General features: G+C 57.2%; 104 protein-coding genes (2 of these 104 only partly in view). 35 read left to right on the forward strand and 69 right to left on the reverse strand.

The annotated features are described in order from the left end of the window. The 8 genes from MID00_RS07540 to dinB all read right to left on the reverse strand — a co-directional run. Positions 1–123, reverse strand: partial view of an SfnB family sulfur acquisition oxidoreductase gene (locus MID00_RS07540; protein ID WP_254500113.1) — the beginning only. The gene continues 1,077 nt to the left of window position 1, outside the view; 123 of the gene's 1,200 nt are visible here — the first part of the coding sequence; the start codon lies at positions 121–123; the stop codon falls past the left edge of the window. Between the two features lie 4 nt (positions 124–127). Continuing rightward, positions 128–1,393 (reverse strand): SfnB family sulfur acquisition oxidoreductase, encoded by a 1,266-nt coding sequence (locus tag MID00_RS07545; protein WP_009461202.1) that lies wholly within the window; start codon positions 1,391–1,393, stop codon positions 128–130. A gap of 158 nt (positions 1,394–1,551) precedes the next feature. Further along, entirely contained in the window at positions 1,552–2,214 is a 663-nt protein-coding gene (locus tag MID00_RS07550; protein WP_026483900.1) for a methionine ABC transporter permease, read from the reverse strand. Continuing rightward, positions 2,186–3,391: a methionine ABC transporter ATP-binding protein gene (locus MID00_RS07555; RefSeq protein ID WP_254500114.1), complete on the reverse strand. Its 1,206-nt coding sequence runs from the start codon at positions 3,389–3,391 to the stop codon at positions 2,186–2,188. Before MID00_RS07555 ends, MID00_RS07550 begins: the two co-directional genes overlap by 29 nt. A gap of 1 nt (position 3,392) precedes the next feature. Next, on the reverse strand, positions 3,393–4,235 hold the full coding sequence (locus MID00_RS07560) for a MetQ/NlpA family ABC transporter substrate-binding protein (protein ID WP_254500115.1): 843 nt from the start codon (positions 4,233–4,235) through the stop codon (positions 3,393–3,395). Further along, positions 4,235–5,062 (reverse strand): MetQ/NlpA family ABC transporter substrate-binding protein, encoded by an 828-nt coding sequence (locus MID00_RS07565; protein WP_254500116.1) that lies wholly within the window; start codon positions 5,060–5,062, stop codon positions 4,235–4,237. The genes MID00_RS07560 and MID00_RS07565 overlap by 1 nt, the downstream gene beginning before the upstream one ends. Before the next feature lie 315 nt (positions 5,063–5,377). Continuing rightward, positions 5,378–6,568 (reverse strand): acetylornithine transaminase, encoded by a 1,191-nt coding sequence (locus MID00_RS07570; RefSeq protein WP_035269332.1) that lies wholly within the window; start codon positions 6,566–6,568, stop codon positions 5,378–5,380. A 273-nt stretch (positions 6,569–6,841) separates the two neighbouring features. After that, positions 6,842–7,960: a DNA polymerase IV gene (gene dinB, locus MID00_RS07575; RefSeq protein ID WP_060186641.1), complete on the reverse strand. Its 1,119-nt coding sequence runs from the start codon at positions 7,958–7,960 to the stop codon at positions 6,842–6,844. Between the two features lie 264 nt (positions 7,961–8,224). Between dinB and MID00_RS07580 the strand changes: the two genes are divergently transcribed. The 8 genes from MID00_RS07580 to MID00_RS07615 all read left to right on the forward strand — a co-directional run bounded on the left by MID00_RS07580 (position 8,225) and on the right by MID00_RS07615 (position 18,349). Beyond that, positions 8,225–9,796: an ABC transporter substrate-binding protein gene (locus MID00_RS07580; RefSeq protein WP_254500117.1), complete on the forward strand. Its 1,572-nt coding sequence runs from the start codon at positions 8,225–8,227 to the stop codon at positions 9,794–9,796. 155 nt (positions 9,797–9,951) lie between these two features. Next, positions 9,952–10,938 (forward strand): ABC transporter permease, encoded by a 987-nt coding sequence (locus MID00_RS07585; protein WP_009461210.1) that lies wholly within the window; start codon positions 9,952–9,954, stop codon positions 10,936–10,938. Position 10,939: 1 nt separating this feature from the next. Further along, positions 10,940–11,854, forward strand: coding sequence for an ABC transporter permease (locus MID00_RS07590; RefSeq protein WP_009461211.1), 915 nt, complete (start codon positions 10,940–10,942; stop codon positions 11,852–11,854). A gap of 3 nt (positions 11,855–11,857) precedes the next feature. After that, positions 11,858–12,832 carry an ABC transporter ATP-binding protein gene (locus MID00_RS07595; protein WP_254500118.1) on the forward strand — a complete coding sequence of 325 codons (975 nt, stop codon included), beginning with the start codon at positions 11,858–11,860 and terminating at the stop codon, positions 12,830–12,832. Beyond that, entirely contained in the window at positions 12,829–13,833 is a 1,005-nt protein-coding gene (locus MID00_RS07600) for an ABC transporter ATP-binding protein (RefSeq protein ID WP_035269334.1), read from the forward strand. Before MID00_RS07595 ends, MID00_RS07600 begins: the two co-directional genes overlap by 4 nt. Positions 13,834–13,975: 142 nt before the next feature. Beyond that, positions 13,976–14,536 (forward strand): sigma-70 family RNA polymerase sigma factor, encoded by a 561-nt coding sequence (locus MID00_RS07605; protein ID WP_254500119.1) that lies wholly within the window; start codon positions 13,976–13,978, stop codon positions 14,534–14,536. Positions 14,537–14,548: 12 nt separating this feature from the next. After that, complete coding sequence (locus MID00_RS07610; RefSeq protein WP_254500120.1) at positions 14,549–15,556, forward strand: FecR domain-containing protein; 1,008 nt, start codon at positions 14,549–14,551, stop codon at positions 15,554–15,556. Positions 15,557–15,811: 255 nt separating this feature from the next. Continuing rightward, a complete protein-coding gene (locus MID00_RS07615) occupies positions 15,812–18,349 on the forward strand; it encodes a TonB-dependent siderophore receptor (protein WP_254500121.1) in 2,538 nt (845 codons plus the stop codon). A gap of 241 nt (positions 18,350–18,590) precedes the next feature. Here the strand turns inward: MID00_RS07615 and panD are convergent, their stop codons facing one another. After that, entirely contained in the window at positions 18,591–19,151 is a 561-nt protein-coding gene (panD, locus tag MID00_RS07620) for an aspartate 1-decarboxylase (protein ID WP_009461218.1), read from the reverse strand. An 83-nt stretch (positions 19,152–19,234) separates the two neighbouring features. Next, positions 19,235–19,414, reverse strand: a complete 180-nt coding sequence (locus tag MID00_RS07625) for a hypothetical protein (protein ID WP_021447139.1) — start codon at positions 19,412–19,414, stop codon at positions 19,235–19,237. On the opposite strand from MID00_RS07625, the gene MID00_RS07630 reads away from it, so the two are divergent. Next, a complete protein-coding gene (locus MID00_RS07630) occupies positions 19,413–20,192 on the forward strand; it encodes an ABC transporter ATP-binding protein (protein WP_009461219.1) in 780 nt (259 codons plus the stop codon). The two genes, MID00_RS07625 and MID00_RS07630, sit on opposite strands and share 2 nt — an antisense overlap. Before the next feature lie 134 nt (positions 20,193–20,326). Here MID00_RS07630 and MID00_RS07635 read toward each other — a convergent pair whose 3' ends face one another. After that, positions 20,327–20,944, reverse strand: a complete 618-nt coding sequence (locus MID00_RS07635) for a flavin reductase family protein (RefSeq protein ID WP_035269337.1) — start codon at positions 20,942–20,944, stop codon at positions 20,327–20,329. A 161-nt stretch (positions 20,945–21,105) separates the two neighbouring features. Between MID00_RS07635 and MID00_RS07640 the strand changes: the two genes are divergently transcribed. Further along, positions 21,106–22,083 (forward strand): AraC family transcriptional regulator, encoded by a 978-nt coding sequence (locus tag MID00_RS07640; protein WP_254500122.1) that lies wholly within the window; start codon positions 21,106–21,108, stop codon positions 22,081–22,083. Between the two features lie 22 nt (positions 22,084–22,105). Here MID00_RS07640 and MID00_RS07645 read toward each other — a convergent pair whose 3' ends face one another. Genes MID00_RS07645 through MID00_RS07665 form a run of 5 tightly spaced genes read right to left on the reverse strand, consistent with a single transcriptional unit; the run spans position 22,106 to position 27,330 of the window. After that, positions 22,106–23,698, reverse strand: a complete 1,593-nt coding sequence (locus MID00_RS07645) for an NAD(P)/FAD-dependent oxidoreductase (protein WP_009461222.1) — start codon at positions 23,696–23,698, stop codon at positions 22,106–22,108. A 1-nt stretch (position 23,699) separates the two neighbouring features. Further along, positions 23,700–24,311, reverse strand: a complete 612-nt coding sequence (locus MID00_RS07650) for a flavin reductase family protein (RefSeq protein WP_026483919.1) — start codon at positions 24,309–24,311, stop codon at positions 23,700–23,702. 25 nt (positions 24,312–24,336) lie between these two features. Beyond that, complete coding sequence (locus MID00_RS07655; protein ID WP_009461224.1) at positions 24,337–25,581, reverse strand: styrene monooxygenase/indole monooxygenase family protein; 1,245 nt, start codon at positions 25,579–25,581, stop codon at positions 24,337–24,339. Positions 25,582–25,637: 56 nt separating this feature from the next. Continuing rightward, positions 25,638–26,420 carry an SDR family oxidoreductase gene (locus tag MID00_RS07660; protein WP_009461225.1) on the reverse strand — a complete coding sequence of 261 codons (783 nt, stop codon included), beginning with the start codon at positions 26,418–26,420 and terminating at the stop codon, positions 25,638–25,640. Positions 26,421–26,442: 22 nt separating this feature from the next. Beyond that, the gene (locus MID00_RS07665; protein WP_031232820.1) at positions 26,443–27,330 is read right to left on the reverse strand and encodes a transporter; all 888 of its coding nucleotides are present in this window, start codon (positions 27,328–27,330) and stop codon (positions 26,443–26,445) included. Between the two features lie 330 nt (positions 27,331–27,660). On the opposite strand from MID00_RS07665, the gene MID00_RS07670 reads away from it, so the two are divergent. Continuing rightward, positions 27,661–29,049, forward strand: coding sequence for a DUF6056 family protein (locus MID00_RS07670; protein ID WP_254500123.1), 1,389 nt, complete (start codon positions 27,661–27,663; stop codon positions 29,047–29,049). A 411-nt stretch (positions 29,050–29,460) separates the two neighbouring features. Here the strand turns inward: MID00_RS07670 and MID00_RS07675 are convergent, their stop codons facing one another. From MID00_RS07675 to MID00_RS07780, 22 genes are all read right to left on the reverse strand, one after another. Further along, a complete protein-coding gene (locus tag MID00_RS07675) occupies positions 29,461–30,498 on the reverse strand; it encodes a TRAP transporter substrate-binding protein (protein ID WP_009464173.1) in 1,038 nt (345 codons plus the stop codon). Positions 30,499–30,639: 141 nt separating this feature from the next. Beyond that, positions 30,640–31,929 (reverse strand): TRAP transporter large permease, encoded by a 1,290-nt coding sequence (locus MID00_RS07680; protein ID WP_021447142.1) that lies wholly within the window; start codon positions 31,927–31,929, stop codon positions 30,640–30,642. Between the two features lie 15 nt (positions 31,930–31,944). After that, entirely contained in the window at positions 31,945–32,448 is a 504-nt protein-coding gene (locus tag MID00_RS07685) for a TRAP transporter small permease (RefSeq protein WP_009464436.1), read from the reverse strand. 499 nt (positions 32,449–32,947) lie between these two features. Further along, positions 32,948–33,784, reverse strand: a complete 837-nt coding sequence (locus MID00_RS07690; RefSeq protein WP_254500124.1) for a DMT family transporter — start codon at positions 33,782–33,784, stop codon at positions 32,948–32,950. Between the two features lie 2 nt (positions 33,785–33,786). After that, positions 33,787–34,206, reverse strand: coding sequence for a fatty acid desaturase (locus MID00_RS07695; protein WP_254500125.1), 420 nt, complete (start codon positions 34,204–34,206; stop codon positions 33,787–33,789). 115 nt (positions 34,207–34,321) lie between these two features. After that, complete coding sequence (locus MID00_RS07700) at positions 34,322–34,759, reverse strand: hypothetical protein (protein WP_254500126.1); 438 nt, start codon at positions 34,757–34,759, stop codon at positions 34,322–34,324. Positions 34,760–35,044: 285 nt separating this feature from the next. Then, positions 35,045–35,776 carry an SDR family NAD(P)-dependent oxidoreductase gene (locus MID00_RS07705; RefSeq protein ID WP_009463811.1) on the reverse strand — a complete coding sequence of 244 codons (732 nt, stop codon included), beginning with the start codon at positions 35,774–35,776 and terminating at the stop codon, positions 35,045–35,047. Between the two features lie 21 nt (positions 35,777–35,797). After that, positions 35,798–36,199, reverse strand: coding sequence for a Zn-ribbon domain-containing OB-fold protein (locus MID00_RS07710; RefSeq protein WP_026483927.1), 402 nt, complete (start codon positions 36,197–36,199; stop codon positions 35,798–35,800). After that, complete coding sequence (locus MID00_RS07715; RefSeq protein ID WP_083055163.1) at positions 36,196–37,380, reverse strand: thiolase family protein; 1,185 nt, start codon at positions 37,378–37,380, stop codon at positions 36,196–36,198. Before MID00_RS07715 ends, MID00_RS07710 begins: the two co-directional genes overlap by 4 nt. 4 nt (positions 37,381–37,384) lie before the next feature. Then, positions 37,385–39,016, reverse strand: a complete 1,632-nt coding sequence (locus MID00_RS07720) for an AMP-binding protein (protein WP_021447146.1) — start codon at positions 39,014–39,016, stop codon at positions 37,385–37,387. 19 nt (positions 39,017–39,035) lie between these two features. Further along, entirely contained in the window at positions 39,036–39,518 is a 483-nt protein-coding gene (locus MID00_RS07725; RefSeq protein WP_009463815.1) for an aromatic-ring-hydroxylating dioxygenase subunit beta, read from the reverse strand. Positions 39,519–39,520: 2 nt separating this feature from the next. Next, entirely contained in the window at positions 39,521–40,855 is a 1,335-nt protein-coding gene (locus tag MID00_RS07730; RefSeq protein ID WP_009463816.1) for an aromatic ring-hydroxylating dioxygenase subunit alpha, read from the reverse strand. Positions 40,856–40,878: 23 nt separating this feature from the next. Then, on the reverse strand, positions 40,879–41,847 hold the full coding sequence (locus tag MID00_RS07735) for a PDR/VanB family oxidoreductase (protein ID WP_009463817.1): 969 nt from the start codon (positions 41,845–41,847) through the stop codon (positions 40,879–40,881). A gap of 330 nt (positions 41,848–42,177) precedes the next feature. Beyond that, positions 42,178–42,966, reverse strand: a complete 789-nt coding sequence (locus tag MID00_RS07740; protein ID WP_009463818.1) for a cyclase family protein — start codon at positions 42,964–42,966, stop codon at positions 42,178–42,180. Between the two features lie 188 nt (positions 42,967–43,154). Then, entirely contained in the window at positions 43,155–44,183 is a 1,029-nt protein-coding gene (locus MID00_RS07745; RefSeq protein ID WP_009463819.1) for a carbon-nitrogen hydrolase family protein, read from the reverse strand. 15 nt (positions 44,184–44,198) lie between these two features. Beyond that, positions 44,199–45,122 carry a fumarylacetoacetate hydrolase family protein gene (locus MID00_RS07750; RefSeq protein ID WP_009463820.1) on the reverse strand — a complete coding sequence of 308 codons (924 nt, stop codon included), beginning with the start codon at positions 45,120–45,122 and terminating at the stop codon, positions 44,199–44,201. Positions 45,123–45,217: 95 nt separating this feature from the next. Next, a complete protein-coding gene (locus MID00_RS07755; protein ID WP_083055160.1) occupies positions 45,218–46,342 on the reverse strand; it encodes a cupin domain-containing protein in 1,125 nt (374 codons plus the stop codon). Positions 46,343–46,363: 21 nt separating this feature from the next. Beyond that, positions 46,364–48,700 carry a bifunctional salicylyl-CoA 5-hydroxylase/oxidoreductase gene (locus tag MID00_RS07760; RefSeq protein ID WP_254500127.1) on the reverse strand — a complete coding sequence of 779 codons (2,337 nt, stop codon included), beginning with the start codon at positions 48,698–48,700 and terminating at the stop codon, positions 46,364–46,366. Positions 48,701–48,830: 130 nt separating this feature from the next. Then, positions 48,831–49,274, reverse strand: a complete 444-nt coding sequence (locus MID00_RS07765) for a thioesterase family protein (protein ID WP_009463823.1) — start codon at positions 49,272–49,274, stop codon at positions 48,831–48,833. Positions 49,275–49,369: 95 nt separating this feature from the next. Then, complete coding sequence (locus MID00_RS07770; protein ID WP_009463824.1) at positions 49,370–49,885, reverse strand: MarR family winged helix-turn-helix transcriptional regulator; 516 nt, start codon at positions 49,883–49,885, stop codon at positions 49,370–49,372. 231 nt (positions 49,886–50,116) lie between these two features. Continuing rightward, entirely contained in the window at positions 50,117–51,622 is a 1,506-nt protein-coding gene (locus MID00_RS07775; RefSeq protein ID WP_254500128.1) for an indolepyruvate oxidoreductase subunit beta family protein, read from the reverse strand. 23 nt (positions 51,623–51,645) lie between these two features. After that, complete coding sequence (locus MID00_RS07780) at positions 51,646–53,856, reverse strand: indolepyruvate ferredoxin oxidoreductase subunit alpha (RefSeq protein ID WP_009463826.1); 2,211 nt, start codon at positions 53,854–53,856, stop codon at positions 51,646–51,648. A gap of 200 nt (positions 53,857–54,056) precedes the next feature. Between MID00_RS07780 and MID00_RS07785 the strand changes: the two genes are divergently transcribed. Next, entirely contained in the window at positions 54,057–54,515 is a 459-nt protein-coding gene (locus tag MID00_RS07785) for a MarR family winged helix-turn-helix transcriptional regulator (protein WP_009463827.1), read from the forward strand. 228 nt (positions 54,516–54,743) lie between these two features. Here the strand turns inward: MID00_RS07785 and MID00_RS07790 are convergent, their stop codons facing one another. Together MID00_RS07790 and MID00_RS07795 are read right to left on the reverse strand one after the other, a co-directional pair. After that, entirely contained in the window at positions 54,744–55,727 is a 984-nt protein-coding gene (locus tag MID00_RS07790) for a tripartite tricarboxylate transporter substrate binding protein (protein ID WP_254500129.1), read from the reverse strand. 62 nt (positions 55,728–55,789) lie between these two features. Continuing rightward, complete coding sequence (locus tag MID00_RS07795) at positions 55,790–57,385, reverse strand: sulfatase-like hydrolase/transferase (protein ID WP_035269370.1); 1,596 nt, start codon at positions 57,383–57,385, stop codon at positions 55,790–55,792. 253 nt (positions 57,386–57,638) lie between these two features. On the opposite strand from MID00_RS07795, the gene MID00_RS07800 reads away from it, so the two are divergent. Further along, complete coding sequence (locus MID00_RS07800) at positions 57,639–58,379, forward strand: IclR family transcriptional regulator (protein WP_035269374.1); 741 nt, start codon at positions 57,639–57,641, stop codon at positions 58,377–58,379. A 35-nt stretch (positions 58,380–58,414) separates the two neighbouring features. Here the strand turns inward: MID00_RS07800 and MID00_RS07805 are convergent, their stop codons facing one another. Further along, positions 58,415–59,416, reverse strand: a complete 1,002-nt coding sequence (locus MID00_RS07805; RefSeq protein WP_254500130.1) for a 5'-nucleotidase — start codon at positions 59,414–59,416, stop codon at positions 58,415–58,417. A 127-nt stretch (positions 59,417–59,543) separates the two neighbouring features. Here MID00_RS07805 and MID00_RS07810 point away from each other — a divergent pair, with 127 nt between their 5' ends. From MID00_RS07810 to MID00_RS07820, 3 genes are all read left to right on the forward strand, one after another. Next, a complete protein-coding gene (locus tag MID00_RS07810) occupies positions 59,544–60,245 on the forward strand; it encodes a glutathione S-transferase (RefSeq protein ID WP_031232823.1) in 702 nt (233 codons plus the stop codon). Positions 60,246–60,329: 84 nt separating this feature from the next. Then, positions 60,330–61,850: an MFS transporter gene (locus MID00_RS07815; protein WP_021447148.1), complete on the forward strand. Its 1,521-nt coding sequence runs from the start codon at positions 60,330–60,332 to the stop codon at positions 61,848–61,850. A gap of 222 nt (positions 61,851–62,072) precedes the next feature. Further along, a complete protein-coding gene (locus tag MID00_RS07820) occupies positions 62,073–63,050 on the forward strand; it encodes a tripartite tricarboxylate transporter substrate binding protein BugD (RefSeq protein WP_009463834.1) in 978 nt (325 codons plus the stop codon). A 214-nt stretch (positions 63,051–63,264) separates the two neighbouring features. On the opposite strand, the gene MID00_RS07825 is transcribed toward MID00_RS07820, so the two are convergent. The 6 genes from MID00_RS07825 to MID00_RS07850 all read right to left on the reverse strand — a co-directional run bounded on the left by MID00_RS07825 (position 63,265) and on the right by MID00_RS07850 (position 70,384). Next, complete coding sequence (locus MID00_RS07825; protein ID WP_254500131.1) at positions 63,265–64,479, reverse strand: GTP-binding protein; 1,215 nt, start codon at positions 64,477–64,479, stop codon at positions 63,265–63,267. 68 nt (positions 64,480–64,547) lie between these two features. Next, entirely contained in the window at positions 64,548–65,363 is an 816-nt protein-coding gene (locus tag MID00_RS07830) for a phosphonopyruvate hydrolase (RefSeq protein ID WP_235484311.1), read from the reverse strand. A gap of 83 nt (positions 65,364–65,446) precedes the next feature. Further along, positions 65,447–66,673 carry a pyridoxal phosphate-dependent aminotransferase gene (locus MID00_RS07835; protein ID WP_009461480.1) on the reverse strand — a complete coding sequence of 409 codons (1,227 nt, stop codon included), beginning with the start codon at positions 66,671–66,673 and terminating at the stop codon, positions 65,447–65,449. Continuing rightward, positions 66,670–68,328 carry an iron ABC transporter permease gene (locus MID00_RS07840; RefSeq protein ID WP_254500132.1) on the reverse strand — a complete coding sequence of 553 codons (1,659 nt, stop codon included), beginning with the start codon at positions 68,326–68,328 and terminating at the stop codon, positions 66,670–66,672. Before MID00_RS07840 ends, MID00_RS07835 begins: the two co-directional genes overlap by 4 nt. Next, on the reverse strand, positions 68,325–69,389 hold the full coding sequence (locus MID00_RS07845; RefSeq protein WP_254500133.1) for an ABC transporter ATP-binding protein: 1,065 nt from the start codon (positions 69,387–69,389) through the stop codon (positions 68,325–68,327). Before MID00_RS07845 ends, MID00_RS07840 begins: the two co-directional genes overlap by 4 nt. An 11-nt stretch (positions 69,390–69,400) precedes the next feature. Beyond that, positions 69,401–70,384 carry an ABC transporter substrate-binding protein gene (locus tag MID00_RS07850; protein ID WP_021447152.1) on the reverse strand — a complete coding sequence of 328 codons (984 nt, stop codon included), beginning with the start codon at positions 70,382–70,384 and terminating at the stop codon, positions 69,401–69,403. 120 nt (positions 70,385–70,504) lie between these two features. On the opposite strand from MID00_RS07850, the gene MID00_RS07855 reads away from it, so the two are divergent. Then, complete coding sequence (locus MID00_RS07855) at positions 70,505–71,386, forward strand: LysR family transcriptional regulator (protein ID WP_009461478.1); 882 nt, start codon at positions 70,505–70,507, stop codon at positions 71,384–71,386. A gap of 28 nt (positions 71,387–71,414) precedes the next feature. Here MID00_RS07855 and MID00_RS07860 read toward each other — a convergent pair whose 3' ends face one another. Next, complete coding sequence (locus tag MID00_RS07860) at positions 71,415–72,341, reverse strand: DMT family transporter (RefSeq protein ID WP_250756388.1); 927 nt, start codon at positions 72,339–72,341, stop codon at positions 71,415–71,417. 209 nt (positions 72,342–72,550) lie between these two features. Here MID00_RS07860 and MID00_RS07865 point away from each other — a divergent pair, with 209 nt between their 5' ends. From MID00_RS07865 to MID00_RS07875, 3 genes are read left to right on the forward strand one after another with little or no spacing between them, the layout of a single operon-like run. Then, positions 72,551–73,279, forward strand: a complete 729-nt coding sequence (locus MID00_RS07865; protein WP_254500134.1) for a GntR family transcriptional regulator — start codon at positions 72,551–72,553, stop codon at positions 73,277–73,279. A 49-nt stretch (positions 73,280–73,328) separates the two neighbouring features. Beyond that, on the forward strand, positions 73,329–74,297 hold the full coding sequence (locus tag MID00_RS07870; protein ID WP_009461472.1) for a tripartite tricarboxylate transporter substrate binding protein: 969 nt from the start codon (positions 73,329–73,331) through the stop codon (positions 74,295–74,297). A gap of 17 nt (positions 74,298–74,314) precedes the next feature. Next, complete coding sequence (locus MID00_RS07875) at positions 74,315–75,070, forward strand: arylmalonate decarboxylase (protein ID WP_009461470.1); 756 nt, start codon at positions 74,315–74,317, stop codon at positions 75,068–75,070. 178 nt (positions 75,071–75,248) lie between these two features. Here the strand turns inward: MID00_RS07875 and MID00_RS07880 are convergent, their stop codons facing one another. The 11 genes from MID00_RS07880 to argE (MID00_RS07930) all read right to left on the reverse strand — a co-directional run bounded on the left by MID00_RS07880 (position 75,249) and on the right by argE (MID00_RS07930) (position 86,939). Continuing rightward, positions 75,249–76,037: an enoyl-CoA hydratase/isomerase family protein gene (locus MID00_RS07880; protein WP_083055152.1), complete on the reverse strand. Its 789-nt coding sequence runs from the start codon at positions 76,035–76,037 to the stop codon at positions 75,249–75,251. A gap of 27 nt (positions 76,038–76,064) precedes the next feature. Continuing rightward, a complete protein-coding gene (locus tag MID00_RS07885; RefSeq protein WP_009461466.1) occupies positions 76,065–76,832 on the reverse strand; it encodes a GntR family transcriptional regulator in 768 nt (255 codons plus the stop codon). A gap of 12 nt (positions 76,833–76,844) precedes the next feature. After that, complete coding sequence (locus tag MID00_RS07890; RefSeq protein WP_009461464.1) at positions 76,845–77,645, reverse strand: alpha/beta fold hydrolase; 801 nt, start codon at positions 77,643–77,645, stop codon at positions 76,845–76,847. 2 nt (positions 77,646–77,647) lie between these two features. Beyond that, a complete protein-coding gene (locus MID00_RS07895; RefSeq protein ID WP_021447155.1) occupies positions 77,648–78,019 on the reverse strand; it encodes a hypothetical protein in 372 nt (123 codons plus the stop codon). Continuing rightward, a complete protein-coding gene (locus MID00_RS07900) occupies positions 78,019–79,536 on the reverse strand; it encodes a class I adenylate-forming enzyme family protein (RefSeq protein ID WP_254500135.1) in 1,518 nt (505 codons plus the stop codon). The genes MID00_RS07895 and MID00_RS07900 overlap by 1 nt, the downstream gene beginning before the upstream one ends. Then, positions 79,529–81,136, reverse strand: a complete 1,608-nt coding sequence (locus MID00_RS07905) for an ATP-binding cassette domain-containing protein (protein WP_254500136.1) — start codon at positions 81,134–81,136, stop codon at positions 79,529–79,531. Before MID00_RS07905 ends, MID00_RS07900 begins: the two co-directional genes overlap by 8 nt. Continuing rightward, the gene (locus MID00_RS07910) at positions 81,133–82,113 is read right to left on the reverse strand and encodes a branched-chain amino acid ABC transporter permease (protein ID WP_021447157.1); all 981 of its coding nucleotides are present in this window, start codon (positions 82,111–82,113) and stop codon (positions 81,133–81,135) included. The genes MID00_RS07905 and MID00_RS07910 overlap by 4 nt, the downstream gene beginning before the upstream one ends. Next, positions 82,110–82,955: a branched-chain amino acid ABC transporter permease gene (locus tag MID00_RS07915; RefSeq protein ID WP_254500137.1), complete on the reverse strand. Its 846-nt coding sequence runs from the start codon at positions 82,953–82,955 to the stop codon at positions 82,110–82,112. Before MID00_RS07915 ends, MID00_RS07910 begins: the two co-directional genes overlap by 4 nt. Before the next feature lie 79 nt (positions 82,956–83,034). Beyond that, positions 83,035–84,192 (reverse strand): ABC transporter substrate-binding protein, encoded by a 1,158-nt coding sequence (locus tag MID00_RS07920; protein ID WP_009461449.1) that lies wholly within the window; start codon positions 84,190–84,192, stop codon positions 83,035–83,037. 337 nt (positions 84,193–84,529) lie between these two features. Beyond that, complete coding sequence (locus MID00_RS07925; protein WP_254500138.1) at positions 84,530–85,711, reverse strand: pyridoxal phosphate-dependent aminotransferase; 1,182 nt, start codon at positions 85,709–85,711, stop codon at positions 84,530–84,532. A gap of 58 nt (positions 85,712–85,769) precedes the next feature. Next, entirely contained in the window at positions 85,770–86,939 is a 1,170-nt protein-coding gene (argE, locus tag MID00_RS07930) for an acetylornithine deacetylase (protein WP_254500139.1), read from the reverse strand. A gap of 257 nt (positions 86,940–87,196) precedes the next feature. Here argE (MID00_RS07930) and MID00_RS07935 point away from each other — a divergent pair, with 257 nt between their 5' ends. The 3 genes from MID00_RS07935 (at position 87,197) to MID00_RS07945 (ending at position 90,478) form a co-directional block, all read left to right on the forward strand. Continuing rightward, the gene (locus tag MID00_RS07935) at positions 87,197–88,555 is read left to right on the forward strand and encodes an MFS transporter (RefSeq protein WP_254500140.1); all 1,359 of its coding nucleotides are present in this window, start codon (positions 87,197–87,199) and stop codon (positions 88,553–88,555) included. Then, a complete protein-coding gene (locus MID00_RS07940; protein ID WP_254500141.1) occupies positions 88,552–89,649 on the forward strand; it encodes a porin in 1,098 nt (365 codons plus the stop codon). Before MID00_RS07935 ends, MID00_RS07940 begins: the two co-directional genes overlap by 4 nt. Positions 89,650–89,785: 136 nt before the next feature. Continuing rightward, positions 89,786–90,478, forward strand: a complete 693-nt coding sequence (locus MID00_RS07945; protein ID WP_254500142.1) for a GntR family transcriptional regulator — start codon at positions 89,786–89,788, stop codon at positions 90,476–90,478. 46 nt (positions 90,479–90,524) lie between these two features. Here MID00_RS07945 and MID00_RS07950 read toward each other — a convergent pair whose 3' ends face one another. Further along, positions 90,525–90,980, reverse strand: coding sequence for a GFA family protein (locus tag MID00_RS07950; protein ID WP_254500143.1), 456 nt, complete (start codon positions 90,978–90,980; stop codon positions 90,525–90,527). 238 nt (positions 90,981–91,218) lie between these two features. Here MID00_RS07950 and MID00_RS07955 point away from each other — a divergent pair, with 238 nt between their 5' ends. After that, positions 91,219–91,686, forward strand: a complete 468-nt coding sequence (locus MID00_RS07955; RefSeq protein ID WP_254500144.1) for a GNAT family N-acetyltransferase — start codon at positions 91,219–91,221, stop codon at positions 91,684–91,686. Between the two features lie 169 nt (positions 91,687–91,855). Here MID00_RS07955 and MID00_RS07960 read toward each other — a convergent pair whose 3' ends face one another. The 4 genes from MID00_RS07960 to dnaA form a co-directional block, all read right to left on the reverse strand. Further along, complete coding sequence (locus MID00_RS07960) at positions 91,856–92,557, reverse strand: pseudouridine synthase (RefSeq protein ID WP_009461443.1); 702 nt, start codon at positions 92,555–92,557, stop codon at positions 91,856–91,858. Positions 92,558–92,997: 440 nt separating this feature from the next. Then, positions 92,998–95,451, reverse strand: coding sequence for a DNA topoisomerase (ATP-hydrolyzing) subunit B (gyrB, locus tag MID00_RS07965; RefSeq protein WP_009461441.1), 2,454 nt, complete (start codon positions 95,449–95,451; stop codon positions 92,998–93,000). Positions 95,452–95,527: 76 nt separating this feature from the next. Next, entirely contained in the window at positions 95,528–96,637 is a 1,110-nt protein-coding gene (gene dnaN / locus MID00_RS07970; protein ID WP_009461439.1) for a DNA polymerase III subunit beta, read from the reverse strand. Positions 96,638–96,639: 2 nt separating this feature from the next. Then, positions 96,640–98,037 (reverse strand): chromosomal replication initiator protein DnaA, encoded by a 1,398-nt coding sequence (gene dnaA / locus MID00_RS07975; RefSeq protein ID WP_009461437.1) that lies wholly within the window; start codon positions 98,035–98,037, stop codon positions 96,640–96,642. A 224-nt stretch (positions 98,038–98,261) separates the two neighbouring features. Between dnaA and rpmH the strand changes: the two genes are divergently transcribed. From rpmH to MID00_RS08005, 6 genes are all read left to right on the forward strand, one after another. Further along, positions 98,262–98,396 carry a 50S ribosomal protein L34 gene (gene rpmH, locus MID00_RS07980; protein ID WP_003800771.1) on the forward strand — a complete coding sequence of 45 codons (135 nt, stop codon included), beginning with the start codon at positions 98,262–98,264 and terminating at the stop codon, positions 98,394–98,396. Positions 98,397–98,462: 66 nt separating this feature from the next. Continuing rightward, positions 98,463–98,831, forward strand: a complete 369-nt coding sequence (gene rnpA / locus MID00_RS07985; protein ID WP_026483983.1) for a ribonuclease P protein component — start codon at positions 98,463–98,465, stop codon at positions 98,829–98,831. Continuing rightward, on the forward strand, positions 98,828–99,070 hold the full coding sequence (gene yidD, locus MID00_RS07990) for a membrane protein insertion efficiency factor YidD (RefSeq protein ID WP_021447161.1): 243 nt from the start codon (positions 98,828–98,830) through the stop codon (positions 99,068–99,070). Before rnpA ends, yidD begins: the two co-directional genes overlap by 4 nt. A 107-nt stretch (positions 99,071–99,177) precedes the next feature. Then, positions 99,178–100,845 carry a membrane protein insertase YidC gene (gene yidC / locus MID00_RS07995; protein WP_254500145.1) on the forward strand — a complete coding sequence of 556 codons (1,668 nt, stop codon included), beginning with the start codon at positions 99,178–99,180 and terminating at the stop codon, positions 100,843–100,845. 332 nt (positions 100,846–101,177) lie between these two features. Next, positions 101,178–102,620, forward strand: a complete 1,443-nt coding sequence (locus tag MID00_RS08000) for a catalase (protein ID WP_254500146.1) — start codon at positions 101,178–101,180, stop codon at positions 102,618–102,620. A gap of 104 nt (positions 102,621–102,724) precedes the next feature. Beyond that, complete coding sequence (locus tag MID00_RS08005) at positions 102,725–103,114, forward strand: VOC family protein (protein WP_250756358.1); 390 nt, start codon at positions 102,725–102,727, stop codon at positions 103,112–103,114. Positions 103,115–103,283: 169 nt separating this feature from the next. Here the strand turns inward: MID00_RS08005 and MID00_RS08010 are convergent, their stop codons facing one another. The 4 genes from MID00_RS08010 to argE (MID00_RS08025) are packed head-to-tail and all read right to left on the reverse strand — an operon-like array spanning position 103,284 to position 107,494. Next, positions 103,284–104,255 carry a tripartite tricarboxylate transporter substrate-binding protein gene (locus tag MID00_RS08010; protein WP_254500147.1) on the reverse strand — a complete coding sequence of 324 codons (972 nt, stop codon included), beginning with the start codon at positions 104,253–104,255 and terminating at the stop codon, positions 103,284–103,286. Positions 104,256–104,285: 30 nt separating this feature from the next. Then, positions 104,286–105,290, reverse strand: coding sequence for an ornithine cyclodeaminase family protein (locus tag MID00_RS08015; RefSeq protein ID WP_009461421.1), 1,005 nt, complete (start codon positions 105,288–105,290; stop codon positions 104,286–104,288). Between the two features lie 2 nt (positions 105,291–105,292). After that, positions 105,293–106,267 carry a threonine/serine dehydratase gene (locus MID00_RS08020; RefSeq protein WP_254500148.1) on the reverse strand — a complete coding sequence of 325 codons (975 nt, stop codon included), beginning with the start codon at positions 106,265–106,267 and terminating at the stop codon, positions 105,293–105,295. A gap of 30 nt (positions 106,268–106,297) precedes the next feature. Next, positions 106,298–107,494 (reverse strand): acetylornithine deacetylase, encoded by a 1,197-nt coding sequence (argE, locus tag MID00_RS08025; RefSeq protein ID WP_035274907.1) that lies wholly within the window; start codon positions 107,492–107,494, stop codon positions 106,298–106,300. A gap of 109 nt (positions 107,495–107,603) precedes the next feature. On the opposite strand from argE (MID00_RS08025), the gene MID00_RS08030 reads away from it, so the two are divergent. From MID00_RS08030 to MID00_RS08045, 4 genes are all read left to right on the forward strand, one after another. Further along, positions 107,604–108,206 carry a helix-turn-helix domain-containing protein gene (locus tag MID00_RS08030; RefSeq protein ID WP_022983402.1) on the forward strand — a complete coding sequence of 201 codons (603 nt, stop codon included), beginning with the start codon at positions 107,604–107,606 and terminating at the stop codon, positions 108,204–108,206. A 308-nt stretch (positions 108,207–108,514) separates the two neighbouring features. Beyond that, positions 108,515–109,888: a tRNA uridine-5-carboxymethylaminomethyl(34) synthesis GTPase MnmE gene (mnmE, locus tag MID00_RS08035; protein WP_009461414.1), complete on the forward strand. Its 1,374-nt coding sequence runs from the start codon at positions 108,515–108,517 to the stop codon at positions 109,886–109,888. Between the two features lie 101 nt (positions 109,889–109,989). Continuing rightward, positions 109,990–110,865, forward strand: coding sequence for a DNA damage-inducible protein D (gene dinD / locus MID00_RS08040; RefSeq protein WP_009461412.1), 876 nt, complete (start codon positions 109,990–109,992; stop codon positions 110,863–110,865). Between the two features lie 189 nt (positions 110,866–111,054). Continuing rightward, positions 111,055–111,444: a DUF6180 family protein gene (locus MID00_RS08045; protein WP_137431124.1), complete on the forward strand. Its 390-nt coding sequence runs from the start codon at positions 111,055–111,057 to the stop codon at positions 111,442–111,444. A gap of 126 nt (positions 111,445–111,570) precedes the next feature. Here MID00_RS08045 and MID00_RS08050 read toward each other — a convergent pair whose 3' ends face one another. Next, positions 111,571–111,993 carry a hypothetical protein gene (locus tag MID00_RS08050; RefSeq protein WP_250756355.1) on the reverse strand — a complete coding sequence of 141 codons (423 nt, stop codon included), beginning with the start codon at positions 111,991–111,993 and terminating at the stop codon, positions 111,571–111,573. 280 nt (positions 111,994–112,273) lie between these two features. Here MID00_RS08050 and MID00_RS08055 point away from each other — a divergent pair, with 280 nt between their 5' ends. Then, positions 112,274–115,343: the 5' portion of an autotransporter domain-containing protein gene (locus MID00_RS08055; RefSeq protein ID WP_254500149.1), read on the forward strand. The gene runs 233 nt beyond the window's last position; the window shows 3,070 of its 3,303 coding nt (coding positions 1–3,070); its start codon is at positions 112,274–112,276; its stop codon lies beyond the right edge, outside the window.

Genomic DNA, 115,343 nt, shown 5'->3' on the forward strand with positions numbered 1-115,343 from the left:
GATACGATCGCGATCACGCTCCAGCGCATGGTGGGCAATGGATTGTGCAAACTGCTCGGCGGCTTGCAGCGCTTCGGCCTCGGACTGGATGATGTGTACGGATGTAGAAAGCTGTGTTGTCATGGCCTCAGTTCCATTGGTGATAAGACGGCGAGGCGCCATTGAGCAGGTAATTACCCAGCAAGTGATATTTCCAGCGCACCGGGTCATGCAAGGTGTGCACGCGGGCGTTGCGCCAGTGGCGATCCAGGTTATGAGCCGCACGGGTGGACGACGAGCCGGCCAAGGCAAAGAGCTGTTCACTGGCATTCAAGGCGGCTTCCGTCGTCAGGATTTTGGCCTCGGCAACAGCCACGGAAGCACGGGCGCTGCTGTCTGCATCCACGGGCTTGGCGGCCAACTCATCCAGCAAACGCGCTGCCTCCAGCAAAACTTCCTGAGCGGCATCCACCTCAATCTGCAAGGCCCCGACTTCCTGAATGATATGAGGGTCCTGCGTGGCACTGGCCACACCCGAATCGGTCCAGGGGCGCGCACGATTACGGACAAATTCCAGTGCATCCTGCAAGGCCCCCTGAGCGATACCGGCATCAATACTGGCTTGAATCAGTTGAGAAATAGGACCCGACAGGGAAGGCTTGTCCACAAAACGCCAGCTTTCCAGCACATGGTCTTCCTCGACCAGGACCTGCTCGAACACCACACTGCCACTGGCGGTGGTGCGTTGCCCAAAAGCGTTCCAGTCATCAATCACCTGCACGCCGGGCGCATCACGACGCACCCAGACCTGTACGCCACGGCCTTGCTCATCCGCAGCCCGGAAAGGAATCCAATGGGCGAACAAGGCCCCGGTTGAATAAAAGCGTGTGCCGCTAACGCACAAGCGGCCATCCGCTGCCCGAGCAAGATGGGCAGTGATGTCGGTAATCACCGCTGCCTTGCCCTTTTTTTCCGGCCCGCCATTACCTAAACGCGCGCCTTGCAGCACCGCCTTGAACCAACGCTGCTTTTGAGATTCAGTGCCGGTGTCTTGCAGGTTCTGGATCAGCGCGAAATGGTTTTGCGGGATCTGCCCCAGAGAAGGGTCAGCCGCGCTGATGATGGCAAAAACCTGTACCAGCGTTTCATTGGAAACTTCCAGGCCGCCATAGGCTTTGGGAATAGTGATGGCACCCAAGCCGCTGGCGGTATAGCGCTCTATCTCGTCCCAGGGAAGCTGGCGCAGGCGATCGCGCTCGGCAGCAGTTTGGGCAAATTCAGCAGCCAATTGCCGGGCAATGGCGAGGGCTTCGGCTTCACTGCCAATCACATGCGGCTGTTGGGGGGGCAAGGGCAGACGCGGCTTTGCAGATGCTTGGGGCAAAGCTCCGCCCTGAGTAATCCGATCATTCATACGGCACTCTTTTCAATGACTAAAAACGGTAGGGATAGACGCAGCTTCCAGCACCTGCGTCACGGCTCAAGACAGGTCGTTCGAGCAAATAAAAAACATCACATTCACCGCAAAGGCGACGCCATTACGCGCAGCGTCAACCCCTGGCTAAGTGCGGATCAACGAGCTCGCAGCCATTGCACGTAGCGGTCGCCGGCAAACTGCACCACAGTCACTAAAGCAATCAACACGGCAATCACGATCAACATCACCTGCGTGTCAAAACGCTGATAGCCATAGCGGATTGCCAAGTCACCCAGGCCACCGGCACCAACTGCACCCGCCATGGCAGACGAGCTGATCAAGGCCACGATGGTGATGGTGAAGCCACCCACAATGCCGGGGAGTGCCTCGGGCAAATAAACGTGGCGCACGATGTCCCACTTCTTGCAGCCCATGGCTTGAGCCGCTTCAATCAGGCCCGAATCCACCTCGCGCAGGCTGACCTCGGCAATACGGGCAAAGAAAGGCGTGGCGCTGATTGCCAAGGGCACAATGGCCGCCCACACCCCAATCGTGGTGCCTGCCAGCAAGCGCGTGAAAGGAATCAGCGCAACCAGCAAAACAATGAAGGGCGTGGCCCGGAAACCATTGACCACGCTACCCACCGCCCGGTTGATCCTGGGCGACTCCCAAAAGCCATGGGGGGCCGTCACAATCAAGAGCACTGCCAGCGGAATACCGGCCAGAAAGGCAATGCCCCCAGACACGCCCACCATCATCAACGTGTCCAGAAAAGCCTGCCAATAACGCTCAGCGGGGATACTCAGATTCCACAACATATCCAATGTCCTCAATGTGATGCGCGATGGCCGCCGGGCCTTGCGTCAAAGATGTCAAATCGGGCAGGCTCACATGCCCCTCAATGGCGACCAGCAAACGTCCATGTGCATGGCCCTGAATGCGGTCCACGCCACCATGAACCAGCTGCGGCTGGCCGGGCAGGCTGCGGGCAATGCGCAGCAAATCCGGCTCCCAGCCACCTTCGCCGCTATAGCTCAATTGCAGGATGCGGCTGTACGTGCCAGTTTTAGGAGGCTGCTGTACCAGACATGCCTGCAAGTCCTCCGGCAGTGTGTGCTGCAAAGGTGCCAGCAGTGCCTTGGTGGCGTCATGCTGCGGTTTGCCAAACACGCGCCAGACCTCGCCCAGCTCGGCAATGCGGCCTTTTTCCAGCACCAGCACGCGGTCGGCAATTTCACGGATCACGCTCATCTCGTGCGTAATCAGTACGACGGTGATACCCAAACGGCGGTTAATGTCCTTGAGCAAACTCAGAATGGATTGCGTAGTCTCCGGGTCCAGCGCCGAAGTGGCTTCGTCACACAGCAAAATCTCCGGGCCGGTTGCCAAGGCGCGAGCAATGCCCACGCGCTGCTTTTGCCCACCCGACAAACGACTGGGATAGGTATCGGCCTTATCTTGCAAGCCGACCAGTTGCAGCAGTTCCTGAACACGCTGAGCAATGTCTTGTGCCGACACCCCGGCCACCTTCAAGGGCAAAGCCACGTTCTCGTACACCGTTTTGGCAGACAACAAATTGAAGTGCTGAAAAATCATGCCGATGCGGCGACGCAGCTGCACCAGTTCCGATTCATTCAAGTGGGCAATATCCACGCCATCCACCAGTACCTGGCCGCTGCTCGGGCGCTCCAGCCGGTTGATGGTGCGCAGCAAGCTGGATTTACCCGCGCCGCTACGGCCAATAATGCCGAAGATGCTGCCTGGCGCGATGTCCAGATCAATGTCCTGCAAGGCAGGCACGGCGCCTGCCGAAGACTGATAGATTTTGGACAGATTGCGAAAAGCCACGCTGCCTGCCTTGACGACGCTGGGTTGCTGTTCCAGTTCCGCTTTGGCAGACGCACTGGCCTTATGAACCTCGCGCTGTCCTGCGGCCTGTTCGGCGGTGTCCCGCAGCTCGTCCAAATTACGCCGTAGTGCTGATGTGTATGCCATATCACTTGCTCGCTGTGCTGCTGCCTTGCCAGGGCAAGGTGTACAGATGGGGGTTGTGATCAAAGCGGTCTGCAATCGTGTTGCGTACCGCTTGCGACTGCTGGAACAGCTCCACGAACTGTTTCAGGGCAGGGTCGTTGACGCGGTCTTTACGCGTGACAAAACCCATTGCATAAAAGGTGTCGGCAATGCCGGAATAGACCAGGGCCTTGCCCGCATCCGCCTTGCGGCCAGCGCTGACGAAATAGCTGGGCCAGACGACAGCCAAATCCACATCCGGCAAGGAATGGATCAGTTGCGGGCCTTCAATTTCCACCAGCTTGAGCTGCTTGGGGTTGTCCACCACATCATTGACCGTGGCTCCGGTATCCAGACCATGACGCAAGGTGATCAGGCCCGCTTTTTGCAGCAGCAACAGGCCACGGCCCTGATTGACCGGATCATTCGGCAAGGACACGGTTGCGCCCTTGGGAACCTGGTCCAGAGACTGATACTTGTTCGAGTACAGGCCAATGTTTTGCAGCAAGCCCAGACCAATCAGTTCCAGGTCGTAACCACGCTCTTTGATGGCATTGTTCAGAAAGGCTTGGTGCTGGAAGAAATTCACATCAATATCGCCGTTGTTGACGGCCTCGTTGGGCAGCGTCCAATCCGTAAATTCCACCAACTGAATATCCAGACCCTGCTTTTTGCCTTCCGGGATCAGCGCTTGCACCGCATCCGAGGTTGCACCGGGAATGGAGCCCACTTTGATCACGGCGGCAGAGCTGCTGAACGGCAGGGCAGCGGCAAACAGAATGCCCAGCGCCCAACGCTGCAGGCGAGAGGAGAAGATCGCAGCCATTATTTCGCCTCTCCTTGGGTATTCAGCCAGGCCAGGGTGTAGAGGCGTTCGTCGTTATTGAATGCCGCACGCGACACGTCACGTACAGACTGCGAGTTTTGATAGATGGAAATGAACTTTTGAATGACAGGATCGTTGGTACGGTCCGCTTTCACCACGAACTGAATGGCAAACTGCGCATCTTCAATACCGGAGTAGGCCAGACCACTGGAAGGATCAAAGGCTTTGGCCGCCACGATGAAATGCGGATAGCCTTGGGCAATATCCACATCACCCGTAATACGCACCAGCTGCGGGCCTTCTACTTCCACAAAGCTGAGCCTTTTGGGGTTCTCCACAATGTCATCCAGGCTGCCCAGATAACCGACCTCTGGCTTGAGCTTGATCAACCCGACTTTTTGCAGCAAGAGCAGACCACGCCCCTGGTTCACGGGGTCGTTGGCAATGCCTACCTTGCCGCCCTGAGGGACCTGGTCCACCGCCTGATGCTTGAGCGAATACACTCCCACATTGGCCAAAATACCCGTGCCCGCGCTGGCCAGCTTGTAGCCGTTTTTCTCGATGGCGTTCTTCAGGAAAGGCTGATGCTGGAAGTAATTGATATCAATATCGCCGTTATCCACCGCCACATTGGGCGTGGTCCAGTCGGTGAACTCGATCACCTCGACATTAATGCCTTGGGCCTTGGCATCCTGGGCCGCGGCATTGATGGAATCGGCATAGGCGCCCGGCACCACGCCAATGCGTAAAGAATCGGCGGCAATGGCCGGAGAAACAGCCAGCACAAGGGCACTAGCTACGATGAGTTTGGACAGTTGCTGGAGCATGGTAAACAGTGCCTCACGGGGTGGGCCTGCGCTTGCAGGCAAATCTTGGAAGCTTCTATTACATCGACTCCATTCCCCTGGCACCACAACAGAACAATCATTTACTTATGCTGGCTAACTGCTGGATAAAATTACTTCAAGTTATTGATATTTATATTATTTTTGAAAATAAACTAAATACTGCCAACGATGGCATTTGTGATATTTCATGCGCGTTTCAAGTTAGCAGCGCGGTGCTACCCACATACGTCTGCAGCCTCTCAAGACCAAAAAAAATCCGCCCGAAGGCGGATTTCTGTACAGCAAGCTGGCCGCTTAGCCGCGAACCTTGACCAGGATTTCGTCCAGCCAGGCCAGCATCAGGTCGATTTCGTCGGCCGTGATGTTCAGGGCTGGCATGAAACGCAGCAGGTTAGGACGTGGCGAGTTCAGCAGCATGCCTTCTGGAGCGCGGTCGCGGGCAGCAGCGACGATTTCCGGGCCGTCGTCCTGATCCAGGATCAGAGCACGCAGCAGGCCTTCACCACGCTCACCGTTCATGCCCCACTTGGCGCTGATGGCCAGCAGGCCTTCGGACAGCTGCTTGGCGCGGGCGTTGACCGAAGCCAGGAAGCCAGGAGCAGCCAGTTCGTCGAACACGGCCACGCCAGCAGCGGTCATCAGGGGGTTACCGTTGTAGGTACCGCCCTGGTCGCCTGGCTGGAAGCAGGACACTTCTTCGCGGGCACACAGTGCCGACAAAGGCACACCACCACCAATGCCTTTACCCAGAGTCATGATGTCAGGACGGATGCCCGAGTGTTCGTAGGCAAACATGGTGCCGGTACGGCCCATGCCGGTTTGCACTTCGTCCACGATCAGCAGCAATTTGTGCTCGTCGGCCAGAGCGCGCAGTCCCTTCATGAATTCCACGGTCGCGGGAATAACACCAGCCTCGCCCTGTACGGGTTCGAGCATGATGCCCACGGTTTGATCGTCGATCAGCGCGCGCACGGATTCCAGATCATTCAGTTTGGCTTTAGGAAAGCCATCGACCTGAGGGGCGAACATGCGATCCCAGCCGGGTTTGCCGGACAGGGACATGGTGGCCAGGGTACGGCCATGGAAAGAGTGCTCAAAAGAAATGATCTTGTAAGCGTTGTTCTTGTTGATCTGACCCCATTTGCGCGCCAGCTTGATGGCGCCTTCGTTGGCTTCGCCACCACTGTTGGCAAAGAACACGCGGTCAAAGCAGGAGTGCTCCACGATGCGCTTGGCCAACTCGATAGAGGGCTCGTTGTAGAACGCAGGCGAGGGGTTGATCAATTTGGACGCTTGTTCGGTGATCGCCTTGATCACGTTGGCAGGGCTGTGGCCCAGCGCGTTCACGGCCCAGCCCTGGACGGTGTCCAGGTATCGCTTGCCGTTGTGATCTTGCAGCCAGGAACCTTCTCCTCGCACAAAGACCAACTCCGGACGCTGGGTAATTTCCATTAATGCACGTACACCGGCCCGATCGAATTCCATAACGGCAAACCTTGATGAAAATGAAAGAAGAAAAAATAAACCAGCCCGGCGGCTGGACAATTAATTCTAACGCAGCACACCCCCAGCAGGACGCTTATGCCTGGGACAATGGCCATCTGGCCGTGGATTGTCCCTTTTCTGGTACACATCCGCGCCCTGGCAGGCGCCAAAGCGTTTTAAGCCTGAAATCTTTGCACGGTATCGGGGTGGGAGTCGCCGGGACGCGTTTGTATAAAACCTGTCATCCAAGCAGCCTTCCAAAGATCTGCCTGCCTAAAACAAACCGTCCAGATCCAGTTGACGAGGCTGCTCCTGCGGCATTTCACTGATGGGCAGCAGAGCGCTGGCTTTCACACCCAGCAAGCGCAAGCGTCTGTCCAGCACGGCGCGTTTCAGATTCTGGCGGGCAGCAGCCAGAATGGCATCCGCCGCCAGCACGGGAGCGGGCAGGGACAGGTCGCGCGTCACGGTTTTGAAGTCCTCGAACTTCAGCTTGATTCCTATGGTTTGGGCGCACATGGCGGATTTGCGTAAATCCTGCTCCAGCTTTTCACACAGGGACTCCAGCACGGCAGACAGGCGGGACCGATCCATGCGCACGTGCAGATCACGCTCGAAGGTGGTTTCACGACTGATGGATTTAGGCGTGCGGTCGGTGGATAAGGGGCGCTCGTCCTGGCCTTGAGCCACGGCCATTAGCCATTGCGCGTAGCGCAGGCCAAAATGTTCCTGCAATTTTTCTGCAGGTGTAGCGGCCAGTTCCCCGATCTTCTGTATGCCCATTTCCGTCAGTTTCACGACCGACTTGGGACCAATGCCATTGATCTTGCCCACGGCCAGCGGCCAGATGCGGGTAGGCACATCGTCCATGGTCAGCACACAGGCCCCATTGGGCTTGTTCAGTTCTGAGGCAATTTTGGAGAGCAATTTGTTGGGAGTGATGCCTACCGAACAGGTCAGGCCCGTAGCCTGATTCACGGCTTGTCGAATCTGCTCAGCCAGCTCGTGGCTGTCTTCGGTTTTATGGCTGAGGTCCACATAGATCTCGTCGATACCCCGGTCCTCGATATGGTCCGAGACCGTGGCTACGGCCTGTTTAAACAAGCGCGAATAATGGCGGTAGGCTTGAAAATCGGCAGGCAGCAAGATGGCATCGGGGGCCAGTTGGGCCGCCTTCATTAAACCCATGGCCGAGAACACACCCAGCTGACGCGCTTCATAGGTCGAAGTCGTGGCCACCCCGCGCCCAACATAATCAGCCAGACGGGCATGTTGCCAGCTGCCATCGGGCAATTGCCTGGGCGCATCAGCACTGCGCCCGCCAATCACCACGGGACTGCCGCGCAAATGCGGGTAGCGCAGCAGCTCCACCGAGGCATAAAACGCATCCATATCCACATGAGCAATACGCCGCTCCAGAGGTTTTTCTTCTTGTGCCGCCACCTTGATCAGCCTGTTAACTGTATATATGTACACCATTATAGCGACAAGTCAGCGGTGCACCGAGAGCCACTGAATAAGCGCCGGGATGATATAAATCACTAAACATCATTAAGCTGACAGCAGGCTGAAACTACGTATTGAATCGGCAGCAAGCGCCCGGTTACTATGCAGCCTCTCTATCAGCGACACCAAGCACCCCAACAGGAGGTTTTCATGAAAAAAACAGTATTGGCTGCTGCGCTGGCAGCTCTGGTCGCCCTGCCCTTGGTGGGCCACAGCAAAACGCTTACCTGGTCCAGCCAGGGCGACTTCATGACGCTGGACCCACACGCACAGAACGAAAACCTCACGATCACAGGCAGCATGTATGTCTATGAGGCGCTGGTGGACTACGACAAGGATTTCCAGATTGTGCCCAGCCTGGCCACGGCCTGGGAACAACGTGAACCTACTGTGTGGCGCTTTACGCTGCGCGAAGGGGTGAAATTCCACGACGGCGCTCCCTTTACCGCCGATGACGTGGTGTTCTCCATTCAACGCGCCATGGCCCCTACGTCCAACTTCAAGGCCTACGTGAACGGCATCGTCAAGGCTGAAAAAGTGGACGACAAGACCGTGGACATTGTTACTGCCGCTCCCAACCCGGTTCTGCTGCGCCAATTGACCAGTGTGTTCATCATGAACAAGGCCTGGTCGGAAAAGAATAATGTGACCCAGCCCCAGGACTTCAACAAGAACGAAGAAACCTTCTCGGCTCGCAACACCAACGGTACTGGCCCTTACAAGCTGAAGTCACGTGAAGTGGACGTACGCACCGTCTTTGTCGAAAACGAAGAATGGTGGAACAAGGGCAACAAGGTGGGTAATGTCACCGAAGTGATCTACGTCCCGATCAAGCAGAACGCCACCCGTACCGCCGCCTTGCTGTCGGGCGAAGTGGACCTGGTTCTGGACCCGCCTGCGCAGGACTTGCAGCGTCTGCGCCAGCAAACCAAGATTGTGGAAGGCAACGAGTACCGCACCATCTACCTGGGTCTGGACCAAAAGAATCCGGAACTGAAGTACAGCAGCATCAAGGGCAAGAACCCCTTTGCTGACCAGCGTGTGCGTGAAGCCCTGTACGTGGCCATCGACATTGAAGCCATCAAGAAAGCCGTGATGCGCGGTTCTTCCGCCCCCACCGGCACCATGGTGGCCCCTCAGGTTCACGGCTACACCAAGGAATTGGCCCAGCGCCTGCCTTACAGCCAGGACCGCGCCAAGGAACTGCTGAAAGAAGCCGGTTACGACAATTCCCTGACCTTCACCCTGGATTGCCCGAACGATCGCTACATCAACGATGAAGCCATCTGCCAAGCCATTGTGGGCATGTGGGCCAAAGTCGGCGTGAAAGCCAACCTGAACGCCATGCCGCGCGCCACCTACTTCCCCAAAGTTCAGAGCTACGACAGCAGCGCCTACATGTTTGGCTGGGGCGTTCCAACCTTTGATGCGCTCTACACCCTGCAAAGCCTGATGCACAGCAAGGGCGAGGGCGCTGACGGCTCCTTTAACTTCGGTAACTACGAAAACGCCGAAGTGGACGCCTTGATCGACCAGATCAAGACCGAAACCGACACCGCCAAGCGCGATGCGGCCATCCACAAGGTTCTGGAAATTCATGCCAAGGAAGTGGGCCACATTCCCCTGCATGACCAGATCATTCCTTGGGCCATGGCCAAGAAGGTCAACGTGATTCATCGTGCGGACAACCGCATGCTGGCCCAATGGACCACCATCGACTAAGTTGTTTTCATACCCCAGCCCCGCCTCCGTGCGGGGCTGGTTCCCATTACGCTGTAGTCATCCGTTTCTACACCAGCCCCCTTGCCGGGCCCTTTTTACACATTAAGGACGACACTGGTCGCGAGTGATCCTCGCGCTCTACCAGGAGACCGCCTATGCTGGTATTTATTATTCGCCGTCTGATCCAGGCTGTTCTGGTGATGCTGACGGTCAGCCTTCTGGCTTTTGTGCTGTTCCGCTACATTGGTGACCCGGTCACCATCATGCTGGGACAGGACGCCACCGAACAAGATCGCGTGGAACTGCGTGCCAGCCTGGGGCTGGACCAACCCGCTCCCGTGCAATTCGGACGCTTTGTATCCCAGGCCGTACAAGGCGAATTTGGCCTGTCCCTGCGGCAAGCCCAACCGGTTTCCACGCTACTGAAAGACCGCCTGCCTGCCACGGTAGAGCTGTCCGTGGTGGCCGCCATACTGGCCTTGCTGATAGGCCTGCCGCTAGGGGTGTACACCGCCTTGAAGCGCAATGGGTTCATGGCGCAGAGCATTCTGGCCTTTTCATTGCTGGGGATCTCTCTGCCCACCTTCCTGATCGGTATCTTGCTGATCCTGATCTTCTCCGTGCAATTGGGCTGGCTGCCCAGCTATGGCCGGGGCGAAGTCCTGAAGTTTGGCTGGTGGAGTACCGGCCTGCTTAGCTGGGACGGGATCAAGCATTTGATCCTGCCCGCCATCACGCTCTGTTTGTTCCAGCTCACGCTGATCCTGCGTCTGGTGCGCTCCGAGATGCTGGAAGTACTGCGCGCCGACTACATCAAATTTGCTCGTGCCCGTGGCCTGTCGCAACGCGCCATCCACTTTGGCCACGCCCTGAAAAACACCATGGTGCCGGTTATCACCATCACGGGGCTGCAACTGGGCGGCATCATCGCCTTTGCCATCGTGACGGAAACCGTTTTCCAATGGCCGGGCATGGGTCTGCTGTTTATCCAGGCCGTGCAATTTGCCGACATCCCCGTGATGGCGGCCTATCTCTGTCTGATTGCCCTGGTATTTGTTGTGATCAACCTGCTGGTAGACCTGCTGTACTTCCTGGTCGATCCACGTCTGCGCACCCAATTGTCGGGCGCCAAGGGGCACTAATATGTTCGCTAAATTGAAAACCGCCTGGGATAGCGATCTGGTCTGGTCCTGGCGCCACTCTCCCGTCGCCATTGCGGCCACCATCATGGCCTTGCTGCTGTTTATCGGCGCGCTGGGTGCCCGCTGGGTGGCTCCTTACGATCCCTTCGATCTGACCTCCATCGACCTGATGGATGCCTTGCTGGCCCCGGCCTGGTCGGAAAACGGTTCACCCCAATACTGGTTGGGAACAGACAGCCAGGGCCGTGACCTGTATTCGGCCCTGTTGTACGGGACGCGCACCTCCTTGCTGATCGGTCTGGCCTCGGTAGCCCTGTCCATGGTGGTCGGCATTGTGCTGGGCCTGCTGGCCGGTTACTCCGGTGGCCGTGTGGATGCCTTCATCATGCGTGTGGCCGATGTACAGCTGTCCTTCCCGGCCATCCTGATTGCCTTGCTGATCGACGGTGTAGCCCGTGCCGTGTTCCCCTTGAACATGCACGATGTGGTCGCCTTTCCGGTGCTGATCGGAGCGATTGCGTTGGCCGGTTGGCCGCAATATGCCCGTACCGTGCGCGGCTCCACGCTGGTGGAGAAAAACCGTGAGTACGTGCAGGCTGCCCGCGTCATTGGCGTGTCTTCGCCGCGCATCATGTTCAGTCATGTGCTGCCCAATGTGATGGGCCCCGTGCTGGTGCTGGCCACCGTGCATCTGGCCACCGCCATCATTACCGAAGCCACGCTGTCCTTTCTGGGCGTCGGCGTTCCGGCCACCTCACCCTCTCTGGGCACCCTGATCCGGATCGGTAACGACTTCCTGTTCTCGGGCGAATGGTGGATCACAATTTTCCCTGGCCTGATGCTGGTGCTGCTGGTGCTGTCGGTCAACCTCCTGGGCGACTGGTTGCGTGACGCCCTGAACCCCAAATTGAGCTAAGCCATGACTGCACTCTTAACTGTCCAAGACCTGTGTGTCGAATTCCCGACCAGGCGTGGTGTGCTCCAAGCCCTGGATAATGTGTCCTTTTCCATCGCCCCCGGCGAAGTGCTGGGAGTGGTGGGGGAGTCCGGTGCCGGCAAATCCCTGACGGGTTCCTCCATTATTGGTTTGCTCGATGCCCCCGGTCGCATCAGCGGCGGCCAGATCCTGCTGGAAGGCGAGCGCATCGACAATCTGAACCAGGACCAGATGCGCAAGATTCGTGGCCGCAAGATTGGCGCGATTTTCCAGGACCCGCTGACCTCGCTGAACCCGCTCTATACCGTGGGCCATCAGTTGGCCGAAACCATCGTCACGCACCTGCCTCTGTCCTGGAAACAGGCACAGGAACGCGCCATCGAATTGCTGGAAGCTACCGGCATTCCGGCAGCGCGCGAGCGTATCGACCACTATCCGCACCAGTTCTCCGGCGGCATGCGCCAACGGGTGGTGATTGCGCTGGCCCTGGCGGCCGAGCCCAAGCTGATCGTGGCGGACGAACCCACCACGGCACTGGACGTGTCCATTCAGGCGCAGATTATCGACCTGCTGAAAAAACTCTGTCGCTCGCAAGGCACCTCGGTCATGCTGATTACCCACGATATGGGGGTGATTGCGGAAACCGCCGACCGTGTGGCCGTGATGTACGCCGGTCGCATTATCGAGATCGGCCCTGTACAGGATGTGATCCAGAAACCCAGCCACCCTTATACCCGTGGCTTGATGCGTTCCATTCCCAATCTGCACGCGGGGCTGGAGCGTCTGGAGCAAATCCCCGGCAGCATGCCACGCTTGAACGCCATCCCGCCCGGCTGCGCCTTCAATCCGCGTTGTGATCGTCGCTTTGATCGCTGCCTGGTCGAACGCCCCGAGCTGATGCCTGTTCCCCCACAAACACAGGCGGCCTGTTGGCTGCATGCACAGGAGTCCGCATGAGCGCCCCTAAACAAGCCCTGGTCCAGGTCAAGGACGCTGCCTGCTGGTTTGATGTGTCCCCGCCCTTGCTGGAGCGCCTGGTCTACCGCAAACCCAAAGTAAACCTGCGCGCGGTCGATGGCGTCAGCTTCACCTTGAACAAGGGTGAAACCCTGGCCCTGGTAGGCGAATCCGGCTGCGGGAAATCCACCGTGGCCCGTTTGCTGACGGGCCTGTATTCGCTGACACGCGGCGAGATTCTGTTTGATGGCCAGTCCCTGAAAACCATGGACAAAGCCAGCCAGAAGGCCATGCGCAAACGCCGTCAGATGATTTTTCAGGACCCCTATGCCAGCCTGAATCCTCGTTGGCGCGTGGGCCGCATCATTGCCGAACCACTGGTCACCCACACGGACATGAGCCGCGCCCAGCAAGACGCCAAAGTGGCTGAGCTGCTGACGCAAGTGGGCCTGAACCCCAGCGACGCCCAGCGTTACCCGCACCAGTTCTCCGGTGGCCAGCGCCAGCGTATTTCCATTGCCCGTGCTCTGGCTCTGCAACCCGAATTCATCGTCTGTGACGAGCCCACCTCGGCGCTGGACGTGTCGGTGCAGGCCCAGGTCCTGAACCTGATGAAGGATTTGCAGCGCGAACTGGGGCTGACCTATCTGTTCATCTCACACAACCTGGCCGTGGTGCATCACGTGGCCGACCGAGTTGGCGTCATGTATTTGGGCCGGATTGTGGAAATTGCGCCACGCGACGATTTGTTCGCGCAGCCTCGCCACCCCTACACGCGCATGTTGCTGGGAGCCATTCCCGACATGAGCGGAGCGGGCAAAAGCCGCATCCCGGTCGCTGGTGAAGTGCCTAATCCACTGAACCCGCCATCGGGCTGTACCTTCCATCCACGCTGCCCGCTGGCCAATGATCGCTGCCGCCGCGAAGCCCCGGCTTTGCTGCAAACCGGGCAGCACGAAGTGGCTTGTCATGCTGTAGAAGAAGGGCGCGATCAGGCCTGATCGCTTGCGATGCCAACAGTAAAACCGCCCACGGCAACTTGCCGAATGGGCGGTTTTTTCTGATAATTGAGAATTATTCTCAGTTCTCATTGCCCGATTCTCTACCATTTTTCTGGTCGAGCAGGCACCACTGGAACGCATCATGCACAATGCCGCCTTCTCACCCGACACGGAATCGCTCTACCGGAATTACCACGGCTGGTTGCATAGCTGGCTACGACGCAGGCTAGGTAATTCCTTCGATGCGGCCGATCTGGCCCAAGACGTTTTTGTCCGACTGCTGCAAAAACCCCGTCAATTCGGCAGCGAACCCGAAGCCCGTGTGTATTTGCGGCTCATGGCCAATGGCATGTGCGTGGACTTATGGCGACGCCGTCAGATTGAACAAGCCTGGCTGGAAGAGCTGGCCAACCGCCCGGCCGCCCTGGTTCCTTCTGCCGAACACCAGGCCCTGGTGCTGGAAGCCCTGCAAGAGATAGACAGCATGTTGCGCACCCTGCCTGCCAAAGTGGGCAATGCCTTTTTCATGGCCATGGCCGACGGCATGAGCAACCGGGAAATTGCAGAGGCGCTGGGCGTGTCCACACGCATGGTGCACCGATATCTTAGCCAGGCCATGCTGTGCTGCCTGAAACTGGAAGCCCGCCATACCGCCGCTGACATGCCCGTGCATCAGGCCTCCTGCGTGCCCGAGCCACGCTGATTACCCGCCCCCATGAGCACCTCCGAACTGCATCCCGACGATACGCTGGAGCCTTCATTTGACGCGCTGGAGCAGGCCGCCGAATGGTTTGCCCTGCTGCGCTCCGACGAGGCCTCGGCCCAGGACCAGCAACGCTGGCAAGGCTGGCTGGCCGCTCAGGCCGAGCATCGCAAGGCCTGGCAGTATGTAGAGCGCATCAGTGGCCGCTTTGAACCGATCCAAAGCAGCGACAGCCGCCAGGCTGCCGTCCAAAGCTATTGCCTGGCCAACCGACGAATGGGACGCCGCCGCCAATTGCTGCTGGGCCTGGGCACATTGGCAGGCAGCAGTTTGGGCAGTTGGCTGGCCTGGCAGCATACGTCCTTGCCCGGCACAGTAATGGCCTGGTCAGCCGAGCATCGCACCGCCCGTGGTGAAGTCCACCAACTGACTTTGCCCGATGGCTCTACCGTTTGGCTCAGCTCCGACACTGCAATGAACCACGACTACCGAGGCAATCAACGGCTGCTCTCCCTGGTTCAGGGTGAAATTCTGATCGATACAGCGGCCGATCCTGCACGGCCCTTTCTGGTCGAAACCCGTCAAGGCTTGCTGCGTGCCTTGGGGACACGCTTTACGGTGCGACTGGACGGTCAGGAAACTTTTCTGGCGGTGTATCAAGGCGCGGTACAGGTGGATACGGCAAACAAGCGCCAGCAGCACATTGTCCATGCCGGTCAGCAGACACAGCTTTCGCGTACCGAGATTGCGGCTACCACTGCTGTCCTGCCCGAGCGACAAAGCTGGACCAAAGGCATCCTCGTCACCGACAACACACCCTTGATCGAGGTCGTGCGCGAATTGCAGCGCTATCGCGGCGGCCACCTTAGCGTTTCACCCGAGGCGGCCCAGCTGCCTGTGATTGGCAGCTATCCCTCCACCGATCCGGACCGGGCCTTGAGAATGCTGGAGGGGGTGCTGCCGATTCGCATCAAACGAACCCTGCCCTGGTGGGTCAGCATTGAACTGGCCGAGCACTGACCTTGATTCAGACACACATTCACGGGCATCAGCCGCCGTGCATGACAAGCCGGTTTACGGGCCTATTCAAGCGGCCCAATGCTTCAAACCGGCTATTTCCACTTTTCCGAGTTCCGCTTTTCCTTGGCGTGTTCGATATACCTGATGAGGGCATCGTTTTACCCGTCTCCTGGCACAAAACCAGAATCTGACCAGGACACACACAAACCGGCTCGCTCTCGCCGACTACACCGCTTCCAAGGAGCAGAATTCATCATGCCCGGCTATTCCCAGCCTGTCGCCCGCGGGGCGAACTCTTTTGGTGCCATGCACTTTTTCCGACCCGGTTTCAAACTAAGCCCCTTGGCCTGCGTGCTGCAACTCGCCCTGGCCAGCGGTGCATTGAGCCTGGCAAGCTGGCATCCTCAAGCCCACGCCCAAACCATCAATAGTGCGTCTGCCAAACAACAAAGCTACAGCATTCCAGCAGGCCCCTTGAGCACAGCGCTGGCTCGCTTTGCAAGCGCATCCGGCGTACTGGTCGCTGGAGCCGGTGAGCTGGCCAGGGACAGAAACAGCCCAGGCGTTTCCGGCACGTTTTCGCCCCAGGCCGCGCTAGATGCACTGTTGGCGGGTACTGGCCTGACTGCTATTGCCAGCTCGGATGGCAGCTACCATCTGCGCCAAGTCCCAGAGGCACCTGCCGGTGACGTCACCCAGCTGAGCACCGTAACCGTACGGGGACGACTCGATCCCAGAACCGAAGGCACAGGCAGCTACACCAACGCATCGGCAAGCTCGGCCACGCGCATGAACCTGACTGCACGTGAAACCCCGCAGTCGGTCAGCGTGATCACGCGCCAGCGGCTCGACGACCAGGGTTTGCTCACGCTTAATGACGCACTCAAGCAGGCCACCGGCGTCAAGGTACAAGAAGGCGAAGTGCTGGGCACAACCTATCAGATCCGCGGCTTCTCGCTGGATACGGCACAGCTTGACGGCGTGCCTGTCTCGCTGGGTGCAGGCGGCTCGGAAGCGGCCGCCGACATGGCCATCTACGACCGTGTGGAAGTGGTACGCGGCGCGGCGGGTCTGTTGCAGGGGGCCGGCAACCCGGGCGGCACGCTCAATCTGGTGCGCAAGCAACCCACCCGTGAATTTGCCGCCAGCGGCAGCGCGATGGTGGGATCGTGGAACAGCTACCGTGTGGAAGCCGACGTCTCCAGTCCGCTCAACCACAACGGCGATCTGCGCGGGCGGGTGGTGGCCGTGCACGACGACCGCGACTCCTTCGTGGATCACGTCAAGGAACGCAAGGAAGTGCTGTATGGCGTCTTGCAATACGACTTCACTCCCTCGATCACGGCCACCGTGGGGGTGGATCATCAGCGCACCAAGGGTACGCCCAACGGCACTGGCGTCGTCTTCTTTGACGATGGCGGCGATCTCGAACTGCCACGCAGCACTTACCTGGGTGCCGACTGGAACCACCGGGCCACCCGCAGCACCACCGTGTTCGGCGACCTGACCTGGGAGATGGACAACGGCTGGCAGACCAAGCTGTCGGCCAACCGCCAGCACTACGACGTAGACACGGTGTTTCTGTCCGCCTCGGGCGCGGGCGTGGACCGCAACACGCACCAAGGCCCACTCCTGAACTACGCACGAGCCAGCAGCCTGAACCGCACCCAGACCAGCGTGGACCTGTACGCCTCGGGCCCATTCTCCTTACTGGGCCGCAAGCATGAGCTGGTAGTAGGTGCGAACATGCGCCGCAATCCCACCGAAACAGACCAGGTGCCGCTGCGTGAATACGCCAGCATCCGGCCCGATGTTTTTAACTGGGACCCCACCTCGCTGCCTCCGCCCAATATTGGGCCTTATGAATCGCGCACCGCCACCACCACCAAGCAGTCGGGCATCTATACTGCTGCCCGTCTAAGTCTTGCCGATCCGCTTACCTTGATCGTGGGTGGTCGTTGGAGCTGGTGGGACTACAGCAGCGACAGCACCAATCTGCTCACCGGCGCCAACACGGCCTCCTCGAGCTACAAGGTCAGTGGCGAGTTCACACCGTACGCCGGTCTGATATTCGATCTGAACGACAACTACTCGCTGTACGCCAGCTATACCGACGTGTTCCGTCCGCAAAACGCCATCGATCGCAACGGCTCCTTGCTCAAGCCCATCGTGGGTGCCAACTACGAGGCGGGTATCAAGGGTGAATTCCAGGATGGCCGCGTGCAGGCTTCGCTGGCGGCCTTCCGTATCGAAGAAACCAACCGCGCCCAGACCGATCTGGACGGCCCCAAACCGTGCCCCTATACCACCAGCGACTACTGCTCGATTGCCGCAGGCAAAGTGCGCAGCGAAGGGATTGAGGCGGAGTTGACAGGTGAACTGGCCACAGGCTGGAATCTGACGGCTGGCTATACCTACAACACCACCAAGTACGTGAAGGATGCGGCCAACCAGGGCAAGCCCTTCAACACGCGCACGCCAGAACATATGTTCAAGCTCTTTACCTCTTACCGCCTGCCAGGCTCGTTGCGCCAGTGGACAGTGGGGGGTGGCTTCACGTGGCAGACCAAGTTCCTGTACGAAAACACGGCCGGCACGATCCGTATCGAGCAAAATCCTTACGCCGTGGCTGATCTGATGGTGCGCTACGACTTCACGCCCAAGGTTTCAGCCACCCTCAACCTGAACAACGTGTTCGACAAGAAGTACTACCGTTATATTGCCCACGAACGCGCCTACAACTACTACGGCGACCCACGCAACGTGATGCTGACACTGCGCGCCCAATATTGACGCTGAACGTGATGAACAAGGTACTCAAGCGCTCTGATCGCAGCGCTCTGGGTATCTTGTGGACTGACGATACGCGGCACTACGGCGCTGCACGAAACGCCATATTCAGGCTGGAGCGCCAGAAGTCATTGGGCCACGAACGGGCTAAAGCAAAAAACGCGGTGTTTGCTGCCAGAGGCAGTGAACACCGCGTTTTTCAATAAAGCCATCAGCGGGCCTGATGCGGCCCGGTGACATTCAATCAGTTCTGGTTCGCAGGCGCGAAATCGGCCAGGTGGCAGGACAGGATGTCGGCAATGGCACGATCATCCAGGCCACGGGAGCGCAGGTCTGCGGACAGGGCGTCCACATCCACACGAGCCAGTGGACGCTCGGCACCACGAGGGCGATCGTCGCGAACCACGCGGAAGTCGTAATCGCGCTGGGCGGTCTTGGCCACTTCGTAGTGCATGACTTCATCCACTTCGTTTTCCGGCGTGAAGGTCAGCACGGTAGGGCGTAGGGAATACAGGTCTTCGGAGTTCATCACGTATTCGGTTGCGCAGATGATGACGGTGTCGCCCTTTTGACAGGTACGGGCCGCCGCGCCGTTCAGGACCACACAGCGCGAGCCGGGTTCACCGAAGATCACGTAGGTAGAAATACGGGCGCCACTGTCCTTATTCCAGATTTCCACAAACTCCATGGGTAAAATGCCCGCTTGTTCGCAGATTTCAGGATCCAGTGTGATCGAGCCGTGATAGTTCAAGTCGGCACCGGTCACCTTGATACCATGCAGCTTGGCACGGACCACTTTTTTCATGACAACACTCTCTAGAAACAGGTCCCCTGTAACGGACACCTAAGCTTGGCTAAAACGCGGCTTGCGCTGCGCCCTTAGCCCGATCAGGGCTGCGGGAAAGACTGCATCATAAACCCAGAAATGCGCGCAAATCCGTTTAGACCCACAGATTTGTACGGGAAAACCACAGCATCAATGATTTGCCTGACGGCCAGTCTGTGCTGTAATCCCCTCTGCCGCGTCGCGCCGGTCTTTTTTATTTTCAATACGATACCGTTTTCCATGCCCAACCTGCTCATCGAGAATATTCACAAACGCTATGGTTCCCTGGAGGTCCTCAAGGGAGTCTCTCTCAGCGCGGAGCCGGGCGATGTCATCAGCCTGATCGGTTCCAGTGGTTCGGGCAAAAGTACGTTTCTGCGTTGCATCAACTTTCTGGAAACGCCCAATTCCGGCCGTATCGTCATCAAGGGCGAGGAACTGAAAACCCGTCTGGACCCCAAAACGGATGAACTGGTTGCGGTAGATAAACAACAGCTCAAGCGCCTGCGCACCAGCCTGGCCATGGTGTTCCAGCACTTCAATCTGTGGTCCCACATGACGGTGCTGGAAAACATTACCGCCACGCCCATTCATGTACAGGGCATGGACAAGGCGCAGGCCATTGCCAAAGCGGAGCTGTATCTGGACAAGGTGGGCCTGTCGCGCGATCTGGCCAAACAATACCCGGCCTTCTTGTCAGGCGGCCAGCAGCAGCGCGTGGCCATTGCCCGGGCGCTGGCGCTGGAACCTGAAGTGATGCTGTTTGACGAGCCAACCTCGGCACTGGACCCCGAGCGTGTGGGCGAGGTTTTGCGCGTTATGCAGAATTTGGCCGAAGAAGGGCGCACGATGGTGGTGGTTACGCACGAAATGAGCTTTGCGCGCAACGTCTCCAGCAAGGTGGTGTATCTGCACGAAGGTCAAATCGAGGAAGAAGGCCCGCCAGAAGAAGTGCTGGTGTCGCCACGCAGCCCCCGCCTGGCGCAATTCCTGGCAGCGGGCGGTTCGTCCAAAGGCTAAAAGGCAAAACCGCCCAAAGACTTCGGCCACACTCTGAGCAGACATAAAGCAAACGGCGCCTTGCGGCGCCGTTATGCATTTGCAACCATCCTAATGAAGCCGCCAACCAGCGGCTTCTGACTACAGCCCTGCTATCAGGACTTGGGACGTGGCATATCAAACAAGGCCAGGTCCGTAATCTCAAAGTAATCGCCAGGACCACCACCACGCAGAATCGGACGTGGGATCGCGGTACGGTAAATGCCGTCCACGATGCTGTTGGGCGACACATGCACGCCGACCACTTCACCCAGCACCATCCAGGTGTTCAGATCCTTACCTTCCGAGTCTTTCAACTGGAAGTGCGTCGTCACCTTGCACTCCAGCGAGGCATGGCTCTCGCCCACGCGGGGGGCATCAATCAGTCGGGAATCCACAGGCGTCAGACCCGCGACTTCAAACTCGCGCACATCTTGTTCCAGGCTGGTCATGTTCATGGGTTCGGCCAGATCACGGGTAGCCAGGTTCCAGGTAAAGACGCCGGTTTCAATTGCGTTGCGCACGCTGTCTTTGTAGCCCACGCTGGAAAAAGCGATGACAGGCGGGCGGTAGTTGAACACGTTGCAGAAGCTGTATGGAGCCAGGTTCAGCACACCTTCCTTGCTTTTGGTGCCAATCCAGCCGATGACACGGGGACCCACAATAGAACTGATCGGGTCGTGGCGCAGTCCATGGCCTTGTGTGGGTTCGTAGAAGTGAAAGTCTTTCTGCACGGTTCTCTCTGTTAATAAACACAACAAACTAAACGGGACTGCGGGAAATCCCGGTGGCCCACTGATATACTTTACAACTAAAATAAAGCCGCTGCAAACCGTTGAAACTCAAGGTTTTACGTATCCTTCCTGCCTTTCAGAACCATCTAGGCACATGAAACATGGAAAATAAGCCCGATCACTGGGCACGTGTAGCTTCTGCTGACCTGGAACACGTGCGCAAATCTGTCAGCGATATGTTCAAGTCGCACCAGCTCAAGCAGCTACGTGCCGACCAGACCCTGCAAACCCGGCTGCGACACGCCCAGTTTGGTCAGGTCGCCTTGAGCCGCCTGGGCTATGGCGCCGACGTACACATACAACCCGATCACCTGGCCGGTTTCTACCTGGTCCAGATGCCCCAATACGGCACCGCCAAAATTCGCTGCGGTGGCCAGACTGTGGACTCCAGTCCCTACGCCGCCACGATCCTGAATCCCAACGAGGATGTGGACATGGTCTGGCACGCCAATAATGAGCAATTAATGCTCAAGATAGACCGCAATCTGGTGGAACAGGCTGCCCGTGGCATGGGCCTGGACGTAGGCCCGCAAGGTTTGCTGTTTCCGGTACGCCTGGAAGCTCACACCCAGCCTTCCTGGCAAATCATGCTGCGCTACGTGCTGGACTGTGCACGCAACTACGAAGACATCCGGCGCTCGCCGTTGATTATCAACCAGCTGGAGCAATTGGCGGTGACAACCTTGCTGGATCTGCACCCACCGGCTCAGATTCAGGCCCTGAACCCCGCCCGCATCTTGCCGCGCCACTTGAAGAAAGTAGCCAGCCACTTGCATGAGCAGGCCCATTTGCCGGTCACGGTAGACGAACTCAGCACCATTGCGGGCGTGAGCTCCCGCACCTTGCAGCAAGCCTTCAGAGACCACTACGGCGTCAGCCCCATGCAGTACCTGCGCCAGGTTCGTCTGGACCGTCTGCGCCACGAACTGATCCATTCCAACGAGCCTCACCTGACGCTGGCCGACCTGGCCATGCGCTGGGGCTTTGCCCACCAAGGCCGTTTCAGCGCCGAATACCGCAGCCGCTTTGGCGAAACGCCTAGCGAGACCCTGCAACGAGTGCGCGGCGGCCAGCACTAAGCTGACCGCCTCACCCGTCCTCTCACCCCTTCAAGATACGCTGGGCTGCCAGATAGCCGGATTGACCACCCAAGCCAGGGCCTGGATGCACCGACGCACCAATTTGATGCAGATTGCGCCAGGGCGTGTTGCCATTGCGCGCGTTCTTGTGTCCTGCAAAAGGACGCATGAAAAAGAACTGATCCGGTGAGCACACACCGCTATACGGATCGCCCCCCACCAGATTCATGTTCAAGGCTTCCAGATCCGCCGGGCTGACGCTACGACGCCCGATAATCTTGGCGGCCAAGCCAGGCATGACGGTTTCCAGACGAGCCTGAACGCGATCGGCCATAGCCTCGCGCACGGCTTCGTTCCAGCGTCCATCAGCTGGCACAGGAATCTCGCCCGCTTCATCGCCTTTGATGTGACGCGGCAGCTCCTGCATTTGTACCCATAGAATCCAGTGCCCTTCCGGTGCGCGAGTCACATCCACCGCCACCGGCTGGCCCACGGCCAAGGTCGGCTTGGCAGGCAGGTAGCCATTGCTGGCCGTGACCACCGAGGAACACACCTGCTCCATACTTTCCGTCACATGCACCATAGGGACATGGCGCAGCTCCGGGTCCACCCAGTCGGGCGGGGAATTCAAGGCAAAGTGAATCTGCATGCCGCCCCGGCCATAGTGATAATCCTGGGCGGACTTCAACAACTCGGGTTCAACTTCAGGCAAAAGGTCGCCATACAACTGACCCGGCGTCACGTTACACACCACGGCACGACGCGCCAGATAGCGCTGCGTACCGACGCACACGCCCGTCGCCTTATTGCCTTCCACCAACACGCGATCCACATGGGAATTGGTCAGTACCGCGCCACCAGCTTCTTCGATGATGCGGGTAAAGGCTTTCACAATCTGATAACTGCCGCCTTTGACGACAGGCATACCGCCACTGACCACGGCGCTGAAGGTCAGCTTGCCGATCAGGGCCGAGCTGGCTTCATCCGGGCCCAAACCGCTATGCAGCACCCAGGGAGCAATCATGGCGCGGGCCAGGTCGCTGCGCAGTTCGCGCATGGCCCAGCGCCGAAAGCTTTCCAGCGCTTGCGAGCCAAAGGACATCAAGCCATCCAGACCCCGTTCGCGCCAGGCACCAAAGGCCAGTTTGGCCATGGGCCAACGGTAAGGCTCACCGCCCAGCAAGCCAAATACCAAACCGGCATCCGGGCCAAACATGCGAGCCGCCATGGCACCCAAGGCATCGCCTTCACCCGGCATCAAGTCATTGAAGCGACGTACAGTGTCGTCCATATCCTGACGCAAGGCCAGCGACGGGCCACCAGGAATGGCCAGACCCGTGCTGTACTCGCCTTTGACAAACTCCAGACCGGCTTTGGCCAAGGGCTCTGCCAGGGCGGCATACGACGCGCCACCCATGAACAGGGGATACCAACTGGACAGAACATCATGGGTAAAACCGGGGAACAGCTCTTGCGTACGGATGCAGCCCCCGGCCACCGCATTGCGCTCCAGCACTGTCACCGACAAACCCCGCTGGGCCAACAAGGCGGCACAGGTCAGGGAGTTCATCCCGCTGCCGACAATGACTACATCAGCGCTGTGCGCATCACTCATTTCAACGGTCTCCGCTAGGCGTGGTCAGGTTGGCGAAACGGCCACGATGAAACACCGCAGGCTCGTGTTCGGTCAGCGTGGTGTGGCGCACCACACGGCCAATAAACAAGGTATGGTCACCACCCTCGTGCTGACGGTAGTTCTCGCACACAAAGGTCGCCACACAGTCGTCTAGCAACGGCACGCCTTCTTCACCATCCACATGCGAGACCAGGGCAAACTTGTCCTTGACCTGGGAGTTGGCAAACCCCAGGGCCACGGGCACTTGTTCCTGGCTGATCACGTTGATCGCAAAGTGGCTGCACTTCTCGAAAATTTCCAGGCTGGGCGAGTGATTCACCAGGCTCCACATCACCAGGGGCGGCTCCAGCGACAGGGACGTAAAGGAGTTGATGGTCAGACCCACCGCCCGGCCATCGGGACAACGAGTCGTGACAATGGCCACACCCGTTGGAAAATGGCCCAGTGCCTGGCGAAACGCACGGCTATCGACCACATTCAGATTGGACGGTGTGGGTTTGGCGTCAGCGGCTGCCAACGCTTGGGCAGACACGGCCTGCCGCTGGGCAGCGGTTTGGGACGGGGAGTCTTGCAGCGTTGCGGTGGGGGTCATGATACGTCTCCTTGAATACTATCTATCAGGCAGCCACAGATTGGCTACGAGTCTTCTCGATCAATGCCTGAGCGGCACTCAGATCTTCCCAGGCCGGGAACAGAACCGGTGGGTGGTTGAAACTGTTGGCCAGGAAATGAGCCAGGGCAGGCGATTGTTGAGCCGAGGTCAACAAGGCAAAAGAAGAGTCGGTTGGTGGCTTCAACATGGAATTGGTCCAGCGCACCACCAGATTGGCGTAATCCCAGTAACGCTCGAACGTTTCCTGCATCCAGTTACGGTCAAACGCGCCTTCGCCACGTTGCAAAATGCTGTCCAGATACACCTGGGCGGCTTTGGCGGCGTTGTTGGAACCTTGGCCGGTAATGGGGTCGTTCACGACCACGGCATCACCCAGACCCAGCACCATGCGGCCCGAAGGCAGCGTCAGCACAGGTTTGCGAACTGTGGGAGGGAAAGCACCGGACAGGTAACCTTGGGCGTCGGTCAGTTCCACATTACGGGCTCGGTCGCCTTCCCAAGGCAGGAATTCGCGCAGGAAAGAAACGCTTTGCTCCAAATGAGCTTCGGGCGTCTTGGCATCGCGGAAACGATCCAGTGGGCCACCGGGCACGCCTTCGAACACCATGATGTCGCAGGGACCGGACAGGGTCAGCGAGGGGAACACAAAGTATTCGCCCACACCGGGGATGAAGTTAAAGGACACGCGCGAGTACTCAGGCGTAGGCTCCAGACCATGTACATAGGTCAGGGCCAGGGCGCGCTGAGGTTTGTCGTACATGGAGCGCTGATCGTCACGCTCGAACAGCTTGACCACTTCGCCTTTACCGGCAGCCAGCATGGTCAGGTCGTACTCCTGGGTGATGCGCTCCAGTTCGGCCACGCCCACGTCTTCCATGATCAGCTTGCCGCCACGCTGCTCGAACAGCTCCAGCCAGTAAGGCATTTTCACGCGCTGGTCAGTTGCCTGCGCTTCACGATCCAGACGGCCGCTCCAGTCCACGGCTTTGGTGTCAGGCTGTTCAGGGTTGGGCAGGGCAAAGCCGATGCCTTGTACAGGCGGGCACTCGTCGTCCCAGAAATTCAGGCCCAGGCGACGCTCTACGTCCAGCGCCTCGGCAAACATGCACTGGCTGGACATCACGCGGCCACCACGAACATCGTCGGGGCTGCGGTTGGTGAAAACGGCTACGTCGTAGCCCTTGGCCAAAAGACCGAATGCAACGGGCATGCCAGCCTGGCCAGCGCCCACAATAGCAACTTTACGCATGATTTTTTCCTTCTGAGGGAGCTAAGGACGCCACTGCGGCGGCGTCCTGGTTTTTCTTATTCAGCCAACTTGGGAATGGCGGGTACACCTTGCTCGGGTCCCATGGCCGAGTAGCCGCCATCCACGGCGTAATCGGCACCGGTCACGAAACTGGCGGAATCCGAGAGCAGGAAGGACACGACTTCGCCCACTTCCTGGGGATCGCCCACGCGGCCCAGCATGTGAAATGCCGAGGCCACGCGATCGGTTTTGGCGCGATCGCCGCCAGTCAGCTCGTCCATCACACGCGACCAGATCCAGCCGGGCGAGACCGAGTTCACACGGATACCGTCAGGAGCAAAGTCCAGCGCCATGCTGCGTGTCAGTTGCAACAAGGCGGCCTTGGAGACCGGGTACAACCAGCGCCCGGTTTGAGCGATCGACGAGGAAATGGATGTGAAATTGACGATGGAGCCGCCACGCGGCAGCAAGGGACGCACAGCCTTGGCAGCCTGCACCGCGCTGACCAGGTTGATATCCAAGGCCTTGAGCCAATCTTCACGGCTGGAAGCCATGCCTTCATCCAGATAGGAACAAGCCAGATTGACCAGACCATCCACACGGCCAAAATGCGCCTTCACCTGCTCGATGGAGGCATTCAGGCTTTGATCGCTGGTAATGTCCACTTCCCAGAATTTGGCTTTGGCAGCATCGTTGCCTACGGCTTTCTGACCACCTGCGGCATCAATATCAAACACGGCCACACGTGCGCCATAGCCCATCAGCACCTCGACCACGCCTGCGCCAACACGTGTTGCGCCGCCGGTGACGATGACTACCTTGTCTTTCAATCCTTTCATCTCGCTCTCCTGCCGCGGGCCCTTAGAACGGAACCGCTACTTTTACAAAAAATTGTTTTCCTTCAGGACGGCCACGCACACCCAGATCCTGCTGGTACTTGGCCGTAATCAGCAGACCTTTGTCATTGGCGTAACGCAGGCTGGGACCAATGGCGAAGGCACGAGCCTTGCTGTCACCGGCCATGGGGCCACGGTCGCTTTCAATCTGTTGATAGGCGTAACCACCCACCCCCAGCACCAGGCCATTGCCAAAACCCCAACCCACGGCGTAGTCGGCGTGAATGGCTTTACCCGTACGGGTTTCGGTGTCGCTGTTGCGGAAGTTGAAGTCCACCATCATCTTCAAATCCCAGTTGATGCCGCTGGGCTGCATGTAGCTGAAGGCAGCGGCGGGCTGAATGGCCCAGTAGTTGCGGCCCAGGTTGGCGCTGTCGGTCACTTTGTAGCGACCAGTCGGGGCGACAAAATCCACTCCCAGGATGTAGTGCATTTTCTCGCTGGGGTGAAAGCCCAAGGCCGGACCAAACACCACGTCACCCAGACCGCTACGGCGCTGGGACTGACCAGCGGCCTGTGCCTTGACGGTCAGCAGGGGAGCCAGGGCATGAAATGCCAACTGGCCACCAAACACCTGCTGGTCCGTCACCCAGACCAGACGCGGCGCAACCATTGCCACATCGACCTTGAAGTCAGGAATAGGCAACTTGTCGCCATTCTTGTCACGCACCGAGTCGTAACGCATGGCACCGCCGTACATCAGCAAGTGCACACCGGGCGGCGGCAGGGCGCCACTCATGAAGTTTTCCAAACCATCGGGATAAATAGGCAGACCATTACCTTCAATGGCACAGGCCGGGCCGGCGCCCAATACCCCTGCACCCAGAACCACTGCTGCTATTTTTTTATTGATGTCCCCCACGTCCGTTCTCCTTTTGTTTTTTAGGTATGACGATGGAGCCAATGGTAGAAGTGCTCTTTTTGTCGGTATATCCACTTTGCGCAGCGCCTAGCCAATAAGCGCAAGAAGCCGCAAAAGCAGGGAAAACCCCGATTTGGTTTAGATTTAAAGGATGACGATCAGCAAAGTGGTTAAACGCTGTGTTTCAACGGGTATCTGAGATAATTCCTCGCTTCCCGCCAAGTGAATAATCAATATCACCTGGGCCTGAACACCCAGGACGGCGAGCGATGTGTAATACCGTCGTCATTGGCCTGGCCACAAACACGCCGCTTCATCTCGATGAGCCCAACTCTCTCTTTTGCTGAATCCCGATTCAGCCAGGCCCTGCTCGGCCACCGTTTTGGTGCCTGGGCCTTTATTACTTTTGCGGTGCTGGCCGTGATGGCTACGTGGGCCATTTATTGGCTCACCCCCATGATCTCGGACGACTTCAACTACGCCAACAAAGGCATTGCATGGACGTCGATCAAGCAACATTACCTGCAATGGAGCGGTCGTCTGGTCTCGGATACGCTCTCCAGCGCCATGCTCACGCTGGCTCCGGGATGGCTGAAAGCCACACTGAATACAGCGGCCCTGTTTGGCCTGGTCACGGTACTGACAGCACTGGGGGCCCAACTGGCCGGACGAGCTTTGCGCCCGTCTTTACTGCTGCTGGTGTTCACCTTGTATTGGCTGGTCAACCCCCATCTGGGGCAAACCACATTCTGGTTGGTAGGCGCCGCCAACTACCTGTGGCCCAATCTGTTCAACTTCGGTTTTGTGCTGGCCTTTATTTACTACTTGCAAAAGGACAAGCCCTCTGTGATCACAGGCTTGACGCTCTGCCTTCTGGGCCTGCTAGCCGGTTGTTCCAATGAAAACACCGGCATTATCAGCTGGTGTTTGCTGGCGTATCTGGGCCTAAGGCACTTTCAGCGCACAGGTTCGCTCGGTTCATGGCATCTGGTTTGGTTGCTCTGTATGGGGCTGGGAGTCGCCGTGCTGGTCCTGGCTCCGGGCAATCAAGTACGCGCAGAGGTCTTTGCTCATTGGTATGACCAGCCCTTGTTATGGCGCATTGGGGAGCATTTTGGTCGTCGTTTCCCGGACGCCCTATTGCGGTACTGGGGGGTGATTCTAATGATGCTGGTTTGGCGTTTTGCCATAGGGCCTGCGTCTTCTGAATCTGTACGCCGGGCAATGTGGCTGCTCATTGGCGCATCGCTTCTGGCCAACGCCATTCTGGTTCTGGCACCTAATATCCCCAAGCGAGCCTTGAACGGCGGCTTGATGTATCTGCTGGTGGCCTTGTCTATTTACGGACATGATTTATTGGCGCAAGGGCAACGCGCCATGCCCATGCAGCGCAACCTGTTAGTGACCTTGGGGGCCTGCGGCACGCTATGGCTGGTATCCAGCGGATTAATGTTGCGCAGCTATCACGGCACCTGGGAGCAGGATCAGGTACGACGCGCTATCTTGGCCGATGCCCACAAGCATCAGCGTCATCACGTAAAACTACCCAAGTATTTTTTCCTGCCCACGTTGCGTTCGCGGGATCGCTTCGATATGCACCTCGACCCCAAGGCCATGGCCCGATACTTCCGCAGCAAGGCGGTGATCAATGAATATGCCGTCAATCAGCACTATGACCTGGAGACGGGGGCACCACCGCCCACGCCTTAAAGCTTGAGGACTTGTGCATTTCCTCCGCTGCAAGCCGATTCAGGCCCTGGGGGGACTGGCGGGGCGAGTCAGACTACTTGCCGCAGGCAAGGGAGAGCGTAGGGATGCAAGCATCCTGCTGTTTGAGCCGGGCGCTTGTACTTGGTCCGGGGGACCAAGTACCCGGCGAGTTCAGGATGCGCCCGTAGCTCTTTCTTGACCAGGGCACCGGTGCGCAGCACCGGCAAGTGGTCAGCCCTGCCAGCCCCCCCAGGGCCTGAAGCGGCGTTTTACAGGGAGAAACGTCGATCAGGGCTAAAGCATGGGCCCGATTGCCTATCCTTTGCCCTTACAACAGCCCCTCCCAAAAACATAAAAAAAACCCCGCTCTCCCAAAGGAAAACGGGGCCAAAACTGTAGTAGTACTGCGGATTACTTGGCAGCGCTCAGCTCTTTGATCTGCTCGCGGAAGTAGGCCAGAGCGGCTTTACCGTCGATGCCCTTCTTGTCGGCAGCTTTGATCCAGTCTTCTTCAACAAAGGCCAGACGCTCTTTCATCTGGTCTGCTGCTTCACCCTGGATGCGCAGTGTTTTCAGGCCAGCTGCGGTGTGCTTCTCAATGGCTTGCTGTTCGGCAGCCTGCCATTTGGAACCAAAGTCGTTGGCAATCCATTCGCCGCTGATCTTCTCGATAGCAGCGCGGTCGGCTTCAGACAGGCTGTTCCATTTGCGCTCGTTCATGAACATGTACTGGCTGGATTTGCCAAAGCCACCGGGCACCGACACGGCAGTCTTGACCAGCTTGTCCAGTTTCCAGTTATCCAATTGATCATACTGGAAGTACATACCGTCGATCACACCACGCGACAGCATTTCGTAGCTGTCCGAAGCAGGCGCGTTCACGGTCACAATGCCCAGGGCCTTGCCAATCGCATCAAACAAAGGGCTAGGCGAGCGCAGCTTCTTGCCTTTCAGATCATCAATGCTTTGCACATTGTCCTGACTGGTGAAGATCACGGTGGCAGGGCTGGTCCACATACCCAGCAGCTTCACGCCCTTGTGCTCGTTGGCACCCATCATGAATTTTTCGTAAGTGCGCCAGTAAGCCACCGAGTTCACGCCGCCGTCATCAGTGGTGAAGGGCAGTTCGGCAAACTCGATCAGCGGGAAGCGGTTAGCCGTGTAGCTGTGTACCGACATGCCCATATCAGCAATACCGTTACGCACCAGATCCAGGTGAGCCTGAGGCTTGCCCAGCGCGTTGATGAACTCCACCTTCACGCGGCCTTCCGTGGCTTTTTCCACTTCCTGGGCCCAGGGCTCGAACATATTGGTCACGATAAAGTGGCCTGGCGGCATCCACTGGGAAAAACGCAAGGTGGTAACTTCAGCCGCAACCGAAGGCATGGTCGGTGCCAGGGCTGCTGCAGCCAGGCCCAGGCTCAAGGCCAATTTTTTGAAAACACGCATCTCGACTCCTCGTAAATTATTTTGCTGCCGGGCCACTACAGCCCGGCGTCCAGGCCACTTGATGGGACAGTAAACAGGTCCTGGACCTGCACACCCAGCGGCTTTACTGCTGCCCGGATCACAACTGCATCCGGGCCGGGTTTACATACTGTTCGGGACAACCAGAACAATCCAGGGGACAAACACCAGCAAGAGCAAACGCACGATATCCATCATTACAAAGGGAGTCACACCCCGAATAATGGTGCCCAAAGGAACATCGGGCATCACGTTCTTGATCATGAAAATGTTCAGACCCAACGGAGGGGTAATCAGACTGATTTCAGCAGCCACCACCACGATGATGCCGAACCACACCAGATCAAAGCCCAGAGAGGCCACAATCGGGTAGAAGATAGGCACCGTCAGCATGACCATGGACATGGTTTCCAGGAAACAACCCAGAACCAGGTAAATCGCGCAGATGATCAGAATCACCACAATGGGCGACACATCAATGCCCTGGATGAAACCCAGCAACTGATTAGGCAAACCAGCCACGGTCAGGAAGTTGGTAAAGACCAGCGCACCAATCACCAAAGCAAACATGATGGCCGTGGTTTGAGCGGCTTCAATCAGCACCGTCAGGTACATGCGAGGCTGCCAGCCACGACGCTTCAGGGTCAGCAAGAAGGTCGCTGCAGCGCCAATACCCGCCGCTTCTGTCGGGGTGAAGACACCCCCGTAAATACCGCCCATGATGACGATGAACAGCACGGTAATGGCCATCACGCCTTTGGTCGCCTCAAAGCGCTCGCGCCAGCTAGCTTTTTCGCCAGGACGGCCCAGATTCGGGTTGATCGCGGTAATGATCATCACCGTGATCAGGTACATCAGCATGGCAATCATGCCGGGCAGGAAGCCGGCGGCAAACAGCTTGCCAATGTCGGTTTCGGTCAAGATCCCGTAGACCACCATCATCACGCTGGGCGGAATCAGAATGCCCAGGGTGCCGCCTGCCGCAATACTGCCGGTAGCCAGACGATCGTCATAGTTGTACTTGCGCATATTGGGCATGGCCACACGACCCATGGCCGCTGTGGTGGCCATACTGGAGCCACAGAGTGCACTAAAGGCACCACAGGCAACAATCGTGGCCATCGCCAGACCACCACGCAGGTGACCAATAAAGGCGTGGGCAGCTTTGTACAGGTCCTTGGACAAACCCGAGGCATTGACCAGATTACCCATCAAGATGAACAGCGGCAGCACGGTAAAGCTGTAGCTCATGGCCGTGTCGTAGCTGGTCTGCGCCGCCATGGTCAAGGCCGCTTCCATGCCGGTAAAGAAGGCAAAACCCAACGTACCAACCAGCAACATGCCCCAGGCAATGGGCAAACCCAGAAATAAGCTACCCAGCAGGACAGCCAGTCCGATAATAGAAATCAACATGAAAAAACTCCGTCTTTATCGGCTTGGAGAGCTAAAAATCTTGAACAGGGAAGCCACAGTGGCAATGCCGGTCATGGTGGCGATGATGTAGGCAAACGGGGCAATGGGCACTTGCAAGGCGTTGCTCATATCGCCGTAGTCGGCCAGCTCGTTGGCGTGACTCCACAGGTAGACAGTCAACACGGCCAACATGACGGTAGAGACCACATTGATCACGAATTGCTGGATACGACGCGCCACTGGACCTAGCCAGGCGTCAATCAGACTGACGGTCAAGTGTTGCTGGTGCCAGGTAACACGCGGCAAGGCCGCAAAAATCAGCACACCCAGCAAGAGTTCGCTGGCTTCATAAGCGCCCAGCAAAGGGGCGTGAAATACGTACCGGCCTATCACGTCCACGGTAGTGATCCCTGTCATCAGGATCAAGATGACCACACAGGCAGCATCCAGAATTGTCTCTACAACTCGTACTACTCCACGTGAACGCACCAGCTCCATTCCTGGCAGATCGTCGTTCATTACAGCTCCACTCTTTTTGGCCGGCGAAGGCCCGTTTTTTGGGTCATCATGCACCTCGAAAAATCGACGCGCATTGTTATATTTCTGTTCTAAATAGTTTATAGATGAACAAATCCAGGTAAATAGAAAGAAACCCTTAATTCCATCCAAAATCATGGATTCGTGGTTTCTATCTCACATGGCAAGAAATATGGCCAGCAACAAGTGCACTTGTCCTGTGCAGGAGCAGCGGAACTCTGCCGCAGCAGCCGTGACGACTGACTCTACTCTACGGAGGGCAGGCAAACATTGGCTTTACGGAGGGGAAAAAAGTGGCCACCGGAAGGTCCGTTTGGCTTCATGCAGCCCCCTCTCCAACCAGTCTGCTCGAAGTACGCCTGGGGGGATAAAAAGGCCATTTAATGGAACAGCCCCCCCACAATATCAGGCATAGATCCAGACATTGAAGGACGGGGTTGATAGATTCCGCCTGTTAAGGCAGTCGCTATCCCCGCCCGCTCTACGAGCGCGCGAACTGATAAATACCGATCAAAATGACCGCGGCCCCTAACAAGCTCATTACCGTGGGCTGCTCGTGAAAGATCAGTAATGAAGCAATCATCACAAAAACAGGTTCGGATAATTCACATACCTGGACCTTAGAGGCGGACGTCAATGAAACAGCTCGTATTGTGCAATAAAAGCCCAGCATAGACGGCACAACTGCCAATAAGGCGATCAACACCCAAGCCTCTTGGCTAGGTAGTACAAAGCCTACTTGAGCAGCAGGAAAAAATAAAAATATAGATCCGGCCATTAACAGTGATCGCGTAACAAAAATACCACTACCTAAACCCCAACGCTTCGCCAATACCGTAAACAAGCCATAGCCCAAACCAGCCAGCGCAGCCATACCAATCCCTTGAAGACCTTGGGGATTAGCCAAATCAAACAAAAAGGTAAGCCCGAGCAAACATAAAACGATGCTAAGCAACTGCCCCCTCGAAGGCAAGCGACGAGCAAACCAGGACTCCAGAGCAAACGCACTCAATGCCGCACAAGCCATCATAGAAAAAACCACATTAGCAGCAGAGTCATGTTGATAAGCGTTTGTTTCAAAAAAAAACAAACAGAAAATACCAAAAAATGCGCAAATCAGAACTACGCGCCAATCGGAAGGAAAATTAGAACGCCTTGGAAAAAAAACCCATAAAACCACCACCCCTAGCAATGCTCGATAAAATGCAATCAACGCACCATCCATCTCAAGCAATAAGAATTTGCTAAAAATAGCAATGGTAGAATTAAGAAATGCAGCTAGAAACGCAAAAAATATACCTGATCTCAAGGAAAACAAAACTAATCCTTTTTATTAACCTGAAATGAATTACTTAACCATAAGGGTGGAGAGTGAGTAGTAGAAGAAAAAATTCCACCAAATCTAGAGTTAACAGAAAAATAGCTACCATCTCTGAGCAAAATAGAATGCGCTTTCCTCATATTCCAAAAAGGAATAGCTGGAAAAAGATGGTGTACGAGATGAAATCGCTCATTATGAATGCCAGTAAAAAAATTCTCTACTACATTACCAAACCTGTTTCTAGAAGCATACAAATCAACTTCAGCCTTACCTACAAGAGGATAATGCTCAGCAGTTTCAATAAACCAACTAATAGTTTGAAAAACAGTTAAATAGGGGAGAAGCCAATATAATAAGAAAAAATACCAGCCTACAAAATATGCACCAATGGCCCCAAAAACGAACAAAGAAAGAAGCATAGAGAATAGATCAAAACCACTTAAATTCTTTAATAATCTATGCCAATTAAATATCGTAAATTTTCAAAAAAATTAATTTGAAAAATAGGTTTTATAAAAAAATTTAAGTAAAAACCTAATCTAGTCTGCTTGTTGTAAACACCAGAAGAAATATAATAAGAATAATCAGGATCCCTATGCTTATTACCAAGAAAAATATGATGATCCAGGACATGTGATTTTTTATAAGAATCCCATGTTTGAAAAACCAAACAACCAGAAAAAAACTACCTATAGCTCTATTTAATATTCTATTTTTAGCAAGAACAAGATGACTAGATTCATGAAGCAGCGTTGCTAAAGCCCTCTGCCTAGCCCCTATAACTAAAATAGACAAAGGAGCTAAAAAAAACCATTTTTCGGCTAAAAAAAAAGATAGCACCACAAAAAAATAGTTAGAAAACAGAGCAAAAATAGAGTGATAATTATCTAATTTATACAATTTTTTGATATCTAAGAGTATATCTGGGCTGAATCTATGTTTTTGCAGCCTAAAATTTAAATCAACACTCATTACTCCCTCACTCTGAAACATATCCATAAAATATATTTTTTGACCTAGGACAAATTATTTCAAGAAATAAAGGGAAAATCAAATATGAAAAAATTAGATAAATTGATTTTCTTATCTAAGAATTATTACTAAAAATGAGCACCTTTGAACGGATAATATCAAGCAATATTCCATTGAAATCCAAATACAACTTACAAAAAAAAGCTAGCTGCCTAAAAGGCAGCTAGCTCACAATGAATACTAAAAACACCAAATCGGAGCGAGGCTACAATGCTCCCATCGACATTAAATCGTCAGCGTACCCACGCTGGCACCACCGCAGACATACAGCGTCTGGCCGGTGATGAAGCTGTTTTCAGGGTCCGAGAAGAACATGGTTGCGCGACTGATGTCATCCGCACGGCCCAGACGCTTAACAGGGATCGCAGCAGCCAGCTTGGCTTCGCGCTCGCTACCGGCTTCAACCACGTCGTAGAACATATTGGTAGTGATGGGACCGGGGGCAATCACGTTGACGGTAATGCCTTGGTCCGCCAGTTCCAGCGCCCAGGTACGGGCCATACCCAACATGCCAGCCTTGGTAGCGGCATAGGCAGTACGGGTTTGCAGACCCAGCGCACCACGCGAGGACATCAACACGATGCGGCCAAAGTGGCGCTCGCGCATGCCAGGCACCACCGCCTGGGTAATCTGCAAGGCTGCACCCAGGTGAATCTGGGTCAGACCCTGCAAGTCTTCCAGCTTGACCTCGTCCAGCAAGGCCGGCCAGATCACGCCTGCGTTGTGGATGAAGTGGGTCACTTCAAAGCGCTCGGCAATATCCTTGGCGGCTTTTTCGGTTGCTGCTGCATCCAGCAAATCCACCTGCACGCAGTGCAGACGCTCGTGCGTCCAGGGCAGGACATTGCGCGCCATGCTGATCACGGTGTAACCCTGATCCAGCATCTTGCGGCAAATGTCTTCACCAATACCGGTGCTGCCGCCCGTCACAATGGCGGTGTATTGAGCTTGTGTCATCTTGATTGTCTCCAGGCTAATTCAGGGCGCAGGGCGCGCCACCAGCACGGCTACGCCGCCAGCATCCAACTCCAGACTCAGGCGCACTTTCTCGTCCGCCTGCCCGCCTTCGGGCAAGTGGGCGATGGCAAAAGGGCCGCAATCCAGGGCAACTGTGCCGATACGCCAGGGCAGTCGTGCCTGAAAGTAGGGTTCGTTGCTGTGATGCAAGGTGGTCGTGGCCTGCAGAACACCCGTGTCGGCAACGGCCTGCCAGTTCAGCGTCGTGTGCAGGCAATGGCCGCACACATCGCGGGCGGGATACTGCACCGTGCCGCAGGACGGGCACACTTGCAGGGCGAATTCGCCGCGTTGGGCGGCTTCGGTCAGTCCGGCTGCCGTGGCGCTGCGTGCACCCGGTGGCAAGATTTGGGTGTCGCTCATGACTGCCCCCGTTCCAGCAAGGCCGCAGCAGTACAAATACCACGGTCGTAATTGATCATGCCAAAGCCGGACACCAGGCCGATGCGGGCATTGGCCACTTGCGTGTCGCCTGCGGTATCCGTCAATTGGCGCAAGGCCTGAACCAGACCCAGGTAGCCGCCTGCTGCACCGGCCTGGCCTACCGATAGCTGTCCGCCACTGGTATTGAAGGGAAAGCTGCCGTCCACCGTAAAAGTGTTCTTGCGGATGAACTCCGGGCCTTCGCCCTTGGCGCAGAATCCCAGGTCTTCAAACTGCAGGACGTTGATGACGGGGTAGTCATCGTAGGTTTCCATGAAATCCACGTCTGCCGGGGTGAGGCCCGCATGTTCGTAGAACGCATCCTTGTCCATGGCCCAGCCACCGCGATGCTGCACAGGGTCTTCAGGGAAAGCGTTGTGACGCTCGATGGTAGAACGGATACGGACATAAGGCAGGCCCAGTGCTTCGGCCTGTTCACGGCGCATGACCAGATAGCCTTCGGCTCCGGCACACGGCATCACGCAGTCAAACAAGTGGATGGGATCGGCAATGACGCGCGCCTCCATGTACTGTTCCAGCGTCAGCGGTTTTTTCATCAGGGCATGCGGGTTGCGCAGTGCATTATCGCGCTGGGCAACGCACAGCTTGCCGAAATCTTCACGCGTGGCACCGTAGTGACGCATGTAGTAGTCCGTCAGCAGCGCAAAGCTGGCGTTGGGGCCACCGGCACCGTAGGGGTAGACGGCATCCTGGGAGAAACGGGAAAAGCCCGACACCGTGTTCTTGAAGGATTCACGGTGGTTGGTATCACCCGCAATACACGCCACGATGGACGCATCGCCACACTGCACGGCGCGGGCCGCACGACGCATGGCCACCACACCGCTGGCCCCACCCATGGGGATATGGTCCAGCCAGCGTGGGCTCATCTGAAAATGCTGCATCACGCCTACGGCAGTGTCCGAACCCAGCGTGAAGCTGGATACACACACACCATCGACGTCGGCTTTTTTCAGGCCGGACTGGGCCAGCAACTGGCCCAATGCCGCACCCAGCCACCAATGCGCGGTCTGCTCGGAATGGCGCTCGTAGGGGATGGTCACCGGGGCGACCAGCACCACATCGTCATAGCCCTGGCGGGCTGCTTGCGGCAAGGCCATGGGCTTAGGCCTCCTGACGTTTTTTCAGGTGATTCGTGTTCACGCAGGCCGGGTTTTCCAGCGCAGCCAGAGCAACCGTTTTCAGCTCACCGCGCTGGATCTTGTTGGTCGAAGTCAGCGGCAAAGCATCCACAAACAGAACGTAGCCGGGCACCTTGAAATAGGCCAGCTGGGTCAGACCCCACTGCACCATTTCCTGGGCAGCCTGTTCACGCTGTTCCTGGGTTTCGATAGGATTGTGCGGCACCACCAGCGCCATCACTTCATCGCCACGGATGGCGTCGGGCACGGCGGCCACGGCAATGGAGCGCACCAGCGGGTGCTGCTGCATGATGTTTTCCACTTCCACGGCAGCGATGTTCTCGCCACTACGACGGATCACGTTCTTTTTGCGGTCCACAAAGTGCAGATAGCCTTGTTCGTCACGGCACACAATGTCGCCCGTGTGGAACCAGCCGCCTTCCCAGGCTTCGTCGGTTGCAGCCGGGTCTTTCCAGTAGCCGGAGAAAAAGCCGTAGCGTGGGTTGTCACCGGCCGAGCGCACCAGCAGTTCGCCGTTTTCACCGGCTTGAGCGGGTTCGCCATCGTCCTTGCGCAACAGCACTTCCACCACGGGCATTTCCTTGCCAAAGCAGGAGGTGCCGATAAAGCGCGGCTCGTGATTGGCGATGATGCTGGCACCCGCGCCGGTTTCCGTCATGGCCCAGGCTTCCAGCAGCGGGAAACCAAAGCGTTCTTCAAAGATAGGATGCAGACCACGGTCCACACCAGCGCCAAAACCAAAGCGCACATTGTGTTGACGGTCTTTTTCGCTGGCCTCGGCCTTCATCAGGATGGCAGGCATCACACCCAGGTAATGCACCACGGTTGCGCCGGATTCGCGCACCGAATCCCACCAGCTGCGTGGGTGAAAACGGTCCAGGGAGATCAGGCAACCGCCGGTCTTGACCATGGCCATGGTCGAGCAGGCCATGGCATTCATGTGGAACAGGGGCAGCGGAGTCAGCATGCGCTCTTTGCCATGCTCCAGCGAAGCCAGACCACCAATGTCGCGGTACCACTCACCGGCGTAATGGAAGTACTGGTTGGACAGCATGCAGCCCTTGGGGCGGCCTGTGGTGCCGGAGGTGTACAACAGAGCACATTCACTGTGTTCGTCAGGAATGTCACAGGAACGGGCGGCGGCGCGGCTTACCATGGGTGGCACATCGCCGTCGGCCATGATGGCAAAGGGCTGGCCTGCACGCTGAGCTGCTTCCACCAGATCCTGGTGACGGCTGGGCAGGGCAATGGCCATGATCATTTCCGAATGGCCGATCAGGTATTCCAGCTCGGCAGCGCGCAAATCAGGATTGATTGGCACAATCGACACGCCCAGGCTGTTCAGTGCGAACCAGTGCAGGAAGAACACGGGGCGGTTCTCCAGCAGGATGCCGACGCGGTGGCCGTGGCCGTAGCCAGCAGCGGCGTAGCCGGCGCGCAAGGCGTCGATACGCTCCAGCGCCTGACCATAAGTCAGCTCGCCCGCTTCAATACCGTAGATCTCGGCGGTCTCAGGCAGGGTACATACAAAGGGCTTGTCGCCCCATTTCTGGGCGGTGTCTCGAAAAGCCTGGTAGACCGTGGTGTTGGCCATCAAAAATTCTCCTGTCCTGTCACATAAACAACTGGATATTGCCGAAAGGCGCGTCGCAATTGAGCAGATCCACCCGTTTCAGACGGATCTTCAAGGCGTCGTCCTGGCGCACCAGGGTGTAGGTATTCCAACCCACATAGATATCTTGGTTGTCGCCACGCGTTTCCGTGTAATGGAAGGCGCAACGCACGGTGTATTCGCCTTTTTCCTCGTCCATGCTTTCCACAGTGGGTTGCTGGAGCAGGTGATGGCTGCGGCTCTTGGGCTGCTGGGAAAAGGTACGGCGGCCTGCCAGACGTTCCACACGGATACGCAGCAAAAGCTTGTCCTCGTGCATCAGGGACGCGTGCAAACGGGCGTCCTGCTGATCGTGCACCAGCGGCATCCAGTAGTAGCCATCCTCGGTGAACAGGTCGAGCCATTGCTCGTAGCGCTGTTCATCCAGCAGGCGGGCTTCCGCATACACAAAATCGATAAGGGCCTGACGGCTGATTTCGCTCATGGTTATTCCTCTTCTTTCTTGGCCTGCTGCTCGGGCAGCATGAACTTCAACCAGGCGCGGAACTGGGCGCGCATCTGCATTTCGCTGGTGCCGTTGATCACCACGTTCTTTTGCTGGTCTTCATCTTTTTCCACCAGACGGGCCAGGTTCATCCAGTCGCGACCACGCGACTGCAAACCGTGCTGGGCACGCTCGTACATTTCCAGGTCATCGTGACCGACCATGGAGGTCGGTGCGTTGATCAGGCGGTTGTACATCAGGGTGCGTTCCAGGAAGGTGTCGGGTGCACCCACCAGGCGGAAGGTCCAGGATTCCACCAGGGTTTTGTCAGCGGCCAGCGGCTTGAACAAACGCAAGGTCTGGATCGGGCCCTTGACCATGATGTTGGGGAAGTAGCAAGTGTTGTGACGCGTATCGCCCAAAATGGCTTTGGCGCGCTCCTCACCGTAGGCTTCGACCATCTGGTCCCAGTAACCCGGAATTTCGGAGTAATCAGCGTGAATGGAATTGCTCACGCCGGTATGGCCGTGACCGTTTTCCCACACGCGAATGCCCATGCCTTCGTAGAACTCGTAAGGCGACATGAAGGGGGCAAACAATTCAACGGCCATGGGCTTGGGCGTACCCGGAGGGGCCGCTTCCCAGGCTTTCACAGCAGTACCCGCCGAGGACTCGTGCGCCACCATGGGGTGACAGGTATCGGTCTGGTTATCAACCAGCATTTTCCAGTTGCACTGGTGCATGTAACGCATCACGCCACCGGCCACTTCCAGACGGCCTTCGGGGGAGCGATCCACCATATTGTCGATGGTGCTCAGGGACTCGCCAAAGAATTCCTCAAAGCCAATGCCTTCATCGGCCAGTCGACAGAACACGAAATCGCGGTACACCTTGACGTTCTGTACTGCGGCCATGCCCTTGCTGCCTTCGGTGCATTCAAAGCCGGTGTTCTCGTAGCCCTTCTTCAAAGGGATGGACAACAGGGAGCCGTCCGTCTTGAACGTCCAGGCGTGGTAGGGGCAACGGAAGAACTTGCCCGTGTTGCCACAGGTCTCGCCCGCCACTTGCACACCTTTGTGCGGGCAGCGGTTGTAGAGCACACGGATGCTGTCATCGGTATGGCGCACCATGATGACCGATTCAGTGCCGACCGTCGTGGTGTAGAAGTCGCCTTTATTGGGCACCTGGCTGGCATGGCCAACGTAGACCCAGGTATTGACGAACAACTGCTCCATCTCCAGTTCAAACAGCTCCTGGTTGATGTACAAATCCTTGTGGACCTCGGCCTCGCGTACCAATTCGCGGATGGCCTGGGGATTATCACGATACTTTTCCATCATGTTCTCCGTCGCCCTTGGGCTTATAGATCCAGCACCAGACGCGGGGTCTTGGCGCGGGAAATACAGATCTGGATGACCTTGTTGCTGGCTTTTTCCGAGTCGCTCAGGAAGTAGTCGCGGTGGTCAACCTCGCCTTCGATCACATCACAGGTACAGACGCCGCACTCGCCGCGTTTGCAGTCGATCATGGGGTCCAGGCCCTGCTCTTCCATCACGTCCACAATGGTCTTGTCAGCGGGAATTTGCAGGGTCACGCCGCTTTGGCGCAGTTCCACTTCAAAAGGCTGGTCGCCTTCCTGGGGAGCAGCCGTCACAAACAGCTCGAAGTGCACATGGTCGCCAGGCCAGCCACGTTGCTTGCAGGCTTCGATCACGGCATCAATCATGCCTTTGGGGCCGCAGACGTAAATGTGCTGGTCTTTGGACAGACCGTCGAGCAGGGTATTCAGGCAGAAACGGCCTTCGCTGTCGTCCGCGTAGTGACGCAGAGCCGGGCCGGACAGGGCGCTCAGCTCATCCAGAAAGGCCAACTGTTCCACACTGCGACCAGCATAGTGCAGCTGATAAGGGCGGCCCTGGTGATGCAAGGCAGCGGCCATGCTGGCAATGGGGGTGATACCGATACCACCGGCAATCAGCACGGTTTCGGTTTCGCCTTCAGCGGCAGCATGCAAGGGGAAATCATTCTTGGGACCAGCCACGCGCAGCGTATCGCCTACTTTCAGGCTGTGCATGAAGCGCGAACCACCCGAGCTGTTGTCTTCCAGGCGCACGCCCAGACGGTAACAGGTCGGGCCCTGTGCCGTGTCGGCGTCCAGCGAAATCAGGGAATAGCAGCGGTGATCGTTCAGATCAGGAATCTGTACCTGCAGGTGCGAACCCGGCGCAAACGCGGGCAGGGAACCGGCCTGGGCAGGCTCCAGCGTAAAACTGCGAATCAGCGGGGATGCGTTCTGGATGTCCCGGATAACGAGTTCAAAAGTATCCATCATGTGCCTACCATTGAGCATGACTACATCAATTACCCAGCCAAAAAGGCCAAGCCGTGGCATGATGTAGCGCCGCAGGGGGCAATGGGACGGTATCGCGTAACCTGAAAAAGGCTGCGTAAGGCTCGTCTACTGTCTCCGCTAAAACCGGCTGCCTGACACCAAGACTGGCTGTATGGCTGGATCTCTATTCATTCTTTTGTGAATTTATTTTATTGATGAATAGTTTACGGATAAATATATACTGCCGAATATAATGGAAAACCACTAGGTGAGAAAACAGCAGAACCGCATGGTACACAGTTCTGCCACTTCCCCACCGTTTTCTACTTACTGAGCAACCAGTGCGACCACGCGCAATGGGCTGCCGGAACCGCCTTCAATCTTCAACGGGGCCGACATGATCAGTGCACCTTGAGGGGGCAGCTGATCCAGGTTGCACAGGCACTGCAGACCGTAACGGTTGGCACCGTGCATCAGGGTGTGGCAAGGGTAGCCAATAGGCCAGGAGTAGGATTGGCCAGCGTCGGTGTTGATGGTTTCAACGCCAAAACCGTGAACCTTGCGCTCGTGAATCATCCACTCTACCGCTTCCTGAGCTGGGCCAGGCGTGTGAGCACCGTCTTCACGCATGTTCAGGAAGGCTTCGGCGTCGTTCACGCGTTTGGACCAGTCGGTGCGAAACAGCACCCAGGCGCCTTCAGGGATACGGCCATGCTTGGCTTCCCAGTTCAACAGGAACTCGGAGGTCAAAATGAAGTCTTCGTTCTGGGCCACTTCAGCAGAAGCATCAACCACCACGGCAGGGCGCAGGAAGTTGTCGACTGGAATAGTGTCGACCGTGTTGTCTGGATGGTCCTTGCCGGAAATCCAGTGCGCAGGAGCGTCAAAGTGGGTACCAGTGTGTTCGCCACAGGTGAAGTTGTTCCAGTACCAGCCTGGGCCGTTTTCGTCGTATTGGCTGATGCGCTCAATCGAGAAACCGGCAGTCTGGCCAAATTGGGGAGGCAGTTGCAAGGCGGGGAAGCTGGGAGACAGAGTCTGGGTCAGATCCACAAAACGGACCTGCTTGCTGTCGATCGCCTGGATAAAGGCTGCCAATGGGTTCTTGTCGCTCATTTCATCTCCTACTTGGGTCTTATGTCGTTGTTATGAGTGCCTGTATGGCGCACACGTGCCTACTGTTGCTTGCGCCGTCCACGTCGCGGCTTGCAAGCCGCTCCGATTCGACAGGCATAGGGTAGTCCGCAGGGACTACCCTATGTCCGGTCTCATCCACTGGGGGAAAGGGACCGTCTTGAACCTTCTTACGCTTCCTTGTCGTCCAGAACGGAGAACTCGGCAGGATTCAGGTCTGGCTGGGACGCTGCGTCGCCTTCGTAAAAGCGGGCAGGAGTCAAAGCCTTGCGGTTCACACGCAGGTCAAACACGTCAAAACGGTTGTAGTGACCAGTGATATCGTGCATTTGACGCGGCTGGATGCAGCGCGACAGATCGATGTCGGCGTAGGCAATGCCTTCTTTGTCGATCAGTGCTTCGCCCTGAACGCGGCCATCGGGGCCAATAATGCCCGAGAACGCGCTGTTGGGACGAGCCAGCAGATCACGTGCTTCAGGGTGGCTGGCCGACATGGCTTCGATGATTTCCTCGGAAACCGTCGAGCAAGCCACAACCGTAAACACCTTGCCTTCAAAGCAGTGAGCAGCAGCACGCAGGCGAATCGCTTCCGCCATGTCGTAGTCTTTCGGTGCCACGGGCAAGGCGATGTAGCTGGCAACGTGTACCAGTTCACCTTGCGACAACAGGCTGAAACGAGCCAGCGTGTTGGTGTTTTCACCGCAAGCCAAGGCACCCAGAGGGCCAATAGTGGTGTCATGCACGCGCATCGAGGACGCATCGCCGTTGGCCCAGGTCAGCTTTTCAGCCCAGGTGGGAACCAGTTTGCGGTGACGGCCCAGAATGCGACCGTCAGCGCCGATGGTGACCAGCGTGTTGTAAATGGTGCCGATGCCAACGGGACTGCGCTCGTTCACACCCAACACCACGTTGACCTTGCGCTGGCGACAAACCTGCGCAACCTTCTGGATCTCGGGACCGGGCACTTCGATGGCCGATTTGCACAGGCGCTCGAACCACGGGCTACCGTCGATCGGGTTCATCACCCAGCTCCAGTAGGGGTAACCGGAGACGAACACCTCGGGGAAGGCGATCAGCTCGGCACCGTTATCGGCCGCTTCGTTGATCAGGCGACATACTTTTTCAATAGTCGCATTCGTATCCAGGAACACGGGCGCTGCCTGAACGGCGGCGGCCTTGAACTGACGCAATTCCAGCATCATGCTCTCCTTTACTTAGTTTTGGGGGGTGACGTCCACGATGGGGTGGCGCAGTTCGCCAATGCCTTCAACCACAGCGTGCACTACGTCACCAGGCCACATCCACTCTTGAGGATCACGGCCAGCGCCCACGCCTTCTGGGGTACCGGTAGCGATGATGTCACCGGGTTCCAGCGTGATACCGGCACTGATGTCAGCGATCAGGTCGTTCACGTTGAACAGCATGTGCTTGGTGTTGGAGCTTTGCTTGGTCACACCGTTCAGAGTCAGGCTCAGGTTCAGGTTGTGCGGGTCGGTCAGCTCGTCAGCGGTCACGATCACGGGGCCGAAAGGAGCGTAGGTGTCCTGGCCTTTGGAGTAGATCCACTGACCGGCACGACGGCAGTCGCGGGCGCTCACGTCGATCATGACGGAGTAACCGAACACGTACTTCAGGGCATCTTCTTTGGCCACGCGCTGAGCACGGGTGCCCATGATCACGGCCAGTTCCACTTCCCAGTCCATTTGCTGAGTGATGTTCTTGTTGTGCTCGATGGCATCGCCAGGGCCAACCACGGTGGTTGGTGGCTTGGAGAAAATCACGGGCTGCTTGGGCAGCTCTTTGGAGGTGTCCAGAGTACGGCTGGATTCGGCCACGTGTTCCACGTAGTTCAAGCCGATACCAAAGATGTTCTTGCGTGGGCGTGGGATAGGAGCCAACAGCTTGACGTTGGCCAGGGGCAGCGCCACACCGAAAGGCATATCGTCGGCGTAGGTTTCCAGCAAGCGAGCCGTGGAAGTCACAGCGGCTGGGCCCAGGTCGATGAAATCGAGCATATTGTCAGGCAGCATGTGGCCTGTGGCGTCGCCCAGGTAACCCAGGTCAACCACCAAATCACCCACAATGGCACCCAAGCGGCCAGCGGCAGCAACTTCACTACGGTACGTTACAAGACGCATTTCTATCTCCAGATTGGGCCATCTTGTGCAGATGGCTTGAATAAATCGGGTCGGCCCGCCTTGGCAGGCCGTCCAAATAAGTTAAACAAGTAGTCTTACAGCAGGACCTGATGGCCGCCGTTCTCTGCCAGCGCTTCTTCGCGGTACAGATTCAGGGCGCGCATCACGGGCAGGTCATGGAACGAGAACAGGCAAGCGTCCTCGGACGAGGAGCCGTTCACGTGCTCATGGAACATCCAGGATGGTACGCAGAAAATGTCGCGTTCGCGCCAGTCAAAGCGTTTGCCATTGATGATGGAATAACCTTCACCCTTGGCGCATTGGTAAATAATGCTGCCGGTGTGACGGTGGGCCTTGGTGTGTTCACCGGGGCGCAGCATCTGCATGCTGGCACCAATGGTGGCCATGACAGGACCGCCGGTCAGCGGGTTGATGTAGTCCATGATGACGCCATCAAAGGGGCTGCCGTCCGTAACCTTGGCGTAGGCCGACAAGGCTTCGTAGGTGGGCTCCCACTCGTACTTGAGCAGGGGCGAGTACGGTTTTTGCCAGTCGTGCAAGGTGGGCTTCAGACCACGACCACCCCAGATACCCACCGCGTCGTTGACGGGGTGCGTAATGGCCTGGGTCAGATCCGGGTGAACCGCGTAGAAACCGGCTTCCAGGGCGTTGACCAGCGGAATGTCCAGACCGTCTTGCCAGATGCAAGGCAGGCCGTCAGCTTCCACACCGTGCTCGTGCCAGCAACCGTTAGGCGTCAGCACGAAGTCGTTGGCGCCCAAGGTCATCTTGTGGCCGTCCACGATGGTGTAGGCACCGCGGCCTTCCATGATGAAACGCAGGGCCGAGGAGGAGTGCGCATGTGCGGAAGCCGCTTCACCCGGTTTCATGACCTGCAAACCGGAGTACAGCCAGCCCACCGCCGCCGAGACTTCCTGGCGACCGGGGTTGTTCAGGTAAATCACACGACGACCGGCCTTTTCAGGGCTGACCAGATCCACCGAACGCAACACGTAATCGCGCAGGTCGCGGTAGCGCCACACCACAGGCACGGATTCGGACTTGGGCTCCCAGGGCTCGATCTTGTTGGCCACGGTCCACAGGGCACCGGCCTCAAACTGAGTCAAATCCTGGTAGTACTTCACCAGTTCGGGCGTGTCCTCAACATCTGCACGACCGAGCACGCTTTCGCGGTGGGTGTCAAAACGTTCTTCCGACATGATGCTGTCTCCTTTCGTGTTTTATGACTTGGCAGGGCCGTCCTGGGCCACTGGCGCACGTTTGATTTGGCGCTGCAACCAGTCCTTGCCCCATTCGTACTGAACGGGCCAGGCCAGGTCGGTGTAACCCAACTCCGCAGCCTGACGTTGTGGCCAGTTCGCATCGGCCAGAAAGCCTCGCGACAGGGCGCACAGGTCAGCACGGCCTGCAGCAATAATGCTGTTGGCGTGATCCGCTTCCATGATCGAACCCACCGCCATGGTGGCGATACCGGCTTCGTTACGGATACGGTCGGAGAATGGCGTCTGGTACATGCGGCCGTAAATTGGCTGCTGCTCCAGCACCACTTCACCCGAGGACACGTCGATAAGATCGGCACCGGCTTGCTTGAACAGGCGGGCAATTTCCACACCGTCGTCCGCCGTGTTGCCGCCTTCGGCCCAGTCTGTTGCCGAGATACGCACCAGGATGGGCTTGTTCTCTGGCCAGACGGCACGGATAGCGGCAAACACTTCCAGCGGGTAAGCCATGCGATTTTCCAGACTACCACCAAATTCGTCACTACGCTGATTAGTCAGCGGCGAGATGAAGCTGGACAAGAGGTAACCGTGGGCGGCTTGCAATTCGATGCAGTCAAAGCCAGCCTGGTCAGCGCGCTTGGCGGCGGCCACAAAGGCGTCACGAATTTCGTCCATCTGGGCACGAGTGATCTCGGCAGGCACGGCAGTGACGCCAGCCTGGTAAGGCAGGGCGGAGGCCGACACCAAAGGCCAGTTGCCTTCAGCCAGCGGCTGATTGGCTTTTTCCCAACCCAGCTGCGTCGAACCGCGACGGCCAGCGTGGCCCAGTTGCACACCGATCTTGGCACCCTGTTCGTGGGCGAAAGCCACCACAGGTTTCCAGGCATTGGCCTGCTCATCGTTCCACAGACCGGTACAACCGGGAGTGACACGACCTTCAGGCGTCACGGCCGTCATTTCAGCCATGATCAGGCCAGCGCCACCCATGGCGCGGCTGCCGTAATGCACCTGGTGTGTGGCACCGGGCATGCCGTCCTTGGCGCTGTACATCAGCGTGGGCGAGAGCACGACACGGTTCTTCAACTGCATGTCGCGCAGCTTGAAGGGCGTGAACATGGGCGAGGGAGCCTTTTCACCGTCGGCCAGCTTCATGCCAGCTTCGGTCGCCATCCAGCGCTCGTATTTTTCCAGCCAGGCCGCGTCACGCATACGCATGTTCTCGTGCGAGATGCGCTGCGAACGGGTCAGCATGGAGTAGGTGAACTGCTCGGGCTTCATATTGGCGTAACGGGCCACGTTCTCGAACCATTCGGTCGAGTTGCGGGCGGCGTTCTGAATGCGCAATACGTCCACGCTACGAGCGGCTTCGTAATCTTTCAGGGCCTCTTCCATGGACTCATGGTCCATGTGCTGAGCCAGCGTAATGGCATCTTCCAGAGCCAGCTTGGTGCCGGAACCGATGGAGAAGTGAGCGGTGTGAGCGGCATCGCCCATCAGCACCACAGGAACCTTCTTGCCGGTGCCGTAATCTTGCCAGTGCACCCACTTGTTGCAGATAACGCGTGGGAAGCGGATCCAGATGGCCGAACCGCGCAGGTGAGTCGCGTTACTGATCAGCTTGTTGCCATCCAGATGGTCGGCAAACAGCTTCTCGCAGTAGGCAATGGCCTCTTCCTGCGACATTTCGCCAATACCGGCTTTCTGCCAGGTCTCTTCAGGCGTTTCCACGATGAACGTGGACAGGCCATCCTGGAAGCGGTAGGCGTGAGCCTGGAACCAGCCGTGCTCGGTTTCAACAAAAATGAAGTTGAAGGCGTCGAACACTTTTTCCGTACCCAGCCACACAAAGCGGCAGTTACGGGTGTCGATATCGGGCTGGAACACGTCCTCGTAGCGGGTACGAATGGCGCTGTTGATGCCGTCAGAAGCAATCAGGATATCTGCGTTGTACTTGCGGGCCAGTTCAGCTTCGTCCGTGACCACGGTCTCGAACACCAGCTTGACGCCCACTTCTTCACAGCGAGCCTGCAGGATGTTCAGCAATTTCTTGCGACCAATCCCGATAAAGCCATGACCGCTGGAGCGCACGGCGCTACCTTTGAAATGGCACTCAATGTCGTCCCAGTGGTTGAACGCATCACCGATGGTCTGCGCGGACACAGGGTCAGCTTCACGCAGGTTTTCCATGGTCGCGTCCGAGAACACCACACCCCAGCCAAAGGTGTCGTACGGTCGGTTGCGCTCGACGACAAAAACCTCGTTCTGAGGGTTTTGCAACTTCATCAGCAAACCGAAATACAAGCCGGCTGGGCCTCCGCCAATACATACGATATTCATGATATGTCCGTATGGTCTGAATACATGCTTCTGAGCATAGTATATTTATTAATAAATATTATACAAGTCAACTATTTAAATCAAAAAAAATACCTGACCTGCACACTGCCTGCTACTACTTCAAACTAGATCAAGCCTTGCTGCTTTCTGGCTGGGCAATCACATACTCTTGCATGGGGTTGCGCAGGAAATCAGGGATAGGAATACCCAGGTGCGTCTCCAGCGAGGTGGTCACCACGGTCTGGCGCACTTGCATACGCAACACACCGTCTTTACCGATGCAGCGCAACAGCAGCGTCAAGGAGCTATTGCCAATGCGTTCCACACCCAGGCTCATCACCACATCATCACCCATACGGCTGATGGACTTGAACTCGGCTTCGATATGCACCGAGGGCATGCCCACCCGTTTGCTGGCGATCATGTTGTGAAAACCCTCGGGGGTCATGGAGTCGATCCATGCTTCCATCAGGTCGTTAAACATCACAAAGTACTGCGGATAAAAAACGATACCCGCTGGATCGCATTCCGAAAAACGGATGCGATGTTCTTGTTCGTACAGCTTGGAAACCATGTTGTAGACACCTTTTTAGCAAGTGTTTTGTGCGCCTGTTCGTGACGCTATCCGCATCCTGCCTGGCTTACAGGCCTGGCAGGATGCACCTTATGCTAGCCAGCAGCGCTTTGCAGATGGACCCGCAACAGGCCCAGATGCTGATGGATGTGCACGACCTCTTCCGTGCCCAGACCTTCAAACATTTCCGCAATCCAGTCGCTGTGGGCCTGGGCCATCGCCTCGAAACTGCTCTTGCCCTTGGGGGTGAGACGCAACACCCAAGCACGTCGGTCGGTGGGGCTGCTCTGGCGAGACACCATGCCCTCGCGGGCCAGCTCATCAGTCAGTCCGGTAATATTGCCGCCGGTTACCATCAGATAGCGCGACAATTCGCCCATCTTCAGGCCCTGCGGGTAACGATACAGCTGGGCCATATAGTCGAAACGGGCCAGCGAAATATCAAAATTCTGGCGCAAGCGGCGACGAATTTCGTCTTCGATCTGCTTGGTGCAGGTCAGCATGCGCAACCACAATTTCAGGCTGGCGGGGTCCTTGGGACCGACGCGGCCTTCAAAGCCGGCATCGGCCGGTTCTACCAAAAATTCGAGTGCTGCTTCGCTTTGATTCATATTTTTTTCCCCCAAGCTTTGGCTAATTCAGTTTGACCAACAGGCGGGATATTCTTGCTTGAACAAGTGGCCAAGTAGACACGGGATGTCTGGCTTTCAGGGCCTTGGTCGCAGTGCCAATCCGAATTTATATTCTACTATGAATATTTTAGAAATAAAGTATTTGGCGGGATAAAAACGCTTCCTCAAGGGTTTTCACCAAGGCCGCCCGAAAGCGGCCCGGTGTCGCCCTTACACCAGTGCGTACTGGCGCAGTGCAGCCTCCAGCTTGACGCCATGCTCGTCGGCCAAAGCCGCATCGCGCAAGGCACCCAAAATGGCAGGTGACAGGGTGCTGGGGTTGCGCTCCAGAGCCGACATCACGGTCTGGTAGTTACGCAAGCCACGGGCATGGGTATCACCATACCCTTTGACCAAACGCTGGCACTGAGCAATTTCCAGAGCCAGGGCCGGATGAGCATCGGCAGCCTGTTCGATCTGCTTCAACCAGCCTTCAATACGCTGCTGCTCAGCCTGGTAGCGCAGCGTACGACGACGCCAGCGCTTGAAGCCCGAGAGCAGGTACAAAGGAATGAAGCCGCGCACCGAGCTGGTTTGAATCACGCGACCGGATTTGGTCTGCGATTTCACCAGCTTGTTGCCCCAGGTAGGACGCATCAACCAACGACCTACACTGGCAAAGGGCAGGATTTCGCTGATTTCTTCCACACGGGGGTGCATGTATTCATTGATCGCCACGATCTGGCCGTCGGCAGCGCGCACTTCTTTATGCACACGGTCAAAACGGCTGGAGCGGGTTTTCAGTTCGGCCACGCGAATGGCGTCCTCGTAGGACATCCACAGCGCCAGATAACGGCCGGTTTCACGGATCAGGGCCACATCGTCAGGGCGGGCAAACTGGCTGATCTTTTTCAGGCGGTCCAGGTACAGATTGGCGTAGGCCACGTCCTGAAAATCCAGCACACGGCGCACACCTTCCACCACGATAGGCTGGGCCTGCTCGGGCACTTCGGCACGGACGCGGTCAATCAGCTTGGCCACTGCAGGGTCGCGGGGGGCCAGCGTCGCCATATCAACCGGCTTGTTTCCCGAATCGGCCTTGCCAGCATCGCCTTCAGCGACACGGGCGTAAGCTGCACCAAAAGCCTTCAGACTGGGTTTGACGCCCACGCCACCGCGTTCGATGGTCTGTTCAAACTGCGAGCGGCTAAAGGGCAGCACACCAGTGCTGGCCAATGCGCCAAACAGCACGGCGGAAATTACGCTGCCCGAATCCTCGGCCGCTTTTTCCATATTGAAATACACAAAACGCTTGGCAGCCTGGGTTGCGTGCGCAATCAGGGCATTGTCGTCCACACGGCCATCACCCATGGCCGATTTTTCGGCAATGGAATAGACACGGTGAGTCGAAGCGATCAGCGTGGTGCGGTCCTCTGTGACCAGGCCACGTTGTACGGCGCGACCGGCTTCCATCAGCTCGGAAGCCAGCACCACATCCACGTCACCGGGCATGGGCATCAGGGCCAGCACAGGCTTTTTGCCATCCACGGCGGCCGAGTGCGGGAACAGTTCCACGTAGTAAATCGTGGCGCCGGTACGCTGGGCCACGCCCGGCACCGAGGTGGTCTGTGCAAAGTAGCCGTTTTGTTCGCCCAGGTTGACGATCCAGTCGGCCAACACGCCGCCGCCTTCGCCACCCATGGCCAAAATAGCAATCTTGATTGGTTTGATCTGCATGATAAAAATCTCTACGGGTGTGCTTAGAAGGCCAGACGTTCACGACGGGCAGCGTCACGACGCTGCAACCAGCCGATAAAGCTACGGCGGGTTTTTTCGCGGAACTTGTCCCAGCCAGTCGGGTTGCTGACTACTTGTGCACGGTAGAAAGACGGGCACAGAATCGCGGCGTGGGAAACCTCACCACACAGACCGCAACCCACACAACTGTTCATCACGTTCGCCACTGGGTCCTGACGCAGGGCGTCCGGATTGGGGCGGATCGACAACGACGGGCAACCGGACAAGCGGATGCAGGAGTGATCGCCGGTACACGTATCCGGATCCACACCAAAACGCTCGCGCACTACGCGTTCGCCCGCCGCCACGGCTTTACGCACCTGGCCTTTCTCGCGGCGCTGACGGTTCAACATACATTCGCTTTGCGCCACCAGCACCTTGGGACCTTTTTCCTTGGTCGTCAGGGCTTCACGCAGGGTTGCCGTCATGGTCTTCAAGTCGTAGGTACGACGTATCATGCGCAGCCATTCCACACCCACGCCACGCGCGGCTTTCTCGATCAGGTGACCGGTACTGCGCGTTTCGTTCTTGGCCTTGGAGGACAGAATGTCCTGACCACCGGTAGCCGCGGTGTAGCTGTTGTCGATCACAATGGTCAGGTTGTCGCTGCGGTTGAACACGGCGTTGGCAATACCACTGGTCAAACCGTTGTGCCAGAAACCACCGTCACCCATGACCGAGATCGCACGCTTGTCCGAATCCACGTTCAAGGCAGCCGAGCCGGCGCCACCCAGGCCGTAACCCATGGTGGTGTTACCCAGGTTGAAGGGCGGCAAAATGGAAAACAGGTGACAGCCAATGTCAGCCGACACGTGGTGCTCGCCCAGCTCGCGCTCCACCAGCTTCAAAGCGGTAAAGATAGGACGCTCGGGACAGCCGGTACAAAACCCTGGCGGACGGGCGTGAACATTCTCGTCCAGGCTGCCCAAGGGTTTGACTTCAGCCGCTTCCACTTCCACCAGGCTGGCTTGCTCAGCTTTGGGACGCTCCACGGTCTCGACTTTCATCGGGATCACGCGTGGTTTGCGGGCTGGCAGGGGCTCGATGCGCTCGTATTTTTCCATGAAGGCACGCAGGCCTTTCAACATGGTGGCGGTGTTGTATTCACCGGCCAGAGGCAACAGATCCTTGCCGTGCAAGGTCACATCCACATTGTGACGGCGCACGATGTCGGAGATGTTCTGTTCAACAAAGTTGGGCTGACCTTCTTCCAGCACCAGCACCGCACGCTTGCCTTCACAGAAGCGGACGATTTCAGATTCGATCAGCGGGTAGGCCACGTTCATCACGTACATCGGCACTTTGGATTCGCCGAACACGTCGGCCATATCCAGGTGTTCCAGAGCACGGATCACGGTGTTGTAGCCACCGCCCTGAACGATCAGACCGACGTCATCGGCGCCATCAGCAAAGAATTCATTCAACTGACGCTCTTCGATGAACTTAACGGCATTAGGCCAGCGCTGTTCGATCTTTTCTTTTTCATGCAGGAAGCTGGCAGGCGGCAACACAATGCGATTGATGTCGCGTGTGGGCTGCTCCATGGCTTCTTTGATAGTGAACTTGGCGCGGCGGTTATCCGAGGCCACAAACTGACCATGCACGTGACAGGCGCGAATACGCAGCTGCAACATCACGGGGGTGTTGGACGCTTCGGACAGATCAAAGCCGTCTTTAACTGCTTGCACAATACAGGGCAGGTTGGGACGGGGGTCCAGCATCCACATTTGCGATTTCATGGCAAAAGCGTGGCTGCGCTCCTGCATGATGGACGAGCCTTCGCCGTAGTCTTCCCCCACAATGATCAGCGCACCGCCCTTGACCCCGCCGGAGGCCAGGTTGGCCAGCGCGTCCGAGGCCACGTTGGTACCCACGGTTGCTTTAAAAGTGATGGCGCCACGCAGCGGGTAGTTAACCGACGCAGCCAGCGTTGCCGCCGCCGTTGCCTCGCTGGCACTGTTTTCAAAACGGATTCCGTTCTCTTGCAGGATGTCCTGGGCATCTGCCAGCACGTCCATCAAGTGCGAGATAGGCGCACCCTGGTAACCGGCCACGTAGGACACGCCCGATTCCAGCAGGGCCTTGGTCACCGCCAGGATGCCTTCGCCACTGAATACGTCTCCATCACCCAGGCGCAGCTTTTTGACTTCTTCGACAAACGATCGCTCAGCCATTTTTCTTTCCTTACTTACCGCTCATTGTGAACATGGTATTTATTTTCATCGGAATATGTTTATATCTCAACATATCCATTCTCATGGTTTTCCCTAGTAAAGTAGCTAAATTATTTGCGACACGCGAGCGGACAGCTTGGTTATAGTGAGCCCTGTTGCTGCCTTGCGGCACCCATTAGCCTGTAATGACAATAAGCACCATGAGCCCCACCGAACACGACACCGTCTTTGTCGAAAACTACCTGCCCGCCTTGTTGGCCCAGGCAAGCCAGCTGATCTCTGCCGAATTCCATGAAGTGGTGCTAAGCAACGGTTTGTCCATTTCCGAATGGCGTGTGCTGTCCACCCTGTCCGGCGCGGGTGAAGTGAGCATCGGCCATCTGGCTCGTATTGCCACCACCAAGCAACCCACCGTCACACGCTTGCTCGATCGCCTGGAAAAGCAAGGTTTGCTGCGCCGCGTGGCCCACGATGTGGACCGTCGCATCACCTTGGTACGCATCACCGAAGAAGGCCAAACGCTGATCTCCGGCCTGATTGCCAAGGCTCGCCTGCACGAGCAGGAAGTGGTGCAGCGCCTGCAACCGCTGGATGTCGGCGCCCTCAAAACCACCTTGCGGCGTCTGATCTCCGAGCAGCACGACTACAACGATCAGTAAAACGCAGCCCGCCCGGCCACACTATCGGTTCTAACCCTGCATGGCGCGGGCTTGGCGTTCTGAACCTGGTCTGTAGCGACTCCCAGATTCAAGAGACACCACACAGGTCCCATCTGAACGGGGCGTGTGTGGTGTTTTTTTTATCCTTTCCAACCTTGAGGCTTCACAGAGCCATCACCGTCAGCAGCCAGGCTACTGATCAGATGTATGGCTCTGCCAGATAGCCCATTACTCAGGCTGGATACCCAGGGTCGGAATCAGCTCGGAATAGACCTTGGAGTCATTCTGCACGCGCTCCAGCGTCTGGGCCGGGGTGGTGAAGAACTGGGCCAGACCACGGCTCTTGAAGGCAGCCTGCATTTCGGGGGTCTTCAGGGCAGCATCCACCTTTTCCTGAATTTCTTTCACGGTGTCATCCTGCGTGGTGCCGGGGGCAAACAGCGCAAAAGTCGTCGTCGGAATGCTGTTGGCATGGCCACCTGCTTCCTGCACCGTCGGCACATTTGGCAGCAGTTCAGTACGCTTGTCAGCGCCTACCGCCAAGACTCGCACCTTGCCGCCATCTACGTGCTGGGATGCCAGAATGCCACCGACCAGCATGGCATCTGTCTCACCGCCCAGAATGGCGTTTGTCGCCGGGGCCATGCCCTTGTAGGGAATGTAGGTGAAGTTCACCCCTTCTTCTCGGGCTAGCAAGCCCATACCCAGGTGCGTGACGTGCCCACGGCCACCGGTGCCCACATTGGTATCACCATTGGCTTTCTTGGCCTGGGCGATGAATTCCTTGTAGTCCTTGGCCGGGAAATCATTACGCACCAGCAGGTACAGGTTCACGCCAGCGACTGTGGTGACCGGCTTCAGGTCCTTTTCCCATTTGTAGGGCAGGTTGCTGTAAAGCAGCGGGTTGGTCGATACCGCCAGGCTATCGACCATCAGCAGGGCCGAGCCGTCCCCCTTGGCTTTGGCGATATTATCGGTACCGATAATGGCGTTGGCGCCCGGACGGTTCTCGATCACAAAGACCTTGCCGGTGGCCTTGTTCAGATGTACACCCAGATCGCGGGCCAGAATGTCAGGCTCGGTGCCGGGTGGGTAGGGGACCACAATACGCACCTGGTCCGTAGTCGGCCAGGCGGCTTGAGCCATCATCGGGGCCAAAGCACCCACACCTGCCAACAACAGGGCCAGCGTCGTATTTTTAAGCTGCTTCATTGTCCACTCCTTATCGTTATTGATTGCGGCCCGCCACCGACTGGTAGCCCCCCGCAGCGCATTTACCATCGTCCAATCAAGATATTCATCATGCGCTCATGCGCATTGGTACGATCCTCTACCGCAGCCCAGCTCTCGCTGGCACGCCCTTTCAGGGTGTCATGCCAGTCCAGCAGGCCTTCTTTCATACGCCGACAAACCGCTGCATACGCCGGGTCTGCGCCCAGGTCGTGCAGCTCGTCAGGGTCTTGCTTCAAGTCGAATAATTGTGGCCGATAGCCTTGCCAATGTATGTATTTATAGTCGCTATCGCGCAGCATCAGGCCACGACATTCATCCACGCCACGGCCCAGAATCTGGCGGGCTTCCCGATAGGCGTAATCCAGGCTGGCCACGGTGTACTCACGTGCCCAGTCGGACTGGCCGTGCAACAAGGGAATCAGCGAACGGCCTTCCACCCGGTGTTCCTGGGCGGGCAGGTGCAAGGCATCCAGAATCGTGGGGGTGACATCCACGCACTCGACAAAGGCATCACTGCTTTGACCACGTGTGGCATTTGCTGAAGTCCGTGGATCAACCACGATCAGCGGAACGCGTATGGCATTTTCAAAGAAATACTCTTTCTCTCCCAGCCAGTGGTCGCCCAGCAAATCACCATGATCAGAACTGAAAATAATCAGGGTGTCTTTCAGGCGGTCTTGCTGTTCCAGCATGTCCAGCAAACGGCCGACTTCATCATCAATCTGTTGAACCAGGCCCATATAGACAGGCTTGATCGTGCGCCAGACCTCGTCCTGAGCAAAAGACAGGGATTCTTCATGCTGCTGATAGGCCGCATGCACGGGGTGTGCATTCTGGCGCTCGTGCTCTGCACGCAAGGGCGTACAGGCGTCTTCCGCGCCAAAGCGATCGTGGTAGGGCGCTGGCGCTTTATAAGGCCAGTGCGGTTTGATGAAAGACAGATGCAGGGCCCAAGGCTCTTCGCCCTTGGCTGTGATGAAATCCATGGCCCGCTGGGTGAAGTAGGCGGTTTCAGAGTCCTGCGCCTGTACCCGTGCTGGCAGGCTGGCATTACGCATGTACCAACCGGAGGCAAACTGACCCTGGGCATCCTGGCTGCCAATCACATAGTCTTCCCAGGGACGCTCGCTGTCGTAACCCTGAGCCTGCAAATACTGGCGGTATTCACTATCCGGGCCCATTTCAAAGTGACCGTCATAGCGTTCAATCGCCGTAAAGCCGCCTTGCCAGAAGCGCTCGGCCGCCTCGGGCTGAACCTGGAAGCGTCGGGCATTGGCCCCGGCCGGGTCCGGCACGTGATGGGTCTTGCCCAGCAGATGGCAGTCTCGCCCGGACTGGGCCAGATAATCTCCCAGATACAGCTCGTCGATGGGGTGGGGAACGCGATTCCAGGTGACCCGGTGCGACAAGGGATAGCGGCCGGTGTAATACGAGGCCCGCGACGGGCCACAGACGGCAGAGTTCACATAGGCACGATCAAAGCGCACACCCATGGCGGCCAGACGATCCAAATTGGGGGTCTTTAATGCGCCCCCAGGGGCATAACAGGACAGGTGGTCTGCACGTAACTGGTCACACATGATGAACAGCACATTCTTGATCTCTAAAGACACCTGACTGGGCTGAGCCTGATCCATGTCCGCCTCAAAAAAACCGGGTCCGGGCCCGCGTAGAACCCGACGCCACAAAAGGAGTAGGCCATGTGTAAGCAAATGCATAACAGACCCGCTTATGCCTCAGATTATTACCGCAGTCTGAGAATAATTTTCGAATAATCTGATGGTTTAGGTATAAACCAGTAGACCCGGCCAATGCCCGATGTTGCGCTCCACTGACACGCCGCAGCATGGTTAGAATAGAGAACCAACAACTCCGCTGCTACGAGGGCACATGAATAGTCTAAGACGCATGCTGCAAATTCTGGACTTGTACGGTGCAGACACTCCGGTTCTGGATGTGGAAACCATCTGCGCTCGCTTGAATTACCCTCCCGCGACAACCTATCGCTACCTGAAAGAGTTATGCACTAGCGGCCTGCTGATACGCAGTCCCGAAGGTTACGCGCCGGGGCCCCGGTTTATAGAAATGGATCTGCTGATCCGCGAATTTGATCCGCTGGTCAGCCGTTGCCGCCCCTTGCTACGTTCGCTGGTCGAGCAGACCGGACTGGATGTCCTGATCGGCCAGCAATATGGCGAACGCATATTGACCACCCATCAGGAAACCGGGCCGGAGCGTTTCGAGCTGCTGTTTGGCCGGGGCCGCACCATGGATATGTTCCGCAGCTCCACAGCCCGTATCGTCACGGCTTATCTGCCCACCCGCCATCTGCGCCGCTTGTACGAGAAAAATCAGGAGATTGATTACGTACAGCGCCTGGGCAAGGAATGGCCGGTGTTTTCCGCCCATATGCAGGAACTGCGCCGTGCGGGCTATTGCATCACCAAAGAGCAGATCAATCCGGGCATAGGCGGTATTTCCGCGCCTATTTTTGATGATGCCAAACGTATCTTCGGCAGCCTGACCTTGTTGGGTACGCTGGAACGCTTTGAGGCGATCAGCCCCGAAGCGCTAGCCAGCCTGATCCAGCCCGCTGCACGCGCCGTTAGCCGCGCCCTGGCCCAAGTCTGAGGACTGGGTGCCCCCAGGAACCAAGCCGCGCCTGATCAAGCATCAGTTCGCGGCTTTGTCTTGGCCTGTTTCCGCCCTTTCTTTTTCTCCGGCACCACCGCTTTGACCGGTGGGTGGTTAACCACCCCAAACGGAATATGCACGGACGGCAAAGTCTGCGCGGTAGGAATCAGGTGCGTAGTCTGGTCATCAAAGAAAATATGGGGCTGCAAAACCTCCAGCACCCGACGTTTTTCAATGCCACCCAGAAAGAAGGCCTCGTTCACTTCAATACCCCAGCTGCGGATGGTATTGATGACACGCTCGTGAGCCGGTGCATTGCGTGCCGTCACAATCGCAATCCGCAGACGCGGCACATAGCTGGCATCCTGCTCCTGACGCAATTGCTCCACTTCCTGAATGTGCGCCAATTTCAGCAAAAACGCCTGTAACAGGCCGGGATTATGCGGTTTTTGCACCAAACGCACTTCATGCTCGAAAAAGGCCGGCAAACCACCTTCCTGCTGATACACGCGCTCGGACTCGTCGTCCGCGATCACTCCGTCAAAGTCGAAAGCCACGCGAATGGGCTGGTCGTCATAAGCATCCTCGTAAGAAGAATTGAGAACCTGACCTGCGGGATAGCCTTGCTGCACCGCCCGATGCACGTCTTCCTGATTGGCCGACAGGAACAGGCTGATGGACAGCGGCTGGATGTAAGGGCTGGGGTCGCCCCCTTGCAGAAACACCGCCCGCGTAATGTCCAGATCATGATGGCGAATGGAATTCATCACCCGCAAACCTGTATTGGGGTCATTACGAGACAGCAGCACGACCTCGACCAAGGGATCGTCGGGCGATAGATCATTCAGGGCCAGCAAGCGCCGAATGAAGGAAAAAGCCACGCCCGGCTTCAGGGGCTCATGCTCGCGCGCCAGCTGGTAATCACGATACGCCGCCTCACCTTGCTCCAGAAAGACCTGATGGGACTGGCTCAGATCAAACAAAGCGCTGGAAGCCAGCCCAATCACCAGCCGTTTCTCCAGGTCATACGCCATGCACACCGCTCCCCAAATCCGCAAAAAAAACCAGCATACCAAAACGCTCAGCCGGCACTGGTACTACCCAAGCAGAACAAAGCCTACTAAAGTGCAAACACCATCACCTTCGTGAAAGCTTGCCGCCATGCAACCCTCAAAAAGCTATACCCTTGTTCTGGGCAATCCCCATTATTCGTCCTGGTCCTTGCGCCCCTGGTTATTAATGAGCCACTTGGGCATAGACTTTGACGCACGCTGGTTCAATTTTGGCCCCTCCTTCAGCACCCTGGCTTTCCATGAAATGGCACCGGCGGGCCAAGTACCTGTGCTACATACCAATGGGCAGATCATTTGGGACAGTCTGGCTATTGCCGAATACCTGGCCGAACAGCATCCCGGCGTCTGGCCCATAGACCCCATTGCCCGCGCCTGGGCGCGCAGCGCCAGTGCAGAAATGCACGCCAACTTTTCTTCCTTGCGAAATCTCTGCCCCTTTGCCGTCGCCCTGCGCGCCCACCACCATCAGCAGGACATGCGTCTGCAAGGCGAGCTGGAACGCCTGCAAACCATCTGGCAAGAAGGCTTGAGCCGTTTTGGCGGCCCTTTCCTGGCCGGAGAGCGCTTTAGCGCCGTCGATGCCTTTTACGCTCCCGTGGTATTTCGCCTGCAAACCTATGGTCTGAAACTGGACGAAACCTGTCAGGACTACATGAATCGCATACTGGAATTGCCTGCCATGCAGCGCTGGCACCAGATGGCCTGTCAGGACACCTGGCGCGACCCGGACCACGAAGCCGAAATTGTGCGTGTAGCTGATATACATCTGGATTTACGCCAGCCAGCCTAGTGTCAGCGAATTGCCATGTCAGTGCAGACACGAAAGAGTATCCTTGATGGTCCCGAATGATTTCGCTGTCAAGGATTGCGCCGTATGGGCGATACGTACTTTCGCACTACAAACTACCATTTCACCGATCTGGACCCTCAGGCACAGGCCGCTTATGTAGACTCGCTGGCTGGACAAGCCCGGGCCAACAGCGCCTGTTTACGCTTCGATGTATTGCGCAAAGACCAGCCCCCAGGACAATGGGTGCTGCATGAAAGCTGGCGAGACTCCCAAAGCTGCAAGGACTTTCACGCCAGCGCCCCCGCTCGGACCCTGCAAAAAGCACGGGTCGAACAGAACCTGAACCATCCAGCCCAGCAAAAGGCTGCTGACAAGCCTGCGGCTGCGCGCCCGGCGTGCAAGAAGAGCAAGTGGGACCCCTACGTGTGGATCAGTATCGCCATGTGTATCGGGGTGATGGGCACGGCCCTGGCCAGCCCGCTATACCCGCTGTATCAGGACCGCTGGGACCTGAACGCCAGTCACATTACCCAACTGTACGTGGCCTATATGGCCGCTGGTTTGACGGGCCTGCTGTTTCTGGGCCGCTTGAGCGACATGAAAGGCTTTATGCCCGTGCTGCGTACCGGCCTGATTCTGGTGACCAGCGGCGTAACCCTGTCCGCCTTTGCCTGGGATGTAGGCAGCTTTGTGTTCAGCCGCATCATGATCGGGATGGCCTCCAGCATGATTGTGACTTCAGCCTCCATCGGTCTGGGGCAATTTAACCGGGGCGGAGACGTGCAACGTGCTGCCGCTACCACCTCACTGATGCTGGCCTTTGGTTTTGGCCTGGGCCCGGTCGTAGGCGGCCTGATTGCACAGTGGGTGCCAAATCCACTGTTCTCCAGCTATATCCCCTCCATGGCCCTGGGTGTGCTGGCCATCTATGCCCTGTTTCAGATCAAGCCTATTGCCAGCAAACAGCCGGTACCGCAAAAGACCAACTGGCGCACCTGGATGCCGCGCCTGACACTGCCCGCCACCCATCTGCGCCGCCCCTATCTGATTGGCTGTTTGTCCGCCTGTTGCGCCTTTGCCATGTTCAGCCTGTTCGCCTCTCTGGCCCCCAGCTTCATGGCACAAATGGTGCCTTGGCACGGCCCGGCCACCAGCGGCTTTTCCATCGGGATTATTCTGTTTCTGTCCTCGGGCTTCCAGCTGCTGATCCGCCGCTGGCCCGCCAAGCGCAGCGTCATCGTGGGTCTGCTGTCCTTTACCCTGGCCTGTATCGCCTTGCTGATCAATCTGTGGGCCAGTTCCTCGTTGTTATTCATCCTGTGCGTGCTGCTGACCGCCTTTGGCCACGGCCTGTGCATGTACGGCGGCATGTCCATCGTGCAGCGTGTCTCGCCCCCGCATCAGCGTGCCGGCCTGACGTCTACCTACCTGATCACCGGCTATCTGGGTGCCATCCTGCCTATTCTGGGTCTGGGCTGGCTGGCCGACCATTTGGGTCTGGACCAGGGCCTGATGATCTTCTGCAGTCTGATCGCCACCGCCGCACTGACTGTTTCCATCATCGCCTATCTGACGCCGGTACTGCATAAACCAGCCTCTGCCTGAGCAGGCACCTTGGCAAGCCACAACCTCTGGCTGTGGCTTGCTCGCCATGCGAGCCCCCGTATATTCCCCTAGTCCATTCACGCCCCTTACTAGGGTTAGACCTGAAAAAGAAACACGTCCACCCTCAGTAGAATAAAGCCACTCCTGCAACGCTTCGCAACACAGAGCGACCGGACCCAAGTATCTCCCAAAAGAATAAGTAATCCTTATCAAGGAGGCATTATGGCTGTTGCATTAAACAAGCTGTTTGTCAGTCTGGGCGCGGCCTTGGCCTGCTCGGTTACCGCACAGGCAGCCGGTTATCCGGACCACCCCATCAATATGGTGGTACCTTTTGCGGCGGGCGGTCCCACGGACAACGTGGCACGCGCTCTGGCCGAAGCCATGCGCCCAGTTCTGGGTGAAACCATTGTGGTGGAAAACAAAGGCGGGGCAGGTGGCTCCATTGGCACTTCCCAGGTCGCCCGCGCCAAGCCGGATGGCTACAACATACTGCTGATGCACATCGGCTTTTCCACCGCCCCTTCGCTATACAAAAAGCCCGGCTATGACGCCATCAACGGCATGTCTCCCATCGGCCTGGTCGTTGACGTTCCCATGACCATCATTGCCCGTGAGGACTTCCCACCCAACAACATTCAGGAGCTGGTGCAGTACCTGAAGGACAACCAGGACAAGGTTTCCCTGGCCAACGCCGGGATTGGCGCGGCCAGCCACCTGTGCGGCACCATGTTCACTGAGGCACTGGGTATTGAACTGCTGACCGTGCCCTACAAAGGCACCGCCCCGGCCATCGCGGATTTGATGGGCAAGCAGGTGGACATCATGTGTGACCAAACCACCAACACCACCCAGCAAATCAAATCCGGCAAGGTGAAGGTCTATGCTGTCACCAGCCGCGAGCGCGTCCCGACCTTCCCGGACGTGCCCACCATGCAGGAGTCTGGTTTCAAGGACTTTGAAGTAGGCATCTGGCACGGCATGTGGGCACCAAAAGATACACCCCAGCCTGTCGTGGATACCCTGGTAAAAGCGCTTCAAGCCGGCATGGCCGACAAGGACTTCCAAAGCCGCATGGCCACCCTGGGCGCAACGGTCATGGACAAAGAAGCCAACCCGGCTGCCTTGCAAGCCAAGGTGGAGCAACAAGTGCCCCAGTGGGCCGCATTGTTCAAGAAAGTGGGCGTAGAGCCCCAATAAACTCTGTTAGCCCAAAGGCTTTTGAAAAGGACGCTTAGGCGTCCTTTTTTTCGGCTTTGGGGTGCTGTCTGCCGCAGCGGTGGAAAGCCGGTTCGGATAACCAGGAGACAATGCTCCAGCAAGCTCCCGGCGACTCAGGAAAATCCGATCAAAAAAGGCTCGAAGTCAACGACTAGAGAAAATCCGGCCAAGAGAGGCTCGGACTCTGCGAGTATCAATCCGTCTTTCGAACCGCCGTATCCAAAGCCTGCAACCGCGCCCAAAGCTCCTGGAAATCCAGATCCTGTGTGATCACTACCATGCGCCCTTGTTGATCCGGCCAGGGCCACTGCGGCACGGCCTGCCAAGGATAGGACTGATGTTGCACGGCATGAATCACCTGCGGCTGGTCCATGCCCTGGACGGGCAGAACAGCTTTAAGGCGCAATAGGCGAGGGCCTGCCCACTGGCACAGATCCGACAACCAGGATTGCAGTTTGTCGGCGGGCAGAGCTTGGGGGAACAGGGCGCTTAACGAGTAGATGGAATCTCCATGGCGGGAAACATCAGGCAGGCCGACCGCGGACTCGTTGGAGCTTGCTCCATGCAAGTGAGCAGACTCAAGACTGCTGGGCTGACTGTTGCCGTTGCCGTTGCCGTTGCCGTTGCCGTTGCCGTTGCCGTTGCCAGCCAGGGTACACGTGCCGTGGCTATGGCTATGCACATGATCGTGATCGTGATCGTGATCGTGATCGTGATCGCCAGTATCTTGCCCCAATGCCTCGAACGCTTCCAAGCTCCAGGCCCGACCTTGTCCGGCTTGCTCGCCCAAGCCCAACAAACTGGGCGCAACGGGCTGCGCGGCCGACAAAATCTGCTGCTGCGCCAAAGGATTCAAACCGCACACGTATTCACGCAGCGCCGCTTCCGCCCCTGCATCCACCCGGTCGCGCTTGCTGAACAGCAGCAGGTCTGCCACGGCCACCTGCCGTCGCGCTTCGGCATGGCGCGCCAGCGTTTCCAGCCCATGCTCCAGATCCACCACCGTCACCACACCCGCCAGGCTGTACTTCCCGGTCAGTTGCGGATCGCTTAACAAGGTATGCAAGATAGGGGCAGGATTGGCCAGCCCGGTCGTTTCAATCAGAACCCGTCGGAACTGTCTCTGGCCTGCCCGCGAAAAACGCCAGGTAATGTCGCGCAAGGTCTGTACCAGATCGCGCCGTATGGTGCAGCACAAGCAACCACTACCCATAGCCTCGATCACATTTTCCTGGCTATGCGCCACCAGATGATGGTCCAGCGCCGTCTGCCCAAACTCATTGATGATGACCAGGGTGTCGGCCATCTGCGCTTCTCGCAAAGCGCGATTGATCAAAGTCGTTTTCCCGCTGCCCAGAAAACCGGTCAACAATGTGACCGGGATAGGGCCTTGTGCAGATTTGGGCATCGTATTCATCCGGCTAATGGCCCGCCGTCGGGCCATTAGCCATTATACGAAGCCCAATACTGTCCCTTCTAGCGCAGAAACCGAGCCTCGATCTGCCGCATATGGGCATCGCCTTGCAAGCCAATAATGGTCTTGACGGAAGGCAGGCCGGAATCCACATTCTGAATGCCGCCATCCTGACGAATTTGGGCAAACACCGCTTGCATGGCCCCTACAGCCGCACGAATCGCATGATTGCCGTAAATCACCACGCCCACTTTGCCCAGTTGTGCAATGTCCGCCTCGGTCAGTTGAGGGTAGGCTGTTGGCACCAGCACCAACGGCACCTTGCCGGTCCAGGCCTGAACAAAAGACAGAATCTGATCTGGCGTAGCTTGTTTGGAGTGAATCAGAATGGCATCTGCACCCGCCTGCTCGTAAGCCAGCCCCCGCGTCAGGGCCTCCTCCTGCCCCAGGCCAGCGATCAGGGCCTCGACTCGCGCAATAATCAAGAAATCAGGGTCATGGCGCGCAGCACAAGCCGCTTCAATCTTGCCCTGGAACTCTTCAATCCGTACCAGCTCCTGACGCCCGTCCGCTCGCAAGCTGGTGTCTTTAGGGAAGGTTTTATCCTCCATCACAATGGCACTGGCACCCGCCGCTTCATACAGCGGGATGATATAACTGACATTCACCGCATTGCCAAAGCCGGTATCAATGTCGGCAATCAAAGGAATATCCACGCTTGAGGCAATCGCCCGCATCATCTCCAGGTGAGTTCCCATCGAAAGAATATTGGCATCGGGCACGGCATAACTGGCTGACAACTCAAAACCACTACCCCAAATCGCTCCGAAACCGGCATCCTGCGCCAGCCGAGCAGACAGCGGGTTATGTGCGGCCATCGCTGTCATCAAACGCCCTTGGGAGAAGGCTTCTTTCAACACCTGATTTTTTTTGCTATTCACACTATTTCTCCGTAAGGGGATCAGCTCAGTCGAGCAATGGCCTGGGCAATGCGGCTCATCGCCTCCTCCAGCTCCTGATCGCTGGAGGCATAAGACACCCGGAAGTGACCGGGTAGTTCAAATGCCGACCCTGGTACCACAGCCACCCCTGCACTGCGCAGGAAGTACATGCACAGGTCCTTGTCGGTGCTGATCAACTGACCGGAAGGGTCTCGCAAACCCAATACGCCCTGACAACTGGGAAACACGTAAAACGCGCCCATGGGAAGATCGCATTCAATGCCCGGCATGGCATTGAGCGCGGCTACCACCTTGTCACGGCGACGGCGGAACGCTTCCACAAACTCGGGCAGAAAATCCATGGGGCCATCCAATGCGGCCACGGCCGCTGCCTGGCTGATGGAGCTGGTATGGGAGGTCGCTTGCGACTGCACCAGATTCATGGCCTTGATCAAAGGCAGCGGACCAGCGGCGAACCCTACCCGCCAGCCGGTCATTGCATAGGCCTTGGAGACACCATTGATGGTCAATGTGCGCGCTGCCATATACGGGGACAAGGCGGCAGGCGTCGCAAAGGGTTCGTCGCTATAGCGGATTTTTTCGTATACATCATCAGCCATCACCCAGACATGCGGATGGCGCAACAGCACTTGCTCCAACGCTTCCAGTTCGTGGCGTGAATACACGGCACCACTGGGATTGGAGGGAGAATTGAGCATCAGCCATTTGGTACGGGGGGTGATGGCACGTTCAAGCTGGTCGGCTTGCAGCTTGAAACCGGCTTGGGCACTGCAACGCACAATGACCGGCTGGCCACCTGCCAACAAGACCATTTCAGGGTAAGACACCCAGGCAGGGGTAGGGATGATGACCTCATCCCCGTCCTGCACGGTGGCCTGCAAGGCGTTATACAAGGCTTGCTTGGCCCCGCAACCCACCTGGATCTGATCCGGGCTGAAATGCAGGCCATTGTCACGCTCGAACTTGCGCACCACGGCCTCACGCAGAGCCAGGGTGCCAGCGACCTCGGTATAGCGGGACTCATTACGATCAATTGCTTCTTTAGCCGCCTGACGCACATGCTCGGGGGTCGCAAAGTCCGGCTCGCCTTGACTGAGGGTAATCACAGACTGCCCCTGTTGCCGCATTTGATTGGCCAGACGCGTCATCTCTTTGGTGGCCGATGCCTTGGCTCCCAACACGCGCTGGGCTAGCGCGATCTCTTCCTGACATTGCACAGAGCTCATTGTGTCCATCCTACTTTTACTTTGAAAATGAAACGGGTCAGCAGCAACGGCAAAAAGATCGCCATCAACAGCACCAGGCTATATGCACTGGCCTGTGCCAAACGCCCACTGTCCACCAATTGAAAAACCTCGATAGGCAGGGTGCTCATCCCGCCAAAATACAGAACCACCGTGGCGGATAATTCCGACAGGGTCGTGATCCACATCAACACCGTGGCGGCAATCACGGCAGGCCATACCACCGGCAAAACGACCTTCGCAAAGGTTGGCATCGGCGCTACGCCCAGGCTGATGGAAGCCTCTTCGATGGAGCTACGCAAGTTATGCAAAGGCCCCATGGCCGCCCGCACACTGGTGGGCACCCGGCGTAAAAAGTAAGCCAGCGCCATAATGACCCAACTGCCGGTCAGCACCAGCCAGCCACTGTTAAACACATTGATCAAGGCAATGCCCAATACGGTGCCCGCAATCGTCAAGGGCAACATGACCAGCACATCCAGACCTGTACTCAGACCGGAAGGACGCTTTACGATCAGATAGGCCGCCACGATGGAAAACACAGCACCGGCGCTGGTTGCCGCAGCACCCAGCAACAAGGAGTTGTACAAAGGCCCGGGTGCCTGCACCAAAGCTTGCTGCATATGGCTCAAGGTAAAGCCGCCATACTTCAGCACCGGTCCAATAGAGGGCGTAAATGCGGTAACAATCACCACCATCACGGGTAGCACTGACAGCAAAATCAGGATCGATACCAAAGAGGCGCACACAGCGGCCTGCCAGGCACGCAAGGGCACGCGCTCCGGAGCTCGTCCAGACTCCATCTGGTAGGTGCGTCGGGCTACAACCCACTTTTGAATCAGCAGCAAGGCCAAACCCAGAAACACCAGCAAAGAAGCCATGGTGGTCTGCATTTGCGGGTTACCGCCCATTTCGCTGACAAATTCGTTATAAGTCTTGACCGCCAGCACGGGGGTGCGGGCTCCCAGAATGGCCGGAACGCCAAAATCCCCAATAACGTGCATGAAGACCAGCACCGCTGCACCGCATAAAGCCGGCATCATCAAAGGAAAGGTCACCGTGCGCAAGGTGCGAGCCGGGGAGCTACCCAGACTAAGCCCCGCCTCTTCCAGGTTGCGGTCCATGGACTTCAACCCTACCAGCACAGCGACATAGGCGTACACGTAGTTGTTCAAGGTCATCACAAACACCAGACCCCACCACGAATACAAAGAAGGCAGCTCCAGGCCCAAAGGAGCCAGCACACTATTGAGCACGCCTTGTTTACCCAGCACCACAATCCAGGCTGCTGCAACCACCACGTCCGGAATGACCAAGGTCAGCAAAGGCAAGACGCCCAGGCAAGTAGCCAGGGGGAAGGAAAAACGAGCCGCAGCCAGAGCCAAACCAGCGCCCAGCACCAGGCTAAACACGGTTACGGCCCCACCCAACCACAAGGTGTTGAACAAACTCTCCCGATAAGCAGGCTCGGAGAAAAACTGCACGTAGCCGTGCAAACCAAACTGACCTTCCTTGTTGAACAGGGAGCTGGTCAGCATGGACAGGACTGGCCATAGCAAAAAGTAGCCCAGCAAAGCCACTGCACCCAGGGCCAGCATCAGCCAGGCTGGATCGCGTCGCAAAGAACCCAGCATCATGTGCGCTCCACCAAGAGAGCCGATTCGGGAACGCGCAATACCACCGCATCGCCCCGGGCCCAACTCTGACTGACACCGGTATTCCAGACCACTGCCCTCAGGAAACCGAACTCCGTGCGCAATTGATAAGCCGTGCTGGGACCCCGGTAATCCACGCTCTCAATCCGCGCCGCAATGTCACCCTCGCCCAGCGGGCGCACAGCATCCACACTCAGAGTTTCAGGCCGCAAGGCCAACATCGTCCGCTCGGTAAAACGTCCGACAGACTGAATACGCACAATGCCCCCCGCCGTACGGAACCGGCGGCAGCCATCTGCAGCCTGGCCGAGCTCCTCCTGCAGCTCGATCAGATTGGCCCCTCCCACAAAATCAGCCACAAAACTGTTGTCAGGGCAGCGGTAGATCTGCTCGGGCGTCCCGACCTGGCGGACGCAGCCCCGATCCATGACGGCAATGTAATCAGACACGCTCAGCGCTTCTTCCTGATCATGCGTCACAAACACAGTAGTGATGCCGGCTTCCTGCTGCAGGTCCCGCAGCATCTCGCGCAGATCGGTGCGCAGCTTTGCATCCAGGGCAGACAAGGGCTCATCCAGCAAGAGCAGATCGGGCTTGATCACCAAAGCGCGTGCCATGGCCACTCGCTGTCGCTGCCCACCGGACAAGGCGGACGGCAAAGCATCTGCCTTGTCCTTCAAGCCCACGCGCGCCAGCATTTCCAACGCGGGGACACGAGCCTGGGAGCGAGACTGGCCACGCGCCAGCAAACCGTAGCTGACGTTATCCAGCACGCTGCGATCCGGAAACAGCGCGTAATCCTGAAACACCATGCCCACATTGCGTTTGTGCACAGGCACTCGCGTCATGTCTGTTTGGCCGAACAGCACCTTGCCATGATCAGGGCGCACAAACCCGGCCAGCATGCGCAGCAAGGTCGTCTTGCCACAACCCGATGGCCCCAGCAGGGTAAACACGGAGCCACTGGGGATGTCCAGATCCAAGCCGTGAAACAAAGTTTGCGAGCCGTAGCTTTGCTCAATACCTGATAGATGTATCTGCATACCAGTCCCGCCTAGCGTTGGGAAACCAGTGCACGCCAACGTGCCAGGAAGTCTTCACGATCCGCACCCATACGATCATCATCCAGCGCATGCACACGGATCTGATCCATGGCAGGCAAGCTTGTCAGCGTATTGACGGCAATATCGCTGCGCAAAGGGCGACGGAACGCGCTTTTGAACACCTCTTCCTGCGCAGGGCGGGAGGCAAGGAAGTCATACAGCTTGCGAGCGGATTCGGGGTTACGCCCGCCCTTGATCAAGGCCATGCCTTCCGGCGACAGGAAAGTGCCCTCTTTGGGGTAGACCAGGTCAATCGTATCCAGACCACCGGCCACATATTGATAGGCGGCATATTCCATCGTTACCGCAACCGCGAACTCGCCATTGGCAACGCCCTCGTAGGCACCGGAGGTGGTTCCGACCACCACTGCATTGCGCACAACCTTCTCAAACACCTCCTGGCCCATCAAATCCTGCAGGCCATACAAGGCAACATAAGAAGAGCTGCTGCGCTCCGGATCTGGAATCACGATCTTGCCCTTCCAGGCCGGATCAGCCAGATCCGCCCAGCTGTCAGGCGCCTTGAGTTTGCCCAACTGCCGCTCGTTAAGCATCAACACCGTGACATGGGTATTGGTACCCAACCAACGTTGCTCAGCTCCCTGATACTGGGCACCTACAGCACTGGCCTCGGGCGACGAATAGGGCGCCAGGTACTCGGCATACTGCGACAAGGTGGAAAACCCACCGGACCAGAACAAATCGCCCAAGGGTTGCTCTGCTTCGGCCTTGATACGCTGCATCAAGGCACCGGAACCAGCCCGCACCACGGACACCGATATCTCGGGGTGAACCTGACGGAACTGCTCGATCACCGTGTTCACCACATCGATGTTATTGGAGGAGTACAACACCACTTCATCCGCCTTGGCAGCCCCCGTACCCAAGCAGGAAAGCATGAGCAAAGCGGATAGATAAGGGAAACGGTTTTGCATGATTATTTCCTGTAATTTCAATAAAATTGCATGAAAATCATGGTATTTATCTTAGATGACCGTTCTGTTACACCCTACTTTCACCCCCTGCTAACCGTGACCCTATCATGAGTTTTAATCATGCTTGAGAATGTTCCTCTGGTTCCCTTGCGCGTATTTGTCGCGGTGGGCCGACAAGGCAATTTCACCCGAGCGGCCCAAAGCCTGGGGATCACCCAAAGCGCAGTTAGCCGACATATCGCCACCTTGGAAAAAGTCAGCAAACAGGCTCTGTTCATTCGGCGCGGCCCCTATATTGAGCTGACGGCAGCCGGCCTGCAGCTGTATGACACGGTCAAAGATGCCATGGCTACCCTGGAGATGGCCATTCAGCAAATCACCCATCAACAGGATCAGCATGAAAGGCTGCGAGTCCGCACCTCCATGCCCAGCTTTTCAATGACGGTGCTGGTGCCCATGCTTGGCCAGTTCACCGCCCAGCACCATATGCAAATTGATCTGATCACCAATCTGTCGCCACCCCGTCCTAATGAAGAGTTTGATGTGTTGATCAGCCGTGACTTGAGCCTGCCCGACAGCGAAAGCTGGGAGCTCATACGCGAAGAGCTGGTATGCGTGGCAGCACCTGCCTTGATCCAGCAGCACAGCGGGCAGGCCTGGGAACACTGGCCTATGGTGACCGCGCGCTCACGACCGGACATGTTGGGTTTATGGGCTTTGGATCAGGGTATTGAGCCTTCGCGGCTACTGATGAGCGCCACCTACGATCACCTGTTTTTCGCGATTGCCGGGGCCATTGCCGGTTCCGGATTTCTGGTTGTGCCGCGTTTACTGGTGATGGATCATCTACGCGATGGCGTCCTGCGAGAATTCGGCCCTGGCCAGGTGGCCACGGGCGCAAGCTACATGGCCTATGTCAACGCACAATCACCACAGCAAAGTGAGGCCCGCCAGTTTTGCCGATGGTTAAAGAGCAGCTTGCGACAACGCATTGCGCCTTGAGACCGTTCGCATCATTTCGCTGCTTCAATCAGGCTCTGCGACGTCGCAGTTGACTGATCCAGCTATAGGCACTGACCAGGGTAATGCCCATCAACACCAGTAAAGCGCCCATCACAAAACGGGGTTCTATGGCCTCGCCCAGCAGGAAAGCGCCGAATAAAACACCGAACAAAGGGGTTGCGAAGGAAAACACCCCCAGGCGCGACGCCTGATAATTACGCAGCAACCAGAACCAGACCAGAAAACTCAAGAACGCCACCACCACAGACTGGAACACCAGGCTGGCGCCCAGCAAGCCGGACCAATTAATATCGGTTTGCCCGGTCACGACAGCGGCCACCATCAAAATCACAAAAGCGCTGAATAGCTGATACAGCAAGGCTTCCGAAGGCGGCACAGCAGACAGGCGCGTGCTGCGGATCAGTACGGTGGTAAAGCCCCACAAGGCTCCGGCTGCCAAGGCCATCAAGTCCCCGATCAACATGCGTCCCAGATCAGCCCCGTCCATGCTGGCCGGGCCCAAAAAGGTAATGGCGATACCCGCCACCGCCAGCCCGATCCCTACCCATTGCAAGCGGGCCAGACGCTCGGACGGCAAGAGAATATGCAGGCCCAAAGCCGCAAACACGGGCGCGGTATATAAAAACACCACCACGTGCGCTGCGGAGGTAAAACGCAGGCTCTCACCCAGCAGCAAATACTCCAGCGCAAACAGCAAACCGGCCATCAGCCCCGGCTTCCAGGCCCCTTCGGTGAAGGCCAGCTTGTGCGTGCGCACCAGAACCAGCAAAGCCACCAGCACACAGGCCACACCCGAGCGCAAACCGATCTGAAAAATAGGCGCCATGTCATTGGCCGTGGCCTTGAGCAAAATCTGCTGAAAGCTCCAGATCAGGCACAGGACCAGCATGGCGCCGCTGGCCAACGCATCCAGCGGTTTACGTTCTTCGCTCATGGTTTTTTTATCCGAAAAATAGCGTGCTTTCCCCTATGACCGAACAGGGGCAGAGGGGGGGGGGCAAAAAATGATTATCCGTGAAATTTTCCCGAATCAAAACGGGGCAAAACTTTCTTTACCCTCGGATAAGCCTTAATTGATATATCAAAAACCCCTCCCTAGAATCATTTAAGCCTAAAAAACAGGAAAAGGCTTGGGAGACAGACATGACGCTTAGCAATACCGACCGGGTACGAATCGAACTGGAGCACCGCATTGCCAGCGGTGATCTGCCGCCGGGCAGCGCCATTGATGAATCCTTGCTGTGCTCGTTTTTCCGGGTATCACGCACCCCGGTGCGCGAAGCCTTGCTGCAACTGGCGGCCACCGGGCAAGTGCGCATCGCCCCACGCGCCGGGATTTTTGTCACCCAGCACACCATTGAAGAACTGGAAGAAATGCTGGAAACCCTGGCCTTGCTGGAAGGTGCCTGTACGCAACTGGCGGCCTACCGCATCAGCAATGCCCAGATTCGCGAACTGGAGCGTTTGCAAAAGCGCGGTGCCAAGGCCCTGCAGGACAAAAGCCTGGCTGACTACGCCACGTACAACGCCGAATTGCACGCCCTGATTCACAGCATTGCCGGCAATACCTTCATGGTGCAGCAAATTGAACATCTGCGCCGTCTGACCAACCCTTACCGCCACCGCCATCTGGATCAGGAAAACCGCATGGAGCAGTCCTGGCATGAACATCAGGCACTGACCCAGGCCCTGGCCCAACGTGACGGCCCCAGCGCCATGCAGGCAGCGGCCAGCCATGTGCTGTCCGGGGCCGAATCCCTGCGTCGTGTCGCCCAAGCCCATCCCGAGAAATGGGAGTTCGACAAGCGCGAGCGCTATAGCTGGCTAAACGCCCAGCTCAACCCTTTAGCCGGGTTTTATATGCGGCACTGAATTAATAATTAGCTAAAAAAACTACCACTCATACCGAGGAGACTTTCTCATGTTTGCAAGCCGTTTCACACGGCGTGCGCTGGCTGCGCTCGCCCTGACATTAAGCCCTGTGGCCGCTTTACACGCTGCCGAACCCATTCGCCTGGTCGTGGGTTTTGCCCCCGGCGGCGGGGTCGACACCCTGGCCCGCGTCACCGCTCAGGCGCTAAGCAAGGAGCTGGACCGCACCGTAATTGTGGAAAACAAATCCGGCGCAGGCGGCACCATTTCTGCCGACTACGTATCCAAATCCCAGGCCGATGGCAACACGCTGCTGTTTGCCGATACCTCCTTGCTGGTCGCCCCATATATTTACCCGGCGCTGCGCTACGACTTGCAGCGTGACTTCGCCCCTATCGGTATGGTGGGCCAGTCTGATCTGGCGCTGGCCGTTCCGGGCGACAGCCCTGTCAAAACCGTGGCCGAATTGATCGAGGCCATCCGCAAGGCGCCCCCTCAAACAGAAACCTTCGCCTCGGTGGGCGTAGGCTCGGTGCACCATCTGGGTGGTGAACTGTTCGCCTTGCAGACCAAAACCGAACTGGTGCACGTTCCTTACCGCGGTGGCGCTCCCGCCAGTCAGGCTCTGGCATCCGGTGAAGTATCCATGTCCTTTGCCAGCCTGGCTTCCTCGATTGGCCTGGCCAACTCCGGCCGCATTCGTCTGCTGGCCACCTTGTCCGAACGCCGCTTCCCCGGCATGCCCGATCTGCCCAGCGTCTCGGAAACCATTCCTGGCTATAGCGTGACACCGTCACTGTTCATGCTGGCCCCACAAAACGTGGACCCGGCCTTGATCGCCACCGTCAGCAAGGCCTTGGAAAACAGCATGCAGCAAAAGCAAGTACAGGATGCCTTTCTGGCCCAAGGTTCGGTAGCCGGTTATCAAGATGCCCAGGCCACCGAAAAATGGCTGGGTGAAGAAACAGAACGCTGGGCCAATGTCATCAAGACCGCCCAACTCGACTTTAAACAATGAAACAAGCAGCTACTGTTATGACGACTGACAACTCTGGCGCCCAGCGCCCCGTACTTGGCCTGATCGTGCCGCCAGCCGCCGGTCTGGTGCCTCCGGAAGGTCCGGAAATGTACCCGGAAATCGATTTCATCGCCCAAGGTCTGGCGCTCAGTTCGGTGGACAAGGAAGGCTATGACCAGGTTATTGACCAGGTGGTGGAAGCAGCCCAGAAACTGGCTGCCCGTGGCGCCCAGGCCGTGTCCTTGATGGGAACATCGCTGAGCTTTTACCGTGGCTCGGACTTTAACGAAGAACTGGTGGCCCGCCTGCATGAATCCACCGGCTTGCCATGCTCCACCATGAGCCATGCCATCTTGCGCGGTCTGCGTGTCAGCGGCATCGAACGGGTAGCGGTGGCCTCGTCCTATATTGATGACGTAAACCAGCGCCTGGTCCGATTTCTGGGCCAGAACCAGATCCAGGCCGTCTGCGCTTATGGACTAGGCGTTAACGACGTCACGGCCATGTCGAAAATCAGCACGCAGGAGCTGGTAGACCTGTGTCTGAAGACGTGGGACATCGCCCAAGAGCAGGCCCCCGGTCAGGCACAAGGTTTGCTGCTGTCTTGCGGAGGCCTGGTATCGCTGGAAGCCGTACGTCAGGTCGAGGACAAACTGGGCGTCACTGTCGTGTCCAGCTCGCCTGCTGGCTTCTGGGATCTGGTGGCGACAGCTGGCCTGGATTTATTTCCGCAAGGGATGGGACGACTGGCACAAGAGCGTCAAACCGCCTGATACCTCGATGTAGATAGCCCCTTGTCCGCAAACGCGGATAGGGGCACGTAACACACTATTTGCGCACAGTAACGCCACGCAGATTGTGCCCGCAGCGCACTCAAGCGCGGTCCGACAAAATACCTTCTCCCGCCCTGGTCGCCGGTCCGCTGACCGCCCCCAAGCAGAGCCGTTTTATCTAGGCTCGACCAGCGGACAAAAACCCCGCACGCGCCTGGGCTCCCTCTACGCTGTCGCGACACACCAGCGCCTGATCGGCATCCATATAAATGCCCAGACGGTTCAAGGCATTGGCGACCTGATTCACCGACTCCTTGGTCATGCGGATAATCGCGGCAGGCGACTCCGAAGCCCGCTTGGCCAAAGACTGCGCGACTGTCACGGCCTGACCAGGCTCGCAGACCTCATCCAGCAGGCCCCAGTCCAGCGCCTGTTCAGCACCGAAGCGTTCGGCCAGCAAGATGGCACGTTTGGTGCGAGCGGCACCCAGCATGTTCACCATGCGTGGAATGGCGCCCCAGCCCATGTTCAGGCCCACCTTGGCTTCAGGTAGATACAAAAAGGATGACTGCGATGCCACACGCCAATCACACGCCAGCGCCAGAGCAACCGAACCACCGACGGCGGCGCCTTCAATGGCGGCAATCGTCAACTGAGGCAGTTCCTCCCACAGGCGACACAAGCGTGCACCACGCTGGGCCACATCACGGCGTTCCAGCAAGCCTGCCTGCTCGTCGTTCCACTTTTGCGGGTCTTTCAGATCAATCCCGGCCGAGAAAATATCCTTGGCCCCGGTCAGCACCACGGTGTGAATCTCCAGCGACAAGGCCAGATCCTGCGCCACCTGCGTCAAGGCCAGCAAGGTGTCCTGATCAATAGCATTGCGGTTCACGCCGCGATCAAAGCGCACCAGCGCATGGTCGCCCGTCACCTTGACCGTCACACTGCGGCCATATTTGCGTTTCATGAATGTCTCCCCAAAGGTTCGGAAAAATCAGCTCTGCGAGCGGTGGCTCCCATCACTGCGCGACAGGCGCGTGACGTAGCGGAACTCATAAGGTGGGTAAAAGCTGACCGCCACTTCCATGACCTTGCCCGCCAGATTGCGGAAGGTACGGATAATCAGCAGCGCCGGGTCGGAGTCCTCGTAGCCCAGAAAGCGGGCAACATGCGGGGGAAAGCGCGAGGCGGAGATTTCCATCTCGATGGTTTCCACCACTTCGCCACAGTGCTCCTCCAACAGCGGATACACACCACCGGGCTGGGTGGAAATCAGGTCAGCCACCGCCTGGTATTCCTTGCGCAGATAAATATCTGTCCAGGAAATGCCGCGCTTGCTGCCCGGCACACTACGGTAGGTTTCCACCTTCACCCAATCTGCCGGCTCACCGTCCAGCGCGGTTTCAGGCGGCTGCTTATCCACACAAACCGCCTTTTTATGCACGTGCAAATCGGTAAATTCCAGATAGCGCTGCAACTGGTCCGTGGTGTCCAGCGCCAGGCCAAATTGCGGCTTGGGATGCTGGCGTATCACGGTGGTACCGGCACGGCGACGCCGCTCGATCAAACCCAGATCGGTCAGCTTGCGTATGGCTTCACGCGCCGTGTGCCGACCGACCCCGTACATCTCGCAAAGCTCCATCTCGGTGGGCAGCTTGGAGCCGACGGGGTAATGGCCCGAACGGATCAGCTCCAACAAGCGATCGCTCATGTTCTGATACAGGGTTGGCTTGGCGCTGGACTGGGATTCGGTGTTTGCCATACGGTTTTCAGCTTAAAGAGACAGGCGGCGCATCGCAGCCAGGGTGTCGCGGGTGAACTGCTCAGGACATTCACTTTGGGGAAAATGCCCGATGCCCGGCCATTCTATATATTCCACCGGAACTTTGCCTTCTCGCAGCAAGCGTTCGACCTCTCTGGCGGACTCTGGCGGCACGGACCAGTCCTCGCTGCCTTCCACGATCACCACCGGGCAGCGGATATCGTCCAGAATCTGTTCCATGCGAAAACCACCAAAAGCGCAGATATCCGCAAAGGCCACTGCCGGAATGCAACGACGGGCATCCGTCACCACTTCCAGCGCACGGGCCGGGTCGGACAAGGTGCCCATCAAGGTGCGAAAGGTCACTTCAAACCAGTCTCCCGGATTAATACGCGCCATCTCCAGAATGCGCGGGTTATAGCCGGAGGATTTCACTACGTTCACCGAAGCGCCATCGACCAGCACCAGGCCACGAATACGCTCGGGCGCCATGGCAGCGGCCTGGGCAACAACGCCCCCGCCCATGGAGTGCCCCATCAGGACCGGATTCTGAATACCCGCCGCATCCAGAAATTGCAGCAGATACTGAGCGTTTTGCGGGGTGGCGGTATGAGGTCCACCCAATGGCATGCCGCTCTTGCCGTGACCGGGCAAATCCAGCGCATACACCGTATAAAAGGGCGCAAAGTGGTCCAGCACATATTGCCAGGACAAGCTGTCCTGACTGGCGCCGTGCACCATCACCAAGGCCGGACCGGAACCGGCCAGATCGTAATAGGCGCGGATACCATCCGCAGTTGTCACATAAGGCATGCTCAGACCTCCAGCTCGCCCGTCAGACGGGTCAGGGCGTACAACAACATCCAGTTCTGCACACAGGCGCGCAAATCGCCTCCCACAACCAGACGGTGCTGGCGCACCAAGCGGTTAAATGGAAAGCCTTGGGCCAGATCTGCAAAGGCGGCACTATCGCCTTCCAGCCAGAACGGCACCTCGCGCGGGCCTGTGCCCGCCTGCACATCCTGTTCGGACACGGCCAGCCAACTATGCTCGCCGGTGTCGGTATTGCGCAGCGCCACGCAAACATCGGCCAGAACACTGTGCTGCCGTACAAAATCATCGGCGCGGGCGCGCTTGGCCCAGGCAGCCAGCACGGCAGGGTCAAACAGAGATAAAGAAGTCAGCATCAGACATACCTTTGTCGAAGAAGGAACTTCTGCACTTTGCCCGAAGAGGACTGGGGCAGGGAATCCACAATAAAGATGCGTTTGGGTACTTTAAAGCCGGACAGTTTTTCCCGACAAAACTCGCGCAGCACTTCCACATCCGGCTCACGGCCATTGGCAGGCACAATCGCGGCAACCAGCTCTTCGCCCCAATACTCGTGGGGCAGGCCAAAGGCGGCGGCCTCGCGCACATCGGTGTGGCTGGCCAGACAGTTTTCCACTTCCAGCGCGGCCACGTTCTCGCCACCTGTCTTGATCATATCTTTGCTGCGGCCCATGAAATAGGCAAAGCCTTCATCGTCCACCCGAATCAAATCGCCCGTGTGCAGCCAGCCATCGGCATCCAGCACCTGGGCGGTCAGCTCGGGCTGCCGCCAATAGCCTTTGAACACAGTCGGGCCACGCACCTGCATTTCGCCCGGCCCGCGCTGATCAGGCAGCACCTTGCCATCGGCATCAACCAGCCGATACTGCACATGCCGCCACAGGTAACCGATGGAACCGGGATGCTCCAGAATCTCCTGCGTGTAGCGATTCTTGATGGTGGTGACACAGCTTTCCGTCATGCCAAAGCCCCAGCTGAATTCAGCATTGGGAAACACGGTTCGGATCAAGTCCTGACGCCACTGGCCCAAAGGCGCAGCCGCAGTTTGCACAAACTGGGCACCGGGCAGGGACAGCTCTTTAAACTCAGGGTGATCGGTCAAGCCTACCCACATAGCCGACAACAGGAACACATGCGTAGGCTGGTACAGACGCAGTGCGTCCATGACGGCGTCGGCCTCAAAACGCGGAACCACATGCAAGCTGCCACCGGCATACAGAATGGGGCCATTCACCACCCCGAAGCCGCCAATGTGAAACAAGGGTGTCGCCAGCAAGGAGCGGCTGTTGGCATCAATGCCCAGCTCCATGATGTAGTTCACCGCATTGGCCGACAAATTGCCGTGTGTCAGCATGGCTCCCTTGGGGGCCGAGGTCGTACCCGAGGTGTACATGATGATGGCTACATCTTCATCCCCCACACGGCCAAAGCGGTGCTGCACCGGATCATCCGCACGGTGATCGGGCAAGGCCTCAGGCAAATGCTCCAGCCACTGCACGGCACTGTTCAAACCACCTTCGGACTCGATCTGCTCGCGCAAAGGACGGTAGGCCGGGTCCACAATACACACGGTAGGCTGGGCATCGTCCAGCAAGTAGCGCAATTCAGCAGCACCGTAACGGGTGTTCACTGGCACCAAAGCAAAACCGCCTACGGCTGTGGCATGCAGCAAGGCCAGATAGTCGATGGAATTGGGCGTCATGATGGCCACCCGATCCCCCGGCTGTACGCCCAAACCTTTCAAATAAGCCGACAAGGCGCGCGCACGGGCGCAGAACTGAGCAAAGGACAAGGCCTGGCGCTCGTCCGAGACCGCTACCTTGTCGGGGTAGCGCTCGGCATTGAACATGGCGACCTGGTAAATATTAGGCATGATGCGAAGCCTCTGCGGCGTGGCCCAGATAGGCTGCTGCAATTTGTGGGTTATTCATGATGTCTTTGCTGTCGCCCGCCAGGCTTAAACGCCCGGTTTCCAGCACAACGGCGTGATTCGACAACTTCAGCGCCAGGCGAGCGTTCTGCTCCACCAGCACAATCGTGGTGCCGTCCTGGCTGATCTGACGAATTGCACGGGCCACTTCCAAGGTGACTGCGGGGGCCAGACCCAGGGAGGGTTCATCCAGCAAGAGCAGGCGGGGCCGGGACATCAGGGCACGGCCAATCGCACACATTTGCTGCTCGCCACCCGAGAGGTGGCGACCCTGGCTTTGCTCGCGCTCCAGCAGACGCGGGAAGTAGCCATAAATACGTTCCAGATCCACCGTAATGTCGACCTGATCGCGACGCAGATAGGCCCCCATCAAGAGGTTCTCGCGTACCGTCAGTTCCGGGAACAGGCGACGGCCTTCAGGAGACAGGGCAATACCCAGATTCACACGGCGTTCTGCGCTCAAGTTCTGGATAGGCTGGCCTTCCAACAGGATTTCTCCCCCAGCAACCGGCACCAGACCGCTAATGGCTTTCATCAGGGTCGATTTACCCGCTCCATTGGCTCCGATCACGGCGCACACACTGGCTTCTTCCACCGCAAAACTGACCTTGTCCAAGGCCCGTACTGCGCCATAGGACACGCTCAAGTCCTTGATTTCCAGCATGGGCGCAGGCTCGCTGACCTTGGCAGCTCCCTGACCAGTCGTAGAGACCGAAGCCGAATGTCCCGTCCCGTTTTGCGCAGCGCGGACCTCCACGGCTGGCTCCAGACCAGGTTCCTTGTCCAGATCCGCACCCAGATAGGCTTCAATCACCCGCGGGTCCTGACGCACTTGTGCGGTCGGGCCTTCGGCCAGCAAACGACCGTTAACCAGCACCACCAGCTTTTGGCACAGGCGCATCACCAGGCCCATATCGTGCTCGACCACCACCACATCAATGCCACTGGCGTGGATGCGTTCAATCAGGTCGGCCATAGCCACGGTTTCCACCGGGTTCAGGCCAGCAGCGGGCTCATCCATTAAAAGAAGGCGGGGCATGGCTGTCAGGGCCATACCCACACCCAAAATCTTCTGTAAGCCATAGGCCAGCGAATCGGCCTGCTCATCGGCTACAGACTCCAGGCCAATCAAGGCCAAGGCTTGTTCTGCCTGTCGCGCGGCCTCTTCGCGGCCACGACGCACACCCCAAGGGTTGAACAACGACCAGGGCGAAGGAAACTGACGGAACAGAGCCGCGCGATACAGGTTTTCAAATACCGTGTGGCCTGCAAATACATGCGTCATCTGGAAGGTACGCACCAGACCCTGGCGCGCCAAGGACGCGGCCGGGCGACCCGTAATCGCGGCACCATCCATGGTGACAGCACCCGCGCTGGGCTTGGTCGTACCGGCAATCAGATTGAACAGCGTGGTTTTACCGGCGCCGTTGGGGCCGATCACGCCGGTAATCTGACCGGGAGCCGTGCTGAAGGACACCTCGTCCACCGCGCGGATCCCACCAAAATGTCGGCTAAGACCCTGAACATTCAATTGCACGCTCATGCTGCCTCCTTGCGCGCGCCGCGCCACTTACGCCACAGACCCGCCAAACCTTGCGGCATGAACAAGAGCAGCAAAATCAAAGTCAGGCCATAGATCAGGCGCTGATACTGCTGCAAGTCGCGCAGCAACTCGGGCAGGGGGATCAGGATTGCGGCCCCCACCACGGCACCAGCCAGGGCACCCACACCACCCAGCACATTCATGATGACGGCATTCACCGCTGTCCAGAAACCGAAGGAATCAGGCGAGATATAGCCTTGGTAGTGGGCATACAAGCTGCCTGTCCAGCCGGCAATCAGGGCGCTAAGGACAAACACACTGACCCGAAAGCGCAGCACATTCAAACCACCGGAGCGCACCAACTGCTCGTTCTGATGCAAAGAGTCCGCCACCATGCCCCATTCGCGGCGGTACAAGGCCCGCAGCACGAAATACACCACCAAGGCAAAGCTGACCGTCACCAGATAAACGCCGTAACGCCCTTCAGGAATCGGCAAGCTGGCTTGCAGGGCCGGAATCTGGCCAAAGCCGTTATTGCCGCCAAACAGTTCGTGGAACTCGATAAAGCACAGCACCACGGCTTCGCCCAGGGCGAAGGTCAAGAGTGCGAAATGCACACCCTTGATACGCATAAAAATGGGACCGGTGATCACAGCTAATGCTGCCGTCAGCACTCCGGCGCCCAAAAACGCGGCTGGAAAGGACCAGCCATAATCTCGACTCAAAATGGCCGAGGCATACGCCCCCAGCCCGAACAAGGCACCATGCGCCAGCGAGAGCTGGCCGATGCGCAAAACCAGATTCATGCTCATGGCCAGGCAGGCGTACAGCGACACCATGATGGCCAGATGCAGGGCAAAGCGAGGCTGTCCGGCCCACACGGGCCAGCCCAGCAGCACCGCGACCACGACGGCATGCCAGACCCATTGCAGGGCGCCATCACGCGGATAGAAAGAAGCAGTTTTGATCGCGCTCATGACGATTTCCCCATCAAACCGCTGGGTTTGACCAGCAACACGGCCATCACGATCAGGAAGGACAGCATGGTGGCCACGGTCGCGTTATAGAAGGTGGACGCCACGGCCTCGGTAACACTCAGAATCAGGGCGGCAACCACCGCACCGGGCAAGCTGCCCAGACCACCCAGAACCACAATAATGAAGGCTTTCACCACCACGGCTTCGCCCATATAGGGGTGCACGGTGTAGACCGGCGCCATCAGGGCACCCGACAAGCCGGCCAGGCCGCAGCTCAAGGCAAAGGTGAAGGCCATGATCTTCCAGGAACTGACGCCTTGCAGACGTGCCACTTCCCGATCCTGCGCCACCGCACGTATCGTCATGCCGATACGGGTGCGCTCGATCAGAAAATAGAAGGCGGCCAGCGCCAGCACACTCATGCCTACGATCAGCAATTGATCCTTGGCGAAAAAGGCTTGGCCAATTTGCCATGCACCTTCCACCGGACGGCGTACCGATTGCTCGTCCACCGAGAACAGCAGCGAGATCCCCGCCTGCAAGGTAATCGCCAAAGCCAGGGACATGATCATGCCGCCCATCTCGTCGCCCACAAAGCGACGGAACAGGCCGCGTTCAGCCAGTAAGCCCAGAAATCCCACCAGCACGGCAGCGGCCGCGATAGAGGGCAGGTAGGGCCAGCCAAACTGACCATAAAACAAATACATGGCGTAAGCGCCCAGCATGTAGAACTCGCCGTGAGCGAAGTTCACCACCCGCAAGATGCCAAACACCAGCGTAAAACCCAGGGCAACCAGGGCGTACACGAACGTGGACATCAGGGCGATGATGGCGATTTGCATTGCGATCTGCATAATTGCTAACCGTATCAAGGTGCACTCCACCGCCGTGGCGGAGTGCGTACTGAAACAAAACCGGTAATTAGCGGGCGTCGAACTTGTTGATGACCTTGGCCTTGCCGCCCTCGATCACACCCAGGTAGGCCGGGGTGGCGATCTGGTGGTTCACGCCATAGACATCCTTTCCGCCCCACACAATCGCGCCTTGAATACCGTCAAAGCTGCTATTGGCTTCAATGCGGGCACGCACGGCATCGGTATCGTCCACGGTGCCAGCTTCGTTAATGGCCTTGAACAGCAGGCGGGTGGCATCGTAGAAGTAGAAAACGAAGTCATCCATGCTGTTGCTGTGGACCTTGGCGTAAGCCTGGCTCAGCTTCTGGTAGGGCTCGCTGGACGGATCGGCAGACAAATACACCAAGGTTCCTTCCGCATTGTCCGCACCGGCAGACTTCACGGTTTCAGCCACGTTATTGCCGCCAAACTTGGTGAACTGGCCCTTGAAGCCCATTTCACGTGCCTGACGTATCACAATACCGGCCGGGCCGGGTGGCACGGTGTCCAGTTCGATGAAGTCCACGTTCTTGGCCAGAATGCTGGTCAGCAAGGTGCGGAAGTCGTTTTGCGAGCGCTCGAAGAACTTGGTTTCAGCCACGTCGTAACCGGCGTCCTTATAGGCAGCGGTCTGGATCTTTTGCGTGCTCCAGCCGGTCGCATCGTTAGGCGACAGGATCGCCAGACGCTTCAGCTCGGGGCGCTCCTGCTTCAACCAGCCAATCAGCTGACGGTTGTATTCGTACTGCGTAGGCAGCACGCGGAACATGTATTGCGTGTTCGCATCCAGCACTTCGGTCGAGTAGCTGTTGGACAGCATGATGACCTTGTTGCGCTCGGTAATCGGCTTCATGGCCATGACCGAGGCCGAGCCAATAGGACCGATAATGTATTTCACTTCATCCTGATCGATCAGACGGTTGGTGGCGGTTACTGCATCCGCTGCCTTGTAGTGGTCGTCGTAAGTCAGCACTTCAACCTTGTACTTCTTGTCGCCCACTTCCAGGCCACCGGCCTGATTGATTTCATCCACGGCGATTTTCACGCCACCATCAATAGCCAGCCCCCAGGGCGCGCCTGGACCTGTCATGCCTCCTACCACACCCAGCTTGAGCGTTTGAGCCTGCGCGCCCAGCGCGGCCACCATCCCTGCTGCTGCCAGTACACCCCGTATCCCGTTTTTCATGGACCTGCTCCTATTAATTGACCGGACATAATTGTTGTTTGATACGAACAATATAATAAGGAGCCGATACTTGTCTATGGAAATATGGATTGATAATGACCTTATAACCAGCGCCCACAGGGGAATACGCCTGAATTTAAGGGAAAACACCGACGCAGTCTGTCGGTTTATTTGTACGGACGTTAATCTATACATTTATATAAAAAAATCATGGCCTGGGCATGTATTCCGCTAAATAGTGGGGTTGAAACCACCTGCTCCCAGACACAAAAAAAGCCGCTTTCCATAACAGAAAGCGGCCCCGAGGTCCTGCCAGTTCACCCGATCAAGCGGCGGTTTAGCTGGCCTGAGTCTCCAATTGAGCAAAGAATACCTGCAAGCGATCCATGGCCTGTTCGATCTGCTCATACGAGGCAGAACCAAAACACAGGCGCAAGAAACCTTCACCTTGCGGACCGTAGAAGCTGCCTGCCTCGACCACCACACGGGCTTCCTTCAGCAAGCGCTCAGCCAGTTCCTGCGAAGGCACACCCGTAGCACGTACATCGGCAAAGGCATAAATCGTGCCTTCCACATTGGCGCAGCTGACATTCGCCATGGCATTCAGACGTTGCAGCATCAGGCGGCGCTTGGCATCGTCGTCCGCAATCATCCCGCGCAAGGCTTCTTGCTGCCCGACCACGGCTTCCAGCGCGCCCGCCTGAATAAAGGTATTCACATGGGTGACATCGTTAGCGGTGATCTTCAACAAGCCGGGCATCAACCAGGCAGGCGCAGCCAGATACCCAATGCGCCAGCCATCCATGGCGTAGGACTTGGTGAAGGCAAACATGGACACGGTGCGCTCCTGCATGCCGGGCAGGGAGGCAATGCTGATGTGCTCGGCATCGTCGTAGGTAATGTCCTCGTAGACTTCATCAGAGACCACGATCAGATCGTGCTTGATCGCCAATTGCGCCAGAGCTTCCAGCTCGCTACGGCGATACACACGGCCCGTGGGGTTGGCCGGATTCACCAGCACCACCATGCGGGTACGGGGCGTAATAGCCGCTTCGATGGCGTGCGCATCAATGGCAAAACCCTGTTCCTTGTTCAGCGGCACCAGCACCGGATGCGCCCCGGCCAGCTCGATTTTGCCTATATGTTGCGGGTAGTGCGGCGAGAGCAAAATCACCTCATCACCCTCGTCCAGAATGGCGCAGAAAGCGGCAAAGGAGGCGTGCGTCAGCCCATTGGTGACCAGCACATCATCCGGCCCGACATCCAGCTTGTTTTGCTTGCGCAGCTTGGCGGCCAAGGCTTCACGCAAGGCGGGCACCCCACGCAGATCGCTGTAATGCACCTCGCCGCGCATCAAGGCATCGGCTGCCGCATGCTTGATCGCCATTGGCGTATCCGCGTCCGGGCGGCCAACTTCCAGATGAATCAGGTCCGAGGTATCGCCTTGCAGGCGAGCCGCCTGCTCGTACATGCCAAAGGATTTTTGGGAGGTGCCGGTAATGCGTTTTGCTAGCTTCATGAAAAATTATTCCTTCAAAATAAGACAGGCCCCAAGACCTGCCGGAAACCATCCCGCCCTAAGCAGCCAAGGACTGGATCACCTTGCCCAGAAAGGACTCGCACGCGGCCAACTGCTCCAGGCTGACGTATTCATCGGCCTTGTGTGCCACGGTGATGGAGCCAGGCCCGCAGACAATGCTGGGCACGCCCGCTTCCTGGAAAAACGAGGCTTCGGTGCCATAGGCCACACGCTGTGCGGCGGACTCACCCAGCAAGGCCAGCGCCATTTTTTTCAGTTCCTGACTGTCTTCGTCATCCAGGGCAGGAATACTGCCCAGACACTCGAATTCGATAGCCGCGTCGCCATGGCGTGCCTGCATGCGCGGCAAGACCTGCTCATAGGCAAAGCGGCGCAAATTGCCGATGAAGCCATCCGGGTCCACGCCAGGCAGATAGCGGTATTCAAAGGAGAACTCGCAATGGGCCGGGATAATATTCATGCCATTGCCACCGGAAATCGTGTTGGTGGAAATGGTGGAAAAAGGCACATCAAAGCCTTCAATGCGCTTGCCGACCTGGGCCTCTTCATCCGCCAGATGCTGAATGTGCGAAACCAGATTGGCGGCGTACTCGATTGCGTTCAGACCGTGTGGTGTCAAAGAAGAATGGGCGGCGCAGCCTTTGACGCGGCAGCGATAAATGCGGCCGCCTTTATGGGCCGCCACAACGCGCATGCTGGTGGGTTCACCCACAATGCAGCCGCTGGGCTGGATGCCGGCTTTACGCATTTCCTCGATCAGGCCGGGAATGCCCAGACAGCCCACTTCTTCGTCGTAGCTCAAGGCCAGATGCACGGGCTCGCGCAGTGTCATGGAACCCAGGCGTTGCGCCTGCGCCATAGCTACGCCAATAAAGCCTTTCATGTCGCAAGCACCACGTCCAAACAAACGACCCTCACGAATCTGAGCCTGAAAAGGATCACTGGACCATACCTGCCCATCGACCGGCACCACGTCTGTATGGCCCGACAAAACCACGCCTCCCGGCCCCTGGCCAAAGGTCGCCAGCAGATTGGCTTTGGAGCGCGATTCGTTGTAATCAAAACGCACTTGGGCGCCCGCCGCTTCGAGCCGGTTGGCGGCCCATTCAATCAATGCCAGATTGGAGTTTCTGCTTACCGTATCAAAGCCAATCAGGGACGAAACATGCTCGATCACCTGGGCCGAAGGGGCCTCCTGCCTGCTCATATGCCAGCTCCTTATTGCTATTATTCAAAACTGAATTCAGTTTATAGAGCAGGTATATCGCTGTCAACGAATCTAGGTGTTTGTACTAGAAATTGGCTTTTTATTTTTTATAAATTCGTTTAATTTCAACTAATTAATGAATAGCAAAGTTGTTTTATACCTATAGCACTTATTGACCAACAAGTATGAAAATGAATATATTCACAAAAAATGAGTTCAACTGAATTCACTTACTGCGATTACCAATAAGGACTATCATGAGACAACAATCGCGCCCCGCAGACCCGGTCCCCTCCAAGGCCGAGGATCTGCTTTTCGGCAAAATCCTCTGGCGGCTGATGCCCATTTTGTTCATCAGCTACATCGTGGCCTACATCGACCGCGTCAACGTGGGCTTTGCCAAGCTGCAAATGCTGCAAGACCTGAATTTTTCAGCCGAGGTCTATGGCCTGGGTTCAGGCATCTTCTTTGTGGGTTTTTTGTTGTTCGAGATCCCCAGCAACCTCTTGCTGTACCGCTTTGGTGCCCGCGCCTGGCTGACACGCATCATGGTCACCTGGGGCATCCTGTCCGTGCTGACCATGTTCGTCACCACCCCCACACAGTTCTATATCGTCCGCTTCCTGTTGGGAGTGGCGGAAGCCGGCTTTCTGCCTGGCGTGGTGTATTACCTGGCGCAATGGTTCCCCCCACAACGCCAGGGCCGCGTCATGGCGACCTTGGTTACTGCCGCTGCTGCGGGCGGCATGATCGTGGGCCCGCTCTCGGGCTGGATCATGGATGTGTTTTCGGAGTCCCAGCACCTGCATAACTGGCAATGGCTATTCCTCTTGCAGGGGCTGCCCGCTGTCTTTGTAGCGGCCTTGCTATGGGCGACCTTGCCCAACCGTCCTGAAGACGCCAAATGGTTGAACCAGGAAGAAAAAACCTTGCTGCACACCCTGAACCAGGACGCGCAACGCGAGCTGCCGCGCAAGGACAAAATTGCTGAAGTGCTGGGCAAACCCAATGTGTGGTGGCTGGCCTGCGTGCTGCTATCCCTGAACCTGGGCATTTATGCGGTGATCTTCTGGACACCCACCATCATTCAGGAAGCCGGTATCAAGAACCTGACCCACATTGGCTATATTGCCGCCTTGCCCTATGCCGCATCTGCCCTGGCCATGCTGATTCTGGGCCGCTCTTCCGACTACTTTGGGGAACGTCGCTGGCACTTGGCCATTGCCTGCGCAGGCGGTGCTATCGGCCTGCTGATGACTGCCCTGGCACCGGACCCGACCGTGCGCATTATTGGCGTCATCATCGCCACGGCCATGTTCATTGGCGGCACACCCCTGGTCTGGGCCTTGGGCGGTAATTTCATGAGTGGCCGCGCCGCTGCAACCGGCTATGCCCTGATCAATGCAGTAGCAGCCTTGGGCGGTTTATTTGGCCCCTACGCCATGGGTCTGGCACAAGAAATGAGCGGCAGCACCAGCACCGCTGTATTGACCATTGCCGGTCTGGCCGTGCTGGGTGGCTTGTGCGTCTTTGCCCTGCCATCTGCCCACCAGCAAAACGCCCTGGATCAGGCCGCTAAATTACACGCTGTCCCCAGCAAAGGCGGTGCCCAATGATGCGCCGTCACGTAAAAATCGCTTTGGCTGGCTGTGTTGGACTGGCCACGCTGATCGCCTGCTCCAGCGCCACGGCGCAAACAGGCGACAACGTCACCTTGTACGGCGTTCTGGATGCGGGCCTGACCTGGATCAGCAATGCCAACGGCCCCTCCAAAACCACGCTGGATACCGGTGTCATGCAAGGCAACCGATTGGGTCTGCGTGGTTCCGAGTCGATGGGCAATGGTTTGACCGCCATCTTTCAACTGGAAAACGGCTTTTCCGTGGCGACTGGGGAAGCAGGGCAAGGCGGCGCCCTGTGGGGCCGACAAGCCTGGGTGGGCCTGAAATACGATTATCTGGGCAGCATCAAGCTGGGCAGACAATACGATTTCTTCACCGACACCTTGCAGGCGTTCTACACCCCCACCTGGTCGGCAGGCGGCTATTCCAATAGCCCTCTGGACAACGACCGCATGAGCGGCCAGCGGGTCAATCAATCGGTGAAATACGTAACGCCTTCCTTTGCCGGTGTTGAACTGGGTGCCATGTACGGCTTCCCGGAACGACGCGAAGGGCAGGCACAAACCGGGCGCACCATCAGCTTTACGGCCAACTACAAGAACGGCAACTTTGCGACCGGTGCCGCTTATACCGAAGTGCAGGAAGCCAGCCTGGACATCAGCCCGCTGACCGGCGGTGGTGCACCCAATCGAGTTGGTGGCCGTTACCTGCGCGACTGGGGCATAGGAGCAAACTACGCCTTCGATAAAGTGACTATCTACGGTGTGTTTTCACAAGCCCTGTACGTGGCTCCCGATGGCCAGCAAAAGAACCATACCTTCCGCAACTATCAGCTGGGTTTTGCCTGGCGCGCGGCACCCAATCTGGTACTGGGACCGGGCTATGGGCTGACCACCCTGGGATCGAACAAATACCACCAACTAAACCTGACGGCCGACTACTTCCTGTCCAAGCGTACGGATATCTATACCCAGGCCATCATCCAGCACGCGCAAGGCGAGGGCGCAACGGCCAACGTGATCAGCATGCCCAGCTCCACGGGGCGTAACCAGACCTTGTTAAGGGTGGGAATACGAACCAAGTTTTAGACAAAGGCCGGGCATAAACCTGATACAAGTCGGCCACAAACCGACCACAAGCCGGGTACATGCTCTAAGCACAAACCCGATCAGCGCAGCAGGGTCTGTACGATACAATCATCCATTCTTTTCTGATCGGTTTCGTATGGCGACTTCGACTGGTAAATCCACACAGGCAAGCAAGGCGGAAACGCTGGTAGACACCATTTACCGGGACACCCGCAAGCGTTTGAATGCAGGCGACTGGCACCCCGGCGACCGCCTGCTGGATTACGAATTGGCCGAGCGCTTTGGCTGCACCCGCATGCCCGTGCGCCAGGCCCTGCTGCGACTGGTCAACGAAGGTTTATTGAACAGCACCACACGGGGGTTTCAGGTCCCGGTGCTGACCGACGCCATGGTGCGCGACATCTTTGAGTTACGCCGCATTCTGGAGCCGGCTGCTGCCGCACTGGCCGTCAACATTGCCGACCGCGATCAGCTCCATGCCGGTCTTAGCAAAGCCATTGATCTGGCCAAAGTGGCCATGGTGCACAAAGACGCAGCGCTAATGTTCAGTGCCAACGCCAGCTTTCGCCAAGCCTGGCTGCAATGCGTACACAACGAGCGCCTGCTGGACGCCATCGCCATGTCCGCCGACCACGCCAACCAGGTGCGCTTTGCCAATACCAGCGATACCGATAACTATCAGGTCACGGTAGAGGCGCTGGAAAAGCTGGGCAAGGCCCTGACCAGCGGGGATCCGGAGTATGCGCGTAATGAGATGGTGGGGTTCCTGAAACTGGCGGAGGCTTCGTATTTCTTGCGTAGGCAGCAGGTGGATTTGCCTGCGGCCTGAAAGACCTATGCCGTGACGAAACACCCGCACAGGTAGGGGTGGGTGATCAGCCCTCGGGCAAGTCTGGGTTGGCCTCATAGCGTAACCACCCTGCGATCAGGCTGCCACCGCCCGGACGATCCTTAGGGTGACTGCGCCCTTCATTGACAGGCACCTCTGCAAAATCAAAAGGACTCATACCTTCAATGCAGGCAACATTGACACCGTATTGCTCAGGATTCGAGCGACGCTGATGAAAGGTGTAAATGCCGCAATGCGAACAGAAAAAATGCTCGGCCTGCGCCGTGTTGAACTGATAAAGCGTCAGCGCATCCTGACCTTGCTCGACCTGAATATCCGCCAAATCGGCCGATACCGCCACAGCACCTCGCATACGACAATAAGAGCAATTACAGCGACGTGCGGAACGCAACCCATCACTTAACTTCACCATAAAACGAACCGTACCGCAATGGCAGGCGGCCTTGTAAACACGACGGGCATCGGTCGCACTTTCAGTCATGGTCAATTTCACGCTAAGTAGATTCGTATAAAACAAGCACTATGCTAAATCAACGCTCTAAAGATGGCTACAAAGACCACGCTGTCAAACGCCACCCCGAGGGCAAGCAGTACAGGAACAACGTTAATTAGCCTTGGCCCTTACGAGGATATTCATGACCATAAGACTTGCCCCTCTTTTCTTGTCGACCTAGCATTGAAGCACTTCTGTCTTTTCCTACTTATCACAAGCCCGAACCATGCCCACCCTACGTCCCGCCCAACTTGCTGACATTGGCAAGATTGGAGATATGTACGCCGAGCTATTCGCCCACATGCATCATTTGCAGCCGCACTACTACCTGCAAGCACGGCAGGACGAGGGCTTTATCCAGTCCATGATCGAGTCGGACCAGGCAGCCTTGTTTGTGGCCGAGAAGGACGATCAGGCGCTGGGTTTTATTATTGTTCAGCAGCAAAAGACCCCGCCGTACAACTGCATCACGCCGCATGACTTTGCCTATGTGATTGATCTTGTCGTGACGGAATCGGCACGAGGCATGGGACTGGGCAAACTGCTGATGCAGACCGCCCAGGAGTGGGCACAAGTGCGTGGACTGGACTACATCGAGCTGGGAGTCTTGAGCAATAATCGGGGCGCTATCGCTCTGTATGAGCAACTGGGTTATGAACACAACACCAGCATCATGCGCAAGGCGCTTAAATAAGGCAGGACACCGCGCCACCAGACCCTTTGATGATTGAGCAGGTACAAAAAAGCGCTCAAACACATTCTGTTTGAGCGCTTTTTTTGACTGGTTTCCCAACGTCAGGACATCAAAGCCTTGGCCTTGATACACCTTTGACTTATCAAAACCAGAACCAAGGGCCAGGAGTTCAGCCCTCTTCTACAAACTGCTGCACCTCGGCAGGCGTTAAGTAGCGCGACTCGCCTGGCTCCAGGCTGTCGTCCAAGGACAGGGAGCCTATACGCTCGCGATGCAAGGTCTGAACCAGATTCCCCAGGGAAGCAAACATACGCTTCACCTGATGGTATTTCCCTTCCTGGATGGTCAGCCTTGCGGTACGTTCATCAATGCGTTCCAGCACGGCTGGCAGCGTCGGCTTGTCCTCGCCATTCAACAAGATACCGGCCTTGAACAGTTCTTCTGCATTATCAGGCAAAGGCTCTGCCAAGGTCGCCACGTAGACCTTATCGCATTGATGGCGGGGCGAAATAATACGATGCGTCCACTGGCCATCATCCGTAATCAAAATCAGCCCGGTGGTATCCACATCCAATCGACCGACGGTGTGCAAGCGCTCGCGCTTTTCTACATCGATCAGCATCATCACAGACGGGTAAGCACTATTTTTTAGGCTGCACTCGTAACCGGCGGGCTTGTTGAGCATGATGTAACGCAGGCCAATCAGGGCAAGCGGCTCATCATCCCAGCACACTACATCACCCTCTTGTACAACGTGAGTGCCTTTGGTCACTACCTCGCCATTGACGGTGATTTCTCCGCTTTTAAGCACTTTACGCGCATCTGAGCGACTCAGATCCGTGCTCTCACCAAGAAACTTGTCCAGTCGCATTCCATTTCCAAACAAAGAATTATTGAATAATTTACAGCGTCTTTACGATCGATCAAGAGGCCTTGCAAGGCCGACGTCAGGTGCCACCATCAGATCCCCACGCCTCTTCTTTTAGTTCGTTCTGAAGCAGGGTGTATCACTGCAAGTAGACCACATCAGCTTGATTCCGCACCTTTCCATTCCTGGCGCGTGACGTCATTGCCACCAACCCACCAGGCAATTGATCAGTCCGTGTCTACTGACAAAAATTAATTGAGCCTGCCCAAAGACGCTGAATCTTTAAGACTCAGAGCTCATCAGTCATCACCAAAAAAATGAGCCCCAGCAGGAACGCCGGAGCCCATTTTTCTTATCCGCATCACTGCGAGGTTTTCCACAAATTTCTGAGATCAGTTTTCATCAAACCGAACAGCTTTCAGGAACTGTGAACACCGACAGCCTTAAATATCCAGGTTCCCCGCCTGCAAGGCATGGGACTCGATAAAGGCACGACGTGGCTCAACGTGATCACCCATCAGCGTGGTGAAGATCTGATCCGCATCGATAGCATCAGCAATCTGCACACGCAGCAAACGACGTACAGTGGGGTCCATGGTCGTTTCCCATAGCTGGCTGGGGTTCATCTCACCCAGACCTTTGTAGCGCTGCTTGCTAAGCCCGCGTTCGGCTTCGGTCAACAGCCATTGCATGACTTCACGGAAGTCATCCACGGCGGTCTCACGACGCTTCTCGCCTTCACCACGAGCCACCATGGCGCCATCACCGATCAGACCGGCAAAGGTCTCGCCAGCGCGGGCCAGAGTTTGGTGATCGCCACCACGCACGAAGTTGCGGTCAAACACCGTGACACGGATGTTGCCATGGTGCAGACGCTGCACCACCACACGCCAGGACTCGCTCCCTTCATCAAAGGCGGCAAAGACTTTGACGACGGTGGGGGCAGCTTCGTCGAACAGGGCCTTCTCCAAATCCTTAGCAGTCTGTTCGGCGGCTTCCTGCGAGTCCAAGTTCAACTTCACGCCTTCAGCCAATGCTGACAGGGCATCGCCGTCCATATGACGCGACAGGCGCTCAATCACGGCCTTGGCCTTCACGTAGCGATGAGCGTAGTCGGACAAGGCTTCGCCTGTGATGGGAGCTGCACCTTCAGATGGCGTCAGCACTGCATCGCGCAGGGCCAGCTTCAACATGAATTCCGCTTCCTCGGCCTCGTCCTTCAGGTACATCTCTTCACGCCCAACCTTAACCTTGAACAAGGGCGGCTGCGCGATGTACACATAGCCACGCTCGATCAGCTCGGGCATCTGACGGTACAGCAGTGTCAGCAGCAGGGTACGAATGTGAGCACCGTCCACGTCCGCGTCAGTCATGATGATGATGCGGTGGTAACGCAGCTTGTCGATATCAAAGTCCGGGCCGATGCTGGTACCCAGGGCGGTGATCAGGGTGGTGATCTGCTCGCTGGAAATCAGACGATCGAAACGGGCTTTTTCTACGTTCAGCACCTTGCCGCGCAACGGCAGAATGGCCTGGAATTTACGGTCTCGGCCTTGCTTGGCCGAGCCGCCTGCGGAGTCACCCTCCACAATGTACAGTTCGCACAGGGCCGGGTCTTTTTCCTGACAGTCGGCCAGCTTGCCGGGCAGGCCAGCGCCTTCCAGCACGCTCTTGCGACGGGTCATTTCGCGGGCTTTACGGGCCGCTTCACGGGCACGGGCTGCTTCCACGATCTTGCCGCACAAGGCCTTGGCGTCGTTCGGATTTTCCAACAGCCAAGTTTCCAGGGTGCGGGCAACGGCTTCTTCCACGGCGGGACGCACTTCGCTGGACACCAGCTTGTCTTTGGTCTGGCTGCTGAACTTGGGCTCGGGCACCTTCACCGACAGCACGCAGACCAGGCCTTCGCGCATGTCGTCACCGGAGGTGTCGACCTTGGCTTTCTTGGCCAGTTCGTTGTCGGCAATGTACTTGTTCAGCACGCGGGTCATGGCCGCACGCAGACCGGTCAGGTGGGAACCACCGTCGCGCTGGGGAATATTGTTGGTGAAACACAGCACGGTTTCAGCGTAGCTATCATTCCACTGCATGGCCACTTCAACCGATACTGGCGTACCGCCAGCATTGGACTCGGTTGCCACGCTGAACACGTTAGGGTGCAGCGGGGTCTTGTTGCGGTTGATGAAGTCCACAAAGCCTTTGACGCCGCCCAGGAAGGCAAAGTCTTCTTCCTTGCCCTGAATCTCGTCAACCAGGCGAATCTTCACGCCATTGTTCAGGAAGGACAGCTCGCGCAGGCGCTTGGCCAGGATCTCGTGGTGGTATTCGATATTGCTGAAAATTTCCACGTCGGCCAGGTAACGCACGCAAGTACCCGTGCGGCCTTCTGCAGGACCGGTCACCGCCAGGGGCGCAGTGCGCTCGCCACGGCGGAACTCGACCTGGTGTTCGTTGCCATTGCGCCAGATGGTCAGCAACAGCCATTCGGACAGGGCGTTCACACAAGACACACCCACACCGTGCAAACCGCCAGACACCTTGTAGGAGTTCTGGTCGAATTTACCGCCGGCGTGCAGTTCGGTCATGACGATTTCAGCGGCGCTGCGCTGGTGTTCGTCGTCCTTGTGGATATCGGTTGGAATACCGCGGCCGTTATCGCACACCGAAATGCTGTTGTCGGAGTGGATGGTGACGACGATATCGTCGCAATGACCGGCCAAGGCCTCATCAATCGCGTTATCCACCACCTCGAAAACCATGTGGTGCAGGCCGGTGCCATCGGAGGTGTCCCCGATGTACATGCCTGGACGCTTGCGCACGGCCTCCAGGCCTTTGAGCATTTTGATGGAATCAGCGCCGTAATCGGCTGGCTGGGTGGTCGTGGTTTGATCGGTCATAGCATAAAACCTTGTAATAGCCTGTCTGCTTCAAGCGGGTATGGCCCGGCGGGCCATACCGGTCAAACATGCTGCATTAAATGCGCATCGGCATGACCACGTACTTGAAGTCTTCTTGCTCGGGCAGCGTCATCAACACAGAGGCGTTGGCATCGGGCTGCACAGACCAGCGGACGGTTTCGTCCTTGATGCTGGCCAACACATCGAGCAGGTAGCTGACGTTAAAGCCAACGTCCAGACTTTCGTGTTCATAATCAATATCCAGCTCTTCGACGGCTTCTTCCTGTTCAGCGTTGGAAGCAGAAATCTTCAGCTGGTTTTGCGACAGTTGCAGTCGCACGCCACGCAGTTTGTCGGTGGTCAGAATGGCAGCACGTTGCAAACTGCCTTGCAGCACTTCACGGCTGACATCGAAGTGGCGGGTGTAGTTGGAAGGAATCACACGAGCAAAGTCGGGGAATTTGCCTTCAACCAGTTTGGAGACCAACTCCACATCGCCAAAGCGGAAACGAATCTGACGGCTGGACACATCAATGTTGACCAGATCGTCGGTATCGCCCAGCAAACGCTGCATTTCCAGCACCGTCTTGCGCGGCACGATGATGTCGTGACGTTCCTGCACGCCGTCAATTGCGGTGGCATTATGAGCCAGACGGTGACCGTCCGTGGTAACCGTACGTACCAGGCCGGGTTCAAACACCAGCAACATACCGTTCAGGTAGTAGCGAATGTCTTGCTGCGCCATGGCAAAGTGCACCGTATTGAACAGGTGCTTCAAAGTGCGCTGGGGCATGCTCAAGGACACGTCCCACTGCTCTGGCAGGTTCAGCACTGGAAAATCAGCGGCTTCCAGAGTCTGCAACTGAAAGCGGCTCTTGCCGGACTGGATGGTCAGCTTGCCGCTGTCCAGGCCCAGGCGCACATCGCCAAAGTCGGGCAGGGCTTTCAGAATGTCCAGCAGCTTGCGGGCCGCCACCGTGGTGGCTGCATTGTCCTCACCCACGCCAAAGTCGGCATTGGTGGTGATCTGCACTTCCAGGTCGGTTGCCAGGAAAGAGACATCAGAGCCGTTTTTACGCAGCAGGATGTTGGCCAGAATCGGCAAAGTATGGCGGCGCTCCACAATGCCAACTACTGTGGATAAGGGCTTTAGCAATGCGTCGCGAGTAGCTTGAACGAGTTGCATGGTCATCCTTTGAGAGTTTGTTCCAGTACGTGTAATGCGTGATTCAGTTCGGCTTGCTTGGTGCGTGCATCCGAGATTTTACGCACCGCGTGCAGCACCGTAGTGTGGTCCCTACCACCGAAAAGATCGCCAATTTCCGGCAAACTCTTTTGGGTCAGTTCCTTGGCCAGATACATGGCCACCTGGCGCGGCATGGCGATATTGGCGGGGCGGCGCTTGGAGTACATATCCGCGACCTTGATTTTATAAAAATCGGCCACGGTTTTCTGAATATTTTCCACTGTGATCTGCCCATTGGAGACCGACAGCAAATCCTTCAGTGCATCCTTGCACACTTCCACCGTCAAGACATCGCGGCCATGGAAACGCGCGTAGGCCGAAACCTTGCGCAGCGCCCCTTCCAGCTCGCGCACGTTGCTGCGCAGATGCTTGGCAATGAAGAAGGCCACTTCTTCGGGCATGGCAATGCCTTCGGCCTGAGCCTTGCGCAACAAGATTGCCACGCGCATTTCCAGCTCGGGCGGCTCGATGGCCACGGTCAGGCCGGAGTCAAAGCGCGAGATCAGGCGGCTATCAATATTGGCCAGCTCTTTGGGATAGGTATCCGAGGTGATGATGATCTGCTTGCGCTGAGCCACCATCGCTTCAAAGGCGTAGAAAAACTCTTCCTGCGTACGGTTCTTGCCGGCGAAAAACTGAATATCGTCAATCAGCAGCAAGTCCAGCGAATGGTAGTAGCGCTTGAACTCGTCAAACGCCTTGCGCTGGTATGCCTTGACCACGTCCGACACGTATTGGTCGGCATGGACGTAACGTACCCGCACACCATTGCCATTGGCGACCAGCGCATTGCCGATCGCGTGAATCAGGTGGGTCTTGCCCAAACCCACACCGCCATACAGAAAGAGTGGGTTATAGGAGACACCGGGGTTCTCGGCCACCTGCAAGGCCGCTGCGCGTGCCAGCTGGTTGGCTTTACCCGTCACGAAGTTGTCGAAAGTCAGTTCGGCGTTCAGGCGCGAACGATCCTGTACCGCATCCACCACCGCCGTCATGGCCGGGTTGGCAACAGGAGGGGCCAGGTTTTCACCGGCGGGGCTGCCTGCAGGCGCAGGAGCGGCACGATCGGCCAGGGCGCGACGAGGCGCCGCGCTGGCCGAGGGCAGCTCGAACTGAACCGTTACGGGACATTCGTAGAAATCCGAAGCCAGTTCCTCTATGCGAGTGGCGAAATTCTTGCGGACCCAATCCAGTTTGAAACGATTAGGAGCAGAAACGCGCAACACCCCGGCTTCGCTGTCGAAGTCCAGGGGAACCAGTGGACGTATCCACGCACTTATTTGTTGGGGGGGAAGCTCCTGCTCCAATTTCTGAACGCAGGACTGCCAGAATTCATTCATCGGTCATCACTTCTGTAAACCTCGATTCTACCCTGAGCTGTGCCAAGTTATCCACAGGCTAACAAATTTAGTTGCGTAATATCGGGCTAAATAATTGACACAACAGAAAGAATTTGCTGAAATGACGGGCTTAACACGATTTTCTGTTGCCAGATCCCAAGCGTTTGCGCTGTCGGGGTGGAGATTTTCTGCGATTTCTGGCGGCTCATTTTTTTGGATACACCATGAAACGCACCTACCAACCCTCTGTTACCCGTCGCAAGCGTACCCACGGTTTTCGCGTTCGCATGAAAACTCGCGGTGGCCGCGCTGTTTTGAACGCACGTCGCGCTAAAGGTCGCAAACGTCTGGCTGTATAAGCCATGTCGGGATGCGGGGCCCAGGGTGATGGATCTATTATCTAAAGCCCGACTCCCACGATACGCATCATGCGTGCCTCCTTTCCAGCTACGGCTCGCTTACATAGCCCCACCGAATACGCACAGTCTCTTAAAGGACAACGCGTAGGTCGCGGGGCTTTGTTCGTGGTCACTCGCTCTCGTGGCGAAGATCCACACCAGACCGAAGGCGCCCGTCTGGGACTGATCGTCCCCAAGCGCTTTGCCAACCGCGCCGTCACCCGCAACACCATCAAGCGTATCTTGCGTGAAACCTTCCGCCACAAACGTGAAGGCTTGCCCAATGCCGCCTATGTCTTCAGGCTGCACAGCAAGGTACCCCAGGTGTCGCTGACTGCCCTGAAGCAACTGGTTCGCACCGAGGCCGACACCTTGTTCTCCAAGGTACGGCCATGATGCGCAAACTGGCTTCGGCACCGATCCGCTTTTACCAGTTTTTTCTGAGTCCATGGATCGGTAGAAACTGCCGCTTTACTCCCAGCTGCTCCAACTATGCCTTGCAGGCCATTGAAATTCATGGCCCGCTCAAAGGGCTATGGCTCGGTGGTGTACGCATCTGCCGCTGCAATCCCTGGTGCAAGGGAGGGCATGATCCTGTGCCCGCCCGCACGCCCGAAGACCGCAACACTTTCTGAAATCGTCCTGGTCTGCGCCTTGTTTTTCAAGGCAACCCCCTGTTTGCTGACCAGCTACGTTAAACTGCTAAGCTTTTGCTCAGCTTTATAAATGTGATACAGGCGCTATGGATATCCGACGCACCATCCTATGGATGATCTTCTCCTTTGCACTGCTGCTGCTGTGGAACAACTGGCAGGAATACAACGGCAAACCATCGCTGTTCGCTTCCACCCCAGCCACCACACAAGCGCCAGCAGCCTCCGACGAACCTGCCGCAAACGGTGGTGTTCCCGCTGCTCAAGAGCCGACTGCGTCTGCTGCCTTGCCTTCGAGCAACAGCGCGGTGTCTGCCACAGCGCAAACTATCGACATCACGACAGACGTCTACAAGCTGGGCTTTAGCACCGAAGGTGCCCAGCTGATCAAGGCCGAGCTGTTGAAGTACGGTTCGCCCGAGAACCCCGAGCAGCCCATGGTGCTGCTGGATAACTCGCCCGCCTCCACCTACCTGGCCCAGTCCGGTATTGTGGGTGCCTCTGGCCAGAACCTGCCCAACCACCTGACCCCGTTCACCCTGGTCTCGAGCCAGCGCAGCATGACGGGCGATACGCTGGACGTGGTGTTTGAAGCGACTTCGGACGACGTGAAAGTCACCAAGACCTACACGCTGCACAAGGGTCGCTACGACATCCAGGTTCGTCACGACATCCAGAACAATACCGGCGCCGCGATTGACCCACGCCTGTACCTGCAACTGACTCGCGACGGCAACAACCCACCCGACTCTTCCCGCCTGTACAGCACCTTTACCGGTCCTGTGGTTTACTCCAGCGGCGACAAATTCCAGAAGATCACCTTCTCGGACATCGACAAGAACAAGGCCACCTACGCGCGCAGCGTGGATAACGGCTGGATCGGCATGGTGCAGCACTACTTTGCAACCGCCTGGGTTCCTGCCCAGGATCTGCAACGCACCAACGAAATCCTGAAGCTGGGCAACAATCTGTACGCCGTGCGCACGCTGGAATCGGTCGGCTCTATCGCCGCTGGCCAAAGCAAGGCTGTGGACGCCTCCCTGTGGGTAGGCCCGCAAGACCAGAAAGCCATGTCGCAACTGGCTGCCGGTCTGGATCTGGTGGTGGACTACGGCTGGCTGACCATCATCTCCAAGCCGCTGTTCAAGCTGCTGACCTGGCTGCATTCCCTGCTGGGTAACTGGGGCTGGGCCATTGTGGCGCTGACCGTGCTGATCAAGCTGGTGTTCTTCCCGCTGTCGGCCGCCAGCTACCGCTCCATGGCCAAGATGAAGCAATTTGCGCCACGCATGCAAGCCCTGCGCGAGAAGTTCGGTGACGACAAGGCCAAGCTGAACGCCGCCATGATGGAGATGTACCGCACCGAGAAGATCAACCCGCTGGGTGGCTGTTTACCCATGCTGGTTCAGATCCCTGTGTTCATTGCGCTGTACTGGGTGCTGCTGGGCAGCGTCGAGATGCGCGGTGCACCCTGGATTCTGTGGATTCACGACTTGGCCGCACGCGACCCATGGATGATTCTGCCCGCCATCATGATGGGTACCATGTTCCTGCAGATCAAGCTGAACCCCACCCCGCCTGATCCAATGCAAGCCAAAGTCATGATGCTGATGCCTCTGGTCTTTGGTGGCATGATGTTCTTCTTCCCCGCCGGTCTGGTTCTGTACTGGTGCGTGAACAACATCCTGTCCATTGCCCAGCAGCGCTACATCATGGTGCAGATCGAAAAGAACAGCGCGAAAGCAGCCAACAGCTAATTCGCTCTGACACAAAAAACCTCGCTACGTTTAGCGGGGTTTTTTTTTGCCTGCTACCCATGCCAGATCACTCGGCACGATCCTGCCCAACCTCGCTAAAGGCCCGTATTTACAAACATTGATTAACTTTTCAGATTCTGCTCATAGAAAATTCATGCGCAGCGTTTCTACTTACCGCTATGATCGGGATGAAAACCGTCTTGATAGCAAAAAGCTATTTGTTCACTAAAATCATTTGATTTAACTATTTCGACCAAGGCAAGTAGACTGATCTCAACTTCTTAAAACGACCCGCCCCCCTCGGTTCGGGTCAGCTTCAACGGAGAAACACAATGAGCAACAAAACCCTGACAACCGCCGCCGGCCGCCCGGTTGAGGAGAACCAGAACTCCATGACGGCAGGCCCTCGTGGTCCCGTCCTGATGCAGGATTATTGGCTGCTGGAGAAGCTGGCTCACTTTGACCGAGAACGCATCCCGGAGCGTGTCGTACACGCCAAAGGCTCGGGCGCTTTCGGTACCTTTACCGTCACGCACGACATCACGAAGTACAGCATGGCCAAGGTCTTCAAGCCAGGCAGCAAGACACCCGTTTTCTTACGTTTTTCCACCGTAGCAGGTGAAGCAGGAGCCGCCGATGCAGAACGCGACGTTCGAGGATTTGCCCTCAAATTCTATACAGAAGACGGAAACTGGGACCTCGTGGGCAATAACACTCCTGTCTTCTTTATACGGGATCCACTGAAGTTCCCCGACTTCATCCACACACAGAAACGCGACCCGCGCAGCCACCTGCGCAACATGAGCGCCGCCTGGGATTTCTGGTCCTTGTCGCCCGAGTCCTTGCACCAGGTCACCATCTTGATGAGCGACCGCGGTTTGCCCTGTAACCTTCGTCAGCAGCACGGCTTCGGTTCGCACACCTACAGCCTGATCAACGACAAGGGCGAGCGCCACTGGGTGAAGTTCCACTTCAAATCCCAGCAGGGCATTGCCAACTACACCAATGAAGAAGCCGCCAAAGTCGTGGGCCAGGACCGCGAGAGCTCGCAGCGCGATCTATACGAAAACATTGAAAAGGGCAACTTCCCACGCTGGGCGCTGCGCATTCAGATCATGACCGAAGAGCAGGCACGCAACTACCACATCAACCCCTTTGACGTGACCAAAGTCTGGCCACATGGCGACTTCCCGCTGATCGATGTGGGCATGCTGGAGTTGAACGAGAACCCCACCAACTACTTTGCCCAAGTGGAGCAAGCCGCCTTTACGCCTGCCAACCTGGTGCCCGGCATTGGTCACTCGCCCGACCGCATGCTGCAAGGTCGTATCTTTTCCTACGGCGACACCCAGCGTTACCGTCTGGGCGTGAACCACGGGCTGCTGCCAGTGAACGCACCGCGTTGCCCGTTCCACAGCTACCACCGCGATGGCGCCATGCGTACTGGCGACAATAACGGCGGCACGATCAACTACGAGCCCAACAGCCAGGGCGAATGGCAACAGGCTCCCCGTAGCGAACCGCCTCTGGCGCTGGACGGCCAGCCGGCAGATCACTGGGATCACCGCGTGGATGATGATTACTACTCGCAGCCCGGCAATCTGTTCCGCCTGTTCAACGACGAAGAAAAGCAGCGTCTGTTCAGCAATATTGCCGACGCCATGGCCGGTGTTCCCAAGGAAATCATCGAGCGTCAGCTGGGTCACTTCACCAAGGCAGATCCTGCCTACGGTGCAGGTGTCAAAGCAGAACTGACAAAACGCGGTCAGCTTTAAACCCTGACCGGGCTGTTTAAGCCATCAAAGAATCGGCTCCCCATCTACAATCGGGGAGCCGATTTTTTTTGCACTGGCCCTGCGTTTTCCTACCGAGCCCCACCATGAAATTTGGCTACACCATCATCTACGTTCCCGACGTCGGCCAGGCACTGGATTACTTCAACCGCGCGTTTGGCTTGACCACCAAAATGCTGCATGAAACCGGCTTGTACGGCGAGCTGGAAACCGGCCAAACCACCTTGGCCTTTGCGGGGGAAATGCTGGCCTACATGAACTACCCAAAAGGCCATTTGTCACCGCACGCGTCAGAAGTGCCGCTGGGCATCGAAGTTGCCCTGGTCTGCGATGATGTACCTGCCGCTCATGCCAAGGCGCTGGCAGAAGGGGGCACGGAACTGGCACCGCCGCAGGACAAGCCTTGGGGACAGGTGGTGTCTTATGTGCAAACACCGGAGCGCATTGTGGTGGAGTTGTGTACGCCGGTTAATTAAGTTTGTGCTGGATTCGGGATATGCATTCCGTGCACCTCAAGCGCAATCTGACAGGGGCGTGTCCGGGTCTTGCTAACATCGACTTGTTCAGAGCGGTTAGAAAACTACACGTAGAAGCAAAAACGCCCCACACTCAAACTTGCGGGGCGTTTTTCCACATCCTTGAGTTTTACTGCTGCAAATACCCCGACTCCTTGATGATGGGTCCCCAAGTGTCCAGGTCGTTCTGAACAATGCGCGATAGCTCCTGCGCATCGCCCGACTCGGGTCGGAAGCCGATGGGCACAATCGCGCTTTCAATGCGTGGCAGCTTGGCCACTTCATTGAAGGCGTCCTGGAACTGTTTGACCATCTCCGGCTCCATGCCCAGCGGGGCAAAAATCCCCATCCAGCCCGACGCTTTCAGGTCGCCATAGCCCATTTCTGCAAAGGTGGGCACGTCTTTCAAGATAGGCAGGCGTTCCGCGCCGGTAATCCCCAGCACCCGCACCGAACCGGCGGCAACGTGTTCGGTAATCATGCCCACCGCATCCACGCCAGCGGGTATATGGTCACCCAGCAGGTCGTTGATCAAAGGGGCACCCCCTTTATAAGGCACGGGGGACATCTGGATATCGTTCTTCTTGGCGATGCTGTAGCCAATGAACTGAGGGGCACTGCCGGGGGCGGGAATGCCATAGTGGCCGTACTTTTCCGGTTCTTTGCGCACCAGCTCCACGTACTCCTGCAAGGTATTGGCAGGCGTGGTTTTACCCACCACAAAGATATGTTCGAACTTGGCGATCACGGCTACCGGCGCAAAATCCTTTATTGGATCGTAGCTGACCGTTTTTACGGTCAGGGGCAGGGTGGTCATCATGTGATTATTGGCGACCAACAGCACCGAGCCATCGGTAGGCGAGCGCAAAAATCCTTGAGCAGCAACCTGCCCGCCCGCGCCTGCGCGGTTATCCACCACCACATTCACTCCCAGCTTTTCACGCAATTGCTCGGCATACACCCGCGCGACGGCATCCGCTGTTCCTCCGGCCGGATAACCTACGACCAAACGTATGGTGTCCGGCAACTTGCTGGCAACAGACATGCCTGTTGCCAAGGCCAACGCCGTTCCCAGCAACACCTGCGCCCATTTCTTTTTCATTACTTGTCTCCCTACCTCTTGATGACGCTATTAAAGTTCTACTACTCGTCCATTTCCTTGTGCGGCATGACGGCTTAACAAGGCGGCAGCCGTCAATACGTCCTCGAATGCCAAGCCCAAGGATTTAAAAATCGTGATTTCTTCATTGTTGATGCGGCCTGCGGATTGCCCCTCCAGAACGGCGCCCAGCTCGTTCAACTCGGTATCCGCCGACAAGTAGCCCTGCTTGCACGCATTCAAGAACTCGCCCGACTCGTTACGAGTGGATTGCGCACGGTCCACAAACAAACGGCCTGCCGTCATGGTGGGGCCATCCAGTTCACTGCTGGCGGGTGTGCTGGAACCCATGGCAGTGATGTGCGTGCCAGGGCGCAGCCATTCGCGCTGCAAGACAGGCGTGGCAGAGCTGGTGGCCGTCAGTACCATATCCGATTGAGACACGGCTTCCTGGGCCGAGACTCCAGCTATCAAGGGGCAATCCAGATACGCCTGGGCTTCCTCAATAAAATGCTGAGCCGACTGTGCGGAGCGGGTAATCACAAATACGTTGCTCAAGCGACGCACTTGCGCCACGGCACGCAACTGCCACAAGGCCTGATGCCCGCCACCAAACAAGGTCAGCACGCTGGCATCCGGGCGCGCCAGCATGTCGGTAGCCAGGCCACTGACCGCTGCGGTACGCAAGGCCGTCACGCTGCTGGCATCCAGAATGGCACGTGTTTCGCCGGTCAAGCCGCTCATCAAGAGCACGCAGCCTTGATGGGGGTCCTTACCCAAGCGCACATTGTCTGGAAACAGGGTGCCCATCTTGGCACCGTACAAAGGCTCGGGATAAATCTCCGGCATGTTGATGCAGGCAGGCATCATGCCCAGAAAGCCGCTGGACAAATGGCTGCGCACAATCGTACGCAAGGGCTGGTCAATACGCCCTTGCTGCATGGCGACAAAACCCTGGCGCATCAGATCAATCGCCGCCCCCATATCCAGCCCTTCATACACTTCCTGAGCTTTTGCTACATAAACGCTTAGCTGCATAATTAGCCTTGCGCCAGTGGCGTGGTGATATGGCGGATAAAGGTGTCGGTATCCGTATTGGAGCCGCAGAACAGCACGCCCACTCGTTGCCCAGCCAGATGTTTGCGCAAGGGGAACATCAAGGCGGCTGTGGCTACAGCGCAAGCCGGTTCAGTAGCCATCTTGAATTCGTTGAACAGGAAGTGCATCCCAGCACGGATCTGGTCGTCGTTGACGGTCACCAGAGTATCGATATTGTCCTGACACACACGGAAGCTGAACTCGTCAGTATGCGGAGCCATCAGACTGTCTGCGATGGACTGCATGGCGCCGATTTTTTGCGGCTCGCCAGCCTGGCGGCTAAGCGCCATGACGTTTGCTCCCACAGGCTCGATGCCATAGACCACGCAATCAGGCTGCCACAGCTTGACAGCAGCCGACACACCGGCGGCCAAGCCACCGCCCCCAATGGGCACCAGCACCGCGTCCAGCTTGCCCGCTTGCTGCAACCATTCGTAGCCCAGCGTGGCGGTTCCCAACACGGTGGGGTAGGTGCTGAACGGATGAATGAAGGTCTTCTGTTCGTCCTTCTCTATCTGACGCACCAGTTCAAACGCCTGCTCGCCATTGTCAGCAAAGACGATCTCGGCCCCATATTCGCGGCACAGGGCTACGCGCGCCGGGCTGGCCGTCTTGATCATCACTGTCTTGGCTTTCACCCCGATTTGATGGGCGGCATAGGCCACGGCCACGGCGTGGTTACCTGCAGAAACGCAAGTCACCCCTTGCTGGCGTGCATCTTCGGACAAGCTCAACAAGTTGTTGAAAGCACCGCGTACCTTGAACGTGCCCGAGGCCTGCAAATGCTCGAACTTGAAATTGACGGCGCTGTCCAGACGCCCGGTCTGGTAATCGAACACGGGCGTCTGGCGCACATAGGGACGCAGACGCTCATACGCCTGCACCACATTTTCCTTGGTAACTTTTTCTGTTGTCATGGGTTTGCCTTGAAACCTGTTTGTCTATTTTTAAGAGGCCACAGCCTGGCTGCGAATCAGAGCGCGCAAGAACTGCTCGCACTGCTCCACTTGCGCCAGTTCTACGTACTCGTCGGGACGATGGGCCTGCTCGATATTGCCGGGACCACAGATAATCGAAGGGATACCGGCTTGCTGGAACAGACCTGCCTCGGTGCCATAGGCCACTTTGCGCACCGTGTCGTCCCGCGTCAGTTCACGCACCAGCTTGGTAATGGCTGCTTGTTCTTCAGGATTCAGGCCGGGAGCGCTGGCCAGTTTCTCCAGCTCCACCAAAGCATCCGGATGCTCGCGGCGCATGGCAGGCAGGACTTTCAGGTCAATGAACTCACGGATTTCCTGCAAGATCGGCTCGGGGTCCACGCCGGGCAGATTGCGGTATTCAAATTCAAACTCGCAAAGGTCAGGTACGGTATTCAAGGCGATACCGCCACGAATCATGCTGGTCTGCAAAGTGGTGAAGGGCACGTCAAAATCATGGTCATAAGGGCCCATGCTCTTGTAGTCGTCGGCCAGATCACGGATGGCGGTAATGATGCGGGCGGCATGCTCAATCGCGTTCACACCCTTGGGGGTCAGCGAGGAGTGCGCGGCATGACCGTGCACCCGGCAGCGATAGGCGTTAATGCCTTTATGCGCCACGATGGTGCGCATGCTGGTGGGTTCACCCACCACGCAACCTTCCGGTTTCACGCCACGGCGGACCAAGTCATCAATCATGACTGGCGCGCCCACACAACCGACTTCTTCGTCGTAGGAGTAGGCAAGGTGGATGGGTTTGGCCAGCTTGGTCGCCAGCATTTCAGGAACCAATTGCAAAGTCACACCGACAAAGCCTTTCATGTCGCAAGTACCGCGGCCATACAGGCGGTCGTCGCGAATCTCGGCTTTGAAAGGGTCACTGCTCCAGTTCTGGCCATCGACAGGCACCACATCAGTATGGCCCGACAAAACAATGCCACCCGTACGCGTGCCATCGGCAGCCGGAATCGTAGCGAACAGATTGGCCTTGCGGCCGCTGGCGTCATGCGTCAGCACAGTTTCCAGCCCTTGCTGCTGCAAATAGGCCTGCACGTCATGAATCAGTTCCAGGTTGGATTCCCGGCTTGTCGTATCATAAGCAATCAGTTTTTGTATCCATTCCACCGAGGTAGAGGGATAAGCAGTAGGATCAAACAACGCAGTCATGCCTTCTTTCTCCCAGCGTAAAACGTGTAGTTCTATACAATAGGACAGAGTTTTCCTATAAGAAAATTAATATTATTTATAAGAAGATGGTTTTTTACTTCTTTAGGTTATGACAAAAGACTTAGCCAACACCGCCCCCAACTTATTGAGCAAAACAGCCATGGGGGCGCGCATACGTGATGAACGCAAACGACAGGGCCTGACCCTGCTGATGTTGGCACGCTTATCCAATGTGTCTTTGTCCACCCTGTCCAAGGCAGAGCGCGGCCTGATTGGCCTGAGCTACGAAAAATTTCTGGCCGTCAGCCGGGCCTTGAAGATGGATTTGTCCGACCTGTTCAAGACACCTCGCGATCAAAATGAATCCGGCATGGATATTCTGGTGGGACGGGCTTCACGTACCGTGACCTACCATGCGCATCGTTATGAATACGGCATGCTGGCATCGGAATGGATCAACAAGAAAATGACGCCCATGCACGGGCGTGTCCTGGCCGGTAAACCACGCGATGCCAGCGACTTCAGCCAGCACGAAGGCGAAGAATTTATTTTTGTGATCGAAGGGCAGTTGACCATGCAGTTTCAGGACGGGCGCCGCCACGTGCTGCAGGCGCGCGACAGCATCTACTTCAAAAGCAATCTGGGCCACTTGTACCTGTGCGAACACGGGGAAAGCGTGGAGATCTTGGTGGTTTGTGTGAACAATCATTAGACTCAAGAGGCGTAGACAGTTAGCTTTTGACGCTTTGGTGGCATACCAAAGAGCTCGTTTATTTGCTTTGTCCCCGATTAGATAGCCCAGATGTCTGCTGGATTGCCTGATTACCTGATTGCCTGATTGCCTGATTGCCTGATTGCCTGATTGCCTGATTGCCTGATTGCCTGATTCTCAAGAGCCTGGGCCACAAGTACATAAAAGCAAGCATTTCAGATACCAACAAGGGCTAACGCTCCAAGCCCGAACCATCCACCTGCTCCATTACAATACGGCTCTGTTCTGCCTCTTTGATCGATCTGCCCATGTCCAGTTCTTCCCCTATTGTGGCTATTGCCACCGCCCCCGGCCGGGGTGGTATTGGTGTCATCCGTGTGTCCGGCAAGGAGCTTGATGCTCTGATCCAGACCCTGTTTGGCCGTACGCTGCAAGCGCGTCATGCGCACTTTTTGCCCTTCAAGGACGCACAAGGCGAGGCAATCGACGAGGGCATCGCGCTGTTCTTTAAAGGCCCGCATTCTTATACCGGCGAAGATGTGCTGGAGCTGCAGGGCCACGGCGGCCCGGCTGTTCTGCGCCGCCTGCTGGATCGCTGCCTGGAAGCGGGTAAAGATCAGGGCCTGCGCCTGGCCGAGCCTGGCGAGTTCACCCAGCGCGCCTTCTTGAATGACAGACTGGACCTGGCCCAGGCCGAGGCCGTGGCCGACTTGATTGACGCTTCATCGGAAGCCGCGGCCCGCAGTGCCGTCGCGTCCCTGTCCGGCGTGTTTTCCAACAACGTCAACGCCCTGGCCGACCGTATCATTCACCTGCGCATGCTGGTAGAAGCTACGCTGGATTTCCCCGAAGAAGAAATCGACTTCCTGGAAAAATACCAGGCAGCAGCCACCCTGCAAGGCATACAGGACGAACTGGAACGCATCCTGCAGCATTCGCGTCAAGGAGCGATTCTGCGCGAAGGTCTGCACGTTGTACTGGCAGGCCAGCCCAATGTGGGTAAATCCAGCCTGCTCAACGCCCTGGCCGGTGAAGATGTGGCCATCGTGACCGACATCGCCGGCACCACCCGCGACCGCGTCATGCAGCTGATCCACATCGATGGCATCCCGCTACATATCGTGGACACCGCTGGTCTGCGTGAAACCGAGGACACCGTAGAGCGCATCGGTATCGCCCGAACCTGGGACGAAATCGCCAAGGCGAACGTGATCGTGCACCTGCTCGATGCTCGCAACCCGCAAGACGAGCTCGATAGTGCCATTACCACTCGCCTGCCATCACACGTACCCGTGCTGCGCGTCTATAACAAGATAGACTTGCTGACAGCTGAGCAACAGGCGGCCTTGCCGGCACAAGAAAGCGGCGCCACCGTGCTGCCGATTTCTGCCCGTAAGGACATCGGTCTGGACACGCTGCGCCGCACCTTGCTGGATATCGCAGGCTGGAACCCCGGCAGTGAGTCCCCCTGGCTGGCACGAGAACGACACCTGCGGGCCTTGGAGCGCGCGGAGTACCACCTGGGCCTGGCTGCGGAACACGCCACACACAGCGATCAGGTATTGGATCTGTTTGCAGAAGAGCTCCGCCTGGCACATCTGGATCTGTGCTCGATAACCGGCGAGTTCAGCAGCGATGATTTGCTGGGGGAGATTTTCTCCAGTTTTTGTATTGGGAAGTGATGCAGGCCTGAACGTCCTCGGTGTCTCATCGCACTGGCCCCAGAACCAGACAAGGCTTTTGGCGACGTGATGGCAAGTGTCATACAACCCGGAGACATCAAGTGGAATCTCAAGACATTACGCAGCTAACAAACCAGTTCGACGGCTTGAGCCACACCATCCCAGAAGAGGGCGTGGAGTTCTGGTTCGCCCGCGACTTGATGGAGCCTTTAGGCTATGTGCGTTGGGAGAACTTCAAGACGGCGATCGACCGGGCGGTAGAGTCTTGTAAAACAACGGGTTACGAAGAAGGGGACCATTTTCGTGGCGTCACGAAAATGGTCCAGATTGGCAGCGGAGCAGATCGTTCAATAGAAGACATCATGCTCACCCGCTATGCCTGTTACCTCATCGCCCAAAACGGCGACCCACGCAAGCCGGCGATTGCCTTTGCTCAAAGCTACTTCGCCATCCAGACCCGCAAGCAGGAGCTGATTGAAGACCGCATGCGTCTGCAAGCCAGACTGGATGCCCGCGAACGCCTTCGCGAGTCCGAAAGAACACTATCGCAAAACCTCTATGAACATGGGGTAGACGACAAAGGCTTTGGCCGCATCCGATCAAAAGGGGATGCGGCGCTATTTGGTGGGCACACCACCCAGATGATGAAAGACCGCTACGGCATTATTCAAACCCGCCCCTTGGCTGACTTTCTGCCTACGCTAACCATTGCCGCCAAGAACCTCGCCACGGAAATGACGAATCACAACGTCACGCAAGAGCAGCTACATGGCGAGACGTCGATCACCCGCGAGCATGAACAGAACAACCGCAGCGTGCGCGATATGCTGGGTCAGCGCGGTATCCAGCCTGAGCAGCTCCCTGCCGAGGAAGATATTAAAAAGCTGGAACGTCGCGTCAAAACAGAAGAAAAGAAACTGCTGAAACAAACAGGGAAACTTCCAGCCCACAAGCAGAAAGACCAAGAGCCACACTAGCAGCTAAAGGAAGAAGGCCTGGAACCTTCTTCAAGCCGACTGCCGGATACTTGCCTACCCCTACTACTGCGAGCAGGCCCCCACCTCAGTAAAAACCCGAAATTCATCCCTGAATTAAGCCCTATCAAAGCTCGTCCTCATCGATCAGGACTATGCTGGGTATTCCATCGTCTCCTGCGGGAGGACATCATGCACACACTCAACAAGTGGGTTTTGATGGCAGCTTTGCTTCATGGCGCTTGGGCAGCACAAGCTCAAGAATGGATGCCTCTGGAATTGGAGGCGGAACAGCGCTCCATCTCCCGTCTCAGCGTGGCCCAGTGCCTGGATACCGTTCAGCAAACCGCCGCGGGCGAAGGCTACCAGCAGCGCAATGACTCGGCAGCCAGCGAACAGTTAGGGGTTTATATTGGTGCGGCTCCCCTAGGGGGCGGATCGCTGGTGGTGTATTGCATTGATTTGAATCCATCGACTGCCTACATCATTCGCACCAAAGCACAGGTCACGGCGGATTTGATGTCTCCACATCAGCTCAACCACAAAATTACGCAGGCCTTGACGGTGGCAAACCAGCCCTGAGTATCAGTGACGGCAGCCCCAGACTGTCCCGAGTCAAAAAAGGGCGCAGTCACTGGTTCATACAGGCTTGCGCCCGAACAAACCGCCCGCGCCCCCAAGGACTCCCGAAGCCAGTCGAACGGCTTCTTACTTCATCAACAAATCTGCCACTTCCATACGGCTATCTCCATCCAGCTCAATGTCGTCCATAACCTTGTTCAACATGGCGTGGGCACTGGACAGAGCACCGTTCAAACTGGTCAGCTCGCCTTGCACGCGCTCCAGCTCCTGTTTCTTTTCCGCTTCACTACCTTTGTCGCTGGCCTGGATACGCTGCAACTCCATCAGTTTTTGCTGAATTTGCTCTTTCAGGTCGCGGATACGTTTAAGTATGTCCTTGACTCCGTCAGGCAAAGAGCTGTCATCAATGTCCTTGTCGCGGCCTTTTTTCTGAGCTTGCTGACTGGTCAACGACAGATCTTTTCCCATGGGAGACAGGTGCACCTTGATACGTCCCGACGAGTCTATGGAACCAGACTCTTCCTGCTCGGGCACCACAGGGGGCGTCATGGCCGACGCGTTTAATGGTTCAGCCACGGGCATAGTTTGTTTATGTATTAAACCCTGTCCACTGATCTCTATGGTCATACTTTCCTCTCTTGTACACATCATCCCCTAGAGGGTTACGGCTGAAACCCGGTAGTTCTTTACCGTGATGTGTTCACCAAGTGTTGCGCCTTTTACTCAGCTGTTCGGCACAGCTCAGAAATAAGTAGCAAGAAAAGACACTTTTATTTACTTTTATACGAAAAGTGCCTCCTAACCATTGTCTTCTCTTTATCTGAACCCCATGGACTTCAAAATCAAAGCACTACTAGGCCACACCCTGTTGGCCTTGAGCTGGGCCGGCAGCGCTTATGCCTACGAGACAGAATTCATTCTGAACAAACAAGGTCAACAAGCCTTTGAGTTGCGGATCTATGGGCCGGATGATGGCGGTTACGATACGTCGGATCAATCCAATCCACGCGTTTCCCCCTGGAATATTGACGAGAATGGTCGGCTGAAAATTCGTGCCGCACTGGAGCGCTGGGCCGAAATCCTTGACCTGCCGGCGGGCTACACACCGGCTGTGATCAACTTGGGCACCATGAATGACAAGAACGCCAATGCCTATGGTGCCCAACTAAGTAACCCTGATCATCCCAACTTCGTCCTGTCGGCCTTGCAAGCACGCTTGCACGGAATCTTCCAGGGTGACCCAAACAACCCCGATGCGGTTATCAGCGTCGGAAAGCTGGATCTGGATACCGCCCCCGTCAATCCAAGCCAACTGCCCTTAACTGGCAAGGCGGACTACAACGCAGTCATTTTCCACGAGTTGGCGCATGCTTTAGGCATCAGCAATACAGTCACCGACAACCTGCCTGAAAACAGCTTTGATCCACCCGATCCCTTTTTCCTGAATGACCTTAGCCCCTGGGCCTTGGGCTTGCGCGATGACCAGGGTCGAGCCCCCAGCCCTGGACAGAAAATCCTGTGCTCGGTCTGCACCAACCCATATGATCCTGCCGCTTTTGACCTGCGCGAAGACAAGGGCTACTTCACTGGAGATCATGTACAGGAAGTCCTGAATGGCGCCATGCCGGGCATCCCCGTCAGCATCCTGAACGTTCATGACCAACCGCGATACGGAGTGGATCGCAACTACATGAGCCACACCGAGCTGCGCAACAGCTTGATGAGCCATCAGACCTATCGCAACTATGTGAATCTGATGGAAGCCGAGCTTGCCGCCCTGCAGGATATTGGGCTGAGCATTGATCGTCGCAACTTCTTTGGCTATTCGGTCTATGGGGACGGTGTCACCCTGAACAATACCAATGGCTACTTTGCCCGCAATGCAAACGGCACGGCCTACCTGCCCGGTCAATACAATATGGCCACGCAAGGCTTGGGGCTGCACATTTATGGCGAACGCAACATCATTACCCAGGCGGCGGATTTACTGACAGCCGGGCCAGGAGGCGTAGGCGTACGTGTGGATGGTAGCGAAAACACTCTCCTTATCCCCGAAGCCACGCGTATTCATGCCCAGGGCTGGTATGGCCGCGGCCTGCAATTCAGCTATGGTCGTCATCACAATATTGTTCAGCAAGGTGAGGTCCGGGCAGATGGCCAAGCTGGCATCGGAGCCCTGTTTGACTTCGGCCAGAACGCCATGGGTAGCGACGATGAGTATCACGGCTCCTGGCTAGTCGTAGTGGATGGCCAGCTACAAGCTGTACCGACCATTTTGCAAGGTGCCTTGATCAGCAATTACGATCTGTCCGGCACCTTGTCGGGCCAGAAAGCAGCCATCCATATCGCAGACAATGCCTGGGTGCAGAACATCAATATCTTGCAGGGCGCGCAAATTACTGGTGACATCACCTCGGACTACAACCGTCGCGACTCTGACCAGCAACTGCTCCTGACCCGCATCAGCTTCGGTCAAAAGGCCGATGAAAACGGTCGTGCCACCAAGGCGGCTGATCCTAACTTCCAGATGCGTTATGACGGCAATATCAAAGGTCAAAACAATCTGGCTGTTGTCATTGCCGGGGGCGCAACCTCTTTGAATGGACAACACGAGTTGTATGGCTTGCGAGTAGATCGGGGTGCCACCCTGTACGGCAATAGCGAATTCACGATCAACCCTGAATACAACTTCACCAATAACGGCACACTCAGCCCTGGAAATTCCTACGGGAACATGACGATCAAGGGCAACTTTGTCCAAGGTGCCGATGGCCGGATTCTGGTGGAGGCCTCGACCACGCAGAACGATCATATTGATGTGCAAGGTTTGGCGCAGCTGGATGGTGAACTGCACGTGGACTTGCAACCAGACTGGTATCAGAACGGCTGGACACTGAACCAGGACAAGGTGTTCACTGCCAGCCAGACACAAGGGCAGTTTGCTGCGCTCAATGCCACGCTGGCATCGCCCACCCTGAATGTACAAAGCACGGGCAATGGCTGGTCCGTCAGCCGTAATCAGGACGCTTATGCGCAATATGCTGCTTCGCCCAATGCAGCCTCGGTAGGTACCAGCCTGGCACAAGCCTCCTCGGGCAATCAGTCCCTGGCAGCGGTGTATCAGGCCATGGACTTCTCTCGGACTGATGGCAGCGATATTGGCCTGGCTTTGGACCAATTAAGTGCAGGATCTTACGCTGCCCAAACCGCTGCCGCCTTGCGTCGCGAACAACTGGTATCCGAACAATTGCGCCAAACCGACGGTATCAACAAGAGCGGCTGGCAAAGCTTCATCCAGACCTATGGGGGCCGCTACCACTGGCAACTGGGTAACAACGATGTTGACCACCGCAGCGAGACCTATGGGGTAATGCTGGGGGCGGAACACCGGACTGAAGGCAGTGACTGGAGCCTGGGGGTGCATGGTAATGCCAACGAGCAGCGTGTCAACGTAGACGCCCCCTTCCAGGCCAAGAGCAAGCTGACCGGTCTGGGCCTGGGGGTGCATGCCCGCTACCGTGGCTACAGCCAGGAAGGCTGGAATGGCTTGGCCCAACTACGTGTGGGTATCGAACAGGGCAAGATGAACCGCAACATCAGCTTTGCGGGCTATCAAGCACGTCCCTCCTCGGATTGGACAGGGCATACCTTCTCGCTCGGTGTACAGACTGGCTACAACTGGACGCTGGGCGAGAACGGCAGCATCGGGCCGGTTCTGGCTCTGGATTACCTCCATTACCGGCGCCCTGGACTGGAAGAGAGTGGCGATGCCGCCAGCCGTCTGCGCCTGGACGCCAGCCGCCAAAATGCCTTGCAGGCTTCCATTGGCCTGGCCCTGCGTCAAAACTGGAATTTAAGCCAGGATCGCCAACTGCAAACGTCCTTATCGATTGCTTGGG

This window comes from Alcaligenes sp. NLF5-7 (assembly GCF_024266725.1).
Lineage (GTDB): Bacteria > Pseudomonadota > Gammaproteobacteria > Burkholderiales > Burkholderiaceae_B > Alcaligenes > Alcaligenes phenolicus.

Excerpts from the sequence above, each read along its gene's own strand:
- MID00_RS07610 (WP_254500120.1), top strand. The coding sequence starts at position 14,549 with ATGAGCACCTCCGAACTGCATCCCGACGATACGCTGGAGCCTTCATTT.
- MID00_RS07875 (WP_009461470.1), top strand. The coding sequence starts at position 74,315 with ATGACGACTGACAACTCTGGCGCCCAGCGCCCCGTACTTGGCCTGATC.
- yidD (WP_021447161.1), top strand. The coding sequence starts at position 98,828 with ATGATGCGCAAACTGGCTTCGGCACCGATCCGCTTTTACCAGTTTTTT.
- MID00_RS07715 (WP_083055163.1), bottom strand. The coding sequence starts at position 37,380 with ATGGCCTTGCCGCAAGCAGCCCGCCAGGGCTATGACGATGTGGTGCTG.
- MID00_RS07865 (WP_254500134.1), top strand. The coding sequence starts at position 72,551 with ATGACGCTTAGCAATACCGACCGGGTACGAATCGAACTGGAGCACCGC.
- MID00_RS08050 (WP_250756355.1), bottom strand. The coding sequence starts at position 111,993 with ATGACGCCCCCTGTGGTGCCCGAGCAGGAAGAGTCTGGTTCCATAGAC.
- MID00_RS07775 (WP_254500128.1), bottom strand. The coding sequence starts at position 51,622 with ATGCAGATCAAACCAATCAAGATTGCTATTTTGGCCATGGGTGGCGAA.
- MID00_RS07735 (WP_009463817.1), bottom strand. The coding sequence starts at position 41,847 with ATGGATACTTTTGAACTCGTTATCCGGGACATCCAGAACGCATCCCCG.
- MID00_RS07600 (WP_035269334.1), top strand. The coding sequence starts at position 12,829 with ATGAGCGCCCCTAAACAAGCCCTGGTCCAGGTCAAGGACGCTGCCTGC.
- MID00_RS08015 (WP_009461421.1), bottom strand. The coding sequence starts at position 105,290 with ATGCAGCTAAGCGTTTATGTAGCAAAAGCTCAGGAAGTGTATGAAGGG.
- MID00_RS07815 (WP_021447148.1), top strand. The coding sequence starts at position 60,330 with ATGGGCGATACGTACTTTCGCACTACAAACTACCATTTCACCGATCTG.
- yidC (WP_254500145.1), top strand. The coding sequence starts at position 99,178 with ATGGATATCCGACGCACCATCCTATGGATGATCTTCTCCTTTGCACTG.
- MID00_RS07625 (WP_021447139.1), bottom strand. The coding sequence starts at position 19,414 with ATGGAAAACGGTATCGTATTGAAAATAAAAAAGACCGGCGCGACGCGG.
- MID00_RS07640 (WP_254500122.1), top strand. The coding sequence starts at position 21,106 with ATGGAAAATAAGCCCGATCACTGGGCACGTGTAGCTTCTGCTGACCTG.
- MID00_RS07880 (WP_083055152.1), bottom strand. The coding sequence starts at position 76,037 with ATGAAACGCAAATATGGCCGCAGTGTGACGGTCAAGGTGACGGGCGAC.
- MID00_RS07745 (WP_009463819.1), bottom strand. The coding sequence starts at position 44,183 with ATGCTGGAATTGCGTCAGTTCAAGGCCGCCGCCGTTCAGGCAGCGCCC.
- MID00_RS07860 (WP_250756388.1), bottom strand. The coding sequence starts at position 72,341 with ATGAGCGAAGAACGTAAACCGCTGGATGCGTTGGCCAGCGGCGCCATG.
- MID00_RS07660 (WP_009461225.1), bottom strand. The coding sequence starts at position 26,420 with ATGAAAGGATTGAAAGACAAGGTAGTCATCGTCACCGGCGGCGCAACA.
- rpmH (WP_003800771.1), top strand. The coding sequence starts at position 98,262 with ATGAAACGCACCTACCAACCCTCTGTTACCCGTCGCAAGCGTACCCAC.
- MID00_RS07645 (WP_009461222.1), bottom strand. The coding sequence starts at position 23,698 with ATGAGTGATGCGCACAGCGCTGATGTAGTCATTGTCGGCAGCGGGATG.
- MID00_RS07730 (WP_009463816.1), bottom strand. The coding sequence starts at position 40,855 with ATGGAAAAGTATCGTGATAATCCCCAGGCCATCCGCGAATTGGTACGC.
- MID00_RS07825 (WP_254500131.1), bottom strand. The coding sequence starts at position 64,479 with ATGCCCAAATCTGCACAAGGCCCTATCCCGGTCACATTGTTGACCGGT.
- MID00_RS07900 (WP_254500135.1), bottom strand. The coding sequence starts at position 79,536 with ATGCCTAATATTTACCAGGTCGCCATGTTCAATGCCGAGCGCTACCCC.
- MID00_RS07655 (WP_009461224.1), bottom strand. The coding sequence starts at position 25,581 with ATGCGTAAAGTTGCTATTGTGGGCGCTGGCCAGGCTGGCATGCCCGTT.
- MID00_RS07795 (WP_035269370.1), bottom strand. The coding sequence starts at position 57,385 with ATGGATCAGGCTCAGCCCAGTCAGGTGTCTTTAGAGATCAAGAATGTG.
- MID00_RS07945 (WP_254500142.1), top strand. The coding sequence starts at position 89,786 with ATGGCGACTTCGACTGGTAAATCCACACAGGCAAGCAAGGCGGAAACG.
- MID00_RS07765 (WP_009463823.1), bottom strand. The coding sequence starts at position 49,274 with ATGGTTTCCAAGCTGTACGAACAAGAACATCGCATCCGTTTTTCGGAA.
- MID00_RS07780 (WP_009463826.1), bottom strand. The coding sequence starts at position 53,856 with ATGGCTGAGCGATCGTTTGTCGAAGAAGTCAAAAAGCTGCGCCTGGGT.
- MID00_RS07845 (WP_254500133.1), bottom strand. The coding sequence starts at position 69,389 with ATGCAGATACATCTATCAGGTATTGAGCAAAGCTACGGCTCGCAAACT.
- MID00_RS07785 (WP_009463827.1), top strand. The coding sequence starts at position 54,057 with ATGAGCCCCACCGAACACGACACCGTCTTTGTCGAAAACTACCTGCCC.
- argE (WP_035274907.1), bottom strand. The coding sequence starts at position 107,494 with ATGACTGCGTTGTTTGATCCTACTGCTTATCCCTCTACCTCGGTGGAA.
- MID00_RS07840 (WP_254500132.1), bottom strand. The coding sequence starts at position 68,328 with ATGATGCTGGGTTCTTTGCGACGCGATCCAGCCTGGCTGATGCTGGCC.
- MID00_RS08030 (WP_022983402.1), top strand. The coding sequence starts at position 107,604 with ATGACAAAAGACTTAGCCAACACCGCCCCCAACTTATTGAGCAAAACA.
- MID00_RS07570 (WP_035269332.1), bottom strand. The coding sequence starts at position 6,568 with ATGGAATTCGATCGGGCCGGTGTACGTGCATTAATGGAAATTACCCAG.
- MID00_RS07755 (WP_083055160.1), bottom strand. The coding sequence starts at position 46,342 with ATGTCGGAAGAACGTTTTGACACCCACCGCGAAAGCGTGCTCGGTCGT.
- MID00_RS07595 (WP_254500118.1), top strand. The coding sequence starts at position 11,858 with ATGACTGCACTCTTAACTGTCCAAGACCTGTGTGTCGAATTCCCGACC.
- MID00_RS07890 (WP_009461464.1), bottom strand. The coding sequence starts at position 77,645 with ATGCCTTATGTGACAACTGCGGATGGTATCCGCGCCTATTACGATCTG.
- MID00_RS07685 (WP_009464436.1), bottom strand. The coding sequence starts at position 32,448 with ATGAACGACGATCTGCCAGGAATGGAGCTGGTGCGTTCACGTGGAGTA.
- MID00_RS07545 (WP_009461202.1), bottom strand. The coding sequence starts at position 1,393 with ATGAATGATCGGATTACTCAGGGCGGAGCTTTGCCCCAAGCATCTGCA.
- MID00_RS07925 (WP_254500138.1), bottom strand. The coding sequence starts at position 85,711 with ATGAAGCTAGCAAAACGCATTACCGGCACCTCCCAAAAATCCTTTGGC.
- MID00_RS07695 (WP_254500125.1), bottom strand. The coding sequence starts at position 34,206 with ATGCTTCTTTCTTTGTTCGTTTTTGGGGCCATTGGTGCATATTTTGTA.
- MID00_RS07555 (WP_254500114.1), bottom strand. The coding sequence starts at position 3,391 with ATGGCATACACATCAGCACTACGGCGTAATTTGGACGAGCTGCGGGAC.
- MID00_RS07585 (WP_009461210.1), top strand. The coding sequence starts at position 9,952 with ATGCTGGTATTTATTATTCGCCGTCTGATCCAGGCTGTTCTGGTGATG.
- MID00_RS07605 (WP_254500119.1), top strand. The coding sequence starts at position 13,976 with ATGCACAATGCCGCCTTCTCACCCGACACGGAATCGCTCTACCGGAAT.
- dinB (WP_060186641.1), bottom strand. The coding sequence starts at position 7,960 with ATGGATGCGTTTTATGCCTCGGTGGAGCTGCTGCGCTACCCGCATTTG.
- MID00_RS07895 (WP_021447155.1), bottom strand. The coding sequence starts at position 78,019 with ATGCTGACTTCTTTATCTCTGTTTGACCCTGCCGTGCTGGCTGCCTGG.
- MID00_RS08000 (WP_254500146.1), top strand. The coding sequence starts at position 101,178 with ATGAGCAACAAAACCCTGACAACCGCCGCCGGCCGCCCGGTTGAGGAG.
- MID00_RS07870 (WP_009461472.1), top strand. The coding sequence starts at position 73,329 with ATGTTTGCAAGCCGTTTCACACGGCGTGCGCTGGCTGCGCTCGCCCTG.
- MID00_RS07940 (WP_254500141.1), top strand. The coding sequence starts at position 88,552 with ATGATGCGCCGTCACGTAAAAATCGCTTTGGCTGGCTGTGTTGGACTG.
- MID00_RS07750 (WP_009463820.1), bottom strand. The coding sequence starts at position 45,122 with ATGCGTCTTGTAACGTACCGTAGTGAAGTTGCTGCCGCTGGCCGCTTG.
- MID00_RS07905 (WP_254500136.1), bottom strand. The coding sequence starts at position 81,136 with ATGAGCGTGCAATTGAATGTTCAGGGTCTTAGCCGACATTTTGGTGGG.
- MID00_RS07960 (WP_009461443.1), bottom strand. The coding sequence starts at position 92,557 with ATGCGACTGGACAAGTTTCTTGGTGAGAGCACGGATCTGAGTCGCTCA.
- MID00_RS07915 (WP_254500137.1), bottom strand. The coding sequence starts at position 82,955 with ATGCAAATCGCCATCATCGCCCTGATGTCCACGTTCGTGTACGCCCTG.
- MID00_RS07810 (WP_031232823.1), top strand. The coding sequence starts at position 59,544 with ATGCAACCCTCAAAAAGCTATACCCTTGTTCTGGGCAATCCCCATTAT.
- MID00_RS07920 (WP_009461449.1), bottom strand. The coding sequence starts at position 84,192 with ATGAAAAACGGGATACGGGGTGTACTGGCAGCAGCAGGGATGGTGGCC.
- MID00_RS07805 (WP_254500130.1), bottom strand. The coding sequence starts at position 59,416 with ATGGCGTATGACCTGGAGAAACGGCTGGTGATTGGGCTGGCTTCCAGC.
- MID00_RS07800 (WP_035269374.1), top strand. The coding sequence starts at position 57,639 with ATGAATAGTCTAAGACGCATGCTGCAAATTCTGGACTTGTACGGTGCA.
- MID00_RS07835 (WP_009461480.1), bottom strand. The coding sequence starts at position 66,673 with ATGAGCTCTGTGCAATGTCAGGAAGAGATCGCGCTAGCCCAGCGCGTG.
- MID00_RS07705 (WP_009463811.1), bottom strand. The coding sequence starts at position 35,776 with ATGACACAAGCTCAATACACCGCCATTGTGACGGGCGGCAGCACCGGT.
- MID00_RS07850 (WP_021447152.1), bottom strand. The coding sequence starts at position 70,384 with ATGCAAAACCGTTTCCCTTATCTATCCGCTTTGCTCATGCTTTCCTGC.
- argE (WP_254500139.1), bottom strand. The coding sequence starts at position 86,939 with ATGAGCAGGCAGGAGGCCCCTTCGGCCCAGGTGATCGAGCATGTTTCG.
- MID00_RS07560 (WP_254500115.1), bottom strand. The coding sequence starts at position 4,235 with ATGGCTGCGATCTTCTCCTCTCGCCTGCAGCGTTGGGCGCTGGGCATT.
- MID00_RS07550 (WP_026483900.1), bottom strand. The coding sequence starts at position 2,214 with ATGTTGTGGAATCTGAGTATCCCCGCTGAGCGTTATTGGCAGGCTTTT.
- MID00_RS07790 (WP_254500129.1), bottom strand. The coding sequence starts at position 55,727 with ATGAAGCAGCTTAAAAATACGACGCTGGCCCTGTTGTTGGCAGGTGTG.
- MID00_RS07650 (WP_026483919.1), bottom strand. The coding sequence starts at position 24,311 with ATGACCCCCACCGCAACGCTGCAAGACTCCCCGTCCCAAACCGCTGCC.
- MID00_RS08005 (WP_250756358.1), top strand. The coding sequence starts at position 102,725 with ATGAAATTTGGCTACACCATCATCTACGTTCCCGACGTCGGCCAGGCA.
- MID00_RS07680 (WP_021447142.1), bottom strand. The coding sequence starts at position 31,929 with ATGTTGATTTCTATTATCGGACTGGCTGTCCTGCTGGGTAGCTTATTT.
- MID00_RS07710 (WP_026483927.1), bottom strand. The coding sequence starts at position 36,199 with ATGAGCGACACCCAAATCTTGCCACCGGGTGCACGCAGCGCCACGGCA.
- MID00_RS07935 (WP_254500140.1), top strand. The coding sequence starts at position 87,197 with ATGAGACAACAATCGCGCCCCGCAGACCCGGTCCCCTCCAAGGCCGAG.
- MID00_RS07580 (WP_254500117.1), top strand. The coding sequence starts at position 8,225 with ATGAAAAAAACAGTATTGGCTGCTGCGCTGGCAGCTCTGGTCGCCCTG.
- MID00_RS07770 (WP_009463824.1), bottom strand. The coding sequence starts at position 49,885 with ATGAATCAAAGCGAAGCAGCACTCGAATTTTTGGTAGAACCGGCCGAT.
- MID00_RS07830 (WP_235484311.1), bottom strand. The coding sequence starts at position 65,363 with ATGGCCGCACATAACCCGCTGTCTGCTCGGCTGGCGCAGGATGCCGGT.
- dnaN (WP_009461439.1), bottom strand. The coding sequence starts at position 96,637 with ATGCAACTCGTTCAAGCTACTCGCGACGCATTGCTAAAGCCCTTATCC.
- panD (WP_009461218.1), bottom strand. The coding sequence starts at position 19,151 with ATGAAAAAAGTGGTCCGTGCCAAGCTGCATGGTATCAAGGTGACCGGT.
- MID00_RS08010 (WP_254500147.1), bottom strand. The coding sequence starts at position 104,255 with ATGAAAAAGAAATGGGCGCAGGTGTTGCTGGGAACGGCGTTGGCCTTG.
- dnaA (WP_009461437.1), bottom strand. The coding sequence starts at position 98,037 with ATGAATGAATTCTGGCAGTCCTGCGTTCAGAAATTGGAGCAGGAGCTT.
- MID00_RS07910 (WP_021447157.1), bottom strand. The coding sequence starts at position 82,113 with ATGAGCGCGATCAAAACTGCTTCTTTCTATCCGCGTGATGGCGCCCTG.
- MID00_RS07675 (WP_009464173.1), bottom strand. The coding sequence starts at position 30,498 with ATGCGTGTTTTCAAAAAATTGGCCTTGAGCCTGGGCCTGGCTGCAGCA.
- MID00_RS07700 (WP_254500126.1), bottom strand. The coding sequence starts at position 34,759 with ATGAGTGTTGATTTAAATTTTAGGCTGCAAAAACATAGATTCAGCCCA.
- MID00_RS07950 (WP_254500143.1), bottom strand. The coding sequence starts at position 90,980 with ATGACTGAAAGTGCGACCGATGCCCGTCGTGTTTACAAGGCCGCCTGC.
- MID00_RS07725 (WP_009463815.1), bottom strand. The coding sequence starts at position 39,518 with ATGAGCGAAATCAGCCGTCAGGCCCTTATCGATTTTGTGTATGCGGAA.
- MID00_RS07955 (WP_254500144.1), top strand. The coding sequence starts at position 91,219 with ATGCCCACCCTACGTCCCGCCCAACTTGCTGACATTGGCAAGATTGGA.
- MID00_RS07885 (WP_009461466.1), bottom strand. The coding sequence starts at position 76,832 with ATGGCAAACACCGAATCCCAGTCCAGCGCCAAGCCAACCCTGTATCAG.
- MID00_RS07740 (WP_009463818.1), bottom strand. The coding sequence starts at position 42,966 with ATGAGCGACAAGAACCCATTGGCAGCCTTTATCCAGGCGATCGACAGC.
- MID00_RS07615 (WP_254500121.1), top strand. The coding sequence starts at position 15,812 with ATGCCCGGCTATTCCCAGCCTGTCGCCCGCGGGGCGAACTCTTTTGGT.
- MID00_RS07720 (WP_021447146.1), bottom strand. The coding sequence starts at position 39,016 with ATGGCCAACACCACGGTCTACCAGGCTTTTCGAGACACCGCCCAGAAA.
- MID00_RS07590 (WP_009461211.1), top strand. The coding sequence starts at position 10,940 with ATGTTCGCTAAATTGAAAACCGCCTGGGATAGCGATCTGGTCTGGTCC.
- gyrB (WP_009461441.1), bottom strand. The coding sequence starts at position 95,451 with ATGACCGATCAAACCACGACCACCCAGCCAGCCGATTACGGCGCTGAT.
- MID00_RS07855 (WP_009461478.1), top strand. The coding sequence starts at position 70,505 with ATGCTTGAGAATGTTCCTCTGGTTCCCTTGCGCGTATTTGTCGCGGTG.
- MID00_RS07760 (WP_254500127.1), bottom strand. The coding sequence starts at position 48,700 with ATGAATATCGTATGTATTGGCGGAGGCCCAGCCGGCTTGTATTTCGGT.
- MID00_RS08045 (WP_137431124.1), top strand. The coding sequence starts at position 111,055 with ATGCACACACTCAACAAGTGGGTTTTGATGGCAGCTTTGCTTCATGGC.
- mnmE (WP_009461414.1), top strand. The coding sequence starts at position 108,515 with ATGTCCAGTTCTTCCCCTATTGTGGCTATTGCCACCGCCCCCGGCCGG.
- MID00_RS07565 (WP_254500116.1), bottom strand. The coding sequence starts at position 5,062 with ATGCTCCAGCAACTGTCCAAACTCATCGTAGCTAGTGCCCTTGTGCTG.
- MID00_RS08020 (WP_254500148.1), bottom strand. The coding sequence starts at position 106,267 with ATGACAACAGAAAAAGTTACCAAGGAAAATGTGGTGCAGGCGTATGAG.
- MID00_RS07670 (WP_254500123.1), top strand. The coding sequence starts at position 27,661 with ATGAGCCCAACTCTCTCTTTTGCTGAATCCCGATTCAGCCAGGCCCTG.
- MID00_RS07820 (WP_009463834.1), top strand. The coding sequence starts at position 62,073 with ATGGCTGTTGCATTAAACAAGCTGTTTGTCAGTCTGGGCGCGGCCTTG.
- MID00_RS07630 (WP_009461219.1), top strand. The coding sequence starts at position 19,413 with ATGCCCAACCTGCTCATCGAGAATATTCACAAACGCTATGGTTCCCTG.